The sequence below is a fragment of the Halovenus amylolytica genome (genome assembly GCA_004015825.1).
Taxonomy (GTDB): domain Archaea; phylum Halobacteriota; class Halobacteria; order Halobacteriales; family Haloarculaceae; genus Halovenus; species Halovenus amylolytica.
The window spans coordinates 109,378-221,051 of sequence record SAYS01000006.1; the positions used below are offsets into that span (position 1 = coordinate 109,378).

At 57.7% G+C, this 111,674-nt stretch carries 111 protein-coding genes and 2 pseudogenes (2 of these 113 only partly in view); 54 read left to right on the plus strand and 59 right to left on the minus strand.

Going from position 1 to position 111,674, the window contains the following annotated elements; genetic code table 11:
- On the minus strand, positions 1-576 hold the 5' portion of the coding sequence (locus EOW68_RS06525; RefSeq protein WP_128224350.1) for a transcription initiation factor IIB. Its footprint begins 402 nt before the window's first position; the window shows 576 of its 978 coding nt (coding positions 1-576); it begins with the start codon at positions 574-576; the stop codon falls past the left edge of the window.
- A 420-nt stretch (positions 577-996) separates the two neighbouring features.
- Between EOW68_RS06525 and EOW68_RS06530 the strand changes: the two genes are divergently transcribed.
- Entirely contained in the window at positions 997-1,278 is a 282-nt protein-coding gene (locus tag EOW68_RS06530; RefSeq protein WP_128224351.1) for an ArsR family transcriptional regulator, read from the plus strand.
- Positions 1,279-1,518: 240 nt separating this feature from the next.
- A complete protein-coding gene (locus EOW68_RS06535) occupies positions 1,519-1,986 on the plus strand; it encodes a DUF7344 domain-containing protein (RefSeq protein WP_128224352.1) in 468 nt (155 codons plus the stop codon).
- Between the two features lie 5 nt (positions 1,987-1,991).
- Here the strand turns inward: EOW68_RS06535 and EOW68_RS06540 are convergent, their stop codons facing one another.
- The gene (locus EOW68_RS06540) at positions 1,992-2,282 is read right to left on the minus strand and encodes a HalOD1 output domain-containing protein (RefSeq protein WP_128224353.1); all 291 of its coding nucleotides are present in this window, start codon (positions 2,280-2,282) and stop codon (positions 1,992-1,994) included.
- Between the two features lie 100 nt (positions 2,283-2,382).
- The gene (locus EOW68_RS06545; RefSeq protein ID WP_128224354.1) at positions 2,383-3,180 is read right to left on the minus strand and encodes a TrmB family transcriptional regulator; all 798 of its coding nucleotides are present in this window, start codon (positions 3,178-3,180) and stop codon (positions 2,383-2,385) included.
- Positions 3,181-3,484: 304 nt separating this feature from the next.
- Here EOW68_RS06545 and EOW68_RS06550 point away from each other — a divergent pair, with 304 nt between their 5' ends.
- Positions 3,485-4,309: a TrmB family transcriptional regulator gene (locus EOW68_RS06550; protein ID WP_431358783.1), complete on the plus strand. Its 825-nt coding sequence runs from the start codon at positions 3,485-3,487 to the stop codon at positions 4,307-4,309.
- An 8-nt stretch (positions 4,310-4,317) separates the two neighbouring features.
- Here the strand turns inward: EOW68_RS06550 and mnhG are convergent, their stop codons facing one another.
- Genes mnhG through mbhE form a run of 7 tightly spaced genes read right to left on the minus strand, consistent with a single transcriptional unit; the run spans position 4,318 to position 10,386 of the window.
- Positions 4,318-4,671, minus strand: a complete 354-nt coding sequence (gene mnhG / locus EOW68_RS06555; protein ID WP_128224355.1) for a monovalent cation/H(+) antiporter subunit G — start codon at positions 4,669-4,671, stop codon at positions 4,318-4,320.
- A 39-nt stretch (positions 4,672-4,710) separates the two neighbouring features.
- On the minus strand, positions 4,711-5,001 hold the full coding sequence (locus EOW68_RS06560) for an MrpF/PhaF family protein (protein WP_128224356.1): 291 nt from the start codon (positions 4,999-5,001) through the stop codon (positions 4,711-4,713).
- Positions 4,994-5,638, minus strand: a complete 645-nt coding sequence (locus EOW68_RS06565; RefSeq protein ID WP_128224357.1) for a Na+/H+ antiporter subunit E — start codon at positions 5,636-5,638, stop codon at positions 4,994-4,996. Before EOW68_RS06565 ends, EOW68_RS06560 begins: the two co-directional genes overlap by 8 nt.
- A complete protein-coding gene (locus EOW68_RS06570; protein WP_128224358.1) occupies positions 5,635-7,242 on the minus strand; it encodes a complex I subunit 5 family protein in 1,608 nt (535 codons plus the stop codon). The genes EOW68_RS06565 and EOW68_RS06570 overlap by 4 nt, the downstream gene beginning before the upstream one ends.
- On the minus strand, positions 7,239-7,583 hold the full coding sequence (locus EOW68_RS06575; RefSeq protein ID WP_128224359.1) for a sodium:proton antiporter: 345 nt from the start codon (positions 7,581-7,583) through the stop codon (positions 7,239-7,241). Before EOW68_RS06575 ends, EOW68_RS06570 begins: the two co-directional genes overlap by 4 nt.
- Positions 7,580-8,041, minus strand: a complete 462-nt coding sequence (locus EOW68_RS06580) for an MnhB domain-containing protein (RefSeq protein ID WP_128224360.1) — start codon at positions 8,039-8,041, stop codon at positions 7,580-7,582. The genes EOW68_RS06575 and EOW68_RS06580 overlap by 4 nt, the downstream gene beginning before the upstream one ends.
- A complete protein-coding gene (mbhE, locus tag EOW68_RS06585) occupies positions 8,038-10,386 on the minus strand; it encodes a hydrogen gas-evolving membrane-bound hydrogenase subunit E (protein WP_128224361.1) in 2,349 nt (782 codons plus the stop codon). Before mbhE ends, EOW68_RS06580 begins: the two co-directional genes overlap by 4 nt.
- Before the next feature lie 161 nt (positions 10,387-10,547).
- Here mbhE and EOW68_RS06590 point away from each other — a divergent pair, with 161 nt between their 5' ends.
- Positions 10,548-11,189, plus strand: coding sequence for a phosphoribosyltransferase (locus EOW68_RS06590; protein ID WP_128224362.1), 642 nt, complete (start codon positions 10,548-10,550; stop codon positions 11,187-11,189).
- 5 nt (positions 11,190-11,194) lie between these two features.
- On the opposite strand, the gene EOW68_RS06595 is transcribed toward EOW68_RS06590, so the two are convergent.
- Both EOW68_RS06595 and EOW68_RS06600 read right to left on the minus strand, forming a co-directional pair.
- The gene (locus tag EOW68_RS06595) at positions 11,195-12,067 is read right to left on the minus strand and encodes a universal stress protein (RefSeq protein WP_128224363.1); all 873 of its coding nucleotides are present in this window, start codon (positions 12,065-12,067) and stop codon (positions 11,195-11,197) included.
- Between the two features lie 67 nt (positions 12,068-12,134).
- On the minus strand, positions 12,135-13,361 hold the full coding sequence (locus EOW68_RS06600) for a tripartite tricarboxylate transporter permease (protein ID WP_128224364.1): 1,227 nt from the start codon (positions 13,359-13,361) through the stop codon (positions 12,135-12,137).
- Between the two features lie 91 nt (positions 13,362-13,452).
- Between EOW68_RS06600 and EOW68_RS06605 the strand changes: the two genes are divergently transcribed.
- Positions 13,453-14,616: an NAD-binding protein gene (locus tag EOW68_RS06605; protein ID WP_128224365.1), complete on the plus strand. Its 1,164-nt coding sequence runs from the start codon at positions 13,453-13,455 to the stop codon at positions 14,614-14,616.
- 166 nt (positions 14,617-14,782) lie between these two features.
- Positions 14,783-16,372, plus strand: coding sequence for a YegP family protein (locus tag EOW68_RS06610; protein WP_128224366.1), 1,590 nt, complete (start codon positions 14,783-14,785; stop codon positions 16,370-16,372).
- Between the two features lie 41 nt (positions 16,373-16,413).
- On the opposite strand, the gene EOW68_RS06615 is transcribed toward EOW68_RS06610, so the two are convergent.
- On the minus strand, positions 16,414-17,331 hold the full coding sequence (locus EOW68_RS06615) for a DUF5995 family protein (protein WP_128224367.1): 918 nt from the start codon (positions 17,329-17,331) through the stop codon (positions 16,414-16,416).
- A gap of 170 nt (positions 17,332-17,501) precedes the next feature.
- Between EOW68_RS06615 and EOW68_RS06620 the strand changes: the two genes are divergently transcribed.
- Entirely contained in the window at positions 17,502-17,747 is a 246-nt protein-coding gene (locus EOW68_RS06620) for a hypothetical protein (protein ID WP_128224368.1), read from the plus strand.
- A 14-nt stretch (positions 17,748-17,761) separates the two neighbouring features.
- Here EOW68_RS06620 and EOW68_RS06625 read toward each other — a convergent pair whose 3' ends face one another.
- A complete protein-coding gene (locus EOW68_RS06625; RefSeq protein ID WP_128224369.1) occupies positions 17,762-18,523 on the minus strand; it encodes a PAS domain-containing protein in 762 nt (253 codons plus the stop codon).
- Positions 18,524-18,630: 107 nt separating this feature from the next.
- Positions 18,631-19,674, minus strand: a complete 1,044-nt coding sequence (locus EOW68_RS06630; RefSeq protein WP_128224370.1) for a matrixin family metalloprotease — start codon at positions 19,672-19,674, stop codon at positions 18,631-18,633.
- A 146-nt stretch (positions 19,675-19,820) separates the two neighbouring features.
- On the opposite strand from EOW68_RS06630, the gene EOW68_RS06635 reads away from it, so the two are divergent.
- The 4 genes from EOW68_RS06635 to EOW68_RS06650 all read left to right on the plus strand — a co-directional run bounded on the left by EOW68_RS06635 (position 19,821) and on the right by EOW68_RS06650 (position 24,186).
- On the plus strand, positions 19,821-21,875 hold the full coding sequence (locus EOW68_RS06635) for a S8 family serine peptidase (protein WP_128224371.1): 2,055 nt from the start codon (positions 19,821-19,823) through the stop codon (positions 21,873-21,875).
- 51 nt (positions 21,876-21,926) lie between these two features.
- Positions 21,927-22,259, plus strand: a complete 333-nt coding sequence (locus EOW68_RS06640) for a BsuPI-related putative proteinase inhibitor (protein WP_128224372.1) — start codon at positions 21,927-21,929, stop codon at positions 22,257-22,259.
- A gap of 93 nt (positions 22,260-22,352) precedes the next feature.
- On the plus strand, positions 22,353-22,634 hold the full coding sequence (locus EOW68_RS06645; protein WP_431358791.1) for a hypothetical protein: 282 nt from the start codon (positions 22,353-22,355) through the stop codon (positions 22,632-22,634).
- A 97-nt stretch (positions 22,635-22,731) separates the two neighbouring features.
- Complete coding sequence (locus tag EOW68_RS06650) at positions 22,732-24,186, plus strand: MATE family efflux transporter (RefSeq protein ID WP_128224465.1); 1,455 nt, start codon at positions 22,732-22,734, stop codon at positions 24,184-24,186.
- Between the two features lie 29 nt (positions 24,187-24,215).
- Here the strand turns inward: EOW68_RS06650 and EOW68_RS06655 are convergent, their stop codons facing one another.
- Positions 24,216-24,680, minus strand: a complete 465-nt coding sequence (locus tag EOW68_RS06655) for a pyridoxamine 5'-phosphate oxidase family protein (protein WP_128224374.1) — start codon at positions 24,678-24,680, stop codon at positions 24,216-24,218.
- 176 nt (positions 24,681-24,856) lie between these two features.
- Between EOW68_RS06655 and EOW68_RS06660 the strand changes: the two genes are divergently transcribed.
- The 4 genes from EOW68_RS06660 to EOW68_RS06675 all read left to right on the plus strand — a co-directional run bounded on the left by EOW68_RS06660 (position 24,857) and on the right by EOW68_RS06675 (position 29,336).
- On the plus strand, positions 24,857-26,113 hold the full coding sequence (locus EOW68_RS06660) for an MFS transporter (RefSeq protein WP_128224375.1): 1,257 nt from the start codon (positions 24,857-24,859) through the stop codon (positions 26,111-26,113).
- 67 nt (positions 26,114-26,180) lie between these two features.
- On the plus strand, positions 26,181-27,080 hold the full coding sequence (locus EOW68_RS06665) for an ArsR/SmtB family transcription factor (protein WP_128224376.1): 900 nt from the start codon (positions 26,181-26,183) through the stop codon (positions 27,078-27,080).
- A gap of 84 nt (positions 27,081-27,164) precedes the next feature.
- Positions 27,165-27,827, plus strand: a complete 663-nt coding sequence (locus EOW68_RS06670) for a TetR/AcrR family transcriptional regulator (RefSeq protein WP_128224377.1) — start codon at positions 27,165-27,167, stop codon at positions 27,825-27,827.
- A 3-nt stretch (positions 27,828-27,830) separates the two neighbouring features.
- Positions 27,831-29,336 carry an MATE family efflux transporter gene (locus EOW68_RS06675; protein ID WP_128224378.1) on the plus strand — a complete coding sequence of 502 codons (1,506 nt, stop codon included), beginning with the start codon at positions 27,831-27,833 and terminating at the stop codon, positions 29,334-29,336.
- Positions 29,337-29,347: 11 nt separating this feature from the next.
- Here EOW68_RS06675 and EOW68_RS06680 read toward each other — a convergent pair whose 3' ends face one another.
- Entirely contained in the window at positions 29,348-29,629 is a 282-nt protein-coding gene (locus EOW68_RS06680; protein ID WP_128224379.1) for a DUF433 domain-containing protein, read from the minus strand.
- A 226-nt stretch (positions 29,630-29,855) separates the two neighbouring features.
- On the opposite strand from EOW68_RS06680, the gene EOW68_RS06685 reads away from it, so the two are divergent.
- Together EOW68_RS06685 and EOW68_RS06690 are read left to right on the plus strand one after the other, a co-directional pair.
- Complete coding sequence (locus tag EOW68_RS06685; RefSeq protein ID WP_128224380.1) at positions 29,856-30,143, plus strand: ribbon-helix-helix domain-containing protein; 288 nt, start codon at positions 29,856-29,858, stop codon at positions 30,141-30,143.
- Positions 30,136-30,417, plus strand: a complete 282-nt coding sequence (locus EOW68_RS06690; protein ID WP_128224381.1) for a type II toxin-antitoxin system RelE family toxin — start codon at positions 30,136-30,138, stop codon at positions 30,415-30,417. The genes EOW68_RS06685 and EOW68_RS06690 overlap by 8 nt, the downstream gene beginning before the upstream one ends.
- A 22-nt stretch (positions 30,418-30,439) precedes the next feature.
- On the opposite strand, the gene EOW68_RS06695 is transcribed toward EOW68_RS06690, so the two are convergent.
- On the minus strand, positions 30,440-31,888 hold the full coding sequence (locus EOW68_RS06695) for an RtcB family protein (protein WP_128224382.1): 1,449 nt from the start codon (positions 31,886-31,888) through the stop codon (positions 30,440-30,442).
- Between the two features lie 152 nt (positions 31,889-32,040).
- Here EOW68_RS06695 and aglF point away from each other — a divergent pair, with 152 nt between their 5' ends.
- Positions 32,041-32,784 (plus strand): UTP--glucose-1-phosphate uridylyltransferase AglF, encoded by a 744-nt coding sequence (gene aglF / locus EOW68_RS06700; protein WP_128224383.1) that lies wholly within the window; start codon positions 32,041-32,043, stop codon positions 32,782-32,784.
- Between the two features lie 65 nt (positions 32,785-32,849).
- Here the strand turns inward: aglF and EOW68_RS06705 are convergent, their stop codons facing one another.
- Together EOW68_RS06705 and EOW68_RS06710 are read right to left on the minus strand one after the other, a co-directional pair.
- Complete coding sequence (locus EOW68_RS06705) at positions 32,850-33,254, minus strand: hypothetical protein (protein WP_128224384.1); 405 nt, start codon at positions 33,252-33,254, stop codon at positions 32,850-32,852.
- A gap of 299 nt (positions 33,255-33,553) precedes the next feature.
- A complete protein-coding gene (locus EOW68_RS06710; RefSeq protein ID WP_431358784.1) occupies positions 33,554-33,808 on the minus strand; it encodes a MarR family transcriptional regulator in 255 nt (84 codons plus the stop codon).
- Between the two features lie 556 nt (positions 33,809-34,364).
- Here EOW68_RS06710 and EOW68_RS06715 point away from each other — a divergent pair.
- The 3 genes from EOW68_RS06715 (at position 34,365) to EOW68_RS06725 (ending at position 39,563) form a co-directional block, all read left to right on the plus strand.
- Positions 34,365-35,714, plus strand: coding sequence for a PD-(D/E)XK nuclease family protein (locus tag EOW68_RS06715; RefSeq protein ID WP_431358785.1), 1,350 nt, complete (start codon positions 34,365-34,367; stop codon positions 35,712-35,714).
- Between the two features lie 839 nt (positions 35,715-36,553).
- Complete coding sequence (locus EOW68_RS06720) at positions 36,554-37,810, plus strand: RNA-guided endonuclease TnpB family protein (protein ID WP_128224386.1); 1,257 nt, start codon at positions 36,554-36,556, stop codon at positions 37,808-37,810.
- Positions 37,811-38,354: 544 nt separating this feature from the next.
- Positions 38,355-39,563 (plus strand): orc1/cdc6 family replication initiation protein, encoded by a 1,209-nt coding sequence (locus EOW68_RS06725; protein WP_128224387.1) that lies wholly within the window; start codon positions 38,355-38,357, stop codon positions 39,561-39,563.
- A gap of 71 nt (positions 39,564-39,634) precedes the next feature.
- On the opposite strand, the pseudogene EOW68_RS06730 reads toward EOW68_RS06725, so the two are convergent.
- The 5 genes and pseudogenes from EOW68_RS06730 to EOW68_RS06750 all read right to left on the minus strand — a co-directional run.
- Positions 39,635-39,778, minus strand: a pseudogene (locus EOW68_RS06730) (RNA-guided endonuclease TnpB family protein); the annotation flags it as partial.
- A 437-nt stretch (positions 39,779-40,215) separates the two neighbouring features.
- Entirely contained in the window at positions 40,216-40,623 is a 408-nt protein-coding gene (locus EOW68_RS06735; RefSeq protein ID WP_128224388.1) for a putative toxin-antitoxin system toxin component, PIN family, read from the minus strand.
- Complete coding sequence (locus EOW68_RS06740) at positions 40,605-40,868, minus strand: hypothetical protein (protein WP_128224389.1); 264 nt, start codon at positions 40,866-40,868, stop codon at positions 40,605-40,607. The genes EOW68_RS06735 and EOW68_RS06740 overlap by 19 nt, the downstream gene beginning before the upstream one ends.
- Positions 40,869-41,086: 218 nt before the next feature.
- Positions 41,087-41,386, minus strand: coding sequence for a hypothetical protein (locus EOW68_RS06745; RefSeq protein WP_431358786.1), 300 nt, complete (start codon positions 41,384-41,386; stop codon positions 41,087-41,089).
- Positions 41,383-41,724, minus strand: a complete 342-nt coding sequence (locus EOW68_RS06750; RefSeq protein ID WP_128224390.1) for a ribbon-helix-helix domain-containing protein — start codon at positions 41,722-41,724, stop codon at positions 41,383-41,385. Before EOW68_RS06750 ends, EOW68_RS06745 begins: the two co-directional genes overlap by 4 nt.
- Positions 41,725-42,097: 373 nt before the next feature.
- Here EOW68_RS06750 and EOW68_RS06755 point away from each other — a divergent pair, with 373 nt between their 5' ends.
- The 7 genes from EOW68_RS06755 (at position 42,098) to EOW68_RS06790 (ending at position 47,084) form a co-directional block, all read left to right on the plus strand.
- Complete coding sequence (locus EOW68_RS06755) at positions 42,098-42,436, plus strand: toxin-antitoxin system TumE family protein (RefSeq protein WP_128224391.1); 339 nt, start codon at positions 42,098-42,100, stop codon at positions 42,434-42,436.
- Positions 42,437-42,459: 23 nt separating this feature from the next.
- On the plus strand, positions 42,460-42,909 hold the full coding sequence (locus tag EOW68_RS06760) for an HVO_A0114 family putative DNA-binding protein (RefSeq protein WP_431358787.1): 450 nt from the start codon (positions 42,460-42,462) through the stop codon (positions 42,907-42,909).
- Positions 42,910-43,497: 588 nt separating this feature from the next.
- Complete coding sequence (locus tag EOW68_RS06770; protein ID WP_128224393.1) at positions 43,498-44,295, plus strand: hypothetical protein; 798 nt, start codon at positions 43,498-43,500, stop codon at positions 44,293-44,295.
- Positions 44,295-44,546 carry a hypothetical protein gene (locus EOW68_RS06775; protein ID WP_128224394.1) on the plus strand — a complete coding sequence of 84 codons (252 nt, stop codon included), beginning with the start codon at positions 44,295-44,297 and terminating at the stop codon, positions 44,544-44,546. The genes EOW68_RS06770 and EOW68_RS06775 overlap by 1 nt, the downstream gene beginning before the upstream one ends.
- Complete coding sequence (locus tag EOW68_RS06780) at positions 44,543-45,769, plus strand: ParB/RepB/Spo0J family partition protein (protein WP_128224395.1); 1,227 nt, start codon at positions 44,543-44,545, stop codon at positions 45,767-45,769. The genes EOW68_RS06775 and EOW68_RS06780 overlap by 4 nt, the downstream gene beginning before the upstream one ends.
- 2 nt (positions 45,770-45,771) lie before the next feature.
- On the plus strand, positions 45,772-46,698 hold the full coding sequence (locus EOW68_RS06785; protein ID WP_128224396.1) for a ParB/RepB/Spo0J family partition protein: 927 nt from the start codon (positions 45,772-45,774) through the stop codon (positions 46,696-46,698).
- Entirely contained in the window at positions 46,695-47,084 is a 390-nt protein-coding gene (locus EOW68_RS06790; protein ID WP_128224397.1) for a DUF8112 family protein, read from the plus strand. The genes EOW68_RS06785 and EOW68_RS06790 overlap by 4 nt, the downstream gene beginning before the upstream one ends.
- A 1,644-nt stretch (positions 47,085-48,728) precedes the next feature.
- Here the strand turns inward: EOW68_RS06790 and EOW68_RS06795 are convergent.
- Complete coding sequence (locus tag EOW68_RS06795; protein ID WP_152035119.1) at positions 48,729-51,761, minus strand: hypothetical protein; 3,033 nt, start codon at positions 51,759-51,761, stop codon at positions 48,729-48,731.
- A 286-nt stretch (positions 51,762-52,047) separates the two neighbouring features.
- Between EOW68_RS06795 and EOW68_RS06800 the strand changes: the two genes are divergently transcribed.
- A complete protein-coding gene (locus EOW68_RS06800; RefSeq protein ID WP_128224399.1) occupies positions 52,048-52,767 on the plus strand; it encodes a hypothetical protein in 720 nt (239 codons plus the stop codon).
- Between the two features lie 977 nt (positions 52,768-53,744).
- Here EOW68_RS06800 and EOW68_RS19075 read toward each other — a convergent pair.
- Positions 53,745-53,828: pseudogene (locus EOW68_RS19075) on the minus strand (hypothetical protein); the annotation flags it as partial.
- 264 nt (positions 53,829-54,092) lie between these two features.
- Entirely contained in the window at positions 54,093-55,013 is a 921-nt protein-coding gene (gene rfbB, locus EOW68_RS06805; protein ID WP_128224400.1) for a dTDP-glucose 4,6-dehydratase, read from the minus strand.
- Positions 55,014-55,067: 54 nt separating this feature from the next.
- On the opposite strand from rfbB, the gene rfbD reads away from it, so the two are divergent.
- Complete coding sequence (gene rfbD, locus EOW68_RS06810; protein ID WP_128224467.1) at positions 55,068-55,958, plus strand: dTDP-4-dehydrorhamnose reductase; 891 nt, start codon at positions 55,068-55,070, stop codon at positions 55,956-55,958.
- A 1-nt stretch (position 55,959) separates the two neighbouring features.
- Here the strand turns inward: rfbD and EOW68_RS06815 are convergent, their stop codons facing one another.
- Genes EOW68_RS06815 through EOW68_RS06830 form a run of 4 tightly spaced genes read right to left on the minus strand, consistent with a single transcriptional unit; the run spans position 55,960 to position 58,457 of the window.
- Positions 55,960-56,139, minus strand: a complete 180-nt coding sequence (locus EOW68_RS06815) for a hypothetical protein (RefSeq protein ID WP_128224401.1) — start codon at positions 56,137-56,139, stop codon at positions 55,960-55,962.
- Positions 56,140-56,141: 2 nt separating this feature from the next.
- On the minus strand, positions 56,142-57,215 hold the full coding sequence (locus EOW68_RS06820; RefSeq protein ID WP_128224402.1) for a glucose-1-phosphate thymidylyltransferase: 1,074 nt from the start codon (positions 57,213-57,215) through the stop codon (positions 56,142-56,144).
- Between the two features lie 2 nt (positions 57,216-57,217).
- Positions 57,218-57,679, minus strand: a complete 462-nt coding sequence (locus EOW68_RS06825; RefSeq protein ID WP_128224403.1) for a dTDP-4-dehydrorhamnose 3,5-epimerase family protein — start codon at positions 57,677-57,679, stop codon at positions 57,218-57,220.
- Between the two features lie 46 nt (positions 57,680-57,725).
- Positions 57,726-58,457, minus strand: a complete 732-nt coding sequence (locus EOW68_RS06830; RefSeq protein ID WP_128224404.1) for a class I SAM-dependent methyltransferase — start codon at positions 58,455-58,457, stop codon at positions 57,726-57,728.
- 173 nt (positions 58,458-58,630) lie between these two features.
- Here EOW68_RS06830 and EOW68_RS06835 point away from each other — a divergent pair, with 173 nt between their 5' ends.
- Positions 58,631-60,040: a flippase gene (locus EOW68_RS06835; RefSeq protein WP_128224405.1), complete on the plus strand. Its 1,410-nt coding sequence runs from the start codon at positions 58,631-58,633 to the stop codon at positions 60,038-60,040.
- A 15-nt stretch (positions 60,041-60,055) separates the two neighbouring features.
- On the opposite strand, the gene EOW68_RS06840 is transcribed toward EOW68_RS06835, so the two are convergent.
- The 3 genes from EOW68_RS06840 to EOW68_RS06850 form a co-directional block, all read right to left on the minus strand.
- Positions 60,056-61,192: a glycosyltransferase family 4 protein gene (locus EOW68_RS06840; protein WP_128224406.1), complete on the minus strand. Its 1,137-nt coding sequence runs from the start codon at positions 61,190-61,192 to the stop codon at positions 60,056-60,058.
- Positions 61,193-61,376: 184 nt separating this feature from the next.
- Positions 61,377-62,264 (minus strand): glycosyltransferase family 2 protein, encoded by an 888-nt coding sequence (locus EOW68_RS06845; RefSeq protein WP_128224407.1) that lies wholly within the window; start codon positions 62,262-62,264, stop codon positions 61,377-61,379.
- Between the two features lie 18 nt (positions 62,265-62,282).
- Positions 62,283-63,779 (minus strand): sulfatase-like hydrolase/transferase, encoded by a 1,497-nt coding sequence (locus EOW68_RS06850; protein WP_128224408.1) that lies wholly within the window; start codon positions 63,777-63,779, stop codon positions 62,283-62,285.
- A gap of 96 nt (positions 63,780-63,875) precedes the next feature.
- Between EOW68_RS06850 and EOW68_RS06855 the strand changes: the two genes are divergently transcribed.
- From EOW68_RS06855 to EOW68_RS06865, 3 genes are read left to right on the plus strand one after another with little or no spacing between them, the layout of a single operon-like run.
- Positions 63,876-64,769: a glycosyltransferase family 2 protein gene (locus tag EOW68_RS06855; protein ID WP_128224409.1), complete on the plus strand. Its 894-nt coding sequence runs from the start codon at positions 63,876-63,878 to the stop codon at positions 64,767-64,769.
- A gap of 43 nt (positions 64,770-64,812) precedes the next feature.
- Positions 64,813-65,958: a hypothetical protein gene (locus tag EOW68_RS06860; RefSeq protein ID WP_128224410.1), complete on the plus strand. Its 1,146-nt coding sequence runs from the start codon at positions 64,813-64,815 to the stop codon at positions 65,956-65,958.
- Between the two features lie 56 nt (positions 65,959-66,014).
- Positions 66,015-67,358 carry a sulfatase gene (locus tag EOW68_RS06865; protein ID WP_128224411.1) on the plus strand — a complete coding sequence of 448 codons (1,344 nt, stop codon included), beginning with the start codon at positions 66,015-66,017 and terminating at the stop codon, positions 67,356-67,358.
- Positions 67,359-67,411: 53 nt separating this feature from the next.
- Here EOW68_RS06865 and EOW68_RS06870 read toward each other — a convergent pair whose 3' ends face one another.
- Together EOW68_RS06870 and EOW68_RS06875 are read right to left on the minus strand one after the other, a co-directional pair.
- Positions 67,412-68,509 carry a glycosyltransferase family 4 protein gene (locus tag EOW68_RS06870; protein ID WP_128224412.1) on the minus strand — a complete coding sequence of 366 codons (1,098 nt, stop codon included), beginning with the start codon at positions 68,507-68,509 and terminating at the stop codon, positions 67,412-67,414.
- Positions 68,510-68,600: 91 nt separating this feature from the next.
- Entirely contained in the window at positions 68,601-68,840 is a 240-nt protein-coding gene (locus EOW68_RS06875; protein WP_128224468.1) for a MarR family transcriptional regulator, read from the minus strand.
- Between the two features lie 197 nt (positions 68,841-69,037).
- Between EOW68_RS06875 and EOW68_RS06880 the strand changes: the two genes are divergently transcribed.
- Genes EOW68_RS06880 through EOW68_RS06890 form a run of 3 tightly spaced genes read left to right on the plus strand, consistent with a single transcriptional unit; the run spans position 69,038 to position 71,634 of the window.
- Positions 69,038-69,928: a hypothetical protein gene (locus EOW68_RS06880; protein ID WP_128224413.1), complete on the plus strand. Its 891-nt coding sequence runs from the start codon at positions 69,038-69,040 to the stop codon at positions 69,926-69,928.
- Complete coding sequence (locus tag EOW68_RS06885; protein ID WP_128224414.1) at positions 69,929-70,699, plus strand: DUF8168 family protein; 771 nt, start codon at positions 69,929-69,931, stop codon at positions 70,697-70,699.
- On the plus strand, positions 70,699-71,634 hold the full coding sequence (locus EOW68_RS06890) for a hypothetical protein (protein ID WP_128224415.1): 936 nt from the start codon (positions 70,699-70,701) through the stop codon (positions 71,632-71,634). The genes EOW68_RS06885 and EOW68_RS06890 overlap by 1 nt, the downstream gene beginning before the upstream one ends.
- 365 nt (positions 71,635-71,999) lie before the next feature.
- Here EOW68_RS06890 and EOW68_RS06895 read toward each other — a convergent pair whose 3' ends face one another.
- Together EOW68_RS06895 and EOW68_RS06900 are read right to left on the minus strand one after the other, a co-directional pair.
- The gene (locus tag EOW68_RS06895; protein WP_128224416.1) at positions 72,000-73,559 is read right to left on the minus strand and encodes a sugar transferase; all 1,560 of its coding nucleotides are present in this window, start codon (positions 73,557-73,559) and stop codon (positions 72,000-72,002) included.
- 286 nt (positions 73,560-73,845) lie between these two features.
- Positions 73,846-75,150 (minus strand): RNA-guided endonuclease TnpB family protein, encoded by a 1,305-nt coding sequence (locus EOW68_RS06900; protein WP_128224417.1) that lies wholly within the window; start codon positions 75,148-75,150, stop codon positions 73,846-73,848.
- Positions 75,151-75,194: 44 nt separating this feature from the next.
- On the opposite strand from EOW68_RS06900, the gene tnpA reads away from it, so the two are divergent.
- Positions 75,195-75,602: an IS200/IS605 family transposase gene (tnpA, locus tag EOW68_RS06905; protein ID WP_128224418.1), complete on the plus strand. Its 408-nt coding sequence runs from the start codon at positions 75,195-75,197 to the stop codon at positions 75,600-75,602.
- A gap of 51 nt (positions 75,603-75,653) precedes the next feature.
- On the opposite strand, the gene EOW68_RS06910 is transcribed toward tnpA, so the two are convergent.
- The 3 genes from EOW68_RS06910 to EOW68_RS06920 all read right to left on the minus strand — a co-directional run bounded on the left by EOW68_RS06910 (position 75,654) and on the right by EOW68_RS06920 (position 76,828).
- Positions 75,654-76,067 carry a type II toxin-antitoxin system VapC family toxin gene (locus EOW68_RS06910; protein ID WP_128224419.1) on the minus strand — a complete coding sequence of 138 codons (414 nt, stop codon included), beginning with the start codon at positions 76,065-76,067 and terminating at the stop codon, positions 75,654-75,656.
- Positions 76,054-76,281 carry an antitoxin VapB family protein gene (locus EOW68_RS06915; RefSeq protein ID WP_128224420.1) on the minus strand — a complete coding sequence of 76 codons (228 nt, stop codon included), beginning with the start codon at positions 76,279-76,281 and terminating at the stop codon, positions 76,054-76,056. Before EOW68_RS06915 ends, EOW68_RS06910 begins: the two co-directional genes overlap by 14 nt.
- A 202-nt stretch (positions 76,282-76,483) precedes the next feature.
- A complete protein-coding gene (locus tag EOW68_RS06920; RefSeq protein WP_128224421.1) occupies positions 76,484-76,828 on the minus strand; it encodes a MarR family transcriptional regulator in 345 nt (114 codons plus the stop codon).
- 49 nt (positions 76,829-76,877) lie between these two features.
- On the opposite strand from EOW68_RS06920, the gene EOW68_RS18550 reads away from it, so the two are divergent.
- Positions 76,878-77,030 carry a hypothetical protein gene (locus tag EOW68_RS18550; RefSeq protein WP_431358788.1) on the plus strand — a complete coding sequence of 51 codons (153 nt, stop codon included), beginning with the start codon at positions 76,878-76,880 and terminating at the stop codon, positions 77,028-77,030.
- Between the two features lie 278 nt (positions 77,031-77,308).
- Positions 77,309-77,833 (plus strand): hypothetical protein, encoded by a 525-nt coding sequence (locus EOW68_RS06930; protein ID WP_128224422.1) that lies wholly within the window; start codon positions 77,309-77,311, stop codon positions 77,831-77,833.
- 26 nt (positions 77,834-77,859) lie between these two features.
- Here EOW68_RS06930 and EOW68_RS06935 read toward each other — a convergent pair whose 3' ends face one another.
- Positions 77,860-78,366, minus strand: coding sequence for a metal-dependent hydrolase (locus EOW68_RS06935; protein WP_128224423.1), 507 nt, complete (start codon positions 78,364-78,366; stop codon positions 77,860-77,862).
- Positions 78,359-78,865: an OB-like fold-containing membrane protein gene (locus EOW68_RS06940; protein ID WP_128224424.1), complete on the minus strand. Its 507-nt coding sequence runs from the start codon at positions 78,863-78,865 to the stop codon at positions 78,359-78,361. The genes EOW68_RS06935 and EOW68_RS06940 overlap by 8 nt, the downstream gene beginning before the upstream one ends.
- A gap of 131 nt (positions 78,866-78,996) precedes the next feature.
- Between EOW68_RS06940 and EOW68_RS06945 the strand changes: the two genes are divergently transcribed.
- From EOW68_RS06945 to EOW68_RS06970, 6 genes are all read left to right on the plus strand, one after another.
- On the plus strand, positions 78,997-79,281 hold the full coding sequence (locus EOW68_RS06945) for a toxin-antitoxin system TumE family protein (RefSeq protein ID WP_128224425.1): 285 nt from the start codon (positions 78,997-78,999) through the stop codon (positions 79,279-79,281).
- Positions 79,282-79,310: 29 nt separating this feature from the next.
- Positions 79,311-79,706, plus strand: coding sequence for an HVO_A0114 family putative DNA-binding protein (locus EOW68_RS06950; protein WP_128224426.1), 396 nt, complete (start codon positions 79,311-79,313; stop codon positions 79,704-79,706).
- Between the two features lie 251 nt (positions 79,707-79,957).
- Positions 79,958-80,944 (plus strand): GDP-mannose 4,6-dehydratase, encoded by a 987-nt coding sequence (locus EOW68_RS06955; RefSeq protein WP_128224427.1) that lies wholly within the window; start codon positions 79,958-79,960, stop codon positions 80,942-80,944.
- 56 nt (positions 80,945-81,000) lie between these two features.
- On the plus strand, positions 81,001-82,140 hold the full coding sequence (locus EOW68_RS06960) for a DUF4330 family protein (protein ID WP_128224428.1): 1,140 nt from the start codon (positions 81,001-81,003) through the stop codon (positions 82,138-82,140).
- Positions 82,141-82,145: 5 nt separating this feature from the next.
- A complete protein-coding gene (locus EOW68_RS06965) occupies positions 82,146-82,949 on the plus strand; it encodes a hypothetical protein (RefSeq protein WP_128224429.1) in 804 nt (267 codons plus the stop codon).
- A 69-nt stretch (positions 82,950-83,018) separates the two neighbouring features.
- Complete coding sequence (locus EOW68_RS06970; protein WP_128224430.1) at positions 83,019-83,843, plus strand: undecaprenyl-diphosphate phosphatase; 825 nt, start codon at positions 83,019-83,021, stop codon at positions 83,841-83,843.
- 9 nt (positions 83,844-83,852) lie between these two features.
- Here EOW68_RS06970 and EOW68_RS06975 read toward each other — a convergent pair whose 3' ends face one another.
- Entirely contained in the window at positions 83,853-86,216 is a 2,364-nt protein-coding gene (locus tag EOW68_RS06975) for an MFS transporter (RefSeq protein ID WP_128224431.1), read from the minus strand.
- A 436-nt stretch (positions 86,217-86,652) separates the two neighbouring features.
- Here EOW68_RS06975 and EOW68_RS18555 point away from each other — a divergent pair, with 436 nt between their 5' ends.
- Positions 86,653-90,447 (plus strand): DUF7827 domain-containing protein, encoded by a 3,795-nt coding sequence (locus tag EOW68_RS18555; protein ID WP_431358789.1) that lies wholly within the window; start codon positions 86,653-86,655, stop codon positions 90,445-90,447.
- A 132-nt stretch (positions 90,448-90,579) separates the two neighbouring features.
- On the plus strand, positions 90,580-91,584 hold the full coding sequence (gene artA / locus EOW68_RS06990; RefSeq protein ID WP_128224432.1) for an archaeosortase A: 1,005 nt from the start codon (positions 90,580-90,582) through the stop codon (positions 91,582-91,584).
- An 8-nt stretch (positions 91,585-91,592) separates the two neighbouring features.
- On the opposite strand, the gene dph5 is transcribed toward artA, so the two are convergent.
- From dph5 to EOW68_RS07005, 3 genes are all read right to left on the minus strand, one after another.
- The gene (gene dph5 / locus EOW68_RS06995; protein WP_128224433.1) at positions 91,593-92,348 is read right to left on the minus strand and encodes a diphthine synthase; all 756 of its coding nucleotides are present in this window, start codon (positions 92,346-92,348) and stop codon (positions 91,593-91,595) included.
- 66 nt (positions 92,349-92,414) lie between these two features.
- Positions 92,415-92,870, minus strand: a complete 456-nt coding sequence (locus tag EOW68_RS07000; RefSeq protein ID WP_128224434.1) for a thiol-disulfide oxidoreductase DCC family protein — start codon at positions 92,868-92,870, stop codon at positions 92,415-92,417.
- A complete protein-coding gene (locus EOW68_RS07005; protein WP_128224435.1) occupies positions 92,870-94,084 on the minus strand; it encodes an MFS transporter in 1,215 nt (404 codons plus the stop codon). The genes EOW68_RS07000 and EOW68_RS07005 overlap by 1 nt, the downstream gene beginning before the upstream one ends.
- A gap of 222 nt (positions 94,085-94,306) precedes the next feature.
- Here EOW68_RS07005 and EOW68_RS07010 point away from each other — a divergent pair, with 222 nt between their 5' ends.
- The 3 genes from EOW68_RS07010 to gcvH all read left to right on the plus strand — a co-directional run bounded on the left by EOW68_RS07010 (position 94,307) and on the right by gcvH (position 96,838).
- Positions 94,307-95,155 carry a GAF domain-containing protein gene (locus EOW68_RS07010; protein WP_128224436.1) on the plus strand — a complete coding sequence of 283 codons (849 nt, stop codon included), beginning with the start codon at positions 94,307-94,309 and terminating at the stop codon, positions 95,153-95,155.
- Between the two features lie 229 nt (positions 95,156-95,384).
- Positions 95,385-96,458, plus strand: a complete 1,074-nt coding sequence (gene gcvT, locus EOW68_RS07015; RefSeq protein ID WP_128224437.1) for a glycine cleavage system aminomethyltransferase GcvT — start codon at positions 95,385-95,387, stop codon at positions 96,456-96,458.
- On the plus strand, positions 96,455-96,838 hold the full coding sequence (gene gcvH, locus EOW68_RS07020) for a glycine cleavage system protein GcvH (RefSeq protein ID WP_128224438.1): 384 nt from the start codon (positions 96,455-96,457) through the stop codon (positions 96,836-96,838). The genes gcvT and gcvH overlap by 4 nt, the downstream gene beginning before the upstream one ends.
- A gap of 138 nt (positions 96,839-96,976) precedes the next feature.
- Here the strand turns inward: gcvH and EOW68_RS07025 are convergent, their stop codons facing one another.
- From EOW68_RS07025 to EOW68_RS07065, 10 genes are all read right to left on the minus strand, one after another.
- On the minus strand, positions 96,977-97,837 hold the full coding sequence (locus EOW68_RS07025) for a universal stress protein (protein ID WP_128224439.1): 861 nt from the start codon (positions 97,835-97,837) through the stop codon (positions 96,977-96,979).
- A gap of 64 nt (positions 97,838-97,901) precedes the next feature.
- Positions 97,902-99,242: a glutamate-5-semialdehyde dehydrogenase gene (locus EOW68_RS07030; protein WP_128224440.1), complete on the minus strand. Its 1,341-nt coding sequence runs from the start codon at positions 99,240-99,242 to the stop codon at positions 97,902-97,904.
- On the minus strand, positions 99,239-100,066 hold the full coding sequence (gene proB / locus EOW68_RS07035; protein WP_128224441.1) for a glutamate 5-kinase: 828 nt from the start codon (positions 100,064-100,066) through the stop codon (positions 99,239-99,241). The genes EOW68_RS07030 and proB overlap by 4 nt, the downstream gene beginning before the upstream one ends.
- Positions 100,059-100,835, minus strand: a complete 777-nt coding sequence (gene proC / locus EOW68_RS07040; protein WP_128224442.1) for a pyrroline-5-carboxylate reductase — start codon at positions 100,833-100,835, stop codon at positions 100,059-100,061. Before proC ends, proB begins: the two co-directional genes overlap by 8 nt.
- Positions 100,836-100,915: 80 nt before the next feature.
- A complete protein-coding gene (locus tag EOW68_RS07045; protein ID WP_128224443.1) occupies positions 100,916-101,485 on the minus strand; it encodes a VIT1/CCC1 transporter family protein in 570 nt (189 codons plus the stop codon).
- Positions 101,485-101,778: a DUF211 domain-containing protein gene (locus EOW68_RS07050; RefSeq protein WP_128224444.1), complete on the minus strand. Its 294-nt coding sequence runs from the start codon at positions 101,776-101,778 to the stop codon at positions 101,485-101,487. Before EOW68_RS07050 ends, EOW68_RS07045 begins: the two co-directional genes overlap by 1 nt.
- 28 nt (positions 101,779-101,806) lie before the next feature.
- Complete coding sequence (locus EOW68_RS07055; RefSeq protein ID WP_128224445.1) at positions 101,807-104,410, minus strand: calcium-translocating P-type ATPase, PMCA-type; 2,604 nt, start codon at positions 104,408-104,410, stop codon at positions 101,807-101,809.
- Between the two features lie 50 nt (positions 104,411-104,460).
- Positions 104,461-105,009: a GMP synthase subunit A gene (locus EOW68_RS07060; RefSeq protein WP_128224446.1), complete on the minus strand. Its 549-nt coding sequence runs from the start codon at positions 105,007-105,009 to the stop codon at positions 104,461-104,463.
- 158 nt (positions 105,010-105,167) lie between these two features.
- A complete protein-coding gene (locus tag EOW68_RS18560) occupies positions 105,168-105,326 on the minus strand; it encodes a hypothetical protein (protein ID WP_431358790.1) in 159 nt (52 codons plus the stop codon).
- A gap of 131 nt (positions 105,327-105,457) precedes the next feature.
- Positions 105,458-107,095: a gamma-glutamyltransferase family protein gene (locus tag EOW68_RS07065; protein WP_128224447.1), complete on the minus strand. Its 1,638-nt coding sequence runs from the start codon at positions 107,093-107,095 to the stop codon at positions 105,458-105,460.
- A gap of 159 nt (positions 107,096-107,254) precedes the next feature.
- Between EOW68_RS07065 and EOW68_RS07070 the strand changes: the two genes are divergently transcribed.
- A complete protein-coding gene (locus EOW68_RS07070; protein ID WP_128224448.1) occupies positions 107,255-108,085 on the plus strand; it encodes a hypothetical protein in 831 nt (276 codons plus the stop codon).
- Positions 108,086-108,123: 38 nt separating this feature from the next.
- Here EOW68_RS07070 and EOW68_RS07075 read toward each other — a convergent pair whose 3' ends face one another.
- Entirely contained in the window at positions 108,124-108,321 is a 198-nt protein-coding gene (locus EOW68_RS07075) for a heavy-metal-associated domain-containing protein (protein WP_128224449.1), read from the minus strand.
- A gap of 132 nt (positions 108,322-108,453) precedes the next feature.
- Between EOW68_RS07075 and EOW68_RS07080 the strand changes: the two genes are divergently transcribed.
- The gene (locus EOW68_RS07080) at positions 108,454-109,044 is read left to right on the plus strand and encodes an AsnC family transcriptional regulator (RefSeq protein WP_128224450.1); all 591 of its coding nucleotides are present in this window, start codon (positions 108,454-108,456) and stop codon (positions 109,042-109,044) included.
- 109 nt (positions 109,045-109,153) lie between these two features.
- Positions 109,154-111,674, plus strand: the 5' portion of a protein-coding gene (locus EOW68_RS07085; protein ID WP_128224451.1) for a heavy metal translocating P-type ATPase. It continues 95 nt past the right edge of the window; only the first 2,521 of its 2,616 coding nucleotides appear in the window; the start codon lies at positions 109,154-109,156; its stop codon lies beyond the right edge, outside the window.

The window sequence follows — 111,674 nt, forward strand, 5'->3', positions numbered from 1 at the left end:
GCAGGCGATATAGAGGCTGCTGGATGCTACGCCCTCGATCGATCGTCCCTGGACGAGGTTGTCGTCGAGTGCTGTCTGGTAGATCACCGACGCCATCTCGCTGACCTGTTCGGGCAGCTCTAGCGCGCTCGACATTCTGTTTATCTCGCTTAACGCCAGCTGGAGATTGCGCTCACCTGTCTGGCTGATCCGGAGGCGGTCCTGCCAGGTTCTGAGCCGTTTGATCGTCTCCTGTTTGCGCGCCGACAGCGGCTGCCCGTGTGCGTCTGCATCTTTCCAGTGGATCTTGGTCGTCAATCCCTTGTCGTGGAGCATCTCGGTCATCGGCGAGCCGACCCTGGATTTTTGCTGGCTTTCCTCGTGGGTGAACGCCGACCACTCGGCACCTGGATCGATTAGCCTGTTCCTGAGGATGAACCCACACTCCTGGCAGACGAGCTCCCCGTGGACGTCGTCGAGAATCACCGACCCTGTCTCACACTCCGGACAGCAGTCCGTATTCTCTGCCCGGGCATCTGTCCGCTCCCGTTTCTTTGCATCTATCTCCTTGCGCTGGCGGACGGTGGTTTTGCTCATTGCTTCACCCCCCCCGCTCGCTCGGCTCGATTCGTGACGGATCCCCCCGAACCCCGTCTCTCGTTCATGATTCCGAATTGTTTTCGTTCTGCATTGTTATGTAGAAAATACCATTCCGAGGTTTCTGTTGGGCTCGTCGTAACCGCTGGCGTAGCGAGGTAACTCCCTGCTGTGTCCCGGATATCTGCCCGATACAGTCCGGCTGGTCCCCGTCCGGGCTGGTACGACCCGTCCGCCGTGAGGGGGTATTTGCGTGATACGTAGACTTTTCTTAATTTGAAATAATACCTGCTTAAATAACGAAACAATCTGAACGAACAAAACGTCTATACCGATAGCTCTAGACAAATTACCTGGTAACGAACGAATCTAAACAGCCTGTATCGGCCGACAAATCATCAGTTACGATAAAAATCAATAATGAGTACAGATTGGGACGAAATCGGCTTCGTGATCAGTTCGCGGTATCGAGTCATCGCCCTCCGGCGGCTTGCCGTTGGGCCTGCAACACCATCGCAGATCGCAGCAGACGAGAGTGTCGGCATCGCGCACATCTCGCGAGCCCTGCAGGGGCTCCGTGAGAAAGAGCTCGTCGACCTGCTCGTCTCTGACGACCGAAAGAAGGGGCGTGTCTACGGACTCACGGAACGTGGGCGTGAGATCTGGGAGACGATCGATTCGGAGAATCTCGTCACGGAGTAATCTCTCTGCGTGTGGTGGACAGCCCATACCGGTGCTGCACGCTGGTATGGTCTTCTTACTACCCGGTTGATACTCTATAACAATCCGATAGCCTCGGTAATTTCACATACGAGACGGATCTTCACGTGTATCAACCGACTCTCCCGCAGGGATTGAGGCGTCGACGGACACCAGCGGTTGCTCACGGTCTGCAACCGCGACCCTCACACGGCGGATCTGCCTGCGACCAGGTGAGCCAAGATGAGTAACAACGACAACGAGACCACAGACGATGAGGCCGGAACAGGAACGGTCCTGGGCGATTTCACGACCGAGCCCGAACGTATCGCCGTCCAGACACTGATCGAAGAGAGCACCAGCCCCGATCTCCCGAGTGAGGATACGATCGATTCGATCTTCTCGGTGCTCTCGAATCCCGGCCGGAGATACGTTCTGACGTATCTGCTCCGGGCGGATGGCTACGTCACGATGACCGAACTCGTCGACTACGCGGTCGAACAGACCAACAGTGCGAACACGGGTGAGGAGTTTCGCCACCGGGTCACCGTCGAACTCTCACAGACACATCTCCCGGAGCTGGTCGATGCCGGATTTATCAGGTACAACATGGAGCGCCAGCTCGTCGACGAAACGGAGAAAACAAAGCTCGTGAGCCCGTATCTCAAGCTCGCACTCGCCCAGCAGGATCGCCTCGACGCCGAGGAGTGACCGTTCTATCTGTGGCCAGCGAGCTCGACCACGAGCTTCCCGTCGGACGCGATGGTGACTCTCACCTGTTCGTACTCGAATCTGATTTCGATCGAATCGGTCCCTGTCAGCAGTCGCTTCAGCGAATCGACGTCGGTGTACTCCTGTAACGGTGGGAGAGCCATCGGCTGGCTGTCCGTCACCTCGGCGATCGCCTTGACGATCGCCTCTGTCAGCCCGTCGGACTGTCGCCAGTCGGAGACGACCTGCTGGGTTTGCCCGTCTCGTCGATGGGAATGTGGCCCGTCGTGGTTCATATCCTGCTCACCTTGTCCCCCGGCTGACACTGCTCTAGTACCTCCCGTGTCATAATTTAACACAATTCGCACACTCGATTTATATTTTTGGGGAGATCGGTCACTCGAACGACGAGCTATCGAGTTGCCATGTAAAGAGGGCTCGCAACACGACGACGAGGCTATTGTTCATGCCTGCACCCCAGATTGCCGTCTCATTGCTCTGTTTCGAGACAGTTCTCCCATCGTCGGGGACGAGCACGCTCACGAGGGTTGTTTCGTCGTCGACCATCACCAGCCGTCCCGAGGGCGTCTCCGCCCAGTTCCACAGTGACGGGACGAACTCCGTCTCGGGGACGACCGTTTCGATCTCCTGGCGTGACGTCTCGGACATCGCCCCCAGTCTGATCGAGACGCCACGGTCCTGGGCCGCGGAGAGGCTGGCGACGATCTCCTCGGTGAGCAAGTTCTCGACGCTCATGAATACGACCGTCTCGTTCGCCGCATCGATAAACTCCAGAATCCGTTCGGTGATGGTGTCGCAACCGGTGACAGTCCAGACGCCGCGCTGTTCTTCGGTCTGTGTGGTCGTCTCGAGTTCCCCCGTCGCGTCACGAAACCGGTTCAGCCGCCGGGTGAAGTACTGCTCGAAGTGCTGTCCGGCCGTTTCCAGGGAGACTGCCCGGAACTGTTTGGGGTTCGAGTGCTGGACGTCGACGAGGCCCCTCCGTTCGAGGTCGTCGACCGCGTCGTAGACCCGTGTCCGGGGCACCTCGGAGACGTCGCTGATCTCTTTGGCCGTTCCGGTTTCGATTCTGACCAGTGTGACGAACGTTTCGGCGGCGTAGGCACTCAGCCCAAACGCTTGCAACTGTTCGATAGCAACCTGCCGTGGGTGATCCGACGAGTCCGGAGACATACTCTGGTGAAAACTGTCCGTGTGGACAGTACACACAGCCCGAGAGGTTGGGATCCAGATCGGACTGTGTGTACTACCCACTCCGAGCCGTTGCCGTAAAATAGTATTGTGATTAACTGGGTGAATTGCTATTCGAGAGGTCCTGCATAACTTGATTCTGTGGCTGTCACGTCAGTTATACTGTGATTATTTGAGTGAATCTACTGAACGTACGCTTTTTGAAAATAATAGAGGAAACGCCTTTCTGATTGTGACTGGAAGAAGTAATTAGACTATCATCCCGGTAGTCAAGAGGTTGGGATCCATGGAAAATCTAGCAAATCAAGAGCAGTCGATAGAATTGCTCCAGCAGCTCGGGCTCAAGGAGTACGAGGCCAAGTCGTTCGTCGCGTTATCCCGGCTCCCTCAGGGTACCGCAAAGGAGATCAGCGATATCTCCGAGGTGCCCCGGACGCGGGTCTACGACTCGATTCGAGTACTGGAACAGAAAGGGCTCGTCGAAATACACCATTCGAACCCCAAACAGTTTCGAACGGTTTCGATCGACGAGGCAGTGAATATTCTCAAATCTGAGTACGTCACCCGGATCGAATCGCTCAGAGAGAGCCTGACCGACCTCGAACCGGCCGGAACGGACGAGGAGACGGAGATCACCCACGAGGTCTGGGCACTCTCGGGCGGGGCCGCGATCGAGGCCAGAACTGAACAGCTCATCAACGAGGCCGAGGGGGAACTGATCATGGTCGCCGGCAACAACCGGATGCTCACCGACGGACTGATCGGGGCTTTGCAGGCGGCAACCAATCGTGGCGTCACCGTCGTCGTCGGTGTCGCCGACGATTCACTCCGTGACACACTCATCGACGCGGTTCCCCAGGCTCGGGTGTTTATCTCCGAGTTGCCGTGGCTCGATAGCTCGTCACTCCAGGGTGACGAGACAGAGATCAACCGGCTGCTGTTGATCGACCGGAGCACGATTCTGGCGAGTTCGACGCACGATCCCGACGTCCCCGAGCACGAAAAGGCAGTGTTCGGACGGGGGTTCAACAACGGTCTCGTGACGATCGTTCGGCGACTGATGGTCACCGGGCTACTCTCGGAGGACGACCCCGGCGAAGCAGCCGCCTAGTCCCGCAGTCAGGACTCTTCGTCGGTATCTGACTTTTCGGTCGGCCAGGTCACACTCCCGAGGAACGGGACACCGGTCTTCTGGGCCGCCCGTGCGATCATGTGCGCCCCGGTCGGCACCGTCAGAAACAGGAAGACGATACCGACAAGCGAGGTCAGCCCGGCACCGCCCGGGCCGAACTGGACGAACCCGGCCAGGAAGATCGTCACCGTTCCGAGTGTCGTCGGTTTGCTCGTCGCGTGCATCCGGTTGTAGACGTTGGGGAGTCGCAACAGCCCGATCGTGCCGACTGTGAGGAAAAAGCAGCCGATGACGACCAGTCCCATCACCGTCACCTGCCGGATCGCTTCGAGTTCGACCATCCTAGATCCCTCCTGTCGTCGTTCTCGTTGTCCCTCTCATTATCCTCTCCGTGTCATGATATCCCCCTCGGTGACGTACTTCGCGACGGTGACCGTCGAGAGGAAGCCGATGATCGCGAGTACGATACTCACCGTCACGAACAGGCCACGGTCCGTCTTCAGTGCGAACAACATGGCGATGGCGATGACGTTCGTCGCGATCGTATCGAGCCCGACCACGCGATCCGGCACGGTCGGCCCGCGGATCACCCGGTAGCCACAGAGCAGACACAACCCTGCGACGAGGACGAGCGCACCGTTTATCACCATCGCTGTCAGCTGTTCAACCATTCCTTTCCTCCTCGTTTTCGTCTTCCCCTAGTCCAAACTGCGCCAGTGACTGGGGAACCGTCTTCGGTTCCGGTGGGTGATCCGGCGGGTGGATCGTGATCTCCGGGGCTGGATCTCCCGGGTTTCGCTGTTCGTCGAAGATCAGGAGCGCGTAATCTTCCCACTGGCGGATCGGTTCGACGACGTCGTGGGGGTCGCGACCGTCGATCATGTGGACGTACAGTGCGTTCTCCTCGGGATCGTGATCGAGCGTGATCGTTCCAGGCGTGATCGTGATGCTGTTCGCGATCGTGGTGATTCCCAGCTCTGTCTCGACGCGCAGTGGAATGAGAATCACCTGCGGTTCGAGTGGCATCTTCGGCGCGAGCACACGGTAGGTAACGTCCACGTTCGCGACGACCACCTCCTTGAGGAAGACCAGGACGTAGAGGACGATATATGGGACGATCGTCACCAGCCGGCCGATTCGGAACTCCTCGCCGTACAGCCGCCGGAAGACGTAGGCGACTGGGAGGCCGACGGCCGTCCCGACGATGAGCGTCGTCACCACCACCTGTGGGGCCAGGGAGTTGCCGCTGACGAACACCCACAGCACCGCAAACAGCAGACCCGCGACGATCCACCGTCGCGTTCTCATCCGGTCTCACCCCCGAGCCCGACGATTTCGATGTAGCCGTCGGTATCGAGTGCCGCATCGCTCGCGGCGTCGGCGAACTGGTAGACCGGTTCGAAACCGACGCCGATCGCGAGGACGACGAGTGCGAGTGTCGCGAGCACCGCGATCTGTCCATCGTGAACTACCCCTGCCCGGATCGCCTCACTCTGACTGCCCCAGAAGGTTTCGATCCACGCGCGCGTCGCGTACAGTATCGTGAGGACTGCACCGAGGAACAGCACTCCGAGTGTCAGGACGGCGGCTGCCGTCGCGGTGGTGTCGCCCGTCGCTGCCGCGAACTGTCTCGTTGCGGCGTCGAAGACGAACAGCTTGCCGAAAAAGCCCGCCAGCGGCGGGATCCCGACGAGTGAGAGCCCGCCGACGAGGAAGACGCTCGCGAACACCGGGGAGCGATCCCCGAGCCCTCCGAGTTCTGATAGTTTTGTCGTCCCGGCTATATCCTGGATGACGCCCGTCGACAGGAAGAGCAACCCCTTGCTGACTGCGTGATGCAGTGCGAAGATCAGCGCGGCGAAAATTCCCAGGTGGCGAAGCTCTCCGGCGGTCGTCGCCGCGGCGATCCCGACCGCCACCGCGATAAATCCGATCTGTCCGATGCTGGAATAGGCCAGCAACTCTTCGAGTGAGTCGCGGCTGACAGCGCCGAAGCCACCGACGAGAATGCTCGCCAGTCCCATCAGGAGCAGGGCCGGTGCGAGGAAGGCGAGTGCCGTGTCGCCGGCGACGGCCGGGACAGTCGCCGAGACGTCGGCGTCGCCGAAGACAGTGAAATACAGCCGGATGATCGCGTAGATGCCGACTTTCTTCGTCGCGCCGGCGAAGACGGCGACGATCGGCAGCGGTGCCGCCCGGTAGGCCGAGGGCACCCAGAACTGGAAGGGGGCCAGCCCGGCTTTCAGCGAGAAGGTGACGAAGACCAGCGCCGAGAGTCCGACGACCGGTTCGGTCACCGCGCCCGGTGCCGAGAGCTGGACGGCCATATCCGCCATGTTGAGCGTCCCGGTCGTGGCGTAGAGCCCGCCGATCCCGAGTAACATGAGCGCGCTGCCGACGATGTTCAACACGACGTAGCGCACAGCAGCGGCGGTGTGCTGGGCGTTCCCGTAGAAGGCAACGAAGACGTAACTCGCCATGAGCATCACCTCGAACCAGACGAAGAGGTTGAACAGATCGCCCGTCAGAGTTGCACCAGTTGCACCGAGCAACAGGAACTGGAAGAGGGGGTAGTAGTAGACACGCTGGTTCTGTTCGTCGATAAACTGCACAGAGAAGACGACCGCATAGACGGCGACGATCGCTGTTATCGCGAGCATGAACGCCGACAGCTCGTCGGCGACGAGGACGATCCCGAAGGGTGCCTCTAGCCCGCCGAGCTGGTAGAGGATGCCACCGGCGTCGGCCGCGAAGACGACGCGCCACGAGAGATAGCCGACGACGGCTGCATACACGACCGTCCCGGACACCGCAATCGCTCGCTGGAGGCGCGGCCAGTTTCGAACCAGCAGTGCGACTGTCCCTGTCACGATGGCGACGAGCACCGGCGCGATCGCGATCCAGCTCGTCATTGTTTCCACTCCGTGACGTTTATTGACTCATTTTCCTGGTAGGCACGGTAGGAGAGCGTGAGCGCGAAAGCCGTCATCCCGAAACTGATGACGATGGCGGTCAACACGAGTGCCTGGACGACCGGATCGACCGTCTCGGGAAACGGCGCGTGGTGGGTCGCGAGCACCGGTACCGTCTCCGAGGTTCCCTCCACGATCCCGCCCATCCCGATGAGATAGACGTTCGCGGCCTGCGAGATGATCGCCAGCCCCCAGACGACTTTCACCAGATCATCCCGGAGCAAGAGGAACGTGCCCAGCGCGAACAGCGCCCCGACCGTCGCCGCGACAGCCAGCGTCATTCCGCACCCACCACCGAGAAGATCGTGAGCAGGCCGCCGACGACCACACAGAAGATCCCGATATCGAAGACGACCGCACTCGCAAGCTCGATTTCGCCGAACAGCGGCAGATGGACGTACTCGTAATCCTGCGAGAGAAACGGCTCGTCGAAGAGCAGTGCGGCCAGTCCGCTCCCGACGGTCACCGCCAGCCCGAACTTGAACAGCCGGCGGTAGGCAGTCACCGTCCGGTGTTCGCCGATCTGTCTGTCGTAGTCGACCTCGCGGTCGAGGACGCCGACTTCCAGATAATCGAGGCTGTAGGCGACGTAGATGAGCGTAAACGCGGCGACGGTCAACACGCCGCCGATGAAGCCGCCGCCTGGCAGGCTGTGTCCCTGCAAGAAAAGCGAGATGGCGACGACGAGGATGATCGGCACCACGATGCGTGCAGTCGTCCGCATGATAACTGTCGTCACTGTGTTTCACCTCTGTCTCGCATCGTCACCAGAACCAGCACCGAGAGCGCGGCGATGACGATGACGATCGACTCGCCGAGTGTATCGAACGCCCGGAAGTCGGTGAGGATCACGTTGACGATATTCGTCCCACCACCCTCCGGCACCGCGGTATCGACGTACTCACTGGCGGTCTCGGTCAATCCCCTGTCTTCGGCCGGCGCAGCGTACAGCACGGAGACGAACGCCGTTGCACCCACGAACACTGATAGCGCGGCATCTCTGAGTACTTTGCCCCACTCCAGTTCGCGATAAAAGGCCGGTAGCTCTTCGATCACGAGCAGGAAGATCAACAGTAACAGTGTCTCGACGACGAGCTGTGTTAGCGCCAGATCCGGGCCGCTCGCGAGGATGTAGAAGATGGCGACCATGAAGCCGAGAATCCCGAGTGTCAACACGCCGGTAACGTGACTTTCCGCGACCGTGACGGCGATCGCTGCGAACACTGCCACACCCAGTACGAGTATCATCGCGACTGGCGTCTCGGCACTCGTCGGTGTCGGCAGCCCCGTCACAGTGCTCGCGTAGCCGGCGACTGTGAGCGCACACGCCGAGGCGAGCAGCCACCAGACGTAGGTCCTGATCTGGCCGGTGTGTACGTGAGTACTGATCGCCGCACTCGCCCGGTCGGTCGCCCCGAGCAGCCCGTTGTAGACCGTGACCGGATGCGTCCGTCTCGTTGCCCCGTGGAGTCGGGCGAGGATGGAGCGAATCTCCGTGTAGTACGGGAACGCCGCGAACCCGACACCGATCGTCACGAGACTCATCGCCACCGGGCCGGAGAGATGGGTCGGGATCTTGGCGTCGATCGCGACGGGTTCCAGCGCCGCTGCGCTCGCAGCGTCGTCAACGAGAAAGCCGATCGCGACGTCCGGAAGCAGACTCACGAACGCGACGCCGACCGCGAGGACCGCCGGTGGGGCGAAGAGTGTGAACGGAGCCCGGTGTACCGTACCGAGTTCCTCGGGCTTCTCGCCCAGAAACAGCCAGAGAAAGCGAAGCGAGTACAGCACGGTGAAGATGCTCGCGAACACCGCGGTCGCCGGATACAGCCACGCCAGCCCGCCGCCGGCCTGGGCGGTCTCCCAGGCAGCCTCGAAGAGAATCTCCTTGGAGTAGAATCCACTGAAAGGCGGTATCCCGGCCATACTGAGTGTCGCGACCGCCGTGATCGCGGCGGTCACCGGCAGCGCACGCCAGAGCCCGCCGAGTTCGTCGATCTGGCGTGATCCGGCCTCGTGGGCGATGATCCCGGCGACCAGAAAGAGTGCAGCCTTGAACAGTGCGTGGTTGAACAGGTGGAAGGCGCCGGCTTCGGGCCCGTAGTGTGTCTGAAAGCCGAAACCAGCGATCATCAGCCCGAGGTGACTCGCCGTCGAGTAGGCGAGTAACTCCTTGATATCGCTGGCGAGGACTGCGAGTATCGCACCGACAGTCATCGTCAGCATACCGAGCGTCGCCACGAGGAACATCCACTCGGGGCCGTGAAACAGCGGTCGGACTCTGCCGAGTGCGTAGACGCCGACTTTCACCATCGTCGCCGAGTGGAGAAAGGCAGAGACCGGTGTCGGCGCGACCATCGCCCCCGGCAGCCAGAAGTACAGCGGTACCTGTGCGGATTTGGCCGCGGCAGCGATTGTCACGAGCACGAGTGCCGGGACGAACAGCCCGTTTGCCTCCAGCACGGCCCGGATCGTCTCGGCGTTTTCGAGGATCGCTGCGAGGTTGAACGCGCCCACGCCGGCCAGTTCGGCAGCGACGGCGAGCACGAGGAGGCCGACGAGCAGGCAGAGCCCACCCCCGACAGTGATAATCATCGCCATGCGCGCGGAGTACTGTGAGCTGGCGTCTTCGGTGTGGTAGCCGATGAGGATAAAAGAGGTCACGCTCGTGAGCTCCCAGAACAGAAACAGGACGAGGAGATCGGCCGCGAACGCCACCCCGAGAATCGAGCCCATAAACGCCAGCAGTGCCATGTAGAACCGCCCCAGGTCGGGCATCCCGTGCATGTACGTCGTCGCGTACGCGAAGATCAGGACGCCGATGCCACTCGCCAGCAGCGCGAACAGCAGTGCCAGTCCATCGACGTGGAAGCGAAGGGCAACGTCGTGTGAGGGGATCCACGGCGTGGCGACCGTTCCCTCGGTCCCGACCTGCGTGAGAACGAGTCCGAACGAGACCGTCGCGACTGCGGCCCCGAGATAGCCGACCCGCTCACCGACAACCCGATAGAAAAGCGGTGTCAGCACTGCTGCGACGAAGGGGAGGCCGATCGCGACGGTGAGGACCCAGAGCTGGGGTTCCATCAGATATTCACAATCAGACACAGATCGAACTTAAGACGTCCGAAACGAGCCGTCTCCTCGTTACCGACTGCTGTCATTTGAGTACTTATTCCTACATCTACTCTTCCAGTACTGGCTAGCATCACCACAAGCATAGGGGACTGGGGTTCCTCTCTCTAGACATGGCCCCGAACCGATTCACCGACAGAGAACAGGCTGGCGCGGAACTGGGGGACCGACTCCGCGAGCAGGGGATCGACGCCGACATCGTGCTCGCGATCCCGCGCGGTGGGCTGCCGCTCGGCCGTGCAGTTGCCGACACGCTGGACGTACCGCTGGATATCGCTGTCGCGTCGAAAATCGGCGCGCCGAACAACCCGGAGTATGCTATCGGTGCCGTCGCGAGTGACGGGAGTGTCTGGCGGAACGAAGAAGCGTTCAGGAACTCGGCTGTCGACGAGGCGTATTTCCAACAGCAACGCGAGACGGAGCAAGCAAACGCCCGGGAGAAAGCCCGCCGGTACCGGGGTGACCAGTCCGAACCCGATCTGACAGACAAGACAGTGGTCCTCGTCGACGACGGTGTCGCCACCGGATCGACGATCAGGGCCTGTCTCGAACAGATCCGGAATGCGGACCCGGACCGTATCGTCGTTGCGCTTCCAGTCGGCCCGTCGGATACGATCGCAGACCTCGAAGCCACGGTCGACGAGGTGGTCTGTCTGGAGACCCCTGCGCGGTTCCGGGCTGTCGGGCAGGCCTACGACCGCTTCGAGCAGGTGTCAGACGAACGCGCGATGTCGTATCTCGACGCGGGGTCGTAGCCGCGTCATCCGTCCGGCTCTGCTTTCGTCGTGAACACCGGCACCTCGCTGCGCCGGATCACCCCCTCGCTCACACTCCCGAGTAGTACCCGCTCGATACCGGTTCGACCGTGGGTTCCCATCACGATAGCGTCGATGCCGTGTTCGTCGGCATAGGCACAGATCGCATGGCTCGGTGGCCCGCTCACGATCGAGGATTCGACCGTCGTGACGGCCGACTGTTCCACGCGGTCGCTGGCGATGTCGAGTGCTTGCTCTCCGGCTTCTTCGAGCGCTTCGAGCACCATGCCGCCGTCGACGTCCCCCGTAACGAGGCCGGTGTCGACCACGTGGAGCAGGTGTACCGCCGCGTCGATCCGTTCTGCGAGTTCGATCGCCTCCGACAGCGCCGCGTGTGCGGTTGCGCTCCCGTCGACCGGGACGAGTATGCCCTCGAACGGCCACTGGACTGTCGTCTCCTCGTGCGCTGTCACGACAGGGATCGTCGACTCGCGGAGGAGTTGCTCGGTGACGCTCCCGACGAGCATCCGACCGACGCCGCTCCGACCACGGGTCCCTATTACGATAGCGTCGATGTCGTGTTCGTCTGCGTACGCCAGCACCGTCTCGTGGATCGGATCGCTGTCTTCGAGTACTGCCGTCGTCGCCTCGATACCGGCCTCGGCTGCCCGGTCGGCGACTGCCGCGACCGCCTCTTCCCCGAGCCGGCGCAGTTCGGCAGTTTCCTCCTCGCTGAGGCCGAACGGCCAGCCGCCGGTCTCCTGGACGAAGACGGCGTGGACGTCGGCCTCGAACGCTTCGGCGAGTGCAATCGCCATGTCACCAGCCACCGCTGCCGGCTCGCTCCCGTCGGTTGGCACCAGAATCCTGTCGTACATACCGAGAGATACGTGTTGATTCGCCTAAGTATCCCCGCTGATTCTTCGAGTTCGGGAATCCCTCAAATCACAGTGCGAGCGGTACGAGCAAGACACCCATCAGCGACATTCGCCGTGCGCCGAACTGCACCGGGACGAGCCCGACGGCAGTTGCGACGACGAACACACCGACGCCGACCACACCAGTAAAGAGGAAAACGAGCACACAGAGAAAGCCGAGCACTGCAATCGAGAGACGGGCGTTGTCGATCGAGCCGACGGCAGCCAGATACCGGTCGCCGACCGCGAGGACCAGGACGAACCCCGCACCGGCAGCGATGGCGACAGTTCCGAGCAACACCGGAAGATTGTGGGGGACGTTCGTCGATTCGAGCGCGACCAGCACACCCGTTCGTGGGCTCCCGAGCGCGACCAGCGCAAAGAGGGCGAAGATCGTGTTTGCTGTGTTCACGCCGCTCGTTGCGACGACGAACGCTCGCGGGCCACGGTAGGGGACCAGCACGAGCGCGCCCGCGGCGGCGATCGCACTCGAAATCCCGGGGAGATAGCCGACCACAGCGCCGGAGAGACAGCCGATCAACCCCACGAGCACGACGAACCGTCTGGAGGTCGTGATCTGGGGGTCGTCCTGTTCGGGGACGCCCGCGCCACCGATCGCCTCGATGAGGATCGGTGCGCCGAAGAGGCCGGCAAACAGTGGCGCGAGCATCCCGCCTGCTGGGACCAGCCCGCCGGTCGGAATATCGAGCGTCACCACGCCGAGGAGACCACTCGCCGCCACGGCGACTGCGGCCCCGATCCGTGCCCGGGTCGTCGGTTCGGTGCCGACGATGAGCAGACAGACCGTCCCGAGGACGAACGTGAGATTCGCGGCGATCGTGGGATACAGTTGCTGCATCGCGAGTGTGATCGGGACGGCCAGTGGGATCGCGAAGGCGACGGCGAGTGCGCTGCCAAGCGCGGAGAGCCGCAGCGCTTCCCGGCCCCGCCCCTGGAGGACGAGTCGGTGGCCCGGCAGTGCCGTCGGTGCCATCGCCGGATCGGGGACGCCGAGTGCGAGCGCGGGGACGATATCCAGAAACGTGTGGACGACACCCGCCGCGAGCATCGCCGCACCGACGGCGAGTGGATCGGCGGGGATTGCCGGGGCGACACCCGCGAGCAACAGCGCGAAGTTGTTGGCGTGCAGTCCCGGTGTCAGTCCACTCGCTGTCCCCAGTGCGACCCCACCGAAGACGAACGCAGCCAGGACGAGCGTCCGTCCGGGTGCCACGCCGACTGCAACGCTTACCATCCCGACGAACTGGTCGTCCCTTCCGATATAATCCCTCGGACAGCAGTCGGAACCCGGTACAATTTACTGCTCCCATCTGCACTGGATTTATATGACGACCGAGGAACGGCCACGGATCCAACTCTTTGGTGCACGGCTCACAGTCCTGTTGCCGTCGCTCGTGGCCGTTCTCTCACTCGTGACCGGGATCACGAACATGACCGTCGGGGTGACGATCGGTGGCCCACTCGCCGATATCATTCCAGATGTCGTCCGGGAGGCAGCCGGTTTTACCGGTGCACTGACCGGGTTCGTGTTGCTTTTGAGTACCTGGTCGTTGCGGCATCGACACCGGTTCGGGCTGTACGCGACGCTCACCTTGCTCCCGATTACAGCCCTCCAGGGGCTCATTCAGGCCAGTGCGTACTCGCTGCCCCTGGTCGTCCTGTCACTGCTCTCCATGCCGGGGCTCGTCTATCACCGGAACCGGTTCGACCGGCCCGTCTCGCTGTCGACCACACAGATCTCCGCACTGGTCGCACTCTCGGGGACGATGGCCTACGGCACGGTCGGGACCTACGCCTTGCGAGAGGAGTTCACCGAGGTCAACACCGTCGCCGACGCATTCTACTATACTATCGTCACCGCGAGCACCGTCGGCTACGGTGATCTGACGCCCCTCTCCCAGCAGGCCCGGGTGTTCAGTATCACGGTGGTCGTCCTCGGGACGGCGAGTTTCGCGGTGGCACTCGGATCGGTGCTCGGCCCGGCAATCGAAGCCAGATTCGCACGCGCACTCGGAACCATGACTGACACAGACTACGACCTGCTCGAGGATCACATCGTGATTCTCGGCTACGGCGATCTGACAGAACCGCTCCTCGAAGAACTCGCTGACGAACGGGAGTTCGTGATCGTGACACCCAACAACGAACTTGCGGTCCGACTCCGAAACCGGGAGTACAAGGTTATCGTGGGCGATCCGAGCGACGACGAACCGCTGCAGCAGGCCGGGGTCGAACGCGCCAGTGCGATTGTCTGTGCGACTGAAAACGATGCCGAGGATGCCTTCGCAATCCTGACCGCCCGGGAACTCAGCCCCGACGCCCGTATTATCGCTGCCGCGACGGCCCGCGGCAACGTCCAGAAACTCCGCCGTGCCGGCGCCAATACCGTCTTTAGCCCCGCTGTCATCGGCGGCCAGCTGCTCGGCCGATCCGCACGCGGCGAGCGAATCGATACGATTTCGGATCACCTCGAGACCGACCCAGAGTGACATCCTCAGCTTGCTGTCACTCGTGATAACACAGATAAATTCATAGACATATATGGGCAGTGGTATTACCTGCCGCCGTCTCTGTGGGGGTATCAAGTAGTATATCTCACTTATTTTCGATACTTTCAGCAATCATTTTAATATGTCTGGCGTCTGTCTCCTACCCATGGGTACTAGTGACACAAACCCTCTCGTAGATTCTTACAGCAACCGGATCGGCGTTCCGTCGACGGCCAACGAAGCATACGGCTACTGGGTGTTCGTTTTCGGTGTGCTGGCAGGGTTCGTGGGGATCGCGCTGGTGATGCTCAGCGACTCCGCCGGGGCGATGGAGCGGGGTGCTGGCATCGCTATCGCGGCTATCGGGTTACTCCTCCTGATTATCGGGCCGATCATTCGGCTCCCGCTGAAGCGGAAGGCGACGCTGCTTTCCTATCTGGGTGCACTGTGCTGTCTGGCTGCTGTGGCGTGGTTCGTAACCGCGTTTCCGGACAACTGGAGTGCACAGTTCAACAACAGCGAGGTCGCGATTATCGGGCTATACGGGGTCGGAATCCTGATTATCGCGCTCGGCAGTGTGTTCGTCCCGCTGCTGACGAGTCCGCGTGAGGAACAGCTTGCTGCAGAAACCCGCGCGGCAGGAGCCGAAAGCGAGCGTGACGCTGCCATCGCGGAGGCAGAAGACCGCGCACGCGAGGCCGAACGACAGGCCGAGGAGGCACAGCGCCAGGCCGACGTAGCCGCCGAAGAACGTGCCGAGCGGGAACTGCTCGAAGCAGAGCTAGTACGGATCGGCGACAGTCAGTCGCAGTTCGAACTGTTCACCGACAGGGGTGGCAAGTACCGCTGGCGGCTCCGACACCGCAACCGCAACATCATCGCCGATAGCTCGCAGGGATACTCCTCGCGACAGAACGCCCAGAAGGGGCTGAGTGCGGTCAAACGTGATGCCTTCGGTGCCACCGTCGTCGATCTCGACAAACTCGACGAGGTGACTGTCGACAGCGTCGACGAGGCCGTCGAGGGTGACGACGCTCCGGAGTTCGTCGACGAGATCGAGAGTCGGGCCGAGTTCGAAACCTACGAAGACTCGGGCGGGGAGCACCGCTGGCGGCTCCGCCACGACAACGGCAACATCATCGCAGACAGTTCGCAGGGATACGGGTCGGCGAGCAGTCGGGACGACGCTGTCGAGCGGGTCAGCCAGTACGTCCAGAGTGCGGATTACCTCCGGCTCAAACCGGCAGCGTTCGAGCTGTTCCGCGACAGGGCCGGCAAGTACCGCTGGCGGCTGCTGTACAAAAACGGGAACATCCTCGCGGACAGCGGCCAGGGCTACGCCTCACGGCAGAAAGCCAGACAGGGGCTCGAAAGCGTCCAGCGAAACGTCGCCGAGGACGGCAACGCCGACTTCGAGGTCTACGAGGACTCTGGCGGGGAGTACCGCTGGCGACTCGTCCACCGCAACGGCAACATCATCGCGGACAGCGGCGAGGGGTACGCCTCGGAAAGCGGCGCGGAGGATGCTGTCGAACGAATCCGCAGTTACGCGCCAGTCGCACACGTCCTCGATATCGGTAGTGCGGCCTTCGAGATCTACAGAGACAACGCCGAGGAGTGGCGCTGGCGGCTCCGACACCGCAACGGCAACATTCTGGCCGACAGCGGTGAGGGCTACGCGTCGCGATCCGGCGTGGAAGACGCGATCAACAGCGTGAAACAGAACGGACCGAACGCGGACGTCGCCGACTCGTAAGCGTCTCGGACGCACAGAAGTTCGGACGGCACGGATTGTTTTTACAGACGCTCCTGCACCAGATCGTGAAATTCCACTGCATGGGCTGCCAGATCGAACTCGTCAGCTTCGATCTCGTGGAGTGTCTCCATCGTCGCCTGACTCGCGGTCGGTTCCAGGAGGAGGTAGGCACCACCGGTCGCAGTCCGGGCGAGCAGCCACCTCGTGTACCGATCGATCGGGAGCCATCCGGCATCGGTTCGTAGGACGGCGATCTGCCAGGCCTGTTTCCGGGCTCTCCGGAGACTCGCGGCTGCTGCCAGATCGTCGAGTTCGCCAAGCCGGTCGCCGATCCGTGCCAGCCCGGGGGCGTACTGGCGTGCCAGGAGATCCTGCTGGACGCTGACGAGCCGCCGGAGGATCTCGTTGATCCGGGTGTGGTCGGCGAACTTGTCGGGGCGGTCGGGGTCCAGGCCGATATCTGACAGCGTCAACGCCAGGTCGTAGTTGATGTGTGCGTTGATGCCAAGCAGTGTGTCCTGCATGACGAGCACGTCGTGTTCGAGCGCCGTTCCGAACGTGACGATCCACGGATCGGGCACTTCGTCGACTGCCCCACGCTCGTAGTTGTAAAATGCCCGCCTGTAGTACTCCGCAAACTGGACGAGATATCGTGCCATCCAAGCCGGGTCGACGAACGCCCCTGCATCGATCTCTTGGATCGTCGCCGCTGTCATCTCCGTGTAGATGGTGAGAAAGACTGCGCGGCGATCGGACTGTTCGAGCAGGGTCGCTTCGAGTTCTTCGAGGCGATCGTGGACGTCGTCCACCGACCGGAACGGCTCCTCGACGAGCGATAGTAGCTCCGTATCCGGCGTCTCGTCGACCACGAATCGCTCGACACTGCTGGTGTAGCTCTTTTGCAGTTGCCGCAGCCGACTGGTGTCGAGGAGCATCCCGAGTGCCGACAGGTCACCCATCGATCCGCTCCGGTCTCTTCCCGGGCGATTTCGGTCGCCGAGTGGTACGCATACTGGATTCTATACACCCGGTCTGGTAGTAAAGATATCTCTTGGAGGACCACGGGTGTCTCTGGGCTGGCGACACTCGTCCCGGCGAGTTTTTTGTACCCACCACCCGAAGCGGTCGTATGGAGGATCTCAAAACAGAGTTGCGCGACGCGTTCGAGAGTGATGGCTACGAGATTGCCGAACTGAGTACCAACCGCGACAAGGTCCGGATCGCGGTCCGAGATTCGGAGGCCAGCGGTGAGGCGTTGCGGGAACTCACGCACGACGTGCTCTCCAGCGACGATGTACTCGGATTCAACGTGACGACCGAGTCGACGGCCAACGACGAGATCAATACGGTGGTCTCGTTCCGGTATCGGGGCTGATACTGCTGGCAGCGTTAGGAATCGGATGCTTTCACTGTGCCGTGATGAATCACGCAGATGTGGCCCCCTTCTTCGAGGTCGCTGATCGAGTGTGTGGACCGGAACTGGAACCCGTCACGGTGGAGACACTCGCAGTCGCCGATCCAGCCTCCCTCTGACTGGAGTGTCGGGAGGATCTCGTTTTTGTAGTGTTCGATCTCGGATTCTGGATAGAGCTGGTCCCAGCTGCCGCCGACGAGCTCCTCGGGGCTGTAACCGTACACACTGGCGTAAGCCTCGTTGACGTACTGGAACTGGCCGTCGCTGTCGAATATCGCGATCCCATCCCGGATCGCTTCGAGTGCATCGATCGTCTGCTGGGCTGTTTGCTGGTTCCGATGTCGACGGACCTCCGTCTCGATCCGGTTTGCGAGCACAGCAGTCTCGCCGGTCTGTACGTAACCCGAGACGCCGGCCGCGAGCGCCCGTTCGGCGACTCCCTCACTGTCTGGATCTGCGTACAGGATGAACGGGATCGTCCTGCCCTGTTCACGGACTGCCTCGAACAGCGCCAGCCCGTTCGTCCCCGGCAACTCGTAGCTGCTGACGATGCAGTCGAACGACGACTTCTGCAGGCTGTCGAGTCCCGCCTGTGGCTCTGTTGCCGTTACATCGAACTTCCCGTCTGTCTGTTCGGTCGCCGTCGTCAGATCGTCGGTTGTCGCTGGATCCCCGTCGATATGGAGAACCCGGAACGTATCCACCGTGGACGATGTAGCCTCTCTAACTGCATTCATTTTGTCACCTCCATTGTGGTCTGTTACTCTTCGATATGTAGGTATTTAAATACCTGTTTTATTATTGGCTGAATAACAGTCTTTCTGCTTGATATATCGTTCATCGATCAGTCGATAGTTTGTTCGTCGAGGTCGTCCTCGCCGAGGTCGATAACAGGGGCCTCGTTTTCGAATCCGCGGACGAGTCCGAGCGCGACTGCGATTTCACGAAGCTGAACCGGGCCGATCTCGTTGAACGCCGTGATCCGCTCGTTCGCGGTGCTGATCGCGTCCTCCCGCTCGGCGTCGTCGCCCGCTGTTGCAGCCTCGGCCGCACGTCCGAGTGCAGCGGTCAACTCCTCGGCGATCACCATCCGGCGGCGGATCTGGCCGAGATGATCGCGGAGCGTTTCGAGTGCAACTGTCTCGACGCGTTCGATATCCTCGAAGACGACAGTCCGATCGATCGCCAGATCGATCGACTCGCGCAGCTCGACGAAATCACTGTTTGCAGCCTCGAAAGCTGCCGCTGTCGCGTCGAACTCACCGCCTCCGAACAGTTCGATCCCGTGGTTCAGGAGGCCCGTGGCAGCCACCGAGCGCTCGTTGACCGCCTGTACCCGCTCCCAGATCTCGATCCGGGTAGCGTACTCCGGGATCCGGTCTTCCGGCCGGTTCGACATGATCTCGCGTGGCTCGGCGTCGTGGTCCAGGCCGAGAACGTGTCCGATCTCGTGTTTCGTCGTCGTCCGGATCTGTCCGATCGGCCGTCTCGCCGCGACGACCCGTGCGGTGATCGGTCGGTCCACGCGCCGACCGGGGCCGAGGAGGGGCGCACAGCCCATCACCAGTTCGCTGTAGTTCTCGACGTTCTCACAGCCCTGCGAGCTATCCGTATATGCGATCAGCATATCCGGATCGTCGTGGTCGACGACCTCGAACGAGATCGAGAACCCGGCGTACTGCTCGCTGTTTCCCTCCCAGAATGCCAGCGCCTCCCGGGCGTTTCTGTCGAGGTCGTACGGACTCGCTGACTCGGCGTCGATCCGGACTGTCGGCTCCATCCCGGCGAGCGGGTGGCTGTCGTCCGCTGGCGGTGTGACACCGAGACAGCCAGCGACTGCAGTCGCGAACCCTCCGCCAGTTGCCGCGAGCAACGCACGACGGTTCATACCCGCTGTGAGTCGTCCAGCGACGAGAAAATTCCGGTCGATGAGCGATATACTTCCACAGAACTACTTTTTACTTACATACAATTACTATTTAATATCATATATTTGGGTAAACTTATTTATCTTCGTATGTCTGTTCTGAAAGTATGCCGGATCGTAGCAACAATTGTTCGGAGTTATCACGGCGTGATGTACTGAAAGCAACAGGAGGGACGCTGGCCGGCGGTGCGATGGTTGGGCAGGCCTCGGCGAACAGCCGTGCCGAAGTCAACGTCGGGTTCGACGGCCCCAGGGGCCGAGAGGCGGCGAAAAAGGCAGCCGACTCGATCGAGCGGGAGTTCAACTTCGATGCGATGACGATCACTGCATCGGAGAAGGCGATCGACGGCCTCGAAAACAACCCGAACATCCGCTACGTCGAGGCAAACGGGGAGATGCAGGCACTCGAACAGCGCCTGCCGTGGGGGGTCGACCGCGTCGACGCTGACGTCCTCCACGACAACGGTCAGACGGGTTCGGGTGCGGATATCGCCATCATCGACACCGGTATCGACGACGACCACCCCGACCTGGAGGCCAACGTCGGCGAGGGGAAAGCGTACGTCGACTGCTCGGGATCGAACTGCAACTACCCCTGGTCGGACGACGACAATCACGGCACCCACTGTGCCGGCATCGCCGGTGCGGTCGACAACAGCGAGGGTGTCGTCGGCGTCTCGACCGAGGCAACACTCCACGCTGTGAAGGTCCTCGACGGGAACGGGAGCGGCTCGTTCTCGGATGTCGCGGCGGGCATCGAGTACACGGCCGACCAGGGCTGGGACGTCGCGAGCCTGAGCCTCGGTGCCTCCTCCGGGTCGAGCACGGTCAAGGATGCCTGCCGGTACGCCGACGACAGGGGTGTCCTGCTGGTCGCCGCCGCGGGCAACGACGGTTCCTGTTCGGACTGCGTCGGCTACCCGGCCGCGTACTCGACGGTGATCGCAGTGAGTTCGACCGACAGCGACGACAGCCTCTCCTCCTTTTCCTCGACGGGTCCGGAGGTCGAACTGGCTGCACCCGGCGGGAGCATCGAGTCGACGGTCATCGGTGGCTACGAGACCTACTCGGGGACGTCGATGGCCTGTCCGCACGTCTCCGGGGCGGGTGCGCAGCTGATGGCCAACGGCTACACGAACACCGAGGCACGCCAGCGACTCAAAGAGACGGCAGAGGATATCGGTCTCGCGGACGACGAGCAGGGAAGCGGCCTGCTCGACGCCGAGGCCGCGGTGCTCGACGGCGGCGATACGGACACGGCACCGACTGTCTCCTGGGCGAATCCAACTGATGGGAAGACCGTCTCGGGGACGGTCACCGTCCAACTCGACGCCTCCGATAACGAGGACAGCGACGACTCCCTCGATGTTACCTACAGCGTCGACGGCGGCTCCGCACGGTCGACGACCTACAACGCCGAGACCGGCTACTACGAGGACTCCTGGGACAGCACTGCTGTCTCCGACGGCGACCACACGCTGGACGCCAGTGCGACCGACTCGGCGGGCAACACCAGCACGTCGAGCATCACGGTCACAACCGACAACACCGAGAGTGCACCGGCTGTCGATAGCCTCTCGGCGTCGGAAGTCGAGACTGACGACGGCGACGCCGAGTTCGACGTCGACTGGTCGGTCAGCGACTCGGACGGTGATCTCGACTCGGTCGATCTCACACTGACAGACGATACGGCCGGCGAGACCGAGGAGACGGCGGCGGTCAGTGTCAGCGGCGACACCGCAAGCGACACGACACGGCTGGTCGCGGCCGGTGACGACGGCTCCGGTAACGACTACACGGTCGAGGCGATCGGTACCGATTCGGCGGGGAACACCGGCTCCGACTCGACCACGGTGAGCGAGACCGAGGATACCAACAGTGCTCCGACTGCGAGTATCGACGGCCTCGACGACAGGAGCAACCCGCGCTGGGACCGGATCGAGGTCGACTGGAGCGCCAGCGACCCGGACGGCAACCTCGACACCGTGATTGTCGAGATGCTCGACGCAGGCGGCAGTACGGTAGACTCGGTGACCACCGGCGTCAGCGGCTCCTCGGCCTCGGGGGTCGACGAAGTTCGCACCAAGAGCAACGGCTCCGAGATCGTGGTGACTGCGACCGATACCGACGGCGAAAGCGGGACCGACTCCCAGTCGATCTGACCGCTTCCCCGTAACGTATCCTTTTTTATCTGTTCTCCCGCAATATCGTGTATGTCACTCGATGCCACGCTGGCTGTGACGACCAACGGCGACGTGCAGTTCTCCTTCAGCGTCGTCAACGAGGGGACGACGGCGGTCACACTCACGTTTTCGAGTGGGAAACGCGCTGATATCGTCGTCCGGGATCTGTCGGGGGAGGAACTCTGGCGCTGGAGTGACGGACGGATGTTCACCCAGGCGATCACCAGGGCGACGCTGGAACCTGGCGAGCAGATCGAACAGTCCTACACCTGGGAGGACCCCCCATCGGGCACGTACGTGGCGACTGGCATCCTCGAAGCTGACTCTGATCTGGAAGCCGAGGCGGAGTTTACTGTTGAATAGCACTCTCACCCGGTGCAGTGGAACGTCGCCAGGTCCGTAGATCTGTCACAACCATTATCTGTTCGCTGTTCGAACCTGTAAGTGACTATGAGTCTGAAAGCAACGATCAAGCTCGCACTCCTGCGTGCGCGGTACGCTGCCATCGGGGCCGCAATCGGTGCAGCGCTGGGCGGACTGTTCGGACGATCGCCGGCGAGTACCGGTGGCGCAACCGGTGCGCTCCTCGGTGCGGTCGTCGCCGAGAAACGACACTCTGCGGGTGGCTGGCTCGATCAGGTTCGGCCCGCCGACGAGACGGACGACGCGGCAGACGAGACGGCGAGTGTCGTCGACCGCGTGAAACAGAAGAAACAGGGGCTGTCGACGGCCGACTAACGTTTCGGTACCGCAGTCGGTTCTGGCGACCATCGAATTGATGCCGCCGTGAGCCCATGTTCCGCCAGTGGCAGAGACTGATCGAAAGCGCGTGGATATGACCACGGGTGCGATCGCACCGAAACTGCTCCACCTGGCCTGGCCGCTCGTCGCCGGCAACCTCCTCCAGACGGTGTACAACCTCGCGGATCTGTTCTGGGTCGGCCGCGTCAGCTCCGAGGCTGTCGCGGCTGTCTCGCTGATGTTCCCGCTCTCGTGGATGTTCGTCTCGACAGCGATGGGGATCACGGCTGCGACGATCGCACTCGTCTCCCAGTACGTCGGGGCCGACGACGACCGCCAGGCGGATCGGGTCGTCGCGCAGACGATCCTCCTGACGCTCGTGGTCTCTGCAGCGCTCGCGACCCTCGGCTGGCTCTTTCGACGCGAGTTGCTCTCGCTGATCGGTGCGGAGGGGCAGGTGTTCATCGAAGCCCTGGCCTACATCGAGGTGATCTTCCTGGCGCTTCCGTTCATCTTCCTGTTTTTCGCGTTCCGGGCCTCGCTGCAGGGGGCCGGTGACACGAAGACTGCGATGTGGCTGATGGTCATCTCCGCCGGGTTGAACGTCGTCCTCGATCCCTTCTTCATCCTGGGCTGGGGGCCGTTCCCGGCCTGGGGGACCCGCGGTGCGGCGTGGGCAACCTTTATTTCGCGTGGCTTCGCCACCGCTGCCGGGATCTACATCTTGCTCCGTGGCGGCTTCGGCGTCCGGCTGCACGTGAGCGATCTGTGGCCCGATTTCACCCTTCTCCGGAAACTGATCGACGTCGGCTATCCGGCGACACTCGACGGCTGGACACGCAGTTTCGCAGCGGTCACGATGGCTGCCTTCGTCACCCCCTTCGGGACCGCCGCCATCGCGGCCTACGGGATCGGGATCCGGATCATGTCCGTCTCGTGGTCGGTCGCCGGTGCCGTGGGACAGGCGACCGCGACCGGTGTCGGGCAGAATCTCGGTGCCGAAACCCCGGATCGGGCGGCACGCGTGACCTGGGTCGGCACCGGCGCAACGATGGGGTTCCTGTTCGGTGCCGCAGCGATCTGTATCATCTTTCCCGAGACCATCATCGGCGTCTTCGACAGCAGCGCCGATACCATCGCGGAGGGACGGCAGTTCCTGTACATCATCGCGCCTTTCTGGGCCTTCTTCGGCGGGACGATGGTCATCCAGGGTGGCTTTCGGGGGGCTGGCCAGACGAAGGTTGCGCTGGCACTGTCCTTCCTCGCACGCTGGGTGTTCCGGGTTCCCGTCGCGATCGTGCTCGCCTTCTCGGCGGTCTCAATCCCTGGAACCAGCCTCGTCTTCGACGGCGGCTTCGGAATCGGCGTCGAGGGGGTCTGGCTGGCCTTCTCGATCGGGGCCTTTCTGACCTTCCTGCTGGCTACGTTCTGGTTCCGGCTCGGCCGGTGGACCGAGGGCGTCATAGAGGAGGCTGATCGGGTGGTCCCCGAGTTCACCGGGTCGGAGGAGACAGAGACCGAGCAGCCGCCGGCCGAGACCGAGGATTGAACTTCTCGCGATCTGTGAGACCGACCGATCTAGACTTTCCCGGGTGCCAGATCAGTGTGTTTGATCCCCGACTGTTCGGTCACTGCGAACTCGTAGACTCTGGTCTGTCCCGAGGTCGAACTGGTGGTAAACACCTCCGGCCGCCAGGCGGTATCGAGGACATCGGCGAGGTCCCCCCACTCGCTGGGCGGGAGCTTCTCGAAGGTCCCTGTCAGTAACACACTCCGCCAGTCGAACATCGTCTCGGCGTCGTAGACCAGAAACGGGGCGGTGTCTGCCTGTTCGGTCAACTGCTGTTTCCTGCTTTCCTCCCCGAGGACGTAGGTGAAATACAGCGACGACTCACCGTCGTACGCGTAGGAAAGCGGGAGCAGATACGGCTGCGCCGGTGCTGGGAGCCCGAGAACTCCGATCGCCTGGCTTTCGAGGAACTGTTCGATCTCCTCGTCGCGCATCTCCTCCAGCCCGTACCGCTTTAGTTCTTCAACAGTCATACGTGAGTATCTATCTAGAAGAACAAAGAGACGCGCGACAATTCCCACAGTCTGAAAACAAATGTCGATAGCTCTCGGAAACCACAAATATATCTCTAGAGAGCGTCTTCGTAACTATATAGGGGGCTGCTCTCCGAGTCCGTCACAATGGGACGGTCTCGGGTGAGTCGGTCACGATGAGGACTATCTTTGGCGTCAATCCCCAGGTGATCGCCCTGGCACTCGCCAGGATGTCCGAATCGGTCGGCAACTCCTTTCTCATCGTCGTTTTGCCGTTGTTTATCGCGAGTGACTTCGTGAGCGGTGCCACGTTCGGCCTCACCGAAGTCGCGATCACCGGAATCGTCCTCTCGCTGTTCGGGTTCGTCAACAGCCCGCTACAGCCCTTCACTGGTCGACTCTCGGATCGGACCGGTCGGCGGAAAATCTACGTTCTCCTCGGGCTCGTCATTCTGGCCGGAGCGAGTTTCGCCTACACGCTCGCCACCTCCTACTGGCATCTGATCGGCCTGCGAGTGCTCCAGGGTATCGCGGGTGCCTTTATCATCCCGACGACGGTCGCGCTCGTCAACGACCTCGCAGCGGAGGACAACCGCGGCGGGAACATGGGCACGTACAACACGTTCCGGCTGGTCGGCTTCGGTGTCGGCCCCGTCGCTGCGGGCGGTGTCGTCGGTGCCGGCCCGTACTCCGTCGCGTCGGTGACGTTCACCGGCTTCGACGCCGCCTTCGCGTTTGCCGGACTCACTGCGACACTCGCTCTCGTGCTCGTCGTGGTTCTCATCCGCGACCCGGATATCGAGCCGACCGATCCCGACGATCAGAGCGGCGGGATTGCTGTCTTCAACCCGGGCGGATCCACCTTCCTCGATCCCGTCTTCACCCTCGGCGTCGCCTCGTTTTTCATGGCCATCGGGATCGCAACCTTCGCCACACTCGGCGAGATCGTCAACGTGCGACTCGACCAGGGCTCCGAGATGTTCGGCCTGCAGTTCGCCGCCTTCGTGCTCGCACAGATCTTCCTGCAGGCACCGATCGGCCGGGCGACCGACTTCTACGGCCGCAAGCGGTTCATCGTCCTCGGGATGGCACTACTGATCCCGACGACGCTCGTCCAGGGGTTCATCTTCGATTCCTGGCTCATGTTCGGTGCCCGCTTCGCCCAGGGGGTTGCTGGTGCGATGGTGTTCGCGCCCGCACTCGCACTCGCCGGAGATATTGCGACCGACACCAGCTCCGGAACGACGCTTTCGGTGCTGACGATGGCCTTCGGCTTCGGGGTCGCGTTCGGACCGCTCCTGTCTGGCTTTCTCGTCGAGATCGGCTTCGCCGTCCCCTTCGCTTTCGCTGCACTCCTCGCGGCGGCCGGCCTCGTGCTCGTCGTCACGCAGGTCGAGGAGGTCCGCACACCGGGCCGGTCCAGCGACGAGTAGCTATCAAAACATTTGCAAAAACGCAGTTCAGGGAATCCTTTTCACGGTGTGTGCACATATTCGACGTATGAGCAGGGCGACAGAGCACACCGGCGAGACCGAGAATGCCGAGCCTGCAGCGGCTCTGTCGGTGATCGCCAACGAGACTCGCCTCGATATTCTCGAAGCGTTGTGGGGGTTCGACGACCGACCGGTTCGTTTCTCGGAGCTGTTCGACGCCGTGGATATCAGTGACAGCGCACAGTTCAATTACCATCTCAAAGAGCTCACAGACCAGTTCGTCAGGAAGACCGACGAGGGGTACGACCTCCGGTTTGCCGGCGGGCAGGTGATCCGTGCGATCCGTGCCGGCCGGTTCACCCAGCATCCCGATATCGACCCGTTCGAGGTCGAGGGTGCCTGCACACGCTGTGACGGGCCGCTGGTCGCGAGCTACGCCGACGAACAGCTCTCGATCGACTGTGGGGACTGTGGCAAGGCCCACGGCGAGTACCCGTTCCCGCCAGGTGGGCTCGTCGATCGATCACCCGTGGAGATCGCGACGGCGTTCGACGAGCGTGTTCGCCATCTCCACTGTCTGGCCGCCGACGGCGTCTGCCCGGTCTGTAGCGGTCGCATGGAGACCACTATCGAACGTGAGGAGCCCTGCTGTCTGGACGTGGCCGTTCGCGCCGAACACGTCTGCCAGCAGTGTCGCCACGAACTCTGCTCCCCGATCGGGCTGGTCTTGCTCGACGAGGCCGTCGTCGCAGCCTTCTACGACGAACACGGCATCGACCTCTCCCAGCGACCGTACTGGACGCTGCCCTGGTGTGTCGACGACGAGTACGCCACCGTCGAGGAGACCGAGCCGTGGCGCATCGAGGTCCGGATCCCGGCTGGCGACGAAACGCTCCGGGTCACACTCGACGAGATGCTCACCGTTCAGGAGACGACCTGTCTCGACTGTGAAGCGGACCTGTGCTGAATCATTAATCGCCATCCGAACGACATGTATGCCACCGTCTCGAAACAGGTTTCAGGGTGGCTGACTGACTAGTCAGTCAAACCGATGTCGGACGCTGACGACGAGATCATGAACGCGGTTGCCCGGGCCCTTCGGAGTCACGGCTACGCCGATCTCACGATGCAGGATATCGCCGACGAAAGTTCGAAGAGCAAGTCGCTCCTGCACTATCATCACGATACGAAAGCGGATCTGCTGATCGCTTTCCTCGACGACCTGCTGACCGAGTACGAACAGCGACTCGAATGTCGGGCCGATCAGCCGCCCGAACAGCGGATCGTCGACTTCCTCGCCCGGTTCGTCTTCACGCCCGAGGACGACGAACGCGAGGCCTTCCATCTCGCCCTTCTGGAGATGCGCTCGCAAGGCCCGTTCAACGACCGCATCCAGGCACAGCTGGAGCGGAGTGATCGACTGCTTCGGGAGACGCTCGCCGAGATCATCGCCGACGGGATTGCCGACGGAACCTTCGAGCCGGTCGACCCGGATCGGACTGCAGCCCTGCTCGTCGCCGCACTCGACGGTGCCCGGACACGACAGATCACGCTCGGCGAGGCGAACGAACTCCCCCTTGACGGAGATAATATCACGTACACGCGCGCGACGGTGGAGGAACTCCTCGCACAGATCGTCGAACCCATCCTGGCGGAGGGAGGAACACTCCCGGATCTCGACACAACACTGGCCGAACTCGACCGTGAGGACTGACGAATGTCGCGCCTGCCCAACCCTGTCGAACTGACCATTCTCTGGATCGGGCTGGGACTGGCGAGACTCGGCCTGATCGACAGGGCCAGAGCGATCAAGACGACGGAACTCGCCTGGCCGCGTGTTCTGACCGGGATCGCACGGATGTCGAAAAACGCGGTCGACGTGGCGATGGTCGGCGTCGCGGTCGGGACCACTGGCGTCGCAGGTGTCGGGTTCGCGAGCCCGTTCTGGGGATTCGCCTTCGCCGTGGGTGGGGGCGTCGCCGGCGGGACGATCGCGATGGTCTCACAGCGATACGGCGCGGAGGCCTGGGGCGAACTCGGCCGTGCAGTCCGATCGAGTACGTTGCTCGTCGTCTTGCTCACGGTCCCCCTCTCGGTCACTTTCTGGCTGCTCCCCGAGGTGCTCGTCTCGGTGCTGACGAGCAACGAGGCCGCGATCGACCAGGGTGCGACCTACCTCCAGATCGTCGGGCTGGGCATCCCCTTCGCGGGGCTGAATCTCGTCGGGAGCCGTATCCTCGTCGGTACCGACGACGCCTACACCGCGATGCAGCTCCGGGGCGGCGGCGCGATCGTGAACATCGCACTCAACGCCATCTTCATCTTCGGCCTCGGCTGGGGTGTCGCCGGTGCGGCGCTCGGGACTGTGCTCTCGAATATCGTCGTCGTCGGGGCCTTCGCACTGGGGCTGACTCTCGGTCGACTTCCGGTCGTGGGCGCGTTCCCAGTCCAGATCTCGCCGTGGGGGACGTGGGCCGATCCGGAGATGGTCCGGGATCTGGTGAAGATCGGGACGCCGGTCGGTCTGCGCAATCTCGTCTGGGTCGTCGCCGAGTTCCCGATGCTGGGCATCCTCGATATCTTCGGCGAGAACACGGTCGCAGGGTGGGTGATCGCCCGCCGGATCTGGGGTGTGATGAACGCACCCGGCTGGGGCTTTGGACTGGCAGCTTCCAGCCTCGTCGGGCAGGCGCTGGGCCAGAACGACGAACGCGAGGCCGAGGCCTACGGCCGGGATATCATCCGGTATTCCGTCGCGACCTACATTGTCTCCGCGCTCCTCGTCGCGCTGTTCGCAGAGCAGATCGTCGTCCTCTTCGCCGAGGACCCGACGAGTCCGGAGATTCCGATCGCGCGGAATCTGGTCTACGCGGCCTCCTTCGCGGTCGTCTTCCAGGGCGTTGCGAGTGCCTCCGCCGGACCGCTCGATGCCTCGGGTGATACGCGGATCACCTTCCTGAGCCAGTTCCTGGGGATGTTCTGTGTCTCGATCCCGCTGGCCTATCTCGGTGCCGCAGGGCTGACGATTCCTGCCATCTCCCTCCCACTCGGGTTCACCTTCGGCGGGCTGACGATTCCGGCGCTCGGGCTCTGGGGGTTGTATCTGGCCTACGTCGCCGAGACGGCCGTGCCGGCGGCGATCAACTACTGGCGGTTCCAGACCGACAAGTGGAAATCGATCAGTGAGGAGTACCGGCCCGACGCGGCCGTGGCTGATGATTGAATTATCGCTGTTTAATCTTTCACTGCCTCAGGTGGTTCGAGTGCCTCCTGCTTTGCGCGCTCGGCTGCTTCACGGTGCTGTTTTTGCACGTCTGCCATCTCCTCTGGATTCTTGTAGTAGTATGCAAGTGCCAGATGCACCTCAGAGATTGGAATATCGAGCTGGTCTGCTATCTCGGCCGGTGGATTTGCACCATTGATCACGAGTCCGGCTATCTGCCGGACCGCGATTCGGCGTTCCGCGAGACGGGGTTCGCCACCGAGTACATCCTTGGTTGAGACGATCCCCTCCATATGATTAATTAGTGCATTTCCGTGACTAAAAACTCCTGTCGAAAAACAGCACTCAGATCTGCTTGTTTCGACTCTTGTCGTCGTTTTCACTCGGTTATTTTCTGTGTCTGTTCTTGCTTTTTGAGTAGCGTGTCATAGAACGCTTCTCGCAGATATGAGACGTAGCCGATAAAGAGGAATTCTTGATTCTCGTAATGCTTATTGATACACAGATTCAACACAGAATATGGCAGAAGCGGAATCCCCACCAGAAAAAACAACAGTGAATATCCGGATGACAGAGACGTTTTTGGAAGATGTCGACGTAACGTGGGAAGAATACGGCTTCAATAGTCGGAGTGAGTTCATTCGGGCCGTTCTCCGTGATGCACTCAAACATCCCGAATTTAACCGTGCAGATTTGAAAGCAATGCTCACCAGCGAAGCCGAAATCCGCGACGGTCGGACCCACAGTAGCGACGATATGAAGGCCGAATACGGTCTCGACGAGACGGCACGCGACGACGATGAGTGAGTGGGATTGGGAACTTACCGACACTTCGCGGCGGGATTTCGATGCGCTCGATGAGCACGCCCGTGACCGTATCGCCAGCAAACTCGACGAAATCGTAACCGACGAGTGGCGAGACCCATCGGACCATCTCGAACCGCTGCAAGGTGCGCCCCATGAAAAACTCCGTATCGGCCCGTTCCGACTCGGCTGTCGGGTCGACCACACTGAACAAATACTCTACGTATTGCGGATTCGGAAACGCGGCGGTGATGCATACCGCAGTGACGACGATTGATCAGTATGCGTCTCTTTGCGACTCAATCTCGGGATTTCAGATTGTGCACCACGTCCAGTCGCTCGACAATCTCGGCTGTCGGCTCGATGGCTGCAGCGATCTTCTCCGCTGATTTGTAGGCCATCGGGGCCTCGTCAAGGACCGACTCCACGACGGATTCGGAGTAGATCCCGTCCATCGCCGCCTCGAAGGCATCGAGGGAGATGTTGTCGTGGGCTTCGCGGCGGCTCATCACCCGCCCGGCACCGTGCGGGGCGGTCCGGTTGTACGCCTCGTTGCCCCGCCCGCGGGCGATAATCGATCCCTCGGCCATGTTGAACGGGACGACCAGTCGCTGTCCCTCCCGTGCCGGTGTGGCTCCCTTCCGGATCGTCAGATCACGGAAGTCGATGTAGTTGTGGATCGACTGGAACCGATCGAGTGGGTCGACACCGAGGGCACCGCAGATGGCGTCGTTCATCAGTTCGCGGTTCCAGCGGGCGTACTGCTGGGCGAAGAGCATGTCGACGTAGTAGCCGTGTGCTTCGCGGCCTTCGAGCCAGTCGAGTTCCGGATTGCGGTCCTCGGTCGCCCGGTGTGGACGCGACAGGGCCTGGAATACCTCGTCGACGTTCTTGCCCTCGAAATCGGCGCGGATCGCCTCCTTGCGGAGGTGGGACTCGCCTTTGCCGCCAGTGACCCAGGCGAACAGCTCCTCGTCGCTGACTGTCTCCGGATCGAATTTGAGATAGTCGTGGGACTCCGTTCCGAGTGCGTCTCTAATCGCCTCGGCTTCCCGGTACTCCGTCGCCTGCTGTTGCCAGTACTCCGCGACGGCCTTGCCCAGATACCGCGATCCGCTGTGGATGATCAGCCAGTACTCGCCAGACTTACGGGCCTGTGCGAACTCGACGAAGTGGTTCCCGCCACCGAGTGTGCCCGCACTCTTGATGACGTGTCCCATCCCCTGGCGCTGACAGGCGAGGACACGATCACAGAGCGATTTGAAGTACTCGCCGTCGTAGCCGTCGAATGCGAATTCGAGCGGGTCGATCGGCTGGTCGAATCGCTCCCGGTACGCGCGGTCGAACTGCTCGAAGACCTCGGTTGCCCGCTCGAACGGAAACTCGTCGACGAGATGTACTGCGTCCGCGTAGTCGTGGGTGTGCTGGCCCATCGGGACGGCCTCGCGGACGCGCTGCTCGCGTGTCTCGTGGTCGAGTGGAAGGTCATCGCCGAGCTTCGTGATGGCCATCCCACAGCCGACGTCGACGCCGACGATGTTCGGGACGACCTGGTCTGGCAGCCCCATCGTGAATCCGACCGGCGCACCGGCACCGACGTGGGCATCGGGCATCGCCCGGACTGGCTCCGTGAAGGCGGGGTGGTCGATCAGTGTCTGGAGCTGCTCGATGCAGTTGTCCTCGACGAGTGATTCGTCGTCGACCAGAACCTGCGCGTCAGTGTACTCGCCGGTCAGTTCGATTGGCATGTCTCCGATGTGGGGAGAACGGGATTTGAGCGTGGCGTGGGTGTGCGACGCATAGACTGTGTGTCTGTGTAGGTGTTATTCCATTCTATGATCTCTTCGTCCGCAATGGAATGATGCAAATAATTTAACCGTCATAATCTGATTCATTGTGTATGGATGCTGTAATCTTGGCTGCTGGTGAGGGAACACGGCTGCGCCCGTTGACAGAAGACAAACCGAAGGGGATGGTCGAGGTCGCTGGCGAACCGATTCTCACACACTGTTTCGAACAACTGGTGGAGCTTGGCGCCGAGCAGCTCGTGGTCGTTGTCGGCTACATGAAAGAGAAGATCATCCAGCACTACGGCGACGAGTTCCAGGGCGTCCCGATCACGTACACCCACCAGCGCGAGCAGAAGGGCCTGGCCCACGCGCTGTTGACCGTCGAGGAGCACATCGACGACGACTTCATGCTCATGCTGGGCGACAACATCTTCGAAGCGAACCTCGACGATGTGGTCAAACGTCACCGTGAGGATCGTGCTGATGCCGCGTTTCTGGTCGAGGAAGTTCCGTGGGAGGAGGCCAGCCGGTACGGCGTCTGTGATACCAACAAGTACGGCGAAATTACCGACGTCGTGGAGAAACCCGAAGAGCCACCGTCGAATCTGGTGATGACCGGCTTCTACACGTTTACGCCGGCGATCTTCCACGCCTGTCATCTCGTGCAGCCATCGAATCGGGGCGAGTACGAGATCAGTGAGGCGATCGATCTGCTGTTGCAGAGTGGTCGAACGATCGATGCGATTGGGCTCAACGGCTGGCGGATCGACGTTGGCTACCCCGAGGATCGTGATGAGGCTGAACGGCGGTTGGAAACTGATGACTGGGAGGAAGCCGAGGCGACGAGTGACTGATACTACATGGACTGACTGTAAGCTCTCAGCTGATATCTTGCTGGGTGCCTTTGGTACTCCCTGCTCTACTGTATCCGTTCGAAGTTCTCGAGTCGCCCATGTGTGAACGTAACACGGTATCTCACGACTAGGTCGGCGCTGTCGAATGAGTGCGTGATTTCGAACCGACCGTGGTACTCATGGCGTTCGATCCACCCGTCGTGGATTCGCTCCATCATCCCCATATAGTATCGGGGGTCGTCTTCGTCGACATCGTCTCGGCTTGCGTACGGACGGTCTTCCGGTGGCACTGTTTCAGCGTGCCACTCTTCTTTGAGAAGTCGCCCATCTGCAGTAATCCGAAATGTGTCCATACAGGGTCGATCGATGCCTTTCGTCTGCCAATCAATCCCGCCGGCGGGCTTGGCATTCTCCGGGTATTCCGGCAGATGTACATCGTCGTAGAGTTTTACAGTGTCGAAGAGTCCCATCGTTTCACAGGTAGTCGAAGTGGATGCCACGGGGCTTGCCCCCGAGGTTGTTGACCTCGTCCAGTTCAGTCACACTTGGTATGTCGGTAGAGAGTGATATTACACTGTCACTAGTCGAGTGTATTAACCGTGTTCGTGGTATGTGGGGAAATAACACATTGGCGGCGCTACCGTACGGAAGCCCTCTGTTTACGCCATCGGTTACGCATTTTCACCGAGGTCCGGGGCCTGTTCAGCCCAGTCGTTGTCTGCTCCATATGCGTCGTCGCCGTATTCGGCTTCGATCTGCTGAAGACTCACTACGTTCGCGATACGTGACGATGCGATATCCTCGACGACGGCCCAGTACAAATCGACTGTGCGGACGAGTCCTTTTTTCGAAGCCGTGCGAGCGTCTTATGGACGCTTGAATGGGGAACATCGGTCATCTCGGCAAGCTCTTTTGGGGTGCACCCCATCTCTGGATAATCCAGCAGGATTGAGAGGAGTTCGTGGGCGTTCGTTCCAGGTCGCACTGGTGGAATTTCGTCGTTTGAATCTAGCTCGATCGGCATTTGTGTCCGTATATTTTTGTACTTGTCATAACTTTCGTCCTGTTCTGCGAAGACATACTACATTGGTATTGCTACCCCAAGATGTCGCCATGTCAAGCCCAGCGATTCACCGACTGTCTGTTATATCTATTGAGGCTTGCAAGATGGAATGCGTCTCGTCAGCACCTCATATTGCCGGTCAAAACGAATGGCTCCCGGTCGGTACAGAGGATATACATACCGCTACGAGTGATAATCTGTCTGGGATCCATCAGAAATCCGGTGAAACATGCAGAGAGTGAGTTCAGACATCAGCCATCGTTGGTTCCACACTGTTATTGGTGGATCACTTGCTCAGTCGGTGTGCTAATTAAACGATCTCACGATCACTTCCATAATCATCCTCGTCAATATGAATCCAACCCGGCGACTCCGGCTATTCGTGGAGAGCCTGATCGGTGCCGATACCACTCCACAACAGCTCCCAGCTACACCAACTTCACGTTGCTCTCTTGGCCCGGGTGGATTGAATGTTTTGAGCGTAAAGATGATTTATTCAGCTTGAATATTCTTTCGTGTGACAGATAGCCTCTCAGACCAATTAGCTGGCCTGAAAAGCGCTCTTGATGGGCTTCCGGAGGCTAAGGAGCCGCCGTCAACGACGCTCCAAATCATTCGGAACAACCAGCAGGAAGAAGAATGGCAACAACTTCTCTTTCACTACCTGTCTCAGGACGAACCACACGGGCTGGATCACTCGTTCTTGGAGCACATCCTGTCGGCACTCTCGAATCGAGACGACTTGGATTTCACTTTTTCCGGGCTGGATCTCGCTGATGTTCAGGTCAAGCAAGAGGTTACGATCCCGAATGGCCGACGGCCAGACGCTGTCGTGTGGACTTCTGAAGAGTGGTTCATCTGCTGGGAGCTGAAGATCAAAGCCTCCGAGCGCGAGGATCAGACACAGGATTACGCGGATGCTGAGTCCTTCGAGAGCATCAATCTGACAAAAAAAGACGTACCCGACAGTGGCCAACATTACGTGTACCTTGCGCCGAAGGACACTTCACCTCCGGAAGCCGAGGAGTTTGTCCATGTCTGGTGGAGATGGATAGCCGAGCAGATTCAAACGTTTCTGAATGAGGGCCACGGCGGATATCCCTCTCGAACAACGGCACAACTTGAGCAGTTTATCGGAACAATCAAAAGTGAAGTAACAATGACTGACTATCAAAAATACCAGCAAGAGAAAGCGCAGTTGTGCTTCGACTATTACAACGAAATTCAGGAAGTACAGCGCGCGTTCGAGAACCAGTGGAATGAGTTCACGGACAACTGGGGATTACGTCTTGCCCAAGCGTTAGAAAACGCCGAGATTGTTGAGATACCAGAGCTTTCGGATACGCATGTCGCAGTTGAACTGTGGACACAGACAGACGAACCCTCCCGTTGGACTTTCCGACAGGGCAACTCATGGGCGGGCATCGCCAAGGAAGAGTGGCGGCGACGGACCGATGACCACACTGTTGTCTACTGGGATCTTGACCACGATGAGTACGCAAACATCGGCTTCTATCATCTACTCGAAAAGAACCGCGAAGAGGCCATCAAAGACGAGATACTGGATCTCACACTTTTTCACGGTTCCAGTAGCGACAGACAGTTCCACAAGCTCGTCAACGAGCGAGTGAACAACAAGATCGACGAGCGTGAGTACGAACTTCCGTCATACGTGAACCGACCCAATAACAGCGCAGTAAGGATTGTTTCAGCAACATACGACATCCCAGTATCGAAGTATGACACCTTCTTTGAGGCCTATACTGAGGCATTGAGGTATGCACTCGCGGACTTGACTGGTGAGAACCGCGAGCTCATCACGATCATCACCGAATCTTTTGAGGAATCTCTTGAGGAGTACTATTAATACAGAACCGTTAGGATTCACTGGCCAACGACTGCTCGATCAAGGCGACGAATATTCCTAATTTGGCGATAGATAGGCTCTAGGTATTTGTTTCGGGGAATTAGGTTTGCTGTTATTCTAGGCTCAGTAGTCTCGCTAGACAGCACCGTCATTGGCTCAATATCGATCAAAACAGATGGTAAAGGTAGAAATAGCTTGAATCAACCGCAGCCTAGTGAAACAACAGAGCCGAAGCTTGTTCCTCTGACCGCCATGTTGACAGCACCACTCACTAGGTAGAGGCGGTGGTTCAGAAGTCTTTACACACCTTGAGATGCCCGATTTCGGTTTTTGAGTGAGACAAGCTTCCGCCGCGATGTGAACTACTATTTCCCTCCGAACATCGGTACGGTTTATACGATCCCGGTGATCGAAATCTGCCGATTTAGGCCTTGAGACCTATTCTGCACCACCGTCTAGGTAGAATGTACTGCATAGGCGCTCTCCATCTTGCACGGGAGTCTTGACAAAACTTCGATAGGCAAAGCGTGCGAATCTTTCTTTGACACGCTCTCTTGCATACTATTTCAAATAAATACTTATTTCGTGATTTCTCCACCAGTCAGTCCGCACGCATACTAAGCACCTGATAGAGATACGAGCGCATACCCCCCGCCTTCCCGTGAGTGACGAGTGTTCCGACGCTCTGTCGGAACCGAGGAGCGAACAGGCGGGGGTCGAGCGGACGCATAGAGGCAGTCAACCGTTCTATTGCAGTGCTGGATTTCCCACCGTTTCACTTTCACTCTGGATGGCCGAGTTATATGCCCCTTGCAACTGACACCTAGGATACGGCGACGATGGGTGAGGTCACAAAAACGCTCGAACTGAAGCTTGTGGATCCGAACGTCCACAAGCGACAGAAGCTGCGTGAGACACAGGATGCGTACCAGCAGGCACTTCAAGCCGCCTTCGCCGCTGGCTGTGATACACAGTCAGCGGCCAACGACGTAGTTGTCGAGTACGACCTGAGCGGCTACGCCAAAAACGCCCTCAAGAAGTACGTCCTACAACTGCACAACAGCTACGACGCCGACGAGTTGCACGACGACCACCCGGTGCGGTTCACCAATGAGGGACTGCAACTTGATCACCAGCCACAGAACGCGATTGAGTGGTACGTCAAAGTCCCGCACCACGAGGATTACCACCTCTGGATTCCGGCACGCGCCAATCCCGACCAGCGGGAGTGGCTTGAAGCAGTGTACGCAGACGACGCCGAGACGGGTGAAAGTCGGCTGATTGAGCGGGACGGGACGTGGTATCTCCACGTCACCGCCACTCGCAACGTGGAGAACCAATCTGAGACGTCCGCCGACGAGCGGACGCCGATAGGTGTAGATATTGGAGAAGCAAGTCTCGTCACGGTGTGTCACCGCGACGACTCTGGTTCTCCTGTTCGCCCCCGACTGTGGGCCGACGACGGCAAGGCCGTTCGTCGGCTTCGCAAAACGTACTTCACCGCCACAAGACGACTGCAGAAGCGTGACAGTGAGCGAATTGCAGACTCGTTCGGTGACGCACTGTGGGACCAGATTGACGATGTGTTCCACTGTGTGACCCGCGAGGTCGTTGCGTACGCCGAGTCCGTCAAGAACCCAGTGCTGGTGCTGGAAGACCTGACGGACATCCGCGAGAACATGGACTACGGCGAGTACATGAATCGGCGGTTGCACGGGTGGGGCTTTGCCAAGCTCCACGCACAGATTCGCTACAAAGCCGCCGAGAAAGGGATTCCCGTCGAGACGGTGAATCCTCGGAACACGTCGAAGGCGTGCCACGCCTGCGGTGAACACGGCTCCCGGCCACGACAGGCGACGTTCAGATGCTCCAACGACGACTGCTGGCTCGGTGAGTATCAAGCCGACGTGAACGGGGCGATAAACATTGCAGACCGCTACTGTAGTGGAGAGAGTCACCGCCGAAGCGACCGGACTTCCCGGCAGAAGGCCGGTGACGATGACTCGGCTACGGATGGGGCCTCTTTGACCGGGCCACAAGACAGCCACGCCGATGCTGAAACCCAGCAGGTGACGCGTGGAACGTATGCGTCTTGAAACCAACAGGCCGCTATACCCGGCCTGAAATCCTGTGGCGGGATTCCTCCGCGTTCACGCGGAGGAGGAGGTCAATCAGCGGATAGTCTCTGAAAGAAACGAAGCCGTTGTTCGCGCTGAGTCGTCGTGTTCGCTTCTACGGGAGTACAGAGAACATGCAGAATGCCCGGAGAGACACCCCACCGTGTCGAGTGTTCTACGTCGGATCTCGGATAAAAAATGGGTCCACAAACTCCACCATGTCGAATGTTTTGCACAGCTGGTACGCCGTCGGAACTCACAAAGTCGATATTCTCCACTTCGAGGCAGGGCATACACCCCACCATGTCGAGTGTTTCTCATCACTCGGGAGGACTCGTTACTGTCCCACACCCCCTCACGTCGAGTGTTCTCACACGTGCCTAACGACCGTGGTGCCAGATTAACCGACCCACACACCCCACCGTGTCGAGTGTTTTTGTCTTTCCATCTTCGACTCTTATTTCATTCGACGCACTCGACACAATGGTTTTATTATTCTGGAGATCACATGTGAATTCATCTGATGACGACGTTCACCCGTGATACTAATATTTTCCGCAACGAGGACATGCTCCGTGAAGACTACCAGCCCGAATCGATCACGGCCCGCGAGGAAGAACTGGAGGACTACAGAAAGGCACTCCAGCCGGTCGTCAACGGTGCACAGCCACGGAACATCTTCCTCTATGGGAAGACAGGCGTCGGAAAAACAGCTGTCTCACGGTTTCTGTTAGACCGATTGAAACGAGATACCGAGCAGTACGACGATATCGATCTCTCGGTATACTGGCTCAACTGTACGAACCTTTCCTCGTCCTACCAGGTTGCAGTCAATCTCGTTAATACGATCCGTCACCCGGATAAGCAGATCAGCACGACGGGATATCCCCAACAGCGTGTGTTCGATATGTTGTATGACGAACTTGACGCAATCGGTGGGACAATTTTGCTCGTGTTTGACGAGATTGATCAGATCGGAAGCGACGATGAGATTCTCTACGAACTGCCCCGTGCTCGGTCGAACGGCTACCTCGATTCAACAAAGCCGGGTGTCATTGGCATCAGCAACGATTTTGGCTTCCGGGACGATCTCTCGCCGAAAGTAAAAGATACGCTCTGTGAAGAAGAGATCCATTTCTCGCCGTACACCGGCCCGGAACTCGAGGCCATTTTGCAAGAACGCGCCGATGGAGCACTATTCGACAATGCGGCCGAACAGGGCGTAATTTCGCTCTGTGCCGCCCTTGCTGCACAGGATACTGGAAGTGCACGGCAAGCACTAAATCTCCTGTACAACGCGGGTGAGCTGGCCAGGACGGAGAGTGAGTCGGTAATTACGGAATCGCATGTTCACGATGCTCGTGACGAACTCGAACAGAGCCAGATTGAACATGGGATGCGCGAATTAACTCAGCATGGACATCTCGCTCTCGTGGCCACCCTCCATCTTGCACTTGAGGGAGATACGCCCGCGCGAGTCCGGGACATATACCCCCGGTATCGAACGATCGCCGACCAGTCAGAGATCGACCCGCTGGTACGCCGTCGTATGCACGATCATCTGGCGGACCTCGCTATGCTCGGTATTCTCGACCGGCAGTCACGCAACGAAGGCCGAAGTGGTGGCCAGTACTATGAATACAAGTTTGCCGTCGATCTGGGGACTGTTCGAGCAGTCGTCACTGATCTGGAAGGGGTTGTGCTTCCAGATCGCGTTCTGCGCCAGCTGTAATATTGGTGGAACACTCGACACGGTGGGGTGGACCCATCGGTTGGTGTCGTCCCGAAGTGAACCTCGGTGAACTACCCCACCCTGCTCGCGCTGACACGCTCGCTGAGGGTGGGGCTTCCTGTTTCCACGACGCGCTTTGCAGACACCGGAGAGGTGTCCGTAGGGAGCGCAGTCTCCACAGGCGTTCCTTCGGAGTGTCCCACTCCTAGTGGCTCAACGGGGTAGTTCCGTGGGACAGCGCACGCTTCTTGTCGCGTTCTAACGCTGTCCGTGCCTGGAGACTTCGCAAGGAACGAGCCGTTCCACGTGGAACGGCGAGTAAGTCGAAGTCCACAGGTCGGAACGCCCATCTTACACTCTGGTTGGGCGTTCTCCAATAAAAATGCTTGCGTGGGCCTGTGAGACAGCTACCAGAACATGTAGGAGAAAATAAAGACGGCGCTGTATCCCCGCCCTACTGCGCTTCTTGTCCGCTTGCGCGGACTGTGATGCTCGTTGAGGGCGGGGGCTTAGCGCCTGCATTCAGCTAAACCGATTAATAGCTATTGGTCCAGGGAAATGTGATGAGCATCTGCGTTCCAGGTGTAGTCTAACGGGGGTGCCACAGGAGGAGCAGACTCGCGCCGAGGCTCATTCCGCGCTGTCACCGTTCTCAGTCAAAGAGTGACAGAAACTCTGCTGCTGTGATGATCTTGATGTCATCGTACGACCCAACCTCACGCAGGTCCTTGTCGCCAGAGACGATGTAGTCTGCCTCACCTGCAATCGCACACTCGATAAATTTGTCGTCGTCACTGTCTCGAACCACGTCTAGTGACCTTTTCGGCTCGACTACCTCTGCTTCGAGACGGATAATTGCTGGATACTGCACCTGCTCGTATGTGGTGAATGGTAGGTGTTCATATGTGAAGACTCGCTCGAGTTCTGCCAGTGTCTCCTCGGATGCGACCAACTGTACATTCTCATCGAACGCCTGTAGGAGCGAATCGAGTGGCCGTCCCCCAAAGCCGATGGCTGAAATGATAATATTCGTATCGAAGACTACTCTGATCTGGCCCATTCGATTGCCTCCACAACATCATCTTCGGTCACGTCTTCGTTTTCGAAGCGGCGACGAGTTTCTTCGGTCAGTGCTCGGAGTTCTGCTTCGAGATTCGCATCAGTTAACTCTTCTTCAGCACCGAGACGGGCCGCGAGGACAGCCAGTGCCGTTGCTCGTGTTGTGCCTGTCCCCGTGGCACCGGTTTCGTTGTCGCGGGCCCTGTACCGACCATTTTCTTCCGTTATTTCTACTGTCGCACTCATTTGCTGATGATACGGTGGCAAACTGCTAAACAGTTGTGCCAGGTGGGTGCAATGATCAATGCCCTTGATTCGACCGACCGTGTTGATAGCGTGTTTGGATTGATCGACTCGTTCACGACGCGCCTGAGGTATGGGACTGGATGGGTCGTTTGTGTGGTGGGTGTTTGGCCCTCCCAATACGGGACCGGCTCGTGGTACGTTTCCCACTGTTGGCCGTTCTATGCCAACTCGTTTCGACGCTCTGTACTGCCGGAAACATCTGACGCGGTGGGTGTGCCTCTGTGCTGGTGTGCGTCAGCTATCCTGACGAGACGGCTAAGGAACACGGTCTTGAATTCGTCTCGCTCCGTGGTAGAAAGGTTGGGCGTTCGATCGAATGCCTCCAGCGCTTCTTGGATCATATACGCGTTGATTGCGGACGTGGTCTTTCCAGATTCGATCTGGTCGAGCAACGTTTCGGCATGGGCGTGCGTTCCGAGTGTCCCAAATACCCACAGATTCGTGTCGAGAATTTTCACGATTCTGAGCGGTCGAACAGTTGCTTGGCAGTGTCTTCGCGTGCTTCTTCGACTGCATCCGCGACGGCTTCTTGATCAGCATCGACAGCTGCCTGGAGGTCTGTAAGGCGGTCCTGTAGTTCTTCGTGGCTCTCGGTCCGTTGTTCTGCTTTCGCTAGTAACTGTTCAAGTCGGAGCGCGGCAACGGCGGTGTCGCTCTGTAAGGTCTGTAAGTGACTCCGACATGCCTCCTTGATGAATTCACTTTTGTTAGTATAGATGCCCGTTTCCTTGAGAAACTGTTCAATCTCGGTATCGAGATCCTGCGGGAATTTGACGCTGACGTGGGCGTACTCCATGGTAGTACGATAGTATTACGCAGAGGTAAACGTTTCGCACGTACCGACTCTCACGGAGCAGCTTTCGCTTCGGGTGTTCACCGACACGGACCGTTGGCGCAAGACTCTCCGAGTCAAGCGCGAGAGCAATTAAAATCCGTTGCCTCAGCAGTGCCAGAGTAAACACGGATGCCCCGCGCCACCGTACGCGGGGTACTTCACACTATGAGTTACTTTCCTGAGTGTGAGTTCCGAACTCGTGTCGATATCACGTTACATAGTTCACGACACACCCAGGGTGCTGGTGGTATGCTTCGAATGATGACAGCGACGACATTCATTGGCCTTCAGACCAATACACTTATTCTGTTGGCTAGTATACCAATAAGAGAAGATGGCCTCATTGACTGACGATGATCTTGATGGGGTGAGTGAAGGACGGAAGTATCCGGACGGGACCGTGATTCGCGTGTTCTGCATGCGCACCGATCGTGATGTGTATCCGTCCGGGTGGGCCTACAAACTTCACTATGGCGCGACAGAGCCCGATCCGCCCCGCACACTTGACGATGGGACAATTCGTCGATACGATAATTCCCATGAGGACACGAAAGGGCACGAACTGCACGTCGCACCAGATCCCGATCCAGAGTGTATCGAGTTCCCTGGGATGGTCGAACTCTGGGATCGGTTCTGGAACGAGATTCCCAAGTCCGAATTCGAGGTCACATGAGCCATCAGACAACGGTGATACCAATGAACGAAACCACGCCACCACTGCATCCGATGGAGCGCGAACAGCTACGGGCCGAGTCAACGCTTGTGGTGACTGTGAAGTCATCCGCGGAGTTTCACGACGATGTCTCCGGACGCGTCGAGGCACTCGACCGGGGTGAGACGGTAGACTCACCACCGACACTGTCATTCACGGACTACGACGACCTGCTCAAGACGCTGACACCGCGTACTCTCGACCTCATCAAGGCGATTCGTCGAGACGAGCCAGCCAGTATCAACGAGACTGCACGCACCGTCGATCGGGACGTAAAGAATGTCCACGAAGAACTCAGTCGGCTTGCCCGGTTAGGAATTATCTTCTTTGAAGAGGAGGGCCAGCGCAAGCGTCCGGTTGTCTGGTTCGATGAACTCGTCATAAATCTCCCCTTCGATTCAGATGCTGGTGACACGGCAGCAGCAGCGCCCTGAGAGGGATGATGTACGTCGGGTTGAGTGGTCGCTGGGACTCACCACTGTGACAGTGATAGCAATCTCCGCGCTGCACTATACCCGACTCGTGGGTTGATGCTTACTCAGTACAAACAACATCACGAAGTTCTTCAAGAAGTTCTGGATGATACTCTTGCAAAAGTTCCACATCTGTAGATACCTCGTCGTTAATCCGTGACCGGATCTCGGAGATTGCCTGGTACCTACGATTGTCAGCATCTTCATCTGCGAGTAATTCTCGATCACGCTCTGTAAGTAATCCCCTTGTCCGCGCCATTTGGTTTGCCTATTCGTATACGTACACTTCGGTGTACCGCTTAGTGTTCTCAGGACATTAACCCATGCGAAAACATTAACGCATATGCAAACCTTTTAGTCAAAACAATACATAACTTGACCTGGGAGCACGGGATGTCTCAGAGAAATGAGGCTGGTGCTTCAGACACCAACCCCGTGCTTCGCTGGAGCACAACGAAGCATGCAAACCAAATCGTGCACCGGACTTCAACACTCCGGAACGAGAGAGGCACAACCCTCTAAATACGACCTGCAAACCGGAGGAGATCGATGAGTCAGACGGACTCTCCAACCGACGAGGAGATCCGTCGCACAGTCCAGATTCCCTCCCTGCTAACCAACTCCCTGCGTGCAGTCCTTGACGCCTTTGGCGAGGACATCATCCGCCTACAGGCAAGTGGCAGCATCGAGACGACCAACGGCACGCTGCTTGACGACCTTCGTGAATACGGCGTTGCGTGGGAACAACAGGACCAACAGCGAGTAACAATCGACTACGAACAGCTCCCCGGTGCAGACGGACCAGTGAACCCGCTGACTGCCGATGCACAGACAGACCTGCTCGAGGAAATCGAGACACGCCTTGCACCACAGGATACGAGCGTCGAACCCGATATCGCGGTCACGGAGTTCACAATCCGGATCACGGACGATCGACTGCAGGCGGTCACACCGGCACACACGCCCGAGTTCGATCTCCGATTCGTCTCCGACCCCGCAGAACCACCAATCCGCGACGTCACGAAACGCTACAACGCTGATCGGGACCTCTACAGCCAGTTGGGCTTTGAGGTTCGCAACCTCAACCTGCGGACCGTCATCGAGACGGAGACGAAATTCCACGAACAGGCTGATGGCACGTGTCTTAGCTGGGGTGGGCCGGACCAGATCTGGGCGCGTGTCCCGGAGCGACTGGCCGTTCGCATCAACGACCACGTCCTCCCTGACGCGTATGGCGTCTTGAAACCGTACGTCGTGACTGACGAACGTGTCCTCGAACTCGGGGACAACGTCGAGGACGTCGTCGATCCACAACCGTTCGCGGGCGAAACAGGGGGCAATGCCTGATGGCACCGGCACAGTTCAGTATCGACGCTGATGAGGGCTTCTATCTCACTGTTGCCGACGAGATTACTGTCTACGAGGAGTACGACGCCGCCGTGGCTGAGATCCAGGCAAAGCTCACAGCAGAGACAGATGGCTTTCTCGCGGAGGTTGCCATCGAACGCGACGACAGTGATGACGTGGCTGTCACACTCGAGCAGGTCGGCTGGCAACGGATTATCCGCGACATGGATGAGGCGGGGTCGGACCAATGATTCGCAGCGAACGCATTCCGGTTGACGACCTCGTTGTCGATCCTGTCCAGGCCCGCGAGGAGGCGTGGACGAATGATGAAACAGATCGACAGCTGGCAGCCTCGGTGGCCGAAGAGGGGTTGTTGCAGGATCTGCTTGTCCGCCCGATTGAACAGGTCATCGATGGTGACACAGAGAATATCAGTGATGCGTCGTATGCGATCGTGGCTGGCTCGCGGCGATACCACGCAGCGATGGACGCCGGCTTCGAGGAGGTTCCCTGCAAGGTACTCGAGGCCGATGATCTCGATGCCGCTTGGACGTCGTTGCTGGAGAATACGGACCGGAAGGCGCTGTCCGAACAGGAGATTGCCCAGCAACTCGCACTGATTTACGAGTTCGTGCGGCCACGAGCGGACCCAGATGGCTGCCCCCAGTGTGGAGAGTCCGTTACTGATGGGGCTGCACTCGAGACGCACTACGACCAGACCGAGTGCACGCCGCGAACACTACCAGGGACGGACGGCCAGACACGAAGTGATAACAGTGAATGTGATGGCCCGCCCCGCTTCAGCACGGATAGACAGGCCAAGCGCTATCTCGCACAGCGGTTCCTTGGACGGACGGATGACAGTGCGCTCTCGCTTATCGAGGGGCATCTCCGGACGGCTGCGTTACCTGATTCACTCCAGGCGCTGTTCAAATCGCCGGACGACCGCACAGCAGCGGAACAGCAAACGCTCGACAGCTATGGGATCGATACGCAGACGACACTTGGCAGTGGTGAGGGCAAATCTGGGACGTCCCGTGAGATCGTTGCCCTGCACGACACTGTCGAGACGGAACTGGCCGACGATGCTGTGGACGGCACAGATGCAGTCCTCGAAACAGTTGGCTCACTTACCCATCCCGAGATGTCCGAACAGGAACTTCGCCGGTCACTGCGGGACTTTCGACACGATGTGACCACTCACGTCGCAACTGACGCGTCAGCGACGACCCAGCGCCAGCAGTTCACCAAGACGCTGCAGGCCTGTGCCGACGACCTTCACGAGACCTACGAGGAAGTCGAACCACAGCGCCCGTTCAAGAAAGTCGACGTCCTGGGTCCAGAGACTCAACGGCACAGCCGCTGGCACGCTCGAGTGAAGGCGTCTCGAGAGACGACTGGCCACGGTGAGCTGGTCCGTGAGTTGTATCAGGAACGTCTCGAGACGCTAGCCGACCAAGCGGGGTGGGAGTGAACATGGTGGCGACACAGCCAGACCCGGCGTTGTTGCCGAATCACTACGACCAGCTCATCCCGATTGAGCGCCTAGAACACGGGGTTCACAACCCGCGCCGGGTTTCGCCACGCCCCGAACTGGAAGCGTCGATCAAACAGGCTGGCATCCAGCAACCCTTGATCGTTCGGCCTGCCGACGAGCGGGCTGTCTACTTCATTACGGATGGCTGGCAACGCTTCCAGGCCGCAACGAGTCTGGGCTGGGAACAGTTGCCCGTGTCCGTCTACGACTCACCGCTAGAAGCGCTGTCGGCGACTGAAGCTGCGAGTATCGTCCGCGAATGGAGTTCCTACGAGTGGGCACAGTACTGTCAGTCGCTGGCGAGTGAACTGCGAGACGATGATGACTCCCGACGGGCGGTTGCCGATTGCGTGGCCACACGGACAACTCGGAGTCCCCAGACAGTGCGGCGGTATCTGGATGGATTGTCGCTACCGTCAGTGGTGCACCCACTGCTCTGTGATGGACCTGACGGTGACGAACAGGCATGGCAGGCGTTGCAGAACTATAACCCGGACGTTCGGCAGTACACGGGTCTGTCGTGGCGTGTAGCGGCACGCCTCGGGCGACGGCTTCGTGCGGAGTCGGTGTCAATCGGCCGGACGGTCGGGACCGCCGCGAACGCTGTCGAATACGACACGTCCGATGCGCTTTCGTTTGTGGATCGCGCGATGGACGAGCCTGACGTGCCATTTCGAACAATCCATCGACGCATCCAGCAGGCGGCCCAGTACAGTGAGTATCTCCAGGTGCCCAGTGTGACCGTTGCACTCGAGCAGTCCGAACGCGAGGCGGTCATGGCTTACTGTGCCGAACAGCGACAGCCGTTGAGTGCCCTGGTCGAAGAACAAATCAAGGAACTGGCGGCGGAGGTGGGTGACGGATGAACCACACTGACTGTTTGGAGGGCCAGTGTGGTGCTGATCGGAGTGATTACCGTGTCGCGTCCGCGTCGATCGAGCAGATACTCACCGGGCTGGTTCTCGATGAAGAGTCCGGTGTCGTTCGCTGTTGTGTCTGTGATGCGGTGATCGGTGCGACCGATATCGTCTTCGGGTATGCTGCCCGGTGTGTCGAAGCGGCGGCGTGGAACGTGCAACGACTGTACTGTCTTGGCTGTGCGCCGGCAACGGTTCGATCGCCGACGCTCGGTGTGACCGAAGCGATCGTTGGCGGACGAGTTGGGACACGCTCGTGTCCAACCGAACGGACACACCGGTCGTGTCTGGTTGAGGTTACGCTGCGGGCATACAGTCCCCCGACAGAGGGATAACTCGGGCTGGCTTCAGTGACGGCTCTGCCGCCAGACCGGCTCTTGTAAGACTTCCCACTTTTCGACAAAGCAGTTCGAACGAAATCGGTATTAAATTCAATAGGTCGCCCACGCTCTCCTATTCGATAACTAACTCTGTCCCAGATCAGTCTATCGGTGTGATATTTGTATCACTGTATCCATCGATGGGTGCTATTTGACAAATGGCTAAGGCTATATTTTTGAAAATTGGATTCACTCTGTGAGCAGAGTTTAGCAACTCTCTTATAGCTTTTGCGGTGCTAAATTCAATTCAAAATTACCCATTCAAACCGAATAATGGTGGTATATTGGGTGATATTGAAATTGATGAGGAGTGCATACGCACGGCCAGTGGCCAAGAATGTGTGGCTACGGCACCACGCGGCGGGCCCAGCTCTACAGGCGGAGCGGGCCGAGTGCCTCGGGGCTGACCCCGAGGGGGTTCACACGACAAGCACGTTGAGCAATTGTTGGGTGAGGGAGCTATACTGCGTGCATAGTCGCAGGTAATCGTATCTACTGCCAAAGACGAACTTCAGAGTAATTGGTTCGTAGTATCGACGTGGGTTTCAGCCAGTTTGTGTGAGTGTCCCATCAGATGTGACAGACCGTTTCATGCTGGCAGTAAACCGGACGGTAATTTGAGCGCGGGATCGAGATGACGATGGTGTACAAATATAATTCACGGCAGTGCTCTTGGGGACCGATACTGTCACACGTGGCGTAGTCAGCTATATACTGAGCAAACGCCGTGACTGGGGTGGTAGTACGTCACGGATAGTTAGCGTCCCCAGCGTGTTTCTTCATTATCGGTTGCACAGCCCCACCGTACTGCGTTTGCGTGGTCTGGAACACCGGTACTGCGTGCAACCCACAGCGAGCACTCGCTGCAGCATCCAGCGGAGAATATGTGCACTTGGGGGTTGTTGGCGTCCGCAGTGTGTTTGTGGGGTGATTCAGACGCCTGTTGGGATGGCCGCTCGATCAATACCGAACCAGTCGTGGTTCGGACGTAGTGTGCACAGGTCCGTGTGATATCACTATCTGTCTCACGCCAGTTTGAGACTCTCTCCTGTGGCCCGTTTGGTAGCCCTGCTCACCGAGTTGCTGACCCGTCTCCTCTTGTTGAGTGCATACCCTATCACAGCCTCTTGGTTCGTCATTGAGCAGCACAAGTTCTGTCTGCATTCCGTTACGATGCTAGTTGATACCAACTCGCTTCAATCTCACAAATCCCCAGCAGCCATCACGCACTTGTTCTGTTGTGCCTTGCAGTGCCCGTGGTCCCGTTCCATTCATCATATAAATTATTGTATGATTTATCTCGTTTTCATATTCCTTCGAACATTCAAATTCGATCTACAACACATTATATTCGGTGCAACTAGCCGATTTTGAATACGTCTGACCGATTGAGATACAGTTATATTACCTTTCGTACGTTTAGAATACATCAGTCCGATTTTGAACTCGGTAGCCGATTTGCAGACGGTTCGCGAGAAATCAAAGGCCAGTCCGAGTTGACAATTAGTGTACTCGTTTCGATAATTATTGGATTACTTGATAATCAAATTGTTTGTGATAGTGATGCACCAGTGTTGATACTGATGGGAACGTGTCTCATTATGAGAGGAACCGTGTTGGATCACGGCCATACAGCCCGGGTGGGTACGGTGCAAGCTTCGACAGTGTCGATAGTGTCATGGCTTTTGTCATTCCGGAGAACTCCAACTTCGGGTTACTAGAGAGATACGAACGGCTGTACCCCTTCTCGCGGAAATCAAACTCGTCATTCGCTCCCGTCGATGCTGTCGCAAGGTCAGCTGTCGCAGCCTCCCAATGGCCGCCGGTTTCGAAGACCCAGATTGCTTCTTCGAGGTCGAGTGCAGCAAGTTTGGAGTAGGTGCTTCGTGGTGACGATCCCTCACCTGTTACATCATTGTTCTCACATTCCATCTCTGCGGCGACCACCACCTCACCTGTCCCGTCCAGGACGACGGCATCGATGACCTTCCCATTCGGGAGTTTGTGATAGGCAGTGACGGATCGGTCTGGGTCATCAGCGTACTCATCAGATAGCCAATAACAGAGCAGCGCGACACCGATTCTATGCAGTGTTGACTCGTTCAAATCCCCCTGCCCGACTCCCCAGTCATAGCCTTCTTTAGCTGGTTCACGGATGTGTGTCCGTCCCGCACTTGTAATGTTGTAGACGGTATGGACTGTCGTCGACGTCTGCTTGGAGAGATAGGCCTGATTGTCCTCGTCCGTATAATCACACAACGATTCCACGGCATCGCTATCGATACCCAAGTCATCGATAATTAATTTCATAGATTCTGTCAGTGGATCAAATTGAGAGACTGGGTCAAATCTAAATCGCTTTGCGAGATAAATCGCCTTCAACAGCCGCAGTTGATCCTGCGAGAGTGGTGATGCGTCGATCTCTTCTTCGGAGAGTTTGAGTCTGATTGGGGGGATTTCCCTGAGCCGTTCACGATCGACTAGTTCGACTGATTTTTCACAGCACTGACACACTCGGTGTAGTCCCTTCTGTGTCAGATCGTACCGTTCACCGCAGTGTTCACACACATAATTGTTGCTGTGTTCGTTAACTGTTGCGCCCTGTGGGAGATTCGTTTTGTTGACCTGTGTTGGCCGTGCGATGCGGGACGTGACCTCGCCGGTTGCTGGCTGATTATCAGTTGTTTTAGCCTTTTCATCAATTGTCTTGGCTGTCATGTTGGTCTCCGAATAATTTTCCCAATTGATACTGTCGACACCCCCGAGGATTTGATCACTTTCAAAACATAGTTTCAGATGATTTCGACCGCTAATTTCCACAAAATTAGATGTCGCAGAGCTATATCTCAGGGGTAATCCTGCTTGATCAGGTGCGTAATCTACGCTCCCAGCGGGGACTGGGAATCCATCGAGATCAGTTTGTACAAATACCCAGTCAGTATCTCGATTTTGAGTGAGTTCCCGCTCAACCATTGTTTCTACTCGCAATGAAAAGTCATCATGCTTGAGTAGATCCCACACCTGCTTGCTATTCTCAACGAGCAACAGATCTACTGATGAGTTGATTAAATTATCCAATGTTCTGATCTGTGTTTGAGTTGTTTGTGGATTGATCTGAGTTGGTGCAGCTGGCGACATCGCAAACGGATGACGCACGTTCAACAGCATGTTGATATGCTGTTGGTACTGTGTTGAGTCCGCTAGCGAGTTTAGTTTCGAGTTCGACAGTAACAGTACGGGATCATCAATTGCAAGGGTGGCTCTCGCCGAATAGTTCGAAACGGGCGACCCCTCCACAAGTGACTCGAGTGCTAACAGGATACTCTCCGTATCTATCCTCGGTGTCTCACATCCAGACATATCAAAAATAATATTAGACTTCTGTTTCCAAACTTTCGCTAACAAGTGTTCCAGTGGTTTCTCGTATTCAACACGGGTTCGATCAGCAAGTTTCGTCGCCAGTGTCTCTTCTACATCCAGACAGTAGACATACGGGCGGTGGTCGGACTTTGCTGGATCAACTGATTCACCGTTCTCAAATGGTTCAGGGAGGAGAAATCGTTGCAGATCGGCTATCTGTGTCAACGTATGTCCATGCGCATCAAACGCGAATACCGGCTCGGCGTAGACCATTGAATGGCTCACGTCTCTGTGATGCGCAAGAGCTTTCGGAACACCAGATGCAGGGCGTGCTCGCTGTCGCGCATGCGTCAGGCGCATTACTTGAGAGGGGGACTCCCAATTTAGAACATGCCATGTGGTGTCTGACAGCTTCCCATTTGATAGATACGGCGTCCCGATGGGAAACCAGGCCATGGTCTCCGTCTGATCGAGATACGCATCGGCGCCGTCAGTTGTCGCTACATCATTGTCCATAATACGACTCGGCAATTTCCCGATCGCTAGTAAGCCTGCGAGTTCTTCGATACTTATATTGAGTCTTGTCGATGTGGTATCATTCGGTATCCCCTCTCGATTTGCTTTCCAGTTATATGTTAGATCTGTCTCATTGCATAACTCTCTAAGTGTCTGTTCAGTTTCCAGTCGTAGGTTTTTATCACTTTCTTTAGGGAAATAGACGGTCCCAAATAGCTGTACGTCTACTGTCTGCGTTGTGTTCTGTGGTGGCAGATCAATGTTGACGATTACTGGACAAGGAATCTCCTTTGCGGCACTACGAATCTCTTCAAAAGATGGTATCGTTGGTGATAGCTCGCTTCTCCCTTGAGCTCTGTGCAAATCCGTGGCCAACTCAAACCAATACGGTTTATAATTTGTTTGACGGAGCCCAATTAATGTGTTAGCCGAGAGATTGTCAACATCCTTGTGTTTGGATTGATTGCGTATCAATTCCGGCTCAGTGATGCTCTCTTTCACATGATTATACGGTAGCGTCGTCACCATCTTTATTGTATGCCGCAGACGAGAGTTACCATCGGTTATGATTATATTCGTGTGATGCTGATTCGGGGCATTAGTCAGCGCACCCACTAGAAACTTGGCTGTATCCGTGTCCGCGATCCCATACGTTTGTCCTCCCGGATAAATATCATATATCTGTCTGCTTTTGTTGTGCTTAACGGCTTTTCCGTTTGTTTCTGGACTTGGTTCAGTGTTCGACTGTCGATTCATTTTTGTGCGTTCGAGTCCGTCGTCTTGCTCATCTCCGTCTCTGGACTGTTCGAGGAGTTATCTTTTGACGTTGTGGTCTTCTCAGATTCATCACTTTGTGTCTGCTCACGCATTGACCCTCGCAGGAGGTTCTGAAGCCACTTTGGTAGTACTGTCTTGTCGTCATCACCCGTCATCGTGATTTGTCTTGTTTTGGTGCTGGGTACATGAGTGGCCCGAGGATTCGACCGAGCATGAAAGACTAAAAACCAAAGTTTTTATATATAGTTTTCCCTAACGTCGTGTAATGGTGACCGAGACACATATATCGGAGGACAAGGAGGTTAGTGACTGTCTGCTGACATATGACGTTATGGAACGACGAAACAAATTAGAGGCACTTGTCCCAGACGTTGTCGAGAAATTGGAGGCCCGAGGTCATACCGTGTGGGAACAATTAGATGTGTATACGATTGTGGCAATTATACTTTCGGAGGCTGAACAGGACGACTGTTTGGAGATTACTGCAAAAGACGTGCGGACCATAGCTGGGGTTGATGTAGAGGATGAAACAGTAAGGAACCGCATGACTGCACTTGTAGACATTGGATTTGTTGAAATTAATGATCAAGAAAATAATATCTCCTACTGTTTCCGACAGGACAGGGTTCAACCTGCGAAAGAACAAAACCAGTCCGAACCGGAAACAAAGACACCTGTAGAGCAGACGAAAGATCTCCTGGAAGTAGCCCCAACAGTGACCAGAAAAAAAGTACGAGAGCACTTTTGGGTCCGCTGTCTGTTTGATGGATTCGTCCCGACCCCTGCTCAACTGGAGCCGTATCAAAATAGGTACTTCCGAGGCGGAGGTATACTAGCTGTGTTCGTTGGTTGGGCTATTCAGAGTGGTTTTGGGGGCGCTTGGATTCAGTTAGTCTCTCAATTTGCACTCTTCTTGCTTGTTTTCGCGACCGGACTCTGGTTTGCGAGAACGATGCGGTTGACCTCGGTTCAATATCTGAGATGATCGCTGTGCCAATCTCTGTAAATCCGATGTTGTTGACTGGTTGAATCCGGGGTTCTCGCTTCGGTGTTGTTCGATAGATCCGAAGAACCACGTGAACCGGGTTAGCTGTTTTCGGTGCAAATCTGTGTCCCTTGCATTCTCTCAGCCGATTCTGGCCACGGCCTGGCCCGCTGTTGATATCTCACTGCGCGGCACATACCTTGTTCATCCGCCAGTGCTCTAGTCATACGGCTCCATCTCAGTATCAAACCGTACCAACTCATCAAGAGAGTGTGGGGTTTCATCGTATTTTGAAGCGGATACCTCGGGACTTGACCCCGAGGCTTGCCAGTTGACGAGAGAAATTAGCTGGACGACTCCACTGGGCTGACCAGCAGAAAGGACATTTTCTGTATGTGTTCACGATTCGTAGTGGGTGGATCGAGTCATTCAGCTATCGTAATCATTGAGATTGTTGAACCAATCGACTCACCCGATGCAGTATGGTTTTGCAGCTGAGGACTGACAGTAATTCGCTTGAGCAGTCAGCCCGTTGGCTCGGTGCTGTCTGTCCAAAAGCATGACTCATACATATCCGGTGTTGGGGTAATCTTTATCTTGGTATTCGGTGGCCCCGGAGTACGAACCTGAAGAAGCACGTGGGCCAGTCCGCTTGCGTCGCGTGTTGCCTGTGATGGGGTTGCTTGTTTCCGATCGAACTGGTCGTAGGGGTTGTCCGGATAACTGAATCCCTCTTTGCCCGCTGGCCGCGACAAATTGAAGAGGATGCCGAAGTTGCTGGGAAGCCTCTGTTGACACATTGTTTCGAGCAGTTGATCGATATCGACGCTGAATCTGATTGTCGACTAGATTAAAACGGGAGATCGTTGATTCTCTTGAGGATGAGTTCTATGGTGAATACGAGTTTTCAGATGCGGTGGTTCTCTTGTTAGATGTGACCCGGACTATTGACGCGGGGACGCACAATCTGTGTACCGTCAGCGAGCGAGATGCCACCGCGGTGTCTCGACCGTCCGGTACGCGTACACGGAAACTGGATCACCTTCGCCCAACTGTGTCTCACAGCCCCTGCATCAGACCTCGAGTGACGACAGCCCCATGCGAAGGCCAGTGAATAACTGTTCAAGCGCGGCGACGGCGGCATGTTCACTTGTTGATCTTGCGACCACATTTATTAGAAGACCGAACGCTGAGGGATTCCAACCAGATGAGCACCATTCCGAACTTCGGGTCTATTCGACAACATCCACCGAGTCTCACCCGTATATTGAACAGTACCCGAAAGAGATGGGCCTACTGGAACGAGATCCCACACTTGAAGAGGACTACAGGTAGTATTCGACTGTTTCTTCCAGTCCTTGTTCGAACGACCACTCTGGCTCCCACCCGAGGGCTTCGATTTTCTCGGTATCGAGTGCGTAGCGTTGGTCGTGTCCCGGACGGTCTTCAACAAATTCGATGAGATCCTCGGAAGCACCGACTTCATCGAGAATCTTCCGTGTGATCTCGATGTTCTGTAATTCGTGGCCACTCCCTATGTTGTAGATCTCGCCTGGGTCACCCTCTTTGAGAACGCGTTCCACTGCGCGGCAGTTATCAAACACGTACGTCCACTCCCGGACGTTGCTACCATCCCCGTACAAAGGGAGGGACTCCCCATCGGCTGCGTGTTTGATGAACTTTGGAATAAGTTTTTCAGGGTGTTGTCGCGGGCCGTAGTTGTTCGACGAGCGTGTGATCACGACGGGTAGATCGTACGTCACGTAGAAGCTGTGAGCGAGGAGATCCGCACTGGCCTTTGTCGCTGCGTATGGGTTTCGTGGGTCCGGCGGGTCCGATTCGGCGAATGTCCCGTCGAGAATCTCGCCGTACACTTCGTCGGTCGAGATCTGCACGAATCGCTCGATATCGACCTCTCGTGAGACATCCAGAAGCACCTGAGTTCCCTGGACGTTCGTCGAGACGAATGGTTCGGTATCGTTTATCGAGCGATCGACGTGGGATTCCGCGGCGAAATTGACGATGGCGTCAGCATCCGCTGCGAGTTCTGTCACCAGTTCCCGGTCCCGAATATCTCCTTCTACGAACTCGTGGCGATCGTTCGAGAGTGTTCCGTCCAAGTTGGATCGGTCTCCAGCGTAGGTTAGTGCATCGAGAGTCGTCACCTGATGATCGGTCGTATCGACCAGGTGATGCACGAAGTTAGAGCCAATAAAGCCAGCACCGCCAGTTACGAGAAGATGCATACTGGCTCAAAACGGAGCAGTAGGTATTTATTTTTCCTTCGGATGATTGGTAACATGACTGTTCTTGTCGTCGGGGCCAGCGGATTGCTCGGGAGCAATGTCGTCACTGCTGGCAAAGCCCGTGGGCGCGACGTTGTCGGGACGTATCATTCGACACGACCTCGATTCGAGATCCCACTGGAGCAGTTAGACGTTCGTAACACCGACAGATTTCGAGAGTTGATTCAGGAATATCAGCCAACGACTGTCATCAATTGTGCAGCCATGACGGATGTGGATGGCTGTGAATCGAATCCCGACGAGGCGTTTGCAATCAACGCAGAAGCCCCCGAAGTGTTTGCTGCTATTTGTGCGGAGACAGACACTCGATTCGTTCATATTTCAACGGACTATATTTTCGATGGCTCGACAAGTGGCTCATACGCGGAAGCAGCTAATCCCAATCCGCAGCAGGTGTACGGTGAGTCGAAGCTAGCCGGCGAGCAAGCGGTTCGCACTGCTGGTTCTGACCCACTGGTGATTCGACCCTCGTTCGTGTACGGAGTGCATCGATCACGCGATGAACTGACTGGATTCCCTGCATGGGTTCGAGAACAGCTCACCAATGGCGAGTCTGTTCCTCTCTTTACAGATCAGTACATTACGCCGAGCCGGGCAGGTGAGACTGCAGAGACGCTTCTCGAATTGGGGAGTGCTGGTCAGTCGGGAGTCGTTCACATCGCTGCTCGAAGCTGTGTCACACCGTACGAATTCGGAGAGCAAATTTGCCGACTCATCGGTGCATCTGTGGAGTCACTCGAAGAAGGCTCTATGGATGACGTTGATCGGCCGGCGAAACGTCCAAAACGTACGTGTCTCGATGTAAGTCGAGTTGAGGAGGTTCTCGATCGCCCGCAGCCGACACTTACGGCGGATCTCGCCACGATTGATCGCTACTTCAGCTGAGCTATATTTGATACTGATCGCGGTGTTCGAGGAAATGTTCTCGCTCAGAGTCCGGGAGATCTTCGAACCGAAGGACTGTGTTACAGTCGAGGCGGGGACATTTCATCACTCGATTCTTTTCGAGTTCATTTGCCGCGACGACTGTACCACAGTCCGGACAGGTATGTGTGATGATGCGCATGGTTACAGTTTGAGATTCGAGTTTTCTCCGACGACGAGTCGACGGCCCTCGGGGAGGAGCCCTTCTGCACTTTTGACTTGGGCATTTCGACCGATCAGGCTGTCTACGATTTTCCCGGAGGCCGAGACTTCTGACTCTCCGATGATGACGGAGTTTTCGATGTGCGTGTGTTCGACCTCGCAGTCTTTCCCGATTGATGTGAACGGTCCGACGTAGGTGTCTGATTTGATCGTCGTTCCCTCTGCAATCGAGACTGGACCACGAACCACTGCTCCAGACTCGATTGTTGCGGATTCGGCTAAATCGATTGTGCCGGAGATCTCTGCGTTGGTTTCGATTGTTCCATTGCGAGTATCGTCGATCGTTTCCAGAACTAAGCGGTTCGCCTCAAGAATATCCTCGGGTTTGCCCGTGTCTTTCCACCAGCCCTCAACTACATGGGAGTCTATCGCGTGTCCGTCTTGGAGGAGTGACTGGATCGCATCTGTAATTTCGAGTTCTCCTCGCCACGACGGTTCGAGTGTTTCGATTGCATCAAAGATAGCCGGTGAGAATACGTACATCCCGATGAGTGCCAGGTTACTCGGTGGGTCGTCCGGTTTCTCGACCAGTTTGAGGACGTTTCCGTTCTCGTCGACATCAGCAACACCGAACTGCTCTGGATTCGCGACGCGCTGGAGGGCAATTCCGGCAGCGTAATCCCCAGCCTCGAAGCTCTCGACGAGTTCGACTACACCGTTGTCGAGGATATTATCACCGAGGTACATCACGAAATCGTCGTCACCAACGAACTCGCGTGCACATCCGGCGGCGTGTGCGAGTCCGAGTGGGTTGCCCTGGATGATATACGTAATCTCGACGCCATACTCCGAGCAGTCGCCAAGGTGTTGCTGGATCGCTTCGCGTCCGAGATTTCCGAGTACTACGCCGATTTCGGTAATTCCAGCGTCTTTGAGGTCTTCGATGGCATATTCGAGAACCGGTTTGTTGGCCACCGGGACGAGCTGTTTCGGGCCGGTATGTGTGATAGGGCGGAGTCGGGTCCCCCGGCCGCCTGCGAGGATTATTCCCTTCATTGCTAGTAGGGCTGTTCATCCCAGTCCATAGGGATTTCGTCTGTGTCCGGCGGGAGACGTTCCTCGTCTGGATCGTCGTAATCATACAGGTTCGTCGGGAAATTGATTAGGATGGCCTGTTCGTTGCCAACGACTTTGAAGCCGTGCCAGCAGTCACCGGGAATACGAATCGCTTTCTGGTTGTGCTCTCCGATGACGAATTTGTTTACTTCGCCCTGTGTGGGTGAGTCCTCTCGGTCGTCGTATATTCCGACCTTGATGCGGCCCGACGGGCAGATGAAGTGATCGACTTGGCCGCGCGTGTGTCGGTGCCAGGCTCTAGTGACTCCCGGATAGCTGAGTGAGTAATACGACATTGCGGGCTCGGGATCGTACTCCTCCCAGTCTTCCCGGAAGATCTCGACGAGGTGGCCGCGCTCGTCGGCGTTGACTTGGAGGTCGCGGGTTTCTACGTCGTGGATCATTAGATTGGAATTCTCTGTAATCTGTTTATTTCCTATGGTCAAAGTTCTACTGTAAAATCGCGGTCAGCACGTATATATCATTTTCAACACAGAACTCGGACTTATTATCATCTGCAACTTCTTTTGAAACAATTTCGTATGGCATCTCTTCAAGAATCGTCTGTATCTGCTCACTTGATGCGTCATATAGTCCATGAGATTCAACGAAAATGACTCTTGGCTTCTGCATGAGATTTTGCAGGATATCAATCTCTGCTCCTTCACAGTCTAACTCTAGCACATCGCACTCAGGTAGGTCGCTTGGCTGGAGACGCTGGACTTTTGCTTCGTCGGAGTTGCCATATACTGATTTTGGTGATCCGACGATTCGATGATTCACGCGTACAATATCTCCTACACCACAACGTCTGGCTGTCTCGCGTGTTTTCTGTACATGTGTTCGTGATCCTTCAAAAACAATCACTCTTCCCTCATTTCCCACCTTTTGAGCTGACTTGACTGCAGTAACGCCATATCCACCTCCTACCGTGACAATAGTATCTCCAGATTTAACATACTTCTCTATTCCAGCAACAAGACCAGACTCGTACGTCGGTTCACTAATATCTTCCCAGGGAAAATGTGACTTTTGAACTGGAATTCCATTGTAGGTTGGCAATCCAATAAGAGGGAGTCGAGTGACGTATTCTCCATACACATACCTGCTTCCTTTTTTTATAAAACTCATAACCCCATCGCGCCGAATTACCCGAACCCCTTTTCTTATTAATGTAGTCATATTACATTCGTCTACTTCACTACATTCATTGCTTTCGGATTATTGATGCTCATTACACAATTCCTTAGCAGGTGCAACTTCGCTGGATTTCATGCTAGTCTCGAGTCATAACCCCTATATAAAATGCTAAGATACAATCAATTAAGACTCTACCGATAAATGACGGCAGTAGAATGAATCTAGTAAAATCAACGAGTAAAATCTTCTTTGTTAAAGTCGCCAACGCTGTCCTTGGGTTCGTCGCTATTGCATATTTTGCTCGTGCTCTTGGGTCTGCTGAGTTGGGAATATTCTTTTTATTTCAGGCAGTTCACGGGATGCTATCAATCCCTGCTGACTTCGGCATTAATAATGCTGTAAAAAAAAGACTAAGTGAAGGTTCTAATCAATCGACAATACTGGGAACTGCAGTTTCAGCTAAATTTCTCTCTATTGGAATAATTTGTGTTATCGTTCTTCTCATCTCGGATTACATAAACTCATATTTGGGTAGGGAATGGGGTATATATTTAGTCATTGCCATTTTTTTCAGTCAATATTCAAAGTTGTTCATCTCCGTCTTGCACGGTGAATTACGTGTTGGTGAGACAGCAATAATTTCGCTTACAAGACAAATTGTCTGGATTACATCTGGGGTAATTCTACTGTCGGTTGGACTTGATGCACTCGGTCTTGTTTATGCATTTATTCTTGGAGAAATAGCAGTCCTTCTCTGGTCGCTCTATCGTATTGATACACCATTCGGGTGGCCGGAACTGGCTCAGGCACGCTCTGTATTTGATTATTCACGCTTTAGCTTTATTTCATCAATCGGTGGATACGCGTACAGTTGGGTCGATGTTCTCATAATTGGATTCTTTCTTTCTTCATCCTATGTGGCAGCATACGAGGTTGCATGGCGTGTTACTGCAGTTGTAGTGTTGTTTAGCCAAGCAATTGCAACAACAATATTCCCACAAGTTAGTTTATGGGATAGCGAAGATGCAACTGAAAAAATACAGGAACTATTGCCACCAGCGGTAACAGCATCCATTATCTTAGCTATCCCGGCCTTTTTTGGCTCGATCGCGTTCTCAACAGAGATTCTTGAACTTATATTTGGCCCAGAATTCGCGATGGCATCATTAGTTCTCATTATACTAATGGGAGAAAAAATCTTCCAATCAGCACACAAGGTACTTGGATATAGCTTACAGGCTATTGATCGACCGGATCTTGCCGCTTATATCGGTCTCCTCACTATAATAGTGAATATATTCCTCAACTTTGCATTGATTCCTGTTTTTGACATTACTGGCGCTGCATTTGCAACCGGGCTCTCCTTCTTGCTCAATACTGTTCTCCATGCTGGATTTCTGAGAAACTATCTTCCCTTCAAAATAGAATATAAGAAAGTCGCTTGGAGCTTTGTCTCCTCAGCTACAATGATGGGTATTTTGCTTCTATCCAAATCATATTTTCCAGCAAATTCAATTATCGTACTTCTTGGATATGTCGGCGTCGGTGCTCTATTTTACTTCGTTCTCCTCTTGTCTTATCAGCCTATGAAAAGTGACTTAGAGAGATTATCAAAATCTTTTTGATCCAATCATTGTATTTCAGTACTTATTACAGACTTCAGAAACGACCTGATCTAGAACAGGGGCCAGTGCGTCGTAGCTGTACTTTTCGACACACCTCTGCCGGGCTTTTTGCCCCAACTCTTCCCGTAATTGGTCATCTTCGATTAGCTCCACAATCGCTTCTCGGAGTTGATCCGTATTGTCAGGTTTGACGATCCGACCACAATTCTCCAACACAATCGGTATGTCACTGACGTTCGTCGCAATAATAGGTTTACCCATTGCCATAGCATCGAACACCTTTGCCGGAAGCTGTCCTCGTGTTGCCGGGGAGTCTTTCTGTGGGATCGCGATTACATCGGCGGCAGCAATCCACTTGGGGATGTCTTCGAACGGCTGCATCCCTCTAATAATCACGGAATCATGTCCAACCCGTCGAACTTTGTCGATATACTCGGATTCGTCTGCGCCTACGACAACTGCTTTGACATCATCTCGACTGATCTGAGTGACCGCCCTGACAAGATTATCAACCCCCTTATATGTCCGAGGTGTTCCTGAAAACATGATGAGATACTTGTCAGAGGGCAAATCGAACTCATCTCTGACTTGCTCACGATTGAACAGAGTTGGGTCAAACTTTTCAGTATCCCGAGCGTGCGGGATGATGGTCCCTCCAAATCGGTTCTGAAGAAATCGGTTCGAAACAGTCCGTGCGTCGGCAATTCTGGAGAGAGCTTCAAACCCTCGTTTATGATAGAAGGAATTTGCGTTAATCAGTCTCGGGATCTGAGTTAAGTACATCATTCGACTCTCTCCTTTTTTATTAAATCCGGTTTCCCAGTCGTCGACATCTAATATTAGAGGGCGATCCTCTCGGAGGGTTGCAAGTAGACTGAGTCCATAACTCGTTGTGCGGGGTTTGGAGGCGTATACAGCATCCCCCGTGATTAGATTGAGAAGCTCTGGAATAGAAGGGACGAAATGGTATAACCGGTGCCCTGTCTCAACACCTTTGTAGTCATATTCGTGTCTAATTGGTTCCCAAATTTGGTTCTTTAATTTTGGACCAACTATCTCCACCTGGTGGTTTCGGTCCAGTAATTTTGCTAGTACATACGCTCTTCCGAGACAGTTGTGTGAGAGGTCAGGTGTAACGACAGAAACACGCATAATTCTCTGTTATTTTCGAGCATCATATTTATATAACCACCGATAAATTGAAGATGCGATTGATTAGTATTAAATAATTTATATAATATCACTCATACAGCCTTCCGATTAGCTAATTCCATAATTTAAAAATTGTTCACTCCTTCTGATATGAATTATAATAATCCTTTAACATATGGTTATTTCATGAATTAATCCGTGTTTCAATCTGTCCATATGCCTCAGCCAATTTAAAAACATAACTCAAAAAATAGAATAGAATCAGATCTTTTTTCTTATCTAATTCTGACATTCTTGTAAAAAATCGGACCGGATGTGGCGGGAAAAAATTCCATGGATGATACCATGGCCGACGGTGCATTGATTCGATGGTACGATACTTTTGATATCGTTGCTCAGCACCTTGTCCATGACGTCTGGACTTTGAAATATGTTCGCATAACTTTGTCCTTGCCGGATGGTACATTGTAATATGTCCCGCAAAATGTTGTGGATACCCTGCATTCGCAACACGTCGACCGAATTCAACGTCACCGCCAGAAACTAAGTCATGTGTAAAAAGTCCTATATCTTTAAAAACAGTTCTTTGAATCGCTAAACAACAGGTAGGCGCAAAATTTGAATCTTTAATATATATTTCAACTGGAAATTCTTCTGCAAGGCTATATCGGCCTATTATTGTTTCCGTGTCATCTTGAATGTATGTCTGCACATTACAACCAATATAATATACGTTTTCTTTTTCAAAATATTCAACTATTTTCTCCAACCAGGTCTCTTCAACAGTCATATCTGAGTCAATAAATGCTAATATTTCACCTACTGAATTACAGATGCCTCTATTTCGTGCTGCATAAGAGCTTTGAATGTCACTTTCTATTTCCGTCCGGATATGTGTGTTATTCTCTACAAAGCGATTAATAACTGCTTGAGTTGAATCTGTAGAGGCATTATTGACGACCACGATCTCGTGTTCCGTAGTGGGATATTCAAGATTCAAGAGTGACTCAAGCGTTTTCTGAATACCTTTCGGGTCATTATAAACTGGAATTACTACCGAGACTTTTACCATGAGTTCCACACCCTGTTCTTACATGTATCCCAGTGCTTCAAGTTGTGTTTGTTGCTCTTCATCAAGCTTCCGTTCTGTATCTTCTGATTGCAGCGCGAGGAAGTATTGCTCGCACTTCTCACGGAAATCACTTGGTGCGTCCTCGTATGTCGTGGCGCCCCCATTTTTGAATGCCCACTGTTGCCCTGTTGTTTCTACTACCACTCGCCAGTTGTCATGATAGACCGCAACTGAATGTTCTTTGACCCTATGATCCAATACCGCTGTCGGCACGGCTGGATGTTTTTCGTAGAGTTCTTTCCCTCCTGTTGCGGGATACTGGCAGACTGCGATATTCTCTCTGTCCGGAGGGAATAACCGATCATCTGCTTTTCCCGCTATTCCTTCAGTAAATATTTGATAGAGGTTAGTAAGTGAGTATGGTTGAGAAACCACTCGACTATCAATCTCAGGATGCGCAACGACGAGTGGGACACGAGCCAGCGCGTCGCTAATTGATGACTCGTGACCTATACGTCGTCGTCCCATCTCGTCGGTCTCTCCTAGATTCTCACCGTGGTCACTTGTTACTACAATAAGAGTATTACTCAGTTGGTCAGTCGCACGGAGGATATCCAGAAGTTGGCCAAGATGTGTATCCGCTGTTTCAACCTCACCCGCGTACAAACTACGTAATGTTTCGATATCTTCCTCGTCAATCTCATCGCGTGCGTCAGCTGAAACAAATCCCCACGGATCCGCAACTTCGTCATTTAGCCGCCGTATCTCCTCGGGTGGTATCTTCTGATCGAGATGTTTCCGTTGCATTTCTTCCGGCGGATTGTAGGGTCTATGGGTGTCCATATAGTTTGCAAACGCGAAAAATGGCTGCTCGGTTGAGGCTTCACGTTTGATGATCTCGGTCAGCCTCTGGGTATTTGTCTGGGGACTGTAATTGTACGCACTATCGGACACAAATAGGGGGTGTGGAATACGTTGAAGTGGTCTCCACCGAACTGCAGCTGACCCTATTCCTACGGCCGCAATGTTCGCGAAGCTTTTCAGTTTGTGATCACTACGAACCGCGGCAGTGACCGTGTCGACACCTGTTCTAAATTCCCCAGAATCTTCATGAAGTCTAGATAGTGCATATCCTGAAACATTAAGAGCCTCGGGGTATCGTTCCCTGCCCCGCGAATAATAGAATTGATCAAAATCAGTATGGAATCCAGTTCGTTGACAGGCAAACCCATTTGCGGAGACACCGTAGCATGTGTATCCTTTTTGCCCAAGTTCAGCAGCTAAGGTTACCGCTTCAAGCGAGTCACCCAACTGATTCATCCCATGCTCGTGCGGATATTTCCCAGTAAAGAGTGATGCGTGAGCTGGTGGGGACCAGGGCGCCGGGGTTATCGCTTTCTCGAACCAGAGATTTTTCTCCCCCAACTCGAGCAAATTTGGTGCATGTTCAAGCGCATAATCAAACCGACACGCGTCCCAAACAATAAAAAGAATATTTGACTTAGACTGATCCATATTTGCTGTTTCCGTTGTGGCCGTATGTGTTTTACCATCTGCTCAGTTGATATCGAAAGAAAAACTACACCGACGTGATAAACTGATCTATAGTCGATGGTTGATATTAGCGTTGTAATCCCTACCTACAATCGGGCAGACTCTATTGAACAAGCAATTGACAGTGCTCTTGGCCAATCCCTCTCGGATATTGAAGTGATTGTTGTGGATGACGGCTCTACAGATGCCACAGCTGAAACGGTCTCCCGAATCAATGATCAGAGACTAACGTTTATTCAACACAAAAAAAACAAAGGTGGTAGCGCAGCCCGTAATACAGGGATTGATCATGCCTCCGGAAAATACATTGCGTTCCTTGATTCTGATGACACTTGGAAGGCAACCAAACTTGAGAAACAACTCAACCTCCTCAAGGCTCGGAGTGACGACTGGGTTGCTGCATACTGCGATTTTAGACAGACGCGTTCAAATCCGTTAGTCGAAGTTGTAGATAATTTAGTTCGCCGTCCAACCGGGCTGGAAGGTGGTGAAGAACTTATCAACATGATTTTTTTACGTAAATTTGCACACGGGGGAGCCTCTACGCTTTTAGTCAAAGCGGACGCAGTGGAGCGTCTTGATGGATTTGATCCGTCGTTCCAGCGTCATCAAGATCTGGAGTTTCTGGTCCGTCTCCTCCAAATAGGGAAACTCGCTTATGTCAGCGAAACACTGGTATATAAACATGATACGGGCAATCCCCCAGTTGAGACTACCCGTGCAGCTATGAACCACTTTAACGAAACGTTCGCTGATACCATTGCCTCTCGCGGTCTTGACGATGATGTTTGTCGCGTACAGTCGTTTATGATTGCGAAATATAATTTCCGCGATGGAGAATTCAAAACGGGGTTTCAGAATCTACGACGTGGTCAATATCCACACCATAGAGATTTATTCGCTCTCGTTTTAGCTGTTCTATCCGGTATACGATCGAAAACTCAAAAATAGGATAGCATAGCGATTATACAATAAAGCCATCATCGACTTATTAATGAATAAGAAAATCTCGATCTTTCGCCTTTTTTTACTCGGTCTATTTATTCGCCTACTCGCGATACTACCTGCAACTTTCCAGATGACAACATATGCTCAGGGAGACCCAGTAACCTTTGCTCGAACTGCTGAATTCATTGCGGCAGGCCTTCGTGAAGGAGTTCTTCAGTATCCAGAAGTCACCCACACGAACCGCCTTTGGGGTACCTTTCTCGCCCCGTTCTGGTTGATCCCCGGGCCGAGCGCGGTATATGCACGAATCATTCTTGCGATATTTGGTGCACTAACAGTATATAATGTCTATGTAATTTCACAAACCTATTATTCTCATCGCGCTGGCGTGTACGCTGCGCTCCCGATGGCATTTCTTCCATCTCATTTTCTACTTCATGGTACACTCATGCGTGATACTTTACTCATTTTTTGTCTTACCCTCGTTGCGCAATTAATTATTGTACCCTCTAATCAGAAGAAAACTAGCATGGTCGCGGTCGGTACTCTTGCATTTATTCTCGCGTACATTCTTCGACCAGACAACGTCGGAATTTACATTTTTGTTTCTGGCTTGGGTATTTTTTTCCTCATATGGGGTCGTCATTTTGACAATTACCCTTTCATTGTAAGCGGTCTTACGGTTACGCTTGGGACCGGTTTGCTGTTTACTGCTCTCTCACTGACCCCCCGAGCACTGTCTGAAGTCTTAGCGTTACGTATGGGTCGTGCTCAGGGTACTGCCACATACTTGGCTGGTTATCACCCAGAAAATGTAATTGAAATGTTTATTGTTTCACCGCTACTTGCCATATTCTTTTTATTTGTCCCACTCCCTTGGATGGTGAACTCGATACCTGCTATCATACCTTCACTGGAAGGATTCGTTATTTTCATATACTGTCTCGCCGCAGTAGCTTCACTCCCTGTCATTCTTAATTCCAGACATCGGCATACTGCATTCCCACTTTTAATTGGCGCAGTGCTCGGAATCGTATTCTATGGACTCGTGTTGACGAACTTTGGTGCAGCGACGCGATTCCGCCAGATGTTCACGTGGGTGTTGTTCATTTTTGGGGGTATCGGTCTTGCTGTACGCGTCGATATCCGATTGTTTGATTACTCAAGTGACAATTCTGATTCCCGCTTATAATCCACTCTCTATCCGTGTCGCAAGCTTGAAATTCACGTGACGTTGCTTGTAAAACAATGACTGAGACCCCGAACATTCTCTTCCTAGTCGCTGATTCTCTCCGCTACGATGCAACGTTTGGTGAGTGGGAGACTGATACGCCGGCCATCGACCGTCTCGCTGAAGAGGGAGTGACTTTCACGAGTTGCTTCTCCCAAGGTATCAGTACCGCACCGGCGATGACGGCAATTCTCACTGGTCGCCTGCCTCTGGATTATGGCGGCCACTGGCACTTAGACGAGGGACAAGCAACATTCGCTGAAGCGTTCCAGAATCACGGATACAGGACCGGTGCCATCCACTCGAACCCGTACGTCTCCAGCAGACGAAATTTCGACCGCGGCTTCGACCACTTTGAGGAGGACGTTGTCGCGTTCGAGCCCGACCGCGGACTGGAGGGTGCACCGGAGAAAATCTTACGGCTCGCCAGCCGGGCATCCCGGATCCTCAGCCGAACACCATACACGCCAGCAGAGACCGTTAACGACACGATGCTCGATTACGTTGATGCGGCCGATGCGCCGTGGTTCCTCTGGACGCAGTATATGGACGTCCACGGTCCGTATCTCGGGGGCGACGACTTCCGTTACCGGAACAAGCTCCGTGCTGAGTGGCTCTGGCGGAAAGCCGCAGTACGTGACCCGGATAGCATCTCGGAAGCGGAACATGAAGAACTTCGAGAGAAGTACCGCGGCGAGGTCGAATGCCTTGACCGGGCAATCGATTCTCTCCTGGAGGACCTAGCGGCGCGGGAAATCCTCGACGAGACAATCGTCGTTCTCACTGCAGATCACGGCGATGAGTTCTACGAACACGGGCGGTACGGTCACGGCAACCTGCCGTACGACGAGCTGACCCACGTCCCACTCGTGATGCGGTTCCCCGAATCAGTCGACCTTCCTCGTGGCGAGACCGTCGACGAACTCGTCCGGTGTCTAGATATTCTCCCGACAGTACTCGATATCAACGACGCCAACATTCCCGAGACCCTCCAAGAACGACTCGCGGGCGAGACGCTTCGACCACTGATTCGCGAGGAAAGTCGCGAAGAGAGCCCGACAATCGTCACAGAAAAACGTGTCCGCGGCGAGGAGTCTCTCCGAATTGGCTTCCGGACGGAAAAGTGGAAGTACCTCTATGACGGCAAGACGAAAGAACGGTTCCTCTACGACCTCGAATCGAATCCAGCTGAGTCGACAGACGTCTCCGATAGTGAGACCACCGTTGCCGACGAATTCGCGGAACAACTCGATTTGCGACTGTCCCGTATCGATAAGACATCCGAAAACATTACTGTTCCCAATCTGGAGGTTGACGTTGGCGTCGAAGAGCGACTCCGTGCACTCGGATACAAGGACTGAGAGACTCTCGACGGACCCCAGTCATCTCCACTTGTCGCATTCCAAATATCCGGCTATCTCTCTTCTCGCACGATTTCTTCGAGAACAGTTGTCGTTTCCTCGACAGTGCTCTTCCAGTTGAATCGACTCTTGAGATGCGGCTCTTGTACCGTCTCAAATGTCAGTCTGATTTTTTCCGCGAGGCTCGCCACGTCTCCACAATCAAAATACGCCACATGTTCACCAAACGCAGATCGAACCTGGGATAAATCCGAATTCACTACAGGCACATCCGACGAAAGTGCCTCCATCACAGTCCGTGGGGTCCCCTCGGCCCGACTCGGCAACACCAGCACGTCCGCAGCGCGGTACACTGCGGGCATCTCCTCGTAGGGAACCTGGCCGAGTAATCGTACGTGATCACGAATCCCAAGTCCCTCGGCCAGTTCCTGCAACTCATCGCGCAGCGGCCCTTCACCACAGAAGTACAATATCCCCTCGGGATACGCCTCTAACACACCGGCCATCGCTTCAACAGCTACGGAAGGCTGTTTCCCCTCGACCAACCGCCCGACAAATAACACCACAGGATCCCCTTTACCCACCAGTTCACTCTCCGGCCCCCTAGGCGAAAATCGCTCAGTGTCGATCCCATTTGAGACCACCTCGATTCGACTCGAAACGCCGTACTCCTGGACCCGCTTCTTATCCTCGTCTGTGTAACAAAAAAGCAGATCAGCCTGGTTGAACGTCCACCGACCCACACTTCGTAGATACAGATCGAACACCCACTTTGGCGCGTTCTGACTGAACAATCCATGATTCGTAATCGCAAGCAGCGTATCTCCCAGTTGCCGCTTCAGCGCTGCGAGATTCGTCGCAAAGTACAGGTGTGAGTGTGCGTGGATCACGTCGAACTCATTCGCTTCCTGCAAATACTGCGCCAGTCCCGGACTGATGTCGTTCCCTAATGGGGAACATAGCGAATCGAAGCGAACAACAGTGTACCCATCACGTTCTTCGACGTGGGGCAAGGAGTCGTCCTGTCGGACCGTCAGCAGGGTTACATCGTGACCCATCTCAGCCTGGTCCCGACTCATTGCATGTGTATGATAAGCAGCACCACCTTTCACGTCGGGATAGGCTTTCTGTGTCACCCGGAGAATACGCATATTTCTTCGGAGTATTTCTCCAACTCTGATGAAACTGATGATTTCTCGATGGAAACCGAAAATTGAAACTGTTCGATCTGACCGAGCTTAGTCATTCTTCCCGTGGATCTGCCACAAACTCGTACAACCCACCCTGATTCAACTGCTCAATCCACCCAGCGTTCCGCAGATTCCGTAGTGCGTACTCCACCTGTCCCTTATCCAACTCGGAATGCTCGCGCAGATACAACGGATTCACACGGCCCCATGGCTCTGCCTCATCTCGCCCTTCCTTGAACAACGCCAGTATCTCTTCTTCGCGTTCGTTCGGTTCGTACCGCTCGTTGACCATCTCTACTCCCCAGTTTGAGCTCACCGAACATAACTCTCAGCCGATCCCACAGCAAACTCTTACACACATTGCTCAATATTTTGCTAAGCAAAACATTAAGTAACTCCGAGCTATAGTAGAGAGTACGAAGCGTGGGCACGCCCAGAAAACTGGGAGCGGTGCTGGAACACCGGCCCCGCGCTTCCGGCCATGGAAGCATGACAACGAACGCTCTCGCCGGAATTGAATCTTCCGGCACGATCGCACAGAACGACGTCTACATCCGCATTCGGACGGAGCTGCTCGTCATCGGCGACTCAATTATCACTGATCGTCACCATGCAAGCAACAACAACTACGAAGACGACGATCCACAGAACCAGATCGGCGGGATCATTCCCTCGTTCACGCTCTCAGGCTGGCTGCGCCACGGGATGGAGAGTGTCCTCCAGCAACACGATACCACTGCCTGCCATCCTGGTGAAGCAAATGCCAATTTCAAACGAGACGGGGTCTACGAGCGCGATCTCGAGGCAGGATACCACGAGAAAGGCACATGTCTCGACAGCACCGAGAATGGCTGTCTTGTCTTCGATCTCTTTGGTGGGTTCGAGGACCGGCCGGGCAAATTTATGCGCCGCCCGATCCAGTTCTCGCCAGTCTGGTCGACGGTTGATTACACACACGGGCAGGCAGAGGGACACTACCGCAGACTCAACCGAAATGTCGTCTCCCGAAATGTAGCGGACAATCGCCAACCCCTCCGCAACGCAGAACTCGATGCCGTCGCTAATCTCGACGGATCGTGGCAACTCACGTTCCGTGAACTCAAACCCGAGTTCATCGGCCTCCTCGCAGAAACCATCGAGTATCTCGACACTCACCAGACTGAGTTCTCCCACCAGCTCGGTGGCGCACGCAACTTCGGAGCCGGAATCGTCGACTGTGAACTGATTAATCCGCTATACGAGGAACGAGAACTCAAACGTGTATTCGACCGCGGCAAGAACGCAACCGCAGCGATGGAGAAAAAAGATACCCGGTGGCTTGAGGACTGTCGCCCGAAATTCGTTCGTGCACTGGAAACGCGAATTACGGAGGGGTCATAGATGGCTAAACTCAGTACCGACCGCTCGGAATCTGGGGAACAAGAGACACTAGTTACGGCGTATCGCCACGACGCGCACAAATTCACTGGCAGAGCCCACGAGTTTGCCCCAGAGACACTCGACGATATTCCTGTCAACCAGTCAGTCCCGTACGGCGCAGACGGTGATGCAGCAGCACTGAGTCGACCGAGCGACGAGCCAACACAGACAGTCACAACCCACGAGACGCCATATCGTCTCTCATTACTCGACGGTGCGAGTCAGTACGAGCCAGCAACGTTCTCCAAGCCTGTCCTGAAAGATGCCATCAACGAGTTACTGACAAAGGCAGATACCGAAGCACTGCACGAGGCGTGGCTCACGTCAACTGTCGCGAGCGGTTTCAACGAGTCGAGCTACTACCCGTATACGAGCCTAAAATACCACACGCTGCTCGTGGCGGCCCTCTGTGATCTCTATCGAGAGGGTCACCAATTCGAAGACGTGAAACTCGTGATCGACCCGGCAGAAACCATCATCCCGCATCGAACAATCTACAGTGGCGAGGAGTTCACACTCCGACTCGACACCATAGCACACACGCAACCCGCGGCACGGCTTGGGTCCCGCCCATGGCGGTCGTGGGCCTCGGTCTGGTCACGACTCGACTCCCACCCACTGCAGACGAACTCTAACAGAGAGGAGATGATGCTGGATGCGAATCTCCGACGTATTTGCTCGTGGTCGACCGCACTCCAGTATATCGAAGACTTCAGAGAGAGGGTCAAGTGATGAGCCAGATTCAACAAGTTCACTGGGAACTCGAAATGGACTATATCGGACATCCGTACTATGTCTCAGGCAATGCCATCCTGAGCGCATTGGCCCACGAGATGCCGGAAGACACATGCCGGCACCTCAATGCAAGCCACGGGATGTTCGTTCCGGGCCAGTTTGGAACCTTTCCCGACGAGCATTCACAGGACGGATTTCGACCATATCTCGGCAGTGGGTTGCCAGCAGTCGCGTCCTATGACGATCTGTTTCTGATGCGGAATCCATCACAGATGTGGTTACTCGATTCCCGACCACGGGAGGCGCTGAATACACACGATATTCGAACACAGAGTGGTCAGTCGGCCATCGCTCACGAGACTATCATGGGACGACCCGATGATGCCTCGAAGCGCCACCAAACGACGAAATGGTATATCCACGCCTACCTCTCCGCTGATCGCGATGATCTACTCCCAATCGACAAATCGTGGTTGGATGGTCTCCAGTTCGGCGGCAAGCGAAACTACGGGTATGGCCATACCCGACTCAAAGAAACACAACTTATCGACATAGAAGCACTCGACTATTCGAGGCTTGAAAATGCTACAGAGTATCTTCTGGTATTGGTAACTCCCTTCGTGGTAGCATCAGCGTATCCAGACGCAACCAGCCGAGGTATTCCGTGGTGGTGGGATGTAACCCGTGACACCGTACGCGAACGCGAAGAAAGACTGGTGAAACAAGGGGATGTCTATCGACTCCAGACCGTTGATCACGGACAAGTCGTACGATACGACGGGAATCGTCCAGTCGAGACTGCACAGAATGGTATTCTCCGAGTCGGTAGCCACTCGAAATATGGCTTCGGAGAGTTTCGAGTGATTCCTATTGACCGCCAGACAGAGACCACTCAGGAACCGAAAAAGTCTGTCTCATTGGGAGGTGTCTGATGCTTAGTCGAGGTATCAGGACAAAACCAAACACCAACGCACTCGATAAAGAGATCGAATTTCAAAAAGTTGTTAGCAAAAAACCACGTCAGCCTGTTTGAACGTCCACTGACTGACAGCCTCTGTCTGTATTGATCCTCCATTTCGGGTCCCGCTCTCGGCGTCAGTCATGCATCCGCTCTTCTTTATTCTCTTTTCGTCTGGCTGCTTTGCATCCGATTCCCGTTCGTCTGTCTCGGACGAAGCATTCGCTGTCACGTTCTCACTGGATGGATGTGACTCTCTCGCGCCCAGCGCGAACTCGATTTCGAGCCGACGGTGTCGCTGCGCGGTGGGCTGGAGCGAACGATCGACTGGTTCGACGATCAGTCGTGAGCCCGGGATTTCTCGGCATCCGAGTCTGTCGCTGGTGGTGCTGCTGATTGGTCGTTTTGTTCCGGCGATGATTCTGCTGGATCGGTCGGCGTCGTGGATTCGCCTTCATCCACCTCGTCAGCTGGTCCAGCGCCGATGATCACCCGCAGTGCATCCACTCCAACCATCCATAGCTGTCGAACCACAATCTTCAGATCGAACCAGAACGACTGCTGGCGGATATATTGCAAGTCGTGTCGGAGTTTTTGTTCTGGCTCGACGCCGGTCACATCATTGATCTGCGCCAAGCCAGTCAGCCCGGGTTCGACGAACCAGCGGCGGCGCCAATTCCCCACGCCCTGTTCGATGTCGAGATCCAACTCCGGACGTTCGGGGCGAGGTCCGACCACACTCATGTCGCCGACAAGGATCGACCAGAGCTGCGGGATTTCATCGAGGTGCGTCGGCCGGAGGACCCGTCCGACCCGTGTTACGCGTGGATCGACACCGCCTGCGTCCTCTTCACTCAGTTTTGCGCCTGTCTTCGACTCTGCGTTGGGGACCATACTCCGGAATTTCGCAATTTTGAACGTATCACCGAACGCTGCGGTTCGATTTTGCCAGTACAGAATTGGTCCGCCATCGTCCAGCTTGATCGCCACACTGATCAGTGCAATCACAGGCGAGAGGACGAGCAACGCGACACCTGCAAACAGTACATCGAACCCCCGCTTCAGGACGTGGTCTTGCCAGTCCCACGGTTCGAGATCGACAGTGAGCAACTGCTCACCCGAGAAATCATCCGTCAACACGTGATCGGCGTGGTCCTGGTGCACCAGCGCATTCACTCCGTGGTCGTGACAGGTCTCGAGCGTCCCGAAAAACTCCTCGCGGTCGGTCGACGCGAAGGCCAACAGCGCCGTATCGACATCGCGCTCCACGAGCACCTCCTCTAACCGCGCAAGCCCACCCAGGCAGGGCAACTCGTTGAGCTGCGCCCCCGATTCGCCGCCGTCAGCCACCCTCTCGGGCTCAATCCCATCAGGTGCGTACGCGGAGGGTGGTGAGACGTACCCAAGCACCGGTAGCTCCGTCGCCGCCAGCAGTGCGTCCATCGCTTTGGGATCGTCGCCGACGATGATCGCCCGCGAGGTCGACTTCGCCGGGCGGCGGATCGTCACCATGTACAGCGGCAACGCCACCAACAACGTGGCAGTCGTCAGCATGAGCGTCGTCCGTGGCAAGCGATACGTATAGTTGAAATAGCCCAGCGCGGCCAGGCCAACCATCGCCAGCAGCACGCGCTTCTGGGTCAGCAAGATCGTATCGAGAATCCGTCGCGGGCGTGGCTTGAACAGTGGCCACATACTGACGAACAACACGGCACAGGTCGTCACGACGGCAAGTTCGATCTGGCCATTCGTGAGTACCTCTGGAGCTGGGCGGCCAAAATACGGGACCTTCGCGAACGCATCGTGGATGCTTCGCAGGTTCGTCACCAGAACGACACAGATGGTGAGCAACACCGTTCCGATGACACTTGTAAGCCGATACCGCCACCCGCGATTCATTGTCTATCGTATCTGGTAGGAGATGTATAAACACTGCGAAGACAGCCTTCTCAGATCCTGACAACGTACATATGGATACGTACAAGACTATCTAGAAATACCTACAGATGCGCTTTTCGATCAGTTGCCAGCACACATAGTTACTTTCCACACGTCTTTTTTGGGTGTCTTGTCGGTAGTGTATCTCGTGGCCTATCCTGTCACATACTAACCTATACCACTATGTTGTGAGGAATTGTCTAGTAAACAACCTCGGGCGCGGTGGCCCGAGGCTTTTTAGGTTCCCTCAGCCGTGCGCTAGCACTCCCTGTTCCGCGAGGGAACGGGATGAGGTTGGGCGGTTTACGCGCCCCGGCCCGGACAGACGCACCAACCGCACCTGCGGCTGGGTTTTGTGAGTCCGGTAATCCATTGTGTTACCATCGAGTTTCGCCTTCTCGCGCCACGCAATGTTCACCGATGCATTCCGGTCAGCGTGGTCTTGCACCACGTCACACTCGTCGTTCGTACACCGGAACCGCCCTCCCTGCCGATACCCGCGCTCACAACAGCACGAACACGTCTTCGAGTTGTAGTAAGCGTCCACCGTATCCGTGGGGATCTCTCGCCACGTCGCCTTGTACGAGACAAACGTCTCGAACGTGTGGAACGGGAGTTTGTGCAATCGGCGGTTCAGATACGACCCGTACTTGATTTCGTCGCGGATACCCTCCATATCCTCGAACACGATGACTGGGTTCGAGAACTGTTTAGCAAACTCCACAACGGCACGGGAAAGACGGTGCAAGACCCCTTCGGTGAATCGTTCTTCCGTGTCACCGAGCGTCTGGTGGATGCTCGTTTTTCCGTGTTCCTGACAGCGTTTCGTGATGGTGTGGTAACGTTGGCGTTCCTGCTTAACTCGTCCGTAGTCGAGGACGAGCGTACCCTTCGTCCGCAGTGTCTCGCGGTCGAGGGCAGTGAGTGCGACGTTGCGCTCGTTGATGTCCACGCCGACCAAAGTATCGGCGGTGTCGGGTTCGGGCACGTCGAACTCGCGTGTGACCGTGACGTGTAGGTAGTACACGCCATTGCGGTACAGGAGTTCGGCTTGCCCCACATCCACTTCGTCCGATGTGATGGCGTCTCGGAGTTCGTTCATCGCGTCCGGTTCACCGCGTAGATGACCTTTCACCTTCTTGTAGGGTTTCGGGCTGATACGAAACCGGACGCGGTTCGTGTCGTCGTCCACGGTGAGGCGGTAGCCCTCTGTGTGCGCCATCACGAGCGGGTACGCACCGGTCTTGTCCGTACTCGGCGGTGTCGGCTTCCCTCCGTCAGGGTCGTCTTGGTTCTCCCACCAGTTTTTGAGTGACTGATAGGAGTCCCACGTCTGAAGAGCTTTGCCGACGACCGCGCACTTGTTGTTCCGCAAGAAGTCGTCGTGGTCAACCTCGTTCTGTATCTCGGTTCGAGTGTACCCTTGTTGTTTGAGGTGGATGGTTTCGTTGAATATTTCGCGTGACGTGAGGCGGGCGTCGTGAAGCCACGACCGTTCACCAGACGCTACGTGAAGGCGCGTCTGAATCGTCTTCGTGGCTTCCTTGCCCATACTTTGACAGTCGTTACAGACTGTCATAAATGTGGGGATTCAAGATGGAAGAGTACCGAAGTCATGCACATTCGGTTAGTTCCTGCAAGTATCATTTCGTGTGGTGTCCAACGTACCGACACCCGATTCTCGGCGTGGTGGAGGATGATATACGAGAGTTGTTCGCGGAGACTGCCGACCACTTCGGGCACGAGATTCTCGCCTTGGAGATTGCAGACGATCACGTACACCTGTTCATGCAGTGCGACCCGAAGCACAGTCCAGCGGACATCGCTCGGCAGTTCAAGTCGTACTCGGGGAAGCACTTGCTGGAACGGCATCCCGAGATTCGGGAGGCGTATTTCCGGGGTGGCGGATTCTGGAAGGTCGGATACTACGTGGGGACGACAGGAGCGGTGTCGGAGGAAGTGGTTGAACGGTATATCGAGGACACAGAACACGCACCGGAATGACGCGCTTCACCCCCGCCCACAGTGGGACGGGGAACTCGCGCTGTTTTTCGTTTAGAACTTCTCCCAGTCGATGACCTGTATTCCGTCGATCCGATCAAAGTGATCGACATTTCCAGTCAGGACGGGCAACTGTTGTGTGCGGGCTGTGGCCCCAATATAAATGTCGTGTAGATCATCAAGCGCTTCACCACTCTCTCTGAGTGTTGCGATAATCTCTGCTGCTGTTGTTGCGACCGGTCGTGTGATCGGGAGCACATTGAACCGAGCTATGAGGCGATCCAGGTCGTTACACGCCTGTTGGTGCTGGTTCGTACCATTTTTATACTGGATTTCAACACCGAGGCGGAGTTCCGTGACTGTCACCATGCTGATCGCATGCCGGCCCTGTTCGTCCAGTTGGTCAACTTTGGTGTCGACCCCACCACGATCGATGTCGATGACAGCAGATGTATCAAGAAGTTTCATCAGTCATCCGATCCAGTGTTCCATCGCTCAGTCGCTCCATTTCTTCAGAAACCTCGTCGTAGGTTTCGGGATCGAGAATCTGGTGACCCGTCACGTCGGCGAGTTGCCCTCCGCTGTCGAGTTTTGCTTCGATCAGTTCACTGAAACTTTTATCGCCCTTCTCTCGTTTTAATCGACGGTATACCTCGTCGCTGATCGCGATATTTTTGCTCATGTCTTATGTATGGGTACTCATACGCAAAAAACTACCGTTGGTTCGTATTGTTTATTACTCGGCAGTTGTCGTGTCTTGTTGGTCAAGATGTGGTGGCACAAATTCAGCGGGAGAATCTTTGTCCCCTCGATGAGTGACAAGCGTTCTGACACGCCGTTGAAGGTACCAGCGACATACTAGTGAAACCCCGTTTTTTCCCTCGCTACCTCTCGGCGGTGTTCAGTGCGCTGTTCAACTCGAAGAGTTCTTGAACAACGTCACTTTTTGCAATACGGTACCGACGGGGTGAGGTGTTTGGAACCTCCTCGACAATTGCAGTCTCCAGCAAGAGGTCGATGTAGTTGCTCACCGTTTGCCGGGTGACACCGGCGTAGTCAGCAAATTCCGTCTTGTTAAACTCTCGGCCCGGTGGCAGAGTAAGGATGGCGTCGAGGAGGATGGGAACGCTCTCGTGTTGAAAGAGATGAAGGACGCCGCTGGGATTCTCAAGGCGGGCCTCCTTGGTGTCCTTCTCTTCTGCCGGATGTCCCTCTGTTGACTCGCTCATGTGTCTGGTATGCCGGTCGGCGTACATAATTGCTCCTCTCAATGTGACCATGCGCAAGTCGTCAGTGAAATATGCTCTCCTCGCAGCGATGATAGCCGAGCACCGTTGGGGATCGCCGATCGTCGAGGAGAATCTCCTCTCCATATCCGCCATCGAGACCGGTGACTACCCCACTGCGAGCGAGATTTTTGACGAACTCTGATCCGCCCCCTTCATTACCAATCGGGGCAAGCGAGGGATAGAGCTGAACAGTGGGGAGTTTGGGACGCTCGCTGATCTCCTGTACCACGAGTGCGAGTGGGATTCTTTCGAAATCAAGAGTCGTCTCAAACACTATGAGGGATGGGATAACCACGAGTGGGCGTGACAATCCGGCGGTCACGAAATTCCTCGACTGGCGCGACCGTGATGCTTCGTTCACGTTCTCGCTGTCCACCACTTGTGACAACTAATTTTGCGCAGGCTGTCCAAGCGAAACCTGTGTCCGAAACCGTCGTCGAACCCGAACGGATCACAACTGTCGTCGAATCTGGTGAGACGGAGGCCGTCAACGACCTGATCGATGAACTCGAGGGGCTGGCTGTTGACGACCAGTTGGCGACGTTCGAAGCGGTCTACGAGATGCTCCTCGATTGTATGGATTGTGCGGACGGATACAGCCGTCAAGCTGTCGTGCGGGTCGTGTCGGCGCTTGACCCTGCGACTGGTCGGATGGTCGCCGAGACGGCGCCGGACCAGTTCGAAACGATCCCAGACGAACAACGGTTCGCCGACGCAATCGAGCGCGCTGCAACCCTGTTCGTCGCGGCACTCACTGACGCGGACGGTCGTGTTCGCCGCGCCGCGATCCGCGGAATCAACAGCCTGTGTACTGGCTGTCGACTCACAGGCGACCAGGCCACGATCGAACAGTTGGTCGAAGATATCGAGGCGCTATCGCCTGACGATGAATCCGAAGAACACGTTGCAGAAGCCAGAGAAACTGCGCTGAGCCAACTGCACTGATTACGATCACTGCCACGAGCGCAGTTTCACTGCCGTCCCGAGTCAGCCATCATATACCGATCGACGGCCAGCACGACCAGTGCACTCACCACGGCACCCACGAGCACCCAGCGATCTGACGATACGTACCAGCCTGGTGTTGGGTTCCGCCACCACGAAAGTGGATACAGCAACGCCCCGTTCGCCCCGTCGGCATACGCTTTCACCCCATCGATCACCAGATGCGAGCTACTCCCCGCCAGCAGGAGCCCGAATGCCCGCAGTTGGGTACGCCGAGACGGGAACAGCACAGCCCCGATCGCGGATAACAGGAGGACACCGCCCACTGTCGCCAGTGCCTCCCAATCGAATGGTATGCCCAGTGTCTGCGCGATCACGTAGTCATCGACGACTAATCCCAGCCGCGTCAGATCGGGGAAGATCGCGCCGACCATGCCGACAACGGCCCACTCACGGTCGAGCCAGCTAATGGCCCAGCCGATGACAGTAAAGACCGCAAACGCGAGCAGGACGTGCGAGAGTACGTCAGCCATCTCTCTCACCACGATCGTCTGCTGACCGCCGAACGAACCGCAGTCGTCGCCACTCGATGCCCCAGTACCGCAGGAAGAGTCCTGCTGCAAGCAACACACCGAGTGCCGACGTTCCGAGTTTGTACTGCGAATCCCCGGGATTTCTGTTGACGACCACGACCGATTCGGCCTGCTGGATGGTACCCCGTTCTGATAGCATGCCGTACACCTGTACGACCCCGCCTCGCTCCACATCCGCTGCAGTGCCCTGCACAGTGATCGTTCGGGCAACCTCACCAGCATCGTCGTCGACAGTCATCACGAGTCCACTCCCGGTTCGCTCCTGTACCTCGCCGAACAGCAACACACGTTCGCCATCCCACCCTGCAGGCTCCTCGGCGAGTTGGTCACCAGTCGGATACGGCCAGTTGTCCTCGTACGTCGCGCCGTAGTGGACACAAAGCCCTGCGGTGAGAACGAGTAACAGCCCAGCAGCGAGGAGTCGGCGATGGTGATTCATTCACCTGCCGAGTCGTGCCCCAACTCACTAATCAATTCCGTCCCCCACCCGTGTGAGTGGATCTGTCTCGTCAGTTTTGATCGAGGACACCCGTAGATACTTACTGATGGGGGTAATACCATCGAATGCGGATGGTACCATACGAGACCGAGCGAGAACTGACAACAAAAGATGGGGACTACGTTACGCACATTCGCGTTCGTCGAACTGACAGCGATCAGTACCCGTGTGGATATGACTACGCATTACATTACGGGACGATCGACGGCGACACATTGCTAAGATATGACAACGTACACGAACAACACAAAGGCCACGAGCGGCACACGCTCGATGGCACGGAAGAAATCGAATTTCCTGGGATGGAAGCGCTCATTCGACAATTTGAGCGAGAAATCGAGGCATTGCCTCCATAATCCACGCTAGATATACACACAATCCAACCATGACTGAATCACAAACTCTCGAAGTCCGACTGGATGGCGATGAACAGCACACGGAACTCCTCGCAGATGTCCAGGCGATGGACCGTGGCGACGATGTTGAAGAGAGACACGTCTTAGTGCTTGATAATGAGTCGGAGTTACAACGCCTGTTGAGTCCGGCAAATCTCGAACTGCTTCGAACGATTCGGACCCATGTACCCGAGAGTATGCGTGCTGCTGCTGAGCTTGTTGACCGAGATTTCAAAGAAGTCCACCGGAATCTTACCGAGCTTGCTGCACTAAACGTCATTGAACTCGAAGAACAGGGGCGGTCGAAACAACCGGTGGTCCGGTTTGACGAAATCGATATCGAACTTTCGCTCGACTCGGGAGATACTGACGTGGCCTCGGCCTAGACCGCACGCACGATCTGTTTCACGACCGACTGATTTCTGTGTGGAGTGACGAAGCTAATTCGATGTGATCGTACGTTTCGATGATACCTTTCCCGTTTCGCCGGTCGCATCTCTCCCGCGTCAGTATTAATACTGCCGGCTGTAAATTCGTAAAGATATGCGCCACCCCGGGGTGGCGCAATTCTTCAGTTTCTTACAGCCGGCAGTATAAGCAGTTCCTTTTTATCAATTACTGGTCGATACTGTAGTACATGCATGTACTCGTCACTGGCGGCGCGGGATTCATCGGTGGCCACATCGCCGAGCAGCTGGCCGGCGCCGGCCACGACGTCACTGTGCTCGACAAACTCGTGCCCTACTACGACCTTGGTATCAAGGAGCACAACATCGAAGCAGCACAACAGGCTGCCGAGGAAAACGGCGGGAGCTACGAACTCGTCGAGGCGTCGATCACCGACGAGCAGGCCGTCGACGAACTGGTCGCAGAGACTGATGTCGTCTACCACCAGGCCGCACAGGCCGGTGTCCGAAAGAGCGTCGAGCAGCCAAAGACGGTCAACAGCTACAACGTCGACGGCACAGTCAACGTCCTTGATGCGGCCCGCACCCACGATACCAACAGAGTCGTCGTTGCCTCGTCCTCCTCGGTCTACGGCAAACCTCAGTATCTCCCCTACGACGAGGACCATCCCACAGAGCCCGTCTCGCCGTACGGCGTCTCGAAACTCGCAACCGAACAGTACGCCCGGGTCTACAGCGAGATCTACGGCCTGCCGACCGTCTCACTGCGATACTTCACCGTCTACGGGCCACGGATGCGCCCGAACATGGCGATGACGAACTTTGTCTCCCGCTGTCGCCACGGCGAGCCACCCGTGATTTACGGGACCGGGGAGCAGACCCGTGATTTCACCTACGTCACCGACATCCGCCGCGTCAACGAACAGTTGCTCACTGACGACAGCGCGGACGGCGAGATCATGAACATCGGCTCGACGGACAATATCGACATCCAGACACTGGCCGAAGTGATCCGTGACGAGATTGATCCGTCACTTGATATCCGCTACGACGACCCACGGGAGGGCGATGCCGAACACACCCATGCGGACGTTTCGAAAGCTGGCGAACTACTGGGCTACGAGCCGACGGTGTCGATCCGAGAGGGTGCCCAGCAGTTTATCGACTGGTACGAGGCGAACGCGGAGTGGTACGATCCACTTGTCAGACATTCGTAATTAACTACAGCTTGGATAGCAGCACTTTTCACAGCACCCTGATAAGGGTGCCAGCAATGCCAGACGAAGACGAGAGTGGTGGATTCTCCGTACTCGACAAGAATGGTCGGCTGTTCGGCCTTGTCAACGTTGTCGATCTTCTTGTCGTGCTCCTCGTTGTGGCTGTCGTTGTCGCCGGCGCGGCACTACTGCTTGGTGGCGGTGCAGGCGAGGCAGACAGTCGCTATGCAACCATCGATCTCGGAACACAGTCGAACTTCGTCGCCGAGCAGATCACCCCCGGCGACGAGTTCGAACCGGAGGGGACGAGTCACAGCATTACGATTACAGACGTCTACCGGTCCGAACAGGAGGGCGGCGTCCACGTCACGGTGCGGGCGAGAGTAAACGGGACGACGATGGACCCTGACGAGCCGGACGACTCGCCAACCTTCCAGTTCCGCGGTGAACCAGTTCGGCTGGGGCGGACACTCACGATCCAGACGGAGGACTACGAGGTCGACGGGAACGTCACCCAGCTCGAGCAGACAGGCGAGCAGCTGCCCACCCAGCAAACCGAGTTCGTAATCGAGTCGTCACTCCGGGCCGGGGCAGCAGACGAGATTGCTGTCGGTGACCGGTTCAATGTCAGTGGGAATACAGTCGCCGAAGTTACGGCACTTCGACAGTTCCCGGGGAATGGAACTGATCAGCGTTCCGTTCTGCTCGGTATCTCTGGGCAGGGACTCGACCGTGACGGCGTGACCGAGTTTGGCGGACAACCACTCCGGGTCGGAAACACGGTGCCGTTCAACTCCGAGGGGTACGAACTCAGGGGTGAGATCGTACGGCGAGGGACGAGCGAGATCGACACCGGGACGCGAACGGTGACACTCCGTATCGACAACATCAGGCCCGACCAGGCAGCAGTCATCGAGGAGGGACTGACTACAGACGTCCGTGGGGAGACAGTAGCCCAGATCACTTCGAAACGAACTGAATCTGCTGAAATCGTCCTCGAAAGCGAGGGTGGCGATATCTTCCTCCGGGAGCATCCACGCAATCTCGACGTCGAAGTCGACATCGAACTCACCGTTCGCGAACTTGCCGATGGGACTGCCCGCTTCCGGGGTGAACCACTCCGATCTGGTGAATCCCTGGCGATCGACTTCGGCAGTGTTCGAACCGAGGGTGAAATTCTTCGCATCAGCGACTGACGACAATGTTCCGTCGCACCCTCCGTGACTCGATCGTTGGAAACTTTCTCGCGCGGACGCGCGAACACCTGCAGGCTGCTGTCGCTGACTCGTGGGTCTGTGCGGTCCCTCGTAGGATGGTACGAGCACGACAAGATGCCAGACAGAGCGCCAGAACCAGACTCGGCCGTGCCATCCGAGAGGGGTCCAAAATCCTGAACGTTGTGACCAACTCTGCAGTGTATGAGTCGCTGGCCCGAATCCCCGGGGCAGTTCGCCAGGCGAGCCCACACTCGACTCTGTCTGGCCTCACACGGGCCGGTCGACAGTTTACCACCAGGTCGTGGCTCTACCGGTGGCTGACAGCAGAGCCAGATCCCGATGTCATCGTCATCGATCTGCGCGAGACACTGACTGTCGGCCCCTGGCTGGCTGCACTCGAGCGTGGATTGCGCTGGCTCTTACCTGCTGCAGCAACCTCCGTCCTGTTCGGCACTGTGCGGCGCTGCCAGACCGCGATGCAGTCCCGTCCGGTCCAACTGGTGAGTCTCCTCGTCGGGACACTCACTGCTGTGGGACTGTTCGCCAGCGCTGGTCTCGGCGTCGGCTCGACCATCTTCGTCGGCGGACTGGGTGTGCTCGCACTCCTTGCTGTCATCGGCAGTCGGGTCACCTGGAGCTGGGCAGATCTGCGAGAGACACGAGGCTACCAGATGCTCGCTGCCGCGTTCGAACCGCCGGAGCCACCCGAACGTGCTCACGACAATTCCGCAGACTCCTCACCAGCGGAGGACGACCCGGACCGATCCGAGCTGTCGGACCACGAGTAAATCCGAGTTTCGACTCCTCCGACGACAACCAACTGGTTTTTATATCGACCAGCCGCGGAGCTACATACAGTGGTAGATTCGGAGCTTGTCATCGCAGTCCTGGCAGGGATCGTCCAGGGGATCGTCGAGTGGTTGCCTGTGTCGAGCCAGGGGAATCTGGCTGTGTTTCTCTCGGCTGTCGGAACGAACCCCGACGTTGCGATCCAGCTCGCACTATTTTTACAGCTCGGAACGACACTCTCGGCGGCGACGTACTACAGAGACGACATCGCCACGGCAACAGCTGCAGTCCCGGGCTGGCGACCCCAGGCTGCCTACGACGACGACAACGCACTCGTCTCGTACATCGTGGTCGCCTGTCTGATGACTGGGCTCGTCGGCATCCCCCTGTATATCCTCGCTGTCGATTTCGCGAGTGAGTTGACCGGCGGGGTGTTCGTCGCCATCATCGGCGTGTTGCTCATCCTGACCGGACTCGTCCAGATCGTCTCTGAATCAGTCTCGATGGGGATCAACGAGACGCCGACCTTCCTCGATTCGGTTCTCGTCGGCGCAGTCCAGGGTATCGCCATTCTCCCGGGGATCTCCCGGTCTGGGATCACTACCGGCGCACTCCTCTTCCGGAGCTACGATCCGCCGGCAGCGTTTCGACTCTCCTTTCTGCTCTCTATCCCAGCGAGTGTGGGTGCTGCGATGCTTACTGTCGCCGGTGCTGGTGGGCTCCCTGGTATCAGTCCAACTGCTGCAGTCGTGGCACTGCTCGTCAGTGCGTTCGTGGGGTATCTGACGATCGATGCGCTCATGCGTGTCGTGGATCGCATTCCTTTCTGGCTCGTCTGCTTCGGGCTCGGGACGCTCGCACTCCTCGGCGGTGGACTTGCTGTTTACCTCTGAATCGGCTTACTACTCGGACGACACTGTTTCGCCGTTCATCACCTGCTGGTCGGTCACTGTGACAGTCTGGTTTCCAACCTCGTACTCGCCCGCGTACGCGACACGAATCTGTGCCACCCCGTTCTCGTCTACAGTCGCGGATCGTCGATGGGTGAACTGCTCACCACTTGTCGTTACGTCTGTCGTTGCCTGTACTGTGTTGCCCTGTTCACCGGTCGCCCTGATGGTTGCTCCATCGACAACCACGAACGCTCGGATGTCGTCGGTGGCGTACAGCAACTGATAGCGTGCGACTCCCTCGTCATCAGTGGTCAAATCAAACAGCTGTGCGTGGACCGTTTCGTCGGGTAGGTCACGGTCTTTCAGCACGACGTAGCCGACGCGGTTGCCAAAGTTATTCGCCTGCTCGTCGGGATTCGTTCCGCTAATGAACGACTCGTGATTCGACAGCGCATAACCATACCCTCGTGACTCGTTGTTGACGAAGTAGTTGTACATCCGGTTTTCGCCCCACTCACTCAGGACGAAATTCTGGGGAAACTCGCGGTCGAACTCCTCGGCGTGGCTGTCGATTGCCATCGTCGCCTCGACCTGATCCCCGCTGTACTGGGTCTGGCCCAGCAGTGTCGGGACGAACAGTAGGTTCAACACCAGTGCCAGCACGACAACGCCTGCCAGATACCCGCCTCGTGTCGGTGTCCCCGGGAGCTGTATCGCCGGGCCGCTCAGTTGCTCCCCCCAGTCGAACAGCGCTGGTTTCCGGACGAGTTCGATCGCACCGAGGACGTAGACGAATCCAACCGCCCCAAAAATCGCACAGAAGAGTGCAAACTGGGCGGCAAAGCGAACCTGAATGCTGGCGAGAAACAGATAAAACCAGGCGAAACAGACCAGGACGAGCCACCCCGGTTCGTACTGTCGGTACACGTACCAGGTAATCACCCCCAGCGGGACGAGGGCGAGATAGAAACCGATCCCGAGCTGTGCGAGGGGGCCGAAAATGATCGCGTAATCGGTCGTGAACAGTGAGGCCGTCTCGACTGCGGTCTCACGACCGAACAACGCGTCGGCTCGGTCCTGCAATCGCGACACATCGTCCGGGCGCAGCTGCCAGAACAACACCGTCCCAACGACAGCGAGGACACCCTCGGTCGCGAGCAGCCCGGCGACTGGTAGCTCGGATCGGTGCCAGACCATCGCCAGCGCTGCGACGGCGATGGTCCCGAGCGCAACGAGGACCGGGATCGTCCCAGCGACCGAACTGTGCCAGTCCCAGCGGACGTGTGCACCCATCGCCAGTAGACTCCCGACGAACACTCCCGCGAGTGCCGGTGTATTGGCAGGCAGGGCCGGTATCCCCCGGCGGGTATCGGCGACGACACGGAATCCGAAGTAGGCGGCGACAGGGACAAAGGTTAGCGGCGACCCACCGTAGACGTGAGCCGAGGCCGCAACTCCGACAGCGAGCAAGACAGCCATAGCCCACGCGCGTGACGATTTCGCGTGTCCCACTGCTGCGTCGCGAGGCTCCGACCTATTGAGGCGTCGTTGGAGATCGACGGCAAGCCAGGCGAGGGCGAACGCGACGATAATCAGCCAGAGATACTGGTACGGTCGGTGTTCGAGAAAGCCAAGCGCCGTGTAGACGACGTGGACTGGCATCAATGCGAGCAACAGGACCGACGCAAGCCCGATCCGATGATCGTCGGTCAGGATGACAGCGAGTCCATACAGGACGCCGGCGAGAACGACGGATGCGACGATCGGTAGCCAGGCTGCAACGGTCGCTGCTGCATCGGGTGTCCCGCCGAGTAGCGCCGCGAACCACCAGTTGAGTGCGTGCGTAAGTGGTCTGAGTCGGGTCAACTCACCGACTGTCGAGAGCATCCCGAGATCCGTTGCAGAACTCGACCGTGCCAGCAGCTCTGCCTGCCAGTAGCGATAGAAGTAGGGATCGTTGGCAGGCGAGACTACGAACCCGTTCTGAAACACCGACGAAAAATACAGTGACCGAACCAGCGCCACGATCGCGAGAACGCCAGCAATCGCACCAGCGAGTGTGAAATCGATCTCCGGGAGTGAGATCGACATATCCGACTTGTCTGTGTCAGCTGTCTTCGTCTCTCCGGTGTCGACCCCAGCAACCACCGCCTCGACTGCCTCCCGATCCGCGAATCGGTAGTCCCCATCATCTGTCTTTTCGACAATAGGAGTAGAGACGAGTTCGCCGAACAAACCGGAATCCAACGGGGCATCGTCGAAGGTCCACGCTGCTCGATCGAGCGACACCAGCTGTTCGAGCGCTCCCTCGGCCTCTGGATGGTCGTGCAAAAACGAGCGCGTCGCTTCTTCGACACGCTCGGTCTTTGTCATTGCTCGAAATGGTGGACAGGTACGGATTTATCATTTTCGTTCCCGAACCCAGGAGTCTGTCCACCTGCGTACGCGTACGTACATGGCCCAAATTGAGGACTATCCGGACTCTTTTCGAACTACCGAGCTAAATCTGTCCTTTGAAGTGGCTCTCGTCTGTGTCAGACTATCGTCATTCGTTCGTCAGACAATCCGCCAAAATAGACAAACCGTGCTATAGAAGTGCTCTTCTCCTTGTTTAATGGCCGTGACAAACACTCACGAACCTGTACGATGAACACAAAGCATTTAATACCTCCGCCAGAACGGAACCGTGTGCCCCTGCCCATGGTGACAGTAGTGAGTAAACCGGTTTCGGCACGTGGTCAGCAGGTTGGTGAAGACGAGTGCCGGTCGAAAGCTGTGGTCGCCGCGGTAACACAGATAAACATAAAACATGACAGATAATATACGCGAAAAAACACGCGCGGTGTTCCTTGCCGCGATCATGGTCCTCTCGGTAGTGGCCATGACCGCGTCGTTCGGAGGGATTGCTGCCGCGCAAAACGTTGACGACGGCGAAGTCGGCGTTAGTGAATTTGATATCACTAACAATGGCGACGCCGTGCTGAGCGAAGACGTACAGTTTTCACAAAACTTTGACGACACCAACAATGTTGGGCCAACTCTGGGTATCCCAGTCCAGACTGGTGAATTCGACGACGTGGATGGCGTAACTAACGGTGAACTCACATCCCAGACAGTCTCTCTGGATGTTACATTCGACACGACCCACAACAACAGTGAGGAAACCAGAGAAATAACGATCGATTACGGAGACACGGTTGATGCCGGTCTCGTGATCGATCAGGAAGACTCTTCCATTATCAGCGGTCCTGGACTTGCTGCAGATACTGAGGATGACCTCACAAACAGTGAAAACGTCACCGTCAATAACGACGTTGGCGAGATCACCCTAGTTGCTGCTACGGGAGATGAAAACGCGGTGAATGAAAACGAACTCAGCCTTGCTCTGACGGCAGAGGATCCGGTTGAGGGACTTAACGTTCAGGACGGCGTTGCAACACCAGAGTTCGAAATCGAAGGCTCCGACGGTAGCAGCGATGATGACAACTATGTTGTCGCCGAATCCGGTGTGACTGGTATCAGTGCTGACGATGCAACTGAAAACCGTGACACTGAAGTTGGTGAGATCACCGCCGATATTGAAGGAGATGAGGGTGGCTTCGCGAACTACGTTGGTTCGCAGATCACCGCACAGACAGCTGAACCCGGAGATGTTGTCCGGGTTTACGAAGCTGTTGGCGATAGCGACGACAACTACACACTTGGCGACCAGACTGGTGCCGGTAGTGGTACCGCACCTGGTGACGCCACGACTATCGACACGTCCGAACTCGGAGCTGGCGAGTACTTTGTCACCTTCGGCGGTGACAACAGCCAGCAGGTCTTCCTTGAGCTCGAAACACTAGACCTTCAGGCGAATGCCACCGAGAACGAGATCACAGAAGAAGACGATCTTCAGATCGAAGTCGACTCCGATGACTTCGGTGACCTCCGATCCGAGGACAGTGGTGTCCAGGTCTGGGTTTCCGAAGCTGGTGACGACCAGGTCAGCGACGTGATCTACGCGGACGAACGGGAACTCACCGGTCAGGGTTCCACGACGTTCACCGTCGATCCAGCGGATGATCTCAACGGCGCTGGCGACTACGAGGCCGTCGTTCTGCACAAAGACTCCGGTGTCGTTGCAGAGACGGGCGAAATCTCGGTCTCCGAACCACTGCGAGAGAGCGTTGATATCGTCTCGCCGCAGTTCGGCGATCAGTACGCACGTGGTGACATCGCAGAGTTCGAACTCGAACTTTCGAACACCAGGGAAGCTACGATCACCCTCGGTGACCGAGCGGGCGAGCAGAACTTCGAAACGAACATCACAGTGCGTGACTCCGACGAGGATGGTACCGCATCGTTCAAGGTCAACACGTACCAGCTTGGTGACGGTCCAGTTGCTGGAAACCAGTCCGCAGAAATCTACCAGGATATCACTGCCGAGAACTGGTCCAGTGAAGACCGCGAATACCCACACGGTGTCTTCTCAACTGATGACGGGACGTCCGTTGTCAGTGCCGAAGCACACCCAAGCATCCGTGTCGGTGGCGGCTCTAACGATAACGCATCGATCCAGGTCGTGATTGCGGACGGTGGCTACGACCTCGTCGCTTCGCCCGGTGACACGCCGGCGAGTGAAGAAGAGTCCCGCGCCACTGACCGTTCACAGCTCCGACTTCAGCCACGGGAGACTGGCGAAGTCGCCACCTGGAGCGCACCTGCACCGGACGACCCAGCAGGTGTCGAGGATATCGAGACCGTTGACGAGATCGCAACCGCGATCAACGAGAGCGTCGTCACTCCGCAGGACGGAACGCTTGCTGACGAAGACTACCTGATCGTTCAGGCGCAGGCCACTGGTCTTGAGGGCGTTCTCGCCACAGCAGTTGAAGAAAACGAGGATCTCTCCAACACCGATGTTGAGGAATTCCTCGACCGGAGTGAAGACCACGAGATCACCGAGGTCTTCACTGCGTCAGAACTCGTAGATATCCGAACGACCCAGAATCTCACTCAGGTCGCGGAAATTGTCGAAGGTGCACTCGAGGATCAGGAACGTAACGTTCCAGAAGATTCGACGTTTGCACTCCCAGCGCAGCTTGACCTGCTGGCAGACAGCGACAACCAGAAGGTCCTCGCTGGAACGAACGACCTGGGTAGCCTCGATGAATACTTCATCATGACCCCGGTCAGCAACGAAACCGTCGCTGACCTCATCGAGCCAGAAGGTGACGATGTCGCACAAGATGTCGATGCGTACACTGACGAAGAGATCGAAGCGGTCATCGACATCCATCCGAACTACGATGCAGAAGACTTCGATGACGGTGGCGACTTCGATGCAGCAGCAGCTCGGGACTTCTTCGAGGAGAACGCAGAGTTCGAGATCCCGACGAACGAGCCGCCAACGCAGTTCGAGACCACGTTCGAACTCGCACCGAACGTCAGTGACGACCAAGCAGAAAACTTCCCACTGAACGACTTCTTCGGTGGCGATAGCGAAGAAACGCTCATCCAGTGGAGCCTCGTGAAAGACGAGGTCAGTCTCGACAACATCGAGACGATCCTCGAGGACGAGGAACAGGTCGATCGCCTGCTCCTCCCACCACAGGACAACTACACAATCACCGGTGAGACGGAGATCGCAGCGGGCACCACGCTCGAACACGACACGCAGTCGTCTGTCGGCGAGACCCCGCCGTTCTTCGACTCCGGTGAATTCGTAGTTGAATACACCCAGGGAGGTCCGAACAACATCTCCTTCGTGGTCAACGAGTCACTCAGCGAGCGCGCTGGACAGGACTTCACGATGCAGATCCGCCGTGCGAACGGCTTCCTGCAGGTCACGCCTGACGGCGAGACCATCGAAGGTCAGATCACCGAACCAGCCGAAGTCGTCGAACACGTGTTCGAGGATCAGGAAGGCAGCGGAGAGGTCGTTAACGTTGCATCTGTCAACGTGAGCACCGCCGGCGCCGTCCAGATCCAGAACGCTGACGGAGACGTCCTCGGTGAGACCCTCATCGAAGAAGGCCTCAACGAGGATGTCCGAGTCCTCCTCGACACGCCAGTCGAAGAGAGTCAGGAACTGACATCCGTTATTGTCACTTCCGCTGGTGAAGAGTTCGACGAAGGTCCAACCAACCAGACCGCCCAGTACACCGTTGCTGGCAGTCAGGGTGAGGCATCCTTCGACGTGAGCAACCTGAACCCGATCGCGACGGAAGTCGAGCCGGGTCAGGAGATCACCGTGACGGCTGATATCACCAACAACGGTGATACCAACGCCACGAAGACCGTCGAACTCCGACTCGACGGCGATACGCTGACCTCCGAAGACGTCACGCTTGAGCCAGACGCCACACAGGAAGTCTCCTTCACTGTGAACGCGCCTGACGAAGAAGCCGACTACGTCCACAGCGTGTGGACCGAAGATGACGAGGCAGAGGGTCAGCTCACCGTCGCAACTGCCGACGATGACGGTGGAGCGGACGACAACGCAACGGACGACGGAGATGACGAAGACGCTGATGATGGCGGAGCAGGATTCGGCGTCGCTGCCGCGCTGATCGCGCTCCTCGGTGCTGCGCTGCTGGCGTACCGCCGACGAGCCGAGTAAGCAACTGACCGGATTTCCGTCCGGCCTTCACTTCTTTATTTTTTCACCCACCACGTAGCGACAGCACCCGGTTGTCCGTGTGGGCTACCTGTGACAATAAGACATATACCGGTCTTCGTCCAATAGCGGAACATGCTCGGCCAGTTGAACGCGTGGCTCGCAGAACTGCACTTCCTCTCTGGCCCACTCGGTTGGCTCGCTCTGTTTTTGTTCTTTACCGCGATCGTGCTCGAACAGTACGACCGTGAGTACGCTCGCTGGGTGTACATCGGTGCCTGGGTCGTCTTCGCAGGCCTGTGGTTTACGCTCATCCAGCCGTTTTTCGTCGTCGACGAGAGCGTCATTCGTGGGATCGGTGCGGTGATCGCGACGCCGCTGTCCTTGCTCGTCGCGAAATTCTTCTACGAAGGCCGTGACTCACTGTTTACACTCTCCCGTGCGGTCGCAATCATGGGGTTCGTGTACGCTCCCTTCCTGTTGATCGATCCGCTCAGAGAACAGCTGGTACTGCTCGTGACTGGCCACGCCGAGTTCGTCATGAACCTGGTCGGCTATCACCCGCCGCTGGTGACCGAACTCTCCGAGGCTGCCAACCAGGTCCCGGCGGGGAGCAACCCCGACATGACCCGCGAGATCGGTGGGAAAGAGCGGGCCTACGAGAATACGTTCGTCTTCTTCAACGGCGATGGGACGATCACGTTCACGATCATCCTGGCCTGCACTGGTATCGGCAGCATGGCTGTCGTGGTTGGCTTGATCGCCGCCGTAAGTGCCGATCTCAAACGGAAACTGCAGGCGATCGCGCTTTCTGTAGCGATCATCTACGTCCTCAACATCGTCCGCAACGTGTTCATCGCGATCGGCTACGGCCACCAGTACGCCCATTTCGCACCGGATCTGACGATGACGATCTTCGGGCTGGAGAACTCGTTGCGTGTCTCCTACATCTGGGTCGATCGGATCATGGCTCAAAGTGCCTCGGTCGTCGCCATGCTAGTTATCGTGTGGCTGGTCGTCAGGATCGTCCCGGAAGTGATGGAACCGCTTGAGGATGTCCTCTACTTGCTCACCGGCAAAGAACACGATCTGGCTGGTGCACTCAATCTCGACGTCGAGACCGAACCTGCAGCAGATTGAGAATCTGGTTAGTCGATCGTCGGTGCGCCAGCGAGTGCCGACAGTGCGTCCCTTTCGATTGGGTGTAACTCGCCGGGAACGAGCAGTAGATGGAGTGGCTCGCCGAACGATTCCTCGGCGAGTGCTGTCAGTCGATCTGCCCGGACAGTCGGACGGTCGCTGCCAGCCTGTCCCACGACGACGCCGAGTGGATCGTCGAGTGGGTCAGCAAGCAAGTCGGCGGCCACATCGCCGGTCAGGAACCGCTCGTTTGCGCCGTCGATATCCAGATAGACCAGTGTATGCAGGTCGCGTTCCCGGTTGGCATCGACCGTTTCGACGACGCTGTCCGGGACACCGCCGTGGGTCTCCTCGAAGGGGAGTGTCGTCGCCTTGCCAAACCGGTAGTTTTGCAGGCCGGTCAGCGAACTCGCCGCCGTCTGTGCAGTCGTCCCGTGGATCACCTGTGTGTCGATCCCGCGGTCCTCGGCCCGCAGCCGCAAGTCGACGTGTGTCGTCGAGATCATCGTATCGCCAGCCGTGAGGAAGGCAGCCTGTCCCCCTTCTGCGGCGTCGAGTATCGGTTCGGGGGTCTGTTCGACGCCGGCCCGGTCGCGCACCTTGATCTCGATGTCGTGGGTCGCTTCGAGCGTTTCGAGATCTGTGCCGGCGAGTCGGCTGGTGTACCACTCGGCGAAGGCCCGATCAGCGTCGGCGAGTGCGTCCCGCCCGCGGATCGTAATCGAGCGTTCATCGTAGAGTCCGAGTCCGATAAACGAGAGCATAGCCACGTTCGGACCTGCAGTGGGTTAACAGTTCAGATCGTACTGCCGGCTGTCATTCGTCCCGTATCAATCGCCGCTCGTGCTACCGGGGCCGCCGGCCAGAAACCGGGATCGGATATCCGGCGTTGGCATCATGCACTGCTCTTTTTTTCCGAACCAGCCGTACCGCCGGTCTGCGACGAAGTCGTAGAGTCTGTTTCGGAGTGATCTCGGCAGGATCTCGAACGGCGGGAGCAGTCGGTAGATCCCACCCAGATGATGGGCAGCTCGGAGGACTGCATCGGATTTGGTGTACACCTCCTCACCCTCGACGAGTACGACTGAATCCAGATCGGTGGGATCGATATCGTGGCTAGCCAGTAACTCCTCGGCGACTGTCGACTGCAGCGGTGCGAACCGGAACACACCCTCTGGATCACGCTGGATGAGAAACTTCACGGATCCCTCACAGAGGTTACAGACGCCATCGAACAGCACGACAGGATGTCGCTCGGGGACGCCGTCAGGCAACTCGTCGGTCATCAGTCTGTACTAGGGTCGGCGCGGTGTTCATCCTTGTGCATGGATTTTAGCTGTCGCCGGGCGCTCGCGCCGAGTAGCGCCAGCAGGATGGCTCCCTGGATGCCTGCGAGGACGAGGAAGGCTGTCGCCCAGCCGAACAGATCGGCGAGCGCCCCGACGCCGACAGAGCCCGACGCGCCGACGACCATGTAGGTCGTCCGGACGAGGCCGAACCCGAGCCCTTCCTCCTGGGTGCTCATGTTGTCGAGTACCTTCGGGAGCATCGCCGATCCCCAGCTCATCGCGACGCCGACGAGCACCGTCGCGGCGGCGACAGCCCCGAGCCCCGGGCCGGCGACGTACAGCGTGTAGCCGACGATCCCGCTGGCCATACACAGCCCCATTGCCCTGTCGCGACCGATCCGGTCGGAGAGCCAGCCGATTCCCGGCTGTCCGATACCCTGGGCGACGAAGTACCCCGAGAAGACGATCCCGGCCGTCGTCTCGGAGTACGAGCGGTGTTCCACCAGAAAGGTCGGCAGGAAGGAGGCCGTTCCCTGCCAGACGAACGCTGCGAGCACCGAGATGACGACCGTTCCAGCGATCGGTGGCCGGGAGAGCAAATCGAGGAGAATCCCGCTGTTCACCCGGTCCCGTATCGGTTTCTGGGGGTGCTGGGGAGCGACGCTGGGGATACCGTACGCGACGAGGAAGACTGTCGGCACCGCCGCGACAACACCCAGCGCGACTGCGTACCGCCAGCCGAAGAACGTCCCGACGTAGGCTGCGCCCACCGGTGCGACCAGTCCCGCGACCGGCGCGCCCGCGCTGTGGATCCCGACCGCCGTTCCCGTGTTCTCGAACGTTCGTGAGAGCAGTGTCGTGGCGACGCTGTAGTGGAGTCCGGCAGCACCGCCGAGGACGACTGTGAACAGGAGAAACGTCCAGAAAAACGGCGACACTGCGAGTAACAGGCTCGCCACGGCGGTCCCGCCCACGGCGACGAGAATCACGAGTCGCTCGCCGATCCGATCCCCGACGAGTCCGCTCGGGAACTGTGCCAGCGCGTAGGCGAGCCACATTCCCGACAGCGCCAGCCCGATGACGGCGTTCGAGACCCCGAACTCCGCGGAGATCGCGGGGACGACGGGGCTGATCGCCAGTCGGGCCACCATCGTCGCAAAGAAGGCCATCGTACAGGCGGCGAGTACCGACCGCTTGGTGGACCAGACCATCTATCTGTTCTTCAGGACTGGCTTTGCAAATGTCGTCCGATTTTGCCGCTGGCGTGTCGGCACAGTGCCACTTACTACCTATTCTCTCTCCAGAGTGTACGTATTGGTGTGGTTTGCACTTTGTTACTTGGTATCATGCAATTCCCTAACTGTGGCGGTGAGATACTCTGTGGTAAGGACAGTACATGACATATACTCAATTTTTCAGCAGGGTGGCCCGGGATGACACATAGTATCTGTACGCAGTCACAGGGTATCGCCTATTTTCAGGAGCTGTGGGAGATCATGTTTGCACCCGATACCGATCTGGGGAGCAGACTCGAACGCCTCTTCGAGCGGGAGACCTCGGCGTTTGGGCTGGAGTATGGGTTTTTTTCGCGCATCGATACGGAGGCGGAGATGCAGTATTTTCAGGTCGTCCACGGCTCCCACGAGAACTTGCAGGCAGGGGACACTGTTCCACTCCCGACCACCTACTGCCGCAAAACGATCACGGAGCCGGATGGGGTGTTGGCTATTTCTAACGCAGTGGCCGACGGATGGGCCGATGATCCCGCGTACAGAGTATTCAACCTCGGGAGCTACATCGGAACGACTGTCTCTGCAGATGGCGACCTGTACGGCACACTCTGCTTTGCGAACACTGCCCCTCGGCACGACCCGATCACCGACCAGGAACTCGCGCTGCTGGAGATGTACAGCCAGTGGGTGAGCCACGAGTTGAACCAGTGGCGTGGCCCACCGGCACAGGACGTCGCCAGCCTCGACCTCGAAGGTCACGATATCTCTTTGTCACGGATGAATACGCTCATGGAGGTACTCGGTAACGAAGTGCGGCGGCTGATCGTCCTGTCACTGCTGGACGATTCCACCGAGAACATTCTCGAACTGCTCGAACGGGAGACTGATATCGAACACGTCGAGACAACACTGCGCCACGTCCACCTCCCGAAGTTAGAGGAGGCGGGCTACGTGGAGCTGAGTCCCGACCTGAACACCATCTATCCAGGCCCGGACTTTTCCGAGATCGAACCCTTCCTTCGGCAGTTGGACGAGTATCAGACCGACTGATCTGTACTGCCGTCCGCTTTTTTTGCTGTTCGCTGTGTCGTCGCTACTGTTCGGGGCGATCTGTGACTGTTTCTGCCGGTCGAGCCGGCGAAATCGCCGAAAACGGGCGATCTCAGTTTCCGTTTCGAGGCCGGCGGTAGCTCGCTCGAATCGATTTACTATCGCGTTATAGGGTTTATCGGCGGCCTGCGTCACAAGGATTAGGAGTCCTCGTCGCCTCCTCAGAGGCATGTCGCTTCGACAACCGCCGATCGAGCACTCGGCGAAACAGACGGATTTCGGGGGCTGGGAGATGCCCGTCGAGTTCGACTCGATCCGGGCCGAACACAGCGCTGTCCGGGAGTCTGTCGGCAAGTTCGACGTCTCGCATATGGGCGAGCTCACGGTGTCCGGCCCTGACGCGACCCGGCTCATGCAGCGGCTCACCACGAACGACGTGGAGGCACTCGACTCCGGCGAAGCACAGTACGCCGCGATCACCGACGAAAGGGGGGTCATGCTCGACGACACCGTCGTCTACCGGCTTCCCGAGGCCCGCGACGAGCAGTTTCTGTTCATCCCCAACGCCGGCCACGACGAACAGATGTACGACCGCTGGGTCACCTACCGTGACGAGTGGGGGCTAGACGCCGAGATAACCAACCGGACAGAGGAGTACGCGATGGTCGCCATCCAGGGCCCGGACGCTCCGGAGTTACTCGGTGCGGAGACCGCCCTCGATCTGGATGAGTTGGACCGGTTCGAACTCGCAGCGGGTCCGGTCGCTGGCGTCGACTCACTCGTCGCCCGGACGGGATACACCGGCGAGAAGGGGTTCGAGGTGCTCTGTCCCTGGGACGAGGCAGCCACGGTCTGGGACGCACTGGAGTGTCAACCCTGTGGGTTAGGTGCGCGGGATACCCTTCGTCTGGAGAAGGGATTTCTTCTCTCTGGCCAGGACTTCGATCCCGAGGAGAACCCACGGAACCCCTACGAGGCCCGGATCGGCTTCGCGGTCAAACTCGACACCGAGTTCGTGGGTCGTGATGCCCTGGAGGGTGTCGACGTTGAAGGACCGGCAGAGAAACTCGTCGGTATCGTCCTTCGTGAACGTGGTGTTCCCCGCCACGGCTACCCGGTCCAGACACCAGATGGCGAGGTGATCGGAGAGGTCACGAGCGGGACGATGAGCCCAACGCTCGGTGATCCCATCGCGCTGGCGTACCTGCCCGCAAAGTATGCGGGATCGGAAGAATCAGTCCGGGTCGTCATCCGTGACGAACCGAAGAAAGCACGTACCACCACGCCCCCATTCCTATCATGAGCTTCCAGGTTCCAGACGACTGCCGGTATCTCGACTCACACGAGTGGGCACGGCAGCAAAACGGCACTGTCCGGATCGGTATCACTGGCTTCGCACAGGACGAACTCGGCGACGTGGTCTTCGTCGAGTTACCACAGGAGGGTGACACTGTCACGAAAGACGAGGATTTCGGTGTCATCGAATCGATCAAGGCCGTTTCGGATCTGTACGCGCCGGTTTCGGGAACAGTCACCGAAACGAACGACGACCTCCTCGACACCCCGGAGCTGGTCAACGACGATCCTTTCGGCGACGGCTGGATGATCGAGGTCGAACTCGACGACGAGAGCGAACTCGACGAGTTGCTCTCACCGGCCGAGTACCGCGAGCAGATCGAATAAGCTGTATTTTCGGACGATTACGGCTGGATTTGGCCGATAGCGGCTGTTTTCCGACTGTTTAGCTGTTTCCCGAGTCTCGGCTTCTGCCTCTCCAATAAATCAATTACTGCTATACAGAATGGTCGGCCTCGTCGGAAACTACTCTGGCTTTCTGACTGTCAGCACCGGAACCGGTGCGGAGCGAACCGTCTTCTCGGCGACACTCCCGAGCAAGATCCGCTCGGTCCCGCGTCGTCCGTCCGTTCCCATCACGACGGCGTCGATCCCGTCCGATTCGATGTGGTCGAGAATCACCTCGACTGGCTTGCCACGATCGACGTATGTCTCGGTGTTCGTGATGCCCTGGCTCTTTGCACTCGCTTCGAGTTCCTCGACAGCGTTGGTTGCGGCCTGCTCGGTGTCCGATCTCGCCATCTCCGATCCGAGCGCGAGTCCGGTATCGACGACCGAGAGGATGTGGACCGTCGCATCGAGTGTGGCTGCGAGTGCGAGCCCGTGCTCTCCAGCCTCTGTCGCCCCGGCACTGCCGTCGGTCGGAATGAGGATATCCTCGTAGGGAAACTGCAACCGTTCGTCGTCGAGCATCCGCACCGTGAGGACGGGGCCCGACGCGAGTCGGACCACCTTCTCGGCAACACTGCCGATGAGATACCGCGAGAGTCCCTCGCGGCCGTGGGTCGGCATCACGATCAGGTCGAAGTCGTAGCTGTCGGCGTAGTCGACGATCGTCGGTGCCGGGTTGCCCTGGATGACATCTGTTTCGTAGTCCACACCGAGCGTATCGAGTGTCTTGGCTGCTTCCGCGACGATATCCTCGCCCTCCTGAACGAGCGTATCCACGACGTCGGTTTCGACGACGGTGACACTCTCCCGGGCTGTGTCGGCGACGAACAGGACGTGGATGGTCGCGTCGGTCCGGTGTGCGATCTCACTCGCGTGGTGCAACACCGCTGATGCGCCCTCGCTCCCGTCGAACGGGAGCAGAATCTTGTCGTACATACCGACAGCTACGAGCGGGAGTCGCTAAGAACTTTCCACCAGAGCAATGATTGCAGTCGACGGGCTACTCCGAGAGCTGTCCGGGGATCCACTCGCCGTCGAACTCCTCGTGGAGGAACGGTTTCGGGTCGTCGCCGGCGTAGCTGGCGACCTGCTGACCGCTGCCTTCGAGGTGGTATTTGTAGGTCGTCAGCCCCTCCAGTCCGACCGGGCCGCGTGCGTGGGTTTTGCCCGTGCTGATGCCGACCTCGGCACCGAGGCCGAACCGGTAGCCGTCGCTAAAGCGCGTCGAGGCGTTGTGGAACACACTCGCCGAGTCGATGCTGCGCATGAAGATGCTCGCACGCTCGGCATCGTCGGTCACGATCGAGTCGGTGTGTTTCGAACCGTACGTGTTGACGTGATCGATGGCCGAATCCAGCGAGTCGACGATCTTGACGGCGAGAATGAGGTCGCCGTACTCGCTCGACCAGTCTTCCTCGGTGGCTTCGTTCATCTCCACAAGTTCGCGTGCAGCCTCGTCGCCGCGCAGTTCTACCTCGGCCTCCTGGTACCGACTGGCGATCTCCGGCAGGAACTCCTCTGCCACGTCCTCGTGGACGAGCAGTGTCTCGACAGCGTTACAGACTGCGGGGTACTGCACCTTCGCGTCGAAGGCGATATCCGCGGCCATCGAGAGATCGGCCGCCGTGTCGACGAAGACGTGACAGATCCCCTCGGTGTGGCCGAGCACTGGGATCGAGGTGTTGTCCTGGATGTAGCTGACAAACTCCGAACTGCCCCGTGGCATGAGCAGATCGACCGAGCCATCCATCTCGAGCAGTGTGTTGACGTCCTCGCGGGCCTCGATGAGCTGTGCCCACCCTTCTGGCAGGTCGGCGGTCGCCTCCCGGATAATCTCGTAGAGCACGCGGTTCGAGCTGGCGGCCTCACTCCCGCCTTTCAGGATCACTGCGTTGCCCGACTTGAGACTGAGGGCGGCGATCTGGACCAGCGCGTCCGGTCGGGACTCGAAGACCGTTCCGATGACGCCGATGGGGACCGACTGCTTGTACAGTTCGAGTCCCTCGTCGAGGCGTCGTGCGGCGAGCGTCTTCCCGAGTGGATCCTCCTGGTCGGCGACGCTACGGACCATCTCGGTGATGCTGTCGAGTTTCGACGGCGAGAGTTCGAGTCTGTCGACCAGTGCCTGGGTGTACTCGCCGTCTTCGAGCAGCTGTTCGGCCTCTTCGACGTCCTCGTCGTTGGCTTCGAGGATCTCCTCGTGGCTGTCGTCGATCGCGTCGGCGATCTCGTGCAGTCCCTCGTTGCGCTCCTGCTCCGTGAGTTTCGCCAGTTCGAGCGCTGCCGAATTCGCCTCTGTGACCTTTGCCTCTGTCCGTTTCTCGGTCGTGTGTTCGCTCATTGTTCTCCGTTGATTGGGGTAAATATCGTTCCGACTGTTTCGCCCGCAGCGATCTTTGCGAGAATGTCCTGTTCGGTCGACCGTGCGATGATCGCGGGGGAGCCGTACTCGCTGACCTCGCGGGCACCCTGAACTTTCGTCTGAATCCCGCCGAACTCGCTGGCGGCCGTCTCTTCGACGAGTGTTTCGACCTCGGCGTAGTTGTCACCGACCGCCTCGATCAACTCGGCGTTGGGGTCCTCTTTGGGGTTCCCGGTGTAGACGCCGCCGACGTCGGTCAGCGTCACCAGCAGATCACCGTCGACACCGATCGTCACCGACGCCGAGAGCATATCGTTGTCGCCGATGTGGATCTCCTCGATCGCGACCGCGTCGTTCTCGTTGATGATGGGGACGACGCCCCAGTCGAGCAACGTCTCGATCGTGTTCCGGAAGTTGGTGAAACGTTCGGTGTTCTGTAAATCAAGCTCCGTCAGCAGGATCTGGGCGGTCGTCGTGTCGTACCGCTCGAAGCTCTCGGTGTACCGGCGCATCAGGTGGCTCTGCCCGATCGTCGACAGCGCCTGTGACTCCTCCAGGGTATCGCCGACGAGTCCGATCCGGCCGTTGCCGGCACCGACTGCCCCCGAGGAGACCAGGATCACCTCTTTGCCCTGCTCGCGGAGGTCGGCGATATCGTCGACCAGTTTGTCGAGTTTCCTGTCGTCGAGATTCGACTCCTCGTCGGTCAGCGAGTTCGTCCCGGCCTTGACGACGACCCGGTCTGCATCCGCGGCTAGCTGGCGCGCTTGCCTCACCCGCTCGGCTTCGACTGTCTCACTCATCGTCGAAGTCGTCGGCCAGTTCTCTGGATCGTTCGGTTGCCGCAGCCAGTGCCTCCCCGATCACCGGTTCGACGTCGCTGTCCCAGAGCACTTCCATCCCCTCGATGGTCGTCCCGTTCGGTGAACAGACGGCGTCGATGAGTTCGTCCACGCTCTTCTCGGAGTGGTGGACCGTCTCGGCGGCCCCCTTGAACGTCTGTGCGGCGAGTGTCTCGGCTTCCTCCTCGGTCAGTCCCTCCTCGACGCCTGCCTCCTTCATCGCTTGCAGGAAATAGAAGACGAAGGCCGGGCCGCTGCCGTTGAGTGCCGTCGCGACGTCCATCTGTGCCTCGTCGATCTCGGCGAACTCCCCGAGATCGTCGAGCAGTTCTGCGACGGTCTCGTCGACCTCGTCCCACGTGACGGCGGTCGCCATATCCCGCGTTTCGGCCGCCAGATTCGGCATGATCCGCACGACTGTCGCCTCGGTCCGTGCCTCAACGAACGCCTTGGGCACCCCCGCGGCGACGGTCACGAGCGTCTGCTCCGGCGACAGATCGAGGTCGTCGAGCACTGCCTCGATATGTTTCGGTTTGACTGCGACGATGACGACCTCGGACGCTGTCGCCTCGTCGAGATCCGACGTTGTCGTCTCACAGAGTGGTGCGACCCCCTCGAGAGCGTCCGGATCGATATCGTACGCAGTAATCGTGTGATTGCCGCTCTTCGAGAGCCCCGTGATCAGGGCGCTTCCTAGATTCCCGCAGCCGATGATGGTTACCTCTGCCATACTATCTCGTCTCTATTCGTGACAAGCAGAGGGGGGAATATACAGACGTTGATTTCCGTGCGAGTTGCTCGGTCTGCTGGCTACCCCGGCAGGAAGATGTTGAGTACGGCGACCACGAGCCCCGCGAGACCCATCCGGATGCCGGCGACGATCCAGTTCTGTTTCGAGATCGAGCCGAGATATGCACCGAACACGAAGAGGACGGTGACGCCGATCCCGACGGCGACGATGGTCGCTTCGAGCAGCGTAAAGAACACGTCGTGGGCCAGAAACGGCAGCAGTGGCAGGAGGATGCCGATGATCGGCCCGATCCCGCTCGCGACTGCGTTCACCGTCCGGGCGCTGCGCTGGCGTTTTTCGAGCTCTGTGTCGCCGAGATCGGTCAACATCGCCTCCTCGATCCGGAACAGGTCGGCCTGCTTTTCGGCTCGCTCGATCTCCCAGACGCTCCAGACACCCGACGTCCCCAGTCCGATCGCTGCACCGAGGCCGATCATCACGACCGTGATTCCATCTGATACACCCGACAGGTAGGCCCCGACGACGACGCCGATGGCTGTCAGCGTCCCGTCGAAGCCGTTGGAGATGAAATACCGCCGCGAGATCGACCGTACTTCGTCGTCTTCGAGCAGCGATTCGAGCGAACTCATCAGCGGTCCTGTGGCGTGTCGACCTGTTCGACGATGCTGTCACCGCAGACCACCTGGTCGACCGAGTGGATCGACGCTCCGATGCGCTCGATGGTCTCCTCGACGGTATCGGCCTCGATCGCTGATCCCTCGATCGTGAGTTTGAGGCTCTGTACCTCCCGATCCGTCTCGACGAGGACGACGTTGACGCTGTCGACGCCCGGGCAGTCAGCGACCTCGTCGGCAACGGTGAGCATCTCCGGTTCGTGTGGTTTCAGCACGTCCAGGACGATCCGCCGTGTGGCAGGACTCATAGTTGGTTTGTGGCACGCGATTGACTTATCAGTTGGACTCCGCCCGATCGGCGGTAACCGTCGAACTATCCGGGGGGACAGCCCGACCACGGGTCCCCTTGAGAAGGAGGGCTACGGCAAGGTAGGCAGGCAGACAGACGAGGAGGACCGCCGCGATGATCCCCCAGTCGGCCAGTTCGAGCGGCACTGTCCCGAAGTACTGGTTCAGCGGCGTGTACAGGACAGCGAGCTGGAGGACGATAGAGGCCCCGACGGCGGCCGCGAGCCACAGATTCGACAGTGTGGGCGTCTCGCGCAGCCAGCGGATGACGTACAGCTTCTCGAATTCGAGGAAGACGAAACCGGTGAACACCATCGTCACGGCGTAGGCGGTCGCGTTCGCGGCCCCGTCGAGTGTCACGAACATCAGTCCGAGCATGACGACCGTCGTGACGAGGCCAGTGCCGCCGATCAGCCCGAGCATCTGGCCGCCGACGATCCCCGACCCGGGTTCGCGGGGTGGTCGCTCCATCACGTCCCCGCTTTTGGGGTCGGCCCCGAGCGCGAGCGCCGGCAGCCCGTCGGTCAGCAGGTTGATCCACAGCAACTGGACCGCGGGCAGGATGAGATAGCCCGCCAGCGAGGCCAGAAAGACGAGCGCGACCTCCGCGACGTTCGCGCTCAGGAGGTAGGCGACGAACTTCCAGATGTTGTCGAAGATCCCACGCCCGCGCTCGACGGCCCGCTCGATGGTCGCGTAGTTGTCGTCGAGCAGGACGATATCCGACGCCTGCCTCGCCACGTCGGTCCCGCGGATCCCCATCGCGACGCCGACGTCGGCGTTTTTCAGCGCCGGCGCGTCGTTGACACCGTCGCCGGTCATCGCGACCTGGTGGCCCTGATCCTGGAGCGCACGCAGAATCCGGACCTTGTGTTCCGGTGAGGTGCGTGCGAACAGGTCGACCGATTCGACGCGCTCGCGGAGCGTCTCGTCGTCCATCGCTTCGATCTCCCGTCCTTCGAGCAGTTCGGTGCCGAGTCCGAGCGACTCCGCGATGGCGCGTGCGGTCCGCACGTTGTCGCCGGTGATCATCTTCACCTCGATGCCGGCACGTGTCGTCGCCGCGATTGCGTCGGCAACCTCCGGCCGCGCCGGATCGATCATCCCGGTCAGGCCGACGAAGATCAGTCCCTCGTCCAGTTCGCTGGTCGACTCCTCCGTGTAGGCCATCCCGAGCACGCGGAGCGCGTCGTCACCGAAGTTCTCGACTTTCGTCTCGATCCGTTCGCGGTGTTCGTCGGTCAACTCGACCGGGCCCTCCTCTGTCAGGAGTCGGTCGCAGTTCGCCAGGACGACCGAGGGGGCACCCTTCACGTAGCCTGCATCGTCGTGGATCGTCCCCATCCACTTCCGTTCCGAGGAGAAGGCCACCTCGTCTCGTCGGGGGGTCTGCTCGCGCAACTGTGCGAGATCGATCCCGCGGCTGTCGGCCGCTTCGAGCAACGCCTGCTCGGTTGGATTACCCGATTCCAGCGTCGAATCGTTACAGAGCGCGCCGATCTCCAGGAGCAATCGCTCCCGGCCCGACGGATCGTTCGTCTCGTCCTCGATGACGCTGTCGTGAATCCAGAGTCGGCTGACAGTCATCTCGCCTTTCGTCAGCGTCCCCGTCTTGTCCGTACAGATCACGTCGACGGCACCCAGGGCTTCGACTGCCGGCAGCCGGCGGACGAGCGCCTGTTCGTCGGCCATCGCACGCACCCCGAGAGCGAGCGTCAGCGTGACCACAGCAGGTAGCCCTTCCGGCACTGCGGCGACGGCCAGCGAGACTGCGGTGAGTGCGGCCTGGACGGCCTCTGTCCCGCGGAAGAACAGAAACGGCGCGACCAGTGCCGAGAGCACGAGCACGCCGATTCCGAGGTTGCGCCCCAGTTCGTCGAGTTCGCCCTGCAGCGGTGTCTCCGTCTCCTCGGTCGCTGCGAGTTCCCCCGCGATGTCACCGACCTCCGTCTCCATCCCCGTCTCGGTGACGACGGCGACTGCCTTGCCGCGGGTGACGTTCGTCCCCTTGTAGACCATGCTGTCGCGGTCGGCGAGCGGGGTCTCCGGCTCGACCGCTGCCGATGATTTCCCGACCGGGACGGACTCGCCGGTCAGTGCGGCCTCGTCGATTTCGAGGTCGGAGACGTCGAGCAGCCGACTGTCGGCAGGTACCACGTCGCCATCAGTCAGTTCGATCACGTCGCCCGGGACGAGTTTCGTCGCCTCCATCTCCTGGCTCTCGCCGTCCCGTCGAACCGTCGCCGTCGGGGCAGCAAGTTCCCTGAGCGATTCGAGGCTCTGTTCGGCGCGGTAGTCCTGGACGAAGCCGAAGATCCCGTTGGCGACGACGATGATCGTGATCAGCACTGCATCGACCGCGTGGCCCGCCAGTACCGAGAGAATGGCGGCGGCGACGAGCACCCAGATCAGAACGCTGTCGAACTGGGCGAGAAAGATCGAAAGCGGTGACCGGCCACCTCTCCCGACGATCTCGTTTTTTCCGTACTCGTCGAGTCGGCGCCGGGCCGCATCGGCTGTCAACCCCTCTTTTTGTGTTTCGAGTGCATCGAGGACACGCTCGGGGACGGTTGCGTAGGCGGGCTCCTCCATCGTGTCGTCATTCGAACCAATCGCCTAAAGAACTACTCCCGGCAGCCCCGTCACTCGCAAATTGTGAGGAAGTTCTCGAAGACGGCCTCGCCCTCTTCGGTGTGTGCCACCTCGGGGTGCCACTGGACGCCGAACAGCTCCCGGTCGGTGTCGCTCATCGCCTCGACACCACAGACGTCACTCTTTGCCGTGCGCTTGAACCCCTCTGGGACCTGCTTCACTTCGTCGGCGTGACTCGCCCAGACCCGGGTTTCGGGTGCGAGCGAGCCGACGAGTGGGTCGTCCGCTTCGGTGATCTCGACGGTGACGTCGGCGTAGCCGCCGTACTCGCCGGCACCGACCGTGCCGCCGAGCTCCGCCGCGATAACTTGCATACCGAGACAGATACCGAAGACGGGGATATCGAGCTCCAGATAGTCTGCACAGTTGCCGATGCGGTCGATATCCGGGCCGCCGGAGAGGACGAGCCCGTCGGCGTCGATCGCTTCGGGGGGCGTCTCGTTGTCGACGATGTCGACGTCGACGCCCATGTCACGGAGCGCACGCTGTTCGAGATGCGTGAACTGCCCGTGGTTGTCGATTACGTCGATCCGTGTCATTGCTCCTCCGTAACAGAGCGGGGAATAAATGTTGTCTGTTCTGCGATGGTGGTTTGGGAGGCTTCGAGTACTGTTCTCCCAAAAGAGGGTTCGTGCTATCTCGACCGCTCAGGACTCGGCTTCCGTCCGACAGACCGCTATCATCACGACGACCGATCTCAGAGTCCGACTCGACTCACGACCTCGCACTCGTCACAGCGGAGTTCGACAGAACCGTCCTCGAACCGCGGCCCGCGGACGATATCCCGCGACCCGCACTCCGGACAGCTCAGCCACTCGTAGATCGAGATGTGCTGGTTTTGCGTTCTGGCTGACATTGTCCTTTACTACGGCCCGAGTACGTATTAATTGTGTGGCTGGCCTGTTGTCTGGACTACAGTTTTGGTGAGAATACGTGTAGAAGAACTCTGTAATGTTGGCTGTATGTCCACTTCTATTCGAAATTAATTCAATATCCTGATACCTGACCATCTTTCCGTGGCTCGGCTGCGCCCGAGCGGATATTCCCGTCACTTCTGGCGATTTCGGCGCCGCCGAAGGCACTCGGTGGTTCGATCCGGACGTCGTGGCCCCGACGGGCCAGTTTCGGCGCGATCCCGTCCGCGATCCGCTCCTCGACAGCCAGGGTACCATCGGCCCGGTACCGCCAGCGCGGCGCGTCGAGGGCGGCCTGCAGTCCCATCCCGTAGTCGACGATGTTCGCGAGCACCTGGACGTGGCCCTGTGGCTGCATGTAGCCACCCATCACGCCGAATGCGAGCCAGTCGTCCTCACTGAATCGGGCGAGTGCTGGCACGAGCGTGTGGAACGGCCGTTTCCCGGGTTCGAGACTGTTCGGCACCTCCCCGGAGAGTGAGAAGGAGGCACCACGATTCTGGAGTGCGATTCCAGTGTTGCCGGCGACGAGTCCGCTCCCGAAGCCAGCGAACCGGGAGTTGATGTACGAGACCACGTTGCCAGTCTCGTCGGCGACGGTCAACAGCACCGTATCCGAATCCTCGCCTGCCGCGTCGGGGGTTCCGACGCCGACGTCGGTCACCGCCGCATCCGGGCTGTAGGCCTCGGCACGCCGCTTCGCGTACGATTTCTCGTGCAGCGCCGGGACCGGTTCGAATTCCGGATCGGTGATGTAGTGGTGGCCGTCGTGGAAGGCCAGTTTCAACGCTTCCGCGAAGGCGTGCACCCGGTCGGCCGACTCGTAGGGGTGGTCGCCGGCGCCGATCTCCGCGGCGATGTTGAGTGCTTCGAGCGCGATCTGGCCCTGGTTGTTCGCGCCGAGTTCGAACACCTCGCAGTCGCCGTACGTCGTCGAGATGGGATCGAGCCACTCGACAGAAAACGCTGCGAGATCGTCGACCGTCAGAAAACCACCTTTCGACTGCACCTCGTCGGCGATGGTCTCGCCGATCTCACCCTCGTAGAGCGCGTCCGCACCCTCCTGTGCGATCTGTGACAGTGACTCGCCTAACTCCGGGAGACGCATCTCCTGGCCGACAGTCGGTGCCCTCCCGTCGACGAGATAGGCCTCGCGCGCGTGCTCGTCTTCGAACAGTTCCTCGCCGTGTTGCCACTGTGCGGCGACGACCTCGGTGACTGGATACCCCTCCGTCGCGTACTCGATCGCCGGCTGGAGAACCTCCGAGAGGCTTCGTCGGCCGAGTTCCTCGACTGTCGCCTCCCACCCCCGTGCTGTTCCGGGAACAGTGACGGTGTGCGGGCCGTGATCCGGCATCGTCACACCCGAGCGATCCCTGTCGCTGCCGTACTCCGTTGACTCGTCGTCGACTGCGTCCCGGACCAGTTCTCGACTCGCGCCCTCGGGAGCAGGCCCGCAGGCGCGCATCCCGCCGATTTCGCCGTCGGCGGTCCGATAGCAAGCGAAGACGTCTCCCCCGAGTCCCGTACTCGTCGGTTCGACGACGTTCAGCGCTGCAGCCGTCGCCACTGCCGCGTCGAAAGCGTTCCCACCGTCGCGGAGTACCGAGACCCCTGCCTCGGCAGCGAGTGGCTGACTGGTAGCGACGACACCGTTCGGTGCGTACACTGTCGATCGGCGTGACGTGAACCGATCTAGATCCGGTTCCATACCAGTCCCTTGCAGAGAGACTCATATGGTTTTGTGGGTGGCCACTCCAGGCGCGACCCGCTCCCCGACTATGGCCCATGTAAACACTTCATACATACTCGTTTACTCAGATTATTAGAATCCCTGTAACTACGGCTCCTCGGTGGTAACTACCAGTAGATGGCATATGCAATCGTCCACTTTCTCGTCGGTGCGTCTATTTTCCTCCTTCTTGCGGCACCGCTGACACTCCGGTTCGAGAGCGTGCAGGACTCGGCGCTGGTGCTCGTGACAGTGGGTGGGATCTGGGGACTGGTGCCGGACATTCATCACCTGACGCCGGTCTTTCAGGAGCCGCTGTATGCACTCCACGGCACTCCACTGGTCGATCTGTTCGCCTTCCATTACATGCTGGATCTGGATCCAGTACGCGACCGACCACGGCTGGCGATTTTCGTCTCGCTGGCGTTGTTCTGTCTTTCCGTGGCTGTCTTTACAGCCACCTCTCGGATGGGGAGCCAGTACGAGAACCGGCGTGTGACTGTCGACACCGGGGTCGTAACTGCCATCCTCGCCGCGGCACTCGTCTCGATGACGGTCCTCGGTGTGGTCTTCCTCTCGGGTGGTTACCTCAACTCCATCGGGCTGCTCACCGGTTCGAATGCGCTCCGCGGCTGGCTGCTGTTGGCTGGCGCGACGACCGCCGGCGCCGCCGGATTCAGTCTGCTCGTCGAACTGGGGCCCGGTGCTGACGCGCTCTCGCCGGGACGGGCCGGGGTGATCGGAGCGCTCCTCGGTGTGGTCGCCTGGCTGTTCGGCGTCGTGATGGCCTTACCGATCTTCTTGCTCCGCTTTTTTGGGACCGATCTCTCGCTTGTACACGTCGACGCGTTCACACTGGTCGGATTTGCCGTTGCCGGCGGCGCACTCGGATCGACGTACATCGTCGTCGCCCGGCGGGTCAGCGACGGCTCCACCCGACAGCAAGACCAGTTCAGTCTGCAGCGATAGCTGGATCTCGGTGACTCGCCGACGAACCACCAGCAGAGCTACGCTGACGCGTCGTAGCCCGCGTCTTCGACAGCCCGGACGAGCGAGTCCGGATCTGCGGCGCCATCGACCGTGACCGAGCCACTCTCGTGATCGGCGGTCACCTCCGTGACACCCTCGACTCCTTCGAGCGCTTCCTCGACGGTCTGCTCGCAGTGATCACAGCTCATCCCTTCGACGGTGAGTGTCTGACTCATCTGTAGCTGGCTGTAAGAGGCTCCAAAGTTTGTACGTTTCCCATTGCATTCGAAGGTATATTCGATCTTGGACTTCGGTTTCCAAGGCATATTTCGGGAAACAGTATTGTATCCGGAGTCAGTATGTCGTATATGCGCGAACTCGACGAGACCGACATGGAGATTCTCTCGCTTCTGGCGGAGAATGCGCGCCGTCCGTTCAGCGAAATCGGTGACGAGGTCGGTCTCTCCGGACCTGCGGTCTCGGACCGTGTGGAGCGGCTCCAGGAGGTCGGCGTCATCAACCACTTCACGATCGATCTCGACCGGGCCCAGCTTCGCGCCGGTGTCCCGGTGTTGATCCAGGTCGAACTCCCCGCCGAATCGCTCGAACAGGCGCGTGACCGCCTTCGTGACGCCGACGGTGTCGAGCACCTGTTCGTTACGTCCGAAGGCGAACTCTGGTTCTACGCCCGTATCGAGGCACAGAACGTCCGGTCCTGGATCGAGAACCAGTTCGCTGACGTTGCGATCTCGGACTACTCGATCACGCTAGTCGATACCGTCGAGTGGACGCCCTCGGTCGATGGTGTCGAGTTCGCACTCACCTGTGCGGAGTGTTCGAATACGGTCGACAGCGAGGGCGAGACGGCCCGGATCGACGGCGAGGTGTACCACTTCTGCTGTTCTTCGTGTCTCTCACGGTTCGAGGAGCGATACCAGCGTCTCGAAGAACGAGCCTGAGTATCAACTGGAATCCGGACTCCCTTTGGAATCCAAACTCTCGGGCGCACCAAGCACCGCTTTGCAAGTAACAAACTGCCTAAAGGTGGCTCCCGTAGACTAGAGTACCATGACGACTCGACGGACCCAGCTCGATATCACGGGGATGTCCTGCGCCAACTGTTCGGCGACGATCCAGGACACCGTGGAATCTCTCGACGGTGTCACGGAGGCGGACGCCAACTTCGCCACCGACGAGGGCGCAGTCGAGTACGACCCCGAGGAGGTAACGCTACGGGAGATCTTCGAGACGATCGAGGACGCCGGCTACGGCGCCGTCTCGGAGACGGTGACGATTGCCATCTCCGATATGACCTGTGCGAACTGTGCCGAGGCCAACGCGACCGCACTGGAGGACACGCCGGGTGTCATCGAGGCGGACGTCAACTACGCGACCGACGAAGCACAGGTCAGATACAACCCTGCGGACGTCTCTCTCGACGCCCTGTACGACGCCATCGAAGACGCAGGATACTCGCCCGTGCGCGAGGATGGCGACGACGACTCGGGCCAGAGCGCACGGGATACAGCCCGCGAAGCCGAGACAAGAAAGCAGCTCCGGCTGACGCTGTTCGGGGCCGCTCTCTCGGCGCCGATGCTGTTTTTCCTCGTCGACAAGTTCCTCCTGGGTGGGACGGTCGTCCCTGAGACGATCTTCGGCCTGGAGATGGGCTGGATCGAGTTCCTGCTTGCGACCCCGGTCCAGGCGATTCTCGGCTGGCCGTTCTACCGGAACTCCTACAAAGCGATCGTCAAGAACGGCCGTGCCAACATGGACGTACTGATCGCGCTGGGCTCGTCGACGGCCTATCTCTACTCGGTGGCCGTTCTGTCGGGCCTGATCGCCGGCGACGTCTACTTCGATACGGCGGCGCTGATCCTCGTGTTCATCACGCTCGGGAACTACCTCGAAGCCCGCTCGAAGGGCCAGGCCGGCGAAGCGCTCCGGAAACTGCTGGAAATGGAGGCCGAGACGGCCACGCTCGTCGACGAGGATGGCAACGAACAGGAAGTCCCACTCGAAGACGTCGCGGTCGGCGACCGGATGAAGATCCGACCCGGTGAGCAGATTCCGACCGACGGCGTCGTCTTCGACGGCCAGTCTGCCGTCGACGAGTCGATGGTCACAGGCGAGTCCGTCCCAGTCGAGAAAAGCGAGGGCGACGAGGTCGTCGGATCGACGATCAACGAGAACGGTGTCCTCGTCGTCGAGGCGACGAAGGTCGGCGAGGATACGGCGCTCCAGCAGATCGTCCAGACGGTCAAGGAGGCCCAGTCACGCCAGCCCGAGATCCAGAACGTCGCGGACCGCATCTCCGCGTACTTCGTCCCGATCGTCATCGTCAACGCCTTGTTCTGGGGGACTGTCTGGTTTCTCTTCCCCGGGGCACTCGCTGGCTTCGTCGACGCGCTCCCGCTGTGGGGGCAGGTCGCCGGCGGGCCAGCCGTCGTCGGAGGCGGTGTCTCTATCTTCGAGTTCGCGGTCATCGTCTTCGCCTCCGCGGTGTTGATCGCCTGTCCCTGTGCGCTGGGGCTGGCGACGCCCGCCGCGACGATGGTCGGGACGACGATCGGTGCCCAGAACGGCGTCCTATTCAAGGGTGGTGACATCCTCGAACGCGCGAAGGACGTCGACACCGTCGTCTTCGACAAGACCGGGACGCTGACCGAAGGCGAGATGGAGCTGACCGACGTGGTCGTCTTCGACCGAGCGGGGAATCCGGTTCCTGATGGTGGCGAGCCAGCAGCCGACGGCGGACAGCTCGCCCGCGAGCAGGTCTCCGAGGACGACGTGCTCCGGCTGGCCGCATCGGCCGAGAGTGGCAGCGAACACCCACTCGCACAGGCGATCGTCGCCGGTGCAGAGGAGCGCGGTATCGAGCTAACCGATCCAGAGTCCTTCGAAAACGTCCCTGGCCACGGTATTCGGGCGACAGTCGACGGTACCGAGGTACTGGTCGGCAACCGCAAACTGCTCCGTGACAACGGAATCGATCCAGAGCCCGCCACGGAGACGATGGAACGACTCGAAAGCGAGGGCAAGACGGCGATGCTCGTCGCCCGCCTCTCGGGTGATGGGACGGGCGAACTCCTCGGTGTGGTCGCCGACGCCGACACGGTCAAGGAAAGCGCAAAGAACGCTGTGGCCGACCTGCGCGAGCGAGGACTCGACGTGATGATGCTGACCGGCGACAACGAGCGGACTGCCCGCGCAGTCGCCGAGCAGGTCGGGATCGATCCCGACAAGGTCCGTGCGGAGGTCCTCCCGGAAGACAAATCGGATGCGGTCGAGCAGATCCAGCAGGAGGGTCGCCGGGCGATGATGGTCGGCGACGGCGTCAACGACGCGCCGGCACTGGCTGTCGCCTACGTCGGGACGGCGATCGGTTCCGGCACCGACGTCGCCATCGAGGCCGCGGACGTGACGCTGATGCGCGACGACCCACAGGACGTGGTGAAGGCGATCCGGATCTCGGATGCGACGCTGCAGAAGATCAAGCAGAATCTCTTCTGGGCGCTCGGCTACAACACGTCGATGATTCCGCTGGCCTCCCTGGGGCTGTTACAGCCAGTGCTCGCCGCGGCGGCGA

What these genes read in the sequence shown, in the direction of transcription:
- EOW68_RS06530 (WP_128224351.1), top strand. Translation starts at nt 997, where the DNA reads ATGAGTACAGATTGGGACGAAATCGGCTTCGTGATCAGTTCGCGGTAT.
- EOW68_RS06535 (WP_128224352.1), top strand. Translation starts at nt 1,519, where the DNA reads ATGAGTAACAACGACAACGAGACCACAGACGATGAGGCCGGAACAGGA.
- EOW68_RS06540 (WP_128224353.1), bottom strand. Translation starts at nt 2,282, where the DNA reads ATGAACCACGACGGGCCACATTCCCATCGACGAGACGGGCAAACCCAG.
- EOW68_RS06545 (WP_128224354.1), bottom strand. Translation starts at nt 3,180, where the DNA reads ATGTCTCCGGACTCGTCGGATCACCCACGGCAGGTTGCTATCGAACAG.
- EOW68_RS06550 (WP_431358783.1), top strand. Translation starts at nt 3,485, where the DNA reads ATGGAAAATCTAGCAAATCAAGAGCAGTCGATAGAATTGCTCCAGCAG.
- mnhG (WP_128224355.1), bottom strand. Translation starts at nt 4,671, where the DNA reads ATGGTCGAACTCGAAGCGATCCGGCAGGTGACGGTGATGGGACTGGTC.
- EOW68_RS06560 (WP_128224356.1), bottom strand. Translation starts at nt 5,001, where the DNA reads ATGGTTGAACAGCTGACAGCGATGGTGATAAACGGTGCGCTCGTCCTC.
- EOW68_RS06565 (WP_128224357.1), bottom strand. Translation starts at nt 5,638, where the DNA reads ATGAGAACGCGACGGTGGATCGTCGCGGGTCTGCTGTTTGCGGTGCTG.
- EOW68_RS06570 (WP_128224358.1), bottom strand. Translation starts at nt 7,242, where the DNA reads ATGACGAGCTGGATCGCGATCGCGCCGGTGCTCGTCGCCATCGTGACA.
- EOW68_RS06575 (WP_128224359.1), bottom strand. Translation starts at nt 7,583, where the DNA reads ATGACGCTGGCTGTCGCGGCGACGGTCGGGGCGCTGTTCGCGCTGGGC.
- mbhE (WP_128224361.1), bottom strand. Translation starts at nt 10,386, where the DNA reads ATGGAACCCCAGCTCTGGGTCCTCACCGTCGCGATCGGCCTCCCCTTC.
- EOW68_RS06590 (WP_128224362.1), top strand. Translation starts at nt 10,548, where the DNA reads ATGGCCCCGAACCGATTCACCGACAGAGAACAGGCTGGCGCGGAACTG.
- EOW68_RS06595 (WP_128224363.1), bottom strand. Translation starts at nt 12,067, where the DNA reads ATGTACGACAGGATTCTGGTGCCAACCGACGGGAGCGAGCCGGCAGCG.
- EOW68_RS06600 (WP_128224364.1), bottom strand. Translation starts at nt 13,361, where the DNA reads ATGGTAAGCGTTGCAGTCGGCGTGGCACCCGGACGGACGCTCGTCCTG.
- EOW68_RS06605 (WP_128224365.1), top strand. Translation starts at nt 13,453, where the DNA reads ATGACGACCGAGGAACGGCCACGGATCCAACTCTTTGGTGCACGGCTC.
- EOW68_RS06610 (WP_128224366.1), top strand. Translation starts at nt 14,783, where the DNA reads ATGGGTACTAGTGACACAAACCCTCTCGTAGATTCTTACAGCAACCGG.
- EOW68_RS06615 (WP_128224367.1), bottom strand. Translation starts at nt 17,331, where the DNA reads ATGGGTGACCTGTCGGCACTCGGGATGCTCCTCGACACCAGTCGGCTG.
- EOW68_RS06620 (WP_128224368.1), top strand. Translation starts at nt 17,502, where the DNA reads ATGGAGGATCTCAAAACAGAGTTGCGCGACGCGTTCGAGAGTGATGGC.
- EOW68_RS06625 (WP_128224369.1), bottom strand. Translation starts at nt 18,523, where the DNA reads ATGAATGCAGTTAGAGAGGCTACATCGTCCACGGTGGATACGTTCCGG.
- EOW68_RS06630 (WP_128224370.1), bottom strand. Translation starts at nt 19,674, where the DNA reads ATGAACCGTCGTGCGTTGCTCGCGGCAACTGGCGGAGGGTTCGCGACT.
- EOW68_RS06635 (WP_128224371.1), top strand. Translation starts at nt 19,821, where the DNA reads ATGCCGGATCGTAGCAACAATTGTTCGGAGTTATCACGGCGTGATGTA.
- EOW68_RS06640 (WP_128224372.1), top strand. Translation starts at nt 21,927, where the DNA reads ATGTCACTCGATGCCACGCTGGCTGTGACGACCAACGGCGACGTGCAG.
- EOW68_RS06650 (WP_128224465.1), top strand. Translation starts at nt 22,732, where the DNA reads ATGACCACGGGTGCGATCGCACCGAAACTGCTCCACCTGGCCTGGCCG.
- EOW68_RS06655 (WP_128224374.1), bottom strand. Translation starts at nt 24,680, where the DNA reads ATGACTGTTGAAGAACTAAAGCGGTACGGGCTGGAGGAGATGCGCGAC.
- EOW68_RS06660 (WP_128224375.1), top strand. Translation starts at nt 24,857, where the DNA reads ATGAGGACTATCTTTGGCGTCAATCCCCAGGTGATCGCCCTGGCACTC.
- EOW68_RS06665 (WP_128224376.1), top strand. Translation starts at nt 26,181, where the DNA reads ATGAGCAGGGCGACAGAGCACACCGGCGAGACCGAGAATGCCGAGCCT.
- EOW68_RS06670 (WP_128224377.1), top strand. Translation starts at nt 27,165, where the DNA reads ATGTCGGACGCTGACGACGAGATCATGAACGCGGTTGCCCGGGCCCTT.
- EOW68_RS06675 (WP_128224378.1), top strand. Translation starts at nt 27,831, where the DNA reads ATGTCGCGCCTGCCCAACCCTGTCGAACTGACCATTCTCTGGATCGGG.
- EOW68_RS06680 (WP_128224379.1), bottom strand. Translation starts at nt 29,629, where the DNA reads ATGGAGGGGATCGTCTCAACCAAGGATGTACTCGGTGGCGAACCCCGT.
- EOW68_RS06685 (WP_128224380.1), top strand. Translation starts at nt 29,856, where the DNA reads ATGGCAGAAGCGGAATCCCCACCAGAAAAAACAACAGTGAATATCCGG.
- EOW68_RS06690 (WP_128224381.1), top strand. Translation starts at nt 30,136, where the DNA reads ATGAGTGAGTGGGATTGGGAACTTACCGACACTTCGCGGCGGGATTTC.
- EOW68_RS06695 (WP_128224382.1), bottom strand. Translation starts at nt 31,888, where the DNA reads ATGCCAATCGAACTGACCGGCGAGTACACTGACGCGCAGGTTCTGGTC.
- aglF (WP_128224383.1), top strand. Translation starts at nt 32,041, where the DNA reads ATGGATGCTGTAATCTTGGCTGCTGGTGAGGGAACACGGCTGCGCCCG.
- EOW68_RS06705 (WP_128224384.1), bottom strand. Translation starts at nt 33,254, where the DNA reads ATGGGACTCTTCGACACTGTAAAACTCTACGACGATGTACATCTGCCG.
- EOW68_RS06710 (WP_431358784.1), bottom strand. Translation starts at nt 33,808, where the DNA reads ATGCCGATCGAGCTAGATTCAAACGACGAAATTCCACCAGTGCGACCT.
- EOW68_RS06720 (WP_128224386.1), top strand. Translation starts at nt 36,554, where the DNA reads ATGGGTGAGGTCACAAAAACGCTCGAACTGAAGCTTGTGGATCCGAAC.
- EOW68_RS06725 (WP_128224387.1), top strand. Translation starts at nt 38,355, where the DNA reads ATGACGACGTTCACCCGTGATACTAATATTTTCCGCAACGAGGACATG.
- EOW68_RS06735 (WP_128224388.1), bottom strand. Translation starts at nt 40,623, where the DNA reads ATGGGCCAGATCAGAGTAGTCTTCGATACGAATATTATCATTTCAGCC.
- EOW68_RS06740 (WP_128224389.1), bottom strand. Translation starts at nt 40,868, where the DNA reads ATGAGTGCGACAGTAGAAATAACGGAAGAAAATGGTCGGTACAGGGCC.
- EOW68_RS06750 (WP_128224390.1), bottom strand. Translation starts at nt 41,724, where the DNA reads ATGGAGTACGCCCACGTCAGCGTCAAATTCCCGCAGGATCTCGATACC.
- EOW68_RS06755 (WP_128224391.1), top strand. Translation starts at nt 42,098, where the DNA reads ATGGCCTCATTGACTGACGATGATCTTGATGGGGTGAGTGAAGGACGG.
- EOW68_RS06760 (WP_431358787.1), top strand. Translation starts at nt 42,460, where the DNA reads ATGAACGAAACCACGCCACCACTGCATCCGATGGAGCGCGAACAGCTA.
- EOW68_RS06770 (WP_128224393.1), top strand. Translation starts at nt 43,498, where the DNA reads ATGAGTCAGACGGACTCTCCAACCGACGAGGAGATCCGTCGCACAGTC.
- EOW68_RS06775 (WP_128224394.1), top strand. Translation starts at nt 44,295, where the DNA reads ATGGCACCGGCACAGTTCAGTATCGACGCTGATGAGGGCTTCTATCTC.
- EOW68_RS06780 (WP_128224395.1), top strand. Translation starts at nt 44,543, where the DNA reads ATGATTCGCAGCGAACGCATTCCGGTTGACGACCTCGTTGTCGATCCT.
- EOW68_RS06785 (WP_128224396.1), top strand. Translation starts at nt 45,772, where the DNA reads ATGGTGGCGACACAGCCAGACCCGGCGTTGTTGCCGAATCACTACGAC.
- EOW68_RS06790 (WP_128224397.1), top strand. Translation starts at nt 46,695, where the DNA reads ATGAACCACACTGACTGTTTGGAGGGCCAGTGTGGTGCTGATCGGAGT.
- EOW68_RS06795 (WP_152035119.1), bottom strand. Translation starts at nt 51,761, where the DNA reads ATGAATCGACAGTCGAACACTGAACCAAGTCCAGAAACAAACGGAAAA.
- EOW68_RS06800 (WP_128224399.1), top strand. Translation starts at nt 52,048, where the DNA reads ATGGTGACCGAGACACATATATCGGAGGACAAGGAGGTTAGTGACTGT.
- rfbB (WP_128224400.1), bottom strand. Translation starts at nt 55,013, where the DNA reads ATGCATCTTCTCGTAACTGGCGGTGCTGGCTTTATTGGCTCTAACTTC.
- rfbD (WP_128224467.1), top strand. Translation starts at nt 55,068, where the DNA reads ATGACTGTTCTTGTCGTCGGGGCCAGCGGATTGCTCGGGAGCAATGTC.
- EOW68_RS06815 (WP_128224401.1), bottom strand. Translation starts at nt 56,139, where the DNA reads ATGCGCATCATCACACATACCTGTCCGGACTGTGGTACAGTCGTCGCG.
- EOW68_RS06820 (WP_128224402.1), bottom strand. Translation starts at nt 57,215, where the DNA reads ATGAAGGGAATAATCCTCGCAGGCGGCCGGGGGACCCGACTCCGCCCT.
- EOW68_RS06825 (WP_128224403.1), bottom strand. Translation starts at nt 57,679, where the DNA reads ATGATCCACGACGTAGAAACCCGCGACCTCCAAGTCAACGCCGACGAG.
- EOW68_RS06830 (WP_128224404.1), bottom strand. Translation starts at nt 58,457, where the DNA reads ATGACTACATTAATAAGAAAAGGGGTTCGGGTAATTCGGCGCGATGGG.
- EOW68_RS06835 (WP_128224405.1), top strand. Translation starts at nt 58,631, where the DNA reads ATGAATCTAGTAAAATCAACGAGTAAAATCTTCTTTGTTAAAGTCGCC.
- EOW68_RS06840 (WP_128224406.1), bottom strand. Translation starts at nt 61,192, where the DNA reads ATGCGTGTTTCTGTCGTTACACCTGACCTCTCACACAACTGTCTCGGA.
- EOW68_RS06845 (WP_128224407.1), bottom strand. Translation starts at nt 62,264, where the DNA reads ATGGTAAAAGTCTCGGTAGTAATTCCAGTTTATAATGACCCGAAAGGT.
- EOW68_RS06850 (WP_128224408.1), bottom strand. Translation starts at nt 63,779, where the DNA reads ATGGATCAGTCTAAGTCAAATATTCTTTTTATTGTTTGGGACGCGTGT.
- EOW68_RS06855 (WP_128224409.1), top strand. Translation starts at nt 63,876, where the DNA reads ATGGTTGATATTAGCGTTGTAATCCCTACCTACAATCGGGCAGACTCT.
- EOW68_RS06860 (WP_128224410.1), top strand. Translation starts at nt 64,813, where the DNA reads ATGAATAAGAAAATCTCGATCTTTCGCCTTTTTTTACTCGGTCTATTT.
- EOW68_RS06865 (WP_128224411.1), top strand. Translation starts at nt 66,015, where the DNA reads ATGACTGAGACCCCGAACATTCTCTTCCTAGTCGCTGATTCTCTCCGC.
- EOW68_RS06870 (WP_128224412.1), bottom strand. Translation starts at nt 68,509, where the DNA reads ATGCGTATTCTCCGGGTGACACAGAAAGCCTATCCCGACGTGAAAGGT.
- EOW68_RS06875 (WP_128224468.1), bottom strand. Translation starts at nt 68,840, where the DNA reads ATGGTCAACGAGCGGTACGAACCGAACGAACGCGAAGAAGAGATACTG.
- EOW68_RS06880 (WP_128224413.1), top strand. Translation starts at nt 69,038, where the DNA reads ATGACAACGAACGCTCTCGCCGGAATTGAATCTTCCGGCACGATCGCA.
- EOW68_RS06885 (WP_128224414.1), top strand. Translation starts at nt 69,929, where the DNA reads ATGGCTAAACTCAGTACCGACCGCTCGGAATCTGGGGAACAAGAGACA.
- EOW68_RS06890 (WP_128224415.1), top strand. Translation starts at nt 70,699, where the DNA reads ATGAGCCAGATTCAACAAGTTCACTGGGAACTCGAAATGGACTATATC.
- EOW68_RS06895 (WP_128224416.1), bottom strand. Translation starts at nt 73,559, where the DNA reads ATGAATCGCGGGTGGCGGTATCGGCTTACAAGTGTCATCGGAACGGTG.
- EOW68_RS06900 (WP_128224417.1), bottom strand. Translation starts at nt 75,150, where the DNA reads ATGGGCAAGGAAGCCACGAAGACGATTCAGACGCGCCTTCACGTAGCG.
- tnpA (WP_128224418.1), top strand. Translation starts at nt 75,195, where the DNA reads ATGGAAGAGTACCGAAGTCATGCACATTCGGTTAGTTCCTGCAAGTAT.
- EOW68_RS06910 (WP_128224419.1), bottom strand. Translation starts at nt 76,067, where the DNA reads ATGAAACTTCTTGATACATCTGCTGTCATCGACATCGATCGTGGTGGG.
- EOW68_RS06915 (WP_128224420.1), bottom strand. Translation starts at nt 76,281, where the DNA reads ATGAGCAAAAATATCGCGATCAGCGACGAGGTATACCGTCGATTAAAA.
- EOW68_RS06920 (WP_128224421.1), bottom strand. Translation starts at nt 76,828, where the DNA reads ATGAGCGAGTCAACAGAGGGACATCCGGCAGAAGAGAAGGACACCAAG.
- EOW68_RS18550 (WP_431358788.1), top strand. Translation starts at nt 76,878, where the DNA reads ATGCGCAAGTCGTCAGTGAAATATGCTCTCCTCGCAGCGATGATAGCC.
- EOW68_RS06935 (WP_128224423.1), bottom strand. Translation starts at nt 78,366, where the DNA reads ATGGCTGACGTACTCTCGCACGTCCTGCTCGCGTTTGCGGTCTTTACT.
- EOW68_RS06940 (WP_128224424.1), bottom strand. Translation starts at nt 78,865, where the DNA reads ATGAATCACCATCGCCGACTCCTCGCTGCTGGGCTGTTACTCGTTCTC.
- EOW68_RS06945 (WP_128224425.1), top strand. Translation starts at nt 78,997, where the DNA reads ATGGTACCATACGAGACCGAGCGAGAACTGACAACAAAAGATGGGGAC.
- EOW68_RS06950 (WP_128224426.1), top strand. Translation starts at nt 79,311, where the DNA reads ATGACTGAATCACAAACTCTCGAAGTCCGACTGGATGGCGATGAACAG.
- EOW68_RS06955 (WP_128224427.1), top strand. Translation starts at nt 79,958, where the DNA reads ATGCATGTACTCGTCACTGGCGGCGCGGGATTCATCGGTGGCCACATC.
- EOW68_RS06960 (WP_128224428.1), top strand. Translation starts at nt 81,001, where the DNA reads ATGCCAGACGAAGACGAGAGTGGTGGATTCTCCGTACTCGACAAGAAT.
- EOW68_RS06965 (WP_128224429.1), top strand. Translation starts at nt 82,146, where the DNA reads ATGTTCCGTCGCACCCTCCGTGACTCGATCGTTGGAAACTTTCTCGCG.
- EOW68_RS06975 (WP_128224431.1), bottom strand. Translation starts at nt 86,216, where the DNA reads ATGACAAAGACCGAGCGTGTCGAAGAAGCGACGCGCTCGTTTTTGCAC.
- EOW68_RS18555 (WP_431358789.1), top strand. Translation starts at nt 86,653, where the DNA reads ATGACAGATAATATACGCGAAAAAACACGCGCGGTGTTCCTTGCCGCG.
- artA (WP_128224432.1), top strand. Translation starts at nt 90,580, where the DNA reads ATGCTCGGCCAGTTGAACGCGTGGCTCGCAGAACTGCACTTCCTCTCT.
- dph5 (WP_128224433.1), bottom strand. Translation starts at nt 92,348, where the DNA reads ATGCTCTCGTTTATCGGACTCGGACTCTACGATGAACGCTCGATTACG.
- EOW68_RS07000 (WP_128224434.1), bottom strand. Translation starts at nt 92,870, where the DNA reads ATGACCGACGAGTTGCCTGACGGCGTCCCCGAGCGACATCCTGTCGTG.
- EOW68_RS07005 (WP_128224435.1), bottom strand. Translation starts at nt 94,084, where the DNA reads ATGGTCTGGTCCACCAAGCGGTCGGTACTCGCCGCCTGTACGATGGCC.
- EOW68_RS07010 (WP_128224436.1), top strand. Translation starts at nt 94,307, where the DNA reads ATGACACATAGTATCTGTACGCAGTCACAGGGTATCGCCTATTTTCAG.
- gcvT (WP_128224437.1), top strand. Translation starts at nt 95,385, where the DNA reads ATGTCGCTTCGACAACCGCCGATCGAGCACTCGGCGAAACAGACGGAT.
- gcvH (WP_128224438.1), top strand. Translation starts at nt 96,455, where the DNA reads ATGAGCTTCCAGGTTCCAGACGACTGCCGGTATCTCGACTCACACGAG.
- EOW68_RS07025 (WP_128224439.1), bottom strand. Translation starts at nt 97,837, where the DNA reads ATGTACGACAAGATTCTGCTCCCGTTCGACGGGAGCGAGGGCGCATCA.
- EOW68_RS07030 (WP_128224440.1), bottom strand. Translation starts at nt 99,242, where the DNA reads ATGAGCGAACACACGACCGAGAAACGGACAGAGGCAAAGGTCACAGAG.
- proB (WP_128224441.1), bottom strand. Translation starts at nt 100,066, where the DNA reads ATGAGTGAGACAGTCGAAGCCGAGCGGGTGAGGCAAGCGCGCCAGCTA.
- proC (WP_128224442.1), bottom strand. Translation starts at nt 100,835, where the DNA reads ATGGCAGAGGTAACCATCATCGGCTGCGGGAATCTAGGAAGCGCCCTG.
- EOW68_RS07045 (WP_128224443.1), bottom strand. Translation starts at nt 101,485, where the DNA reads ATGAGTTCGCTCGAATCGCTGCTCGAAGACGACGAAGTACGGTCGATC.
- EOW68_RS07050 (WP_128224444.1), bottom strand. Translation starts at nt 101,778, where the DNA reads ATGAGTCCTGCCACACGGCGGATCGTCCTGGACGTGCTGAAACCACAC.
- EOW68_RS07055 (WP_128224445.1), bottom strand. Translation starts at nt 104,410, where the DNA reads ATGGAGGAGCCCGCCTACGCAACCGTCCCCGAGCGTGTCCTCGATGCA.
- EOW68_RS07060 (WP_128224446.1), bottom strand. Translation starts at nt 105,009, where the DNA reads ATGACACGGATCGACGTAATCGACAACCACGGGCAGTTCACGCATCTC.
- EOW68_RS18560 (WP_431358790.1), bottom strand. Translation starts at nt 105,326, where the DNA reads ATGTCAGCCAGAACGCAAAACCAGCACATCTCGATCTACGAGTGGCTG.
- EOW68_RS07065 (WP_128224447.1), bottom strand. Translation starts at nt 107,095, where the DNA reads ATGGAACCGGATCTAGATCGGTTCACGTCACGCCGATCGACAGTGTAC.
- EOW68_RS07070 (WP_128224448.1), top strand. Translation starts at nt 107,255, where the DNA reads ATGGCATATGCAATCGTCCACTTTCTCGTCGGTGCGTCTATTTTCCTC.
- EOW68_RS07075 (WP_128224449.1), bottom strand. Translation starts at nt 108,321, where the DNA reads ATGAGTCAGACACTCACCGTCGAAGGGATGAGCTGTGATCACTGCGAG.
- EOW68_RS07080 (WP_128224450.1), top strand. Translation starts at nt 108,454, where the DNA reads ATGCGCGAACTCGACGAGACCGACATGGAGATTCTCTCGCTTCTGGCG.